We start from the raw sequence: 114,910 nt of genomic DNA on the forward strand, positions 1-114,910 counted from the left end.
AAAGCCAGCGTGGCTTGTGCTTTGTCCGGCAGAATCTGGGGCAGCAAATCGTCATGACCAGCTACGGCCGTTCCAGCGGCTTTGCGGTCGACCCGATCGAAAAGAAACCGCTGAACCATTTTTTGCCCGGTACGCCTATCCTGTCGTTCGGCACCGCCGGTTGCAATCTGGCCTGCAAATTTTGCCAGAACTGGGATATCAGCAAATCGCGGGAAATGGATACTTTGATGAGTCGCGCCAGTCCGGAAGCGATCGCCAAGGCGGCATTGGAGCAGGGCTGCAGCAGCGTGGCTTATACCTACAACGATCCCGTGGTGTTTCATGAATACGCTATCGATACCGCCCAGGCCTGCCGAGAACTCGGGTTGAAGTCGGTGGCGGTGACCGCCGGTTACGTTTGTGCCGACCCGCGCGCCGAGTTTTACCGATACATGGATGCGGCGAATGTCGATCTGAAAGCGTTTTCCGAGGATTTTTACCACAAAATCACCGGCGGCCATTTGCAGCCGGTGTTGGAAACGTTGGTGTATCTGAAGCGGGAAACTCAGGTTTGGTTTGAGCTGACCACCTTGCTGATTCCGGACGAAAACGATTCCGAAGCCGAATTGCAGGCGATGACGCAGTGGGTGGTCGAGAATCTGGGGCCGGAGGTGCCGATGCATTTCACCGCCTTTCATCCGGACTGGAAAATGACGGATAAACCGCATACGCCGGTCGCGTCGTTGCTGATGGCCCGCAAAATCGCGCTGGAAAACGGCGTGCGTTACGCCTACGTCGGCAACGCGCACGACAAGACAGCGGAGAGTACTTACTGCCACCACTGTGGCGAACTATTGATCGGCAGAGACTGGTACGTGTTATCGGACTGGAACCTGGATGCCGCAGGCAATTGCCGCTTTTGCGGTACGCGTTGCGCCGGCCTGTTTCAAGCCCAACCCGGCGTTTGGGGAGCAAAGCGGCGGGCGATAAGTTTTTGAAAATTCGGACTATGCTTGATTTTGCGAAGAGGTTCTCAATATTTTGCGGATTGTAAAAAATTAAATATGATGTGGCTTTAACGGAAGCGACCTACTTTAGCCGTGGTTCGCCGATATTTGCGACGGTTTGCCCCGTCGTCTGCACCAATAAATACCGAGTTGTTTTAACAGTCCGGGAGCACGAATGAAAAAAAAGCGCAATCTCGACCGCGACGGGTTGGACGGTATACTGCCTGATTTAAGGAAGGGCGTGGCCGCACCAGCGTCTGCCTCGTCGCGAGAGGCGACAGCGGCCAAACCGCGCCGGGCGAAGGTGATACCGCTGTTTACCGCACTGGGCGCGTTGGTGGCGGCGGCGTTGTGGTTGGATCGCTATGTGCCGAGCCCGCCTGTGGCAGGAACCGATTCTTTGGCTTCGGCGGCAGGCGGCGGAGCCGGAACCGACTCGAAACAATCAGCGATTTTGGCCCCATCGCCAGCGATAGCCGATGGCGGCAAAGCGGAGCCAGTTGCTGCCGCCAGTCCGAATCAAGCCGGGCAGACGATTGACGCCCACCCCCCTGCGGAGGACATTTTGGCGCAATTGCCGACCGAACCCACTGCAGCTGGTATTCCCAAAACAACCGCGGGAAGCGGGACGGATGTCAATGCGCCGGCCGGCCCACGTTTTACCGTTTATTTTAAATTCGACTCCAGCCAGCTGACGTCGCAATCGAGTGCCGCTGTGGGCGAATTGCTGGCGGCGGCGCAAAGCTGTTCCGGGAAAGTCCGCTTGCTTGGACATACTTGCAATTTAGGCACCGACGCCGGCAACCGCTGGCTCGGGCAGATCAGGGCGAATACCGTCAAAAAGATGCTGGCTGCCCGCGGTGTTCCACCGCAAAACATCGTTACCGCCTCGGATGGCATGGCGCAGCCGGCGGCGCCCAACGACACCAAAGCCGGCCAGGCGTTGAACCGCAGGGTGGAACTGCATTGCCTGGACCAATAACCGAACGAGGAGAGTAGAGGTCATGTTACAAAATACCAAATCAGATTATCAGATCGCCCAGCAGCAAATTCTCGACGGCATTATTTCCGGCCAGTTCGAAATCGAAAACCGCAACGATTTGGGGCCGTTGATCCCGATTCGCCTGTTTCAAGCCTTGCGGATGGTGGCGCTGGGGTCGAATGTCGAGGAAATCCTGGGCCAGGGCGCGCCGTCGCTGGTTTACCATTCCGGGCAAAGCCTGGGTTTGGCCATGGGCCAGATCGCCGTGGCCAACATCGATAAAGACCTGGAGACTTACGTCGGCAAGATCAAAATGCTGTGTCGGCAATTGAGCATCGGCCTGGTGGTGCCGGATAAAGTCGATTTGTCGGCCGGGGTGCTGGAGTTGCGCGTCGACGAGTGCGTGTCCTGCGCCGGCATTCACAACGTCTCGGCGCCGATCTGCCATTTCGAGGCCGGGATGGTGGGCGGTATCGTCAAGACTTTTTTCAAGCGCAACGTCAAGGCAACCGAGACCAAGTGCAACGCGTTGGGCGACAAGACCTGTCTGATCCGCGTCGATTTGCTGTAGGCAGGCCTATATAAAACGATAATCAGGAGTACGGCATGAGTAGTAACGTCCAATTTCTCGATCCGCGGAAATCTCAAAACAACGAGATCGATTCGATTTTGCGCAACCTGATGAGTATCCAGGGAGTATCGGCGGCGGCGATTGTCGATAGCGACGGTTTTGTCACCCATATTCATCGCGATTTCGAAATCAACACCGACGCCATCGGCGCTTCGGTGCAGGTGGTGTTCGGTGCGGCCGCCAAAGCGGCGCAGCATGTCGGCCACCATTCCACCAACATGGTGATTTGCGAAAATTCCGAGGGCTATATCTTATCGACGCCGATCGAGGCCGGTTTCATGCTGGCTTTGGTGACGCAACGCGAGGCGCTGCTGGGCCGGGTGCGCTTTGAGTTGAAAGAAACCATTCCGGTGTTGAAACGGCTGTTCAGCAGTTATCTGGCTAATTAAGACGCATTGAAGTGACAGATATGCATTGGTTTGAATCCCAGTTGGCCGAATTGGATCGGCTCGCTGCAGATTATCTCGCCGCGCAACGCCAATCGGGCGGCGATATCGTCAACGTCAGCGAATCGGCCAGGACCAAGCGCGCGGCTTTTATCGACGCTGTACAGGCGCTGGTGGATAAGGTGGTCAAAATCAAAGGGATAGCCGCTTGCGCGGCTTACCACGACGGCCTGATTCTGGCGCAATCGGCCGAGGTGCCGCATATCGACGCTTTCGGCGCGGTGATTCAGGAAACCATTCGTGCCGCTCAGCACGGTCAGGTCTCGTTGAGTCTTGGAGCTATCGAACAGATCGTTATCGTCGGCGTCGACCATAAACTGGCCATGCTCAGCGTCGGCCCTATCATTTTGTGCATTTACAGCCCGAAACAGGTCAATCTGGCTTCGGTGTTGAGCCGGCAGGCTTAAGTTATTGCTTTCGCCGCCGCCGGTGCGGCGTCACAGCTCGGCGAGGTTGTCGGCAGGCGCGTTATTGTGCGCCAAGTCGCTAATCGGCGAGTTTTGGAGCGCTTCCAACTCGCTTAATTTCTTCCAGCGGTTAATAATCAGGCAAAACAATTGCGCGGTCTGCTCGGCATCGTACAACGCCGAATGGGCACGGGAGTTATCCCAGTCCAGTCCGGCCGCTTGCGCAATTTTGGCCAGTACGGTCTGGCCGTAGACCAGGCCGCCCAGGGTAGCGGTATCGAAGCTGCTGAAGGGGTGAAACGGGCTGCGCTTATGGTTGGTGCGGTCGATCGCGGCATTCAGGAAATTGATATCGAATGCCGGGTTGTGGCCGACCAGGATCGCCCGTTTGCAATGGTTGCGTTTAACGGCGGCCTTGATCGGCGTAAACAACTTGTTCAACGCCTCTTTTTCTTCGATTGCCATGCGAAACGGGTGGTAGGGATCGATACCGTTGAACTTCAAGGCGGCTTCGTCGAGTTCGGAATTTTTGAACGGGATGATATTGCAATGGTGTTTTTCGGTAACCCGCAGCAGGCCGTCCGCATCGGGTTCGACGATTACCGCGGCGATTTCCAGCAACGGGTTTTTTTTGGCATTGAAACCGGCGGTTTCGATATCGACAATGACTGGCAAATAGCCTCTGAAACGATCGCCTAACGGGTTGAAAGTGCTTTGCATCGAGCTGCGGGTTGGTAAAAAAAATGGGTTGTATGCTATGTTACGTGAGTTTTGGATAGGTATAAACAATATTCAATTTGATGAGGTTTGTTATGCAAAATAGAAATACCACTTGGCTGGTCGCAGGGTTGTTGGTTTTGGCCAATGGTTGCGCGACGGTACACACCGTCGATCCTAAGGATCCCTGGCAGAGTTGGAACCGAAGCGTACAGTCGTTCAACGACGGCGTCGACGACTACGTGATGAAGCCGGTGGCCAAAGGCTACCGCTGGGTGACGCCGGACGTCGTCGACCAGGGCGTGACCAATTTTTTCAGTAACATCGACGATATCGGCGTTTGTGCCAACGACGCGCTGCAAGGCAAATTCGCCCAGTCCGGAGCCGACGGCGCCCGGTTTCTGGTCAATACCACGGCTGGTGTAGCCGGTTTGATCGATGTCGGTAGCATGATCGGCTTGGCCAAACACAATGAAGATTTCGACCAAACCCTGGGTTACTGGGGGGTTCCGACCGGTCCGTATTTGGTGTTGCCGTTCTTCGGACCCAGCTCGCCGCGCGGCGTATTCGGGTTGGTCGGCGACGCGGCGATGAATCCGTTTACTTATGCCGGCATCTACTTGAACCCGGGTTGGGTAGGCGCCGCCGCCTCGATCGGGCCGGGTGCGTTGAAAGTGATCGATGCCCGTGCCGATTTGTTGGGTCTGGAAAAAGTCGCGACCGAAGCGGCGTTGGATCGGTACGAATTTTTCAAGAACGCCTATCTGTCCAGACGCAACTACCTGATCCACGACGGCAACGTGCCGGAAGACGACGTGCTGAAATTCGACGAAATGAAAGACCAGGGTTACGGGCCGTGGGATCCTAACCCGTATTAAGTTTTTTCCGATACTAAACCAAGGCCGCTGGGCGTAAGCCTCGCGGCCTTTTTTATTCGGCGAGGCTGGTGTTGACGAAGTCTGCCGTCACCGACTCCAGCCGGGCCGGCACAATCAGGTTTTCCAGGGATCGCCCGGCCGGGACGTCGCAGGCCACCCGCAAATAATTCGGGGTATAGCCGAAATAGCGCAGATCGCCGTTTGCTAAGGTTTCGGTCTGGCCTTCCCACAGCACCGGCACCACGCATCCGAGGTTGCTTTCGGTAAATGCCTGTTTCATTGTTTCGGCCAGCGCGTGCAATTCCCGGCTGCGTTGCCGTTTCAGGTCCGGCGAGATTTGATCGGGCAGCCCGGCGGCTTTGGTGCCCTCGCGCGGCGAATAGCTGAAGATGTGGATATGGCCGAAGCCGACGCGCTGGATGTATTCGACGCTTTCCCGCCATTCTTGCTCGGTTTCGCCGGGGAAGCCGACGATGATGTCGGTGGTGACGTTGAAATGCGGAATCGTGCTGCGGGCTTGGTTCACCAATTCGGCGAACTCGGCGGTTTTGCAGCGCCGCGCCATGCGCCGCAACACGCTGTCGCTGCCGCTCTGTAACGGTAGATGCAGATGCGGCATCAGCCGCGGGTTTTTGAATAGCTCGAAGAAACCGTCCGGCAACTCCCAAGGTTCCAAAGAGCCCATGCGCAGACGCGGAATCTCGGTCCGTGCCAAAATGGCCTGTACCAGTTCGGCCAGATTGCTGCCGATATCGCTGCCGTACCCGCCCAAGTGCACACCGGTAATGATGGCTTCGTTGATGCCTTGCCCATGCAGTGCATTGATTTCGGCGACGACCTCGTCGACGCTGCGGCTGCGTTCCTCGCCACGGGCGACGGTGACGATGCAAAACGTGCAGCGGTAACGGCAACCGTCTTGAACTTTGACGAAGGCGCGCTGGCGGCCGCGGCTAAACAACGACACCTCGCCGGGTTCGGTCGACATCGCCGGCATGCTGTCCATGTTTAGTTCGCTCAAAGTGCGTTCGACCAACTGGTTTTTGTCGTTATTGCCGACAATCAGATCGACGCCCATCAATTGTGCGGCTTCGCTTTCGTTCAAGGTGGCATAACACCCGCTGACTACCAGTTTGGCTTGCGGATTGTCGCGGTGCACGCGCCGAATCAATTGTTTGGATTTTTTCACCGCATCCTGTGTCACCGCGCAGGAGTTGATCACGACCAATTGCGCGTCGTTGACGTTGCGGGTGATGGCATGGCCTTTGGCTTGAAAGGCCTGGGCCCAGGTTTCCAGTTCCGCCTCGTTCAGACGGCAACCCAGGGTTTTTAAATGTATCTGCATTTGTGCTTCGTTTCCAAGTTTTACGGCGAATCGAGCCGCCGGTTCGGCTATTAGCCAAAAAACCAATAAGTCACCAAAATCGCGGCAACGATGCCGCCAATGTCGGCAATGATGCCGCAGGCCGCGGCATGGCGGATGCGTTTGATGTTAACCGCGCCGAAATACACCGCCAGCACGTAGAACGTGGTTTCGGTGCTGCCTTGTACCACCGAAGCCAGCCGGCCGGCAAACGAATCGGCGCCGTGTGCCTGCATTGTATCTATCATCATCGCCCGGGCGCCGCTGCCGCTGAACGGCTTCATCAATGCAGTCGGCAGACCGTCGATAAAGCGGTTGTCGATACCGTAATTGTCCACAAGCCAGCGGACGCCGTCGGTGATAAAACTCAACGCGCCGCTGGCCCGGAATACACCGAACGCCACCAGCATCGCCACCAAATACGGAATGATGCCGATCGCGGTTTGAAAGCCTTGCTTGGCGCCGTCGATGAACAATTCGTAGGCGTTGAGGCCTTTGCTTACGGCGGCGGCGATGAATGCGACCACCAAACCGAGCAAAATAACGTGGCTGGCCAGCGACGATTGTGCCAGCATCTCCGCTTGGTTCAAGCCGGAGAAATAGCTCAATAGTCCGGCCAGCAATGCGCTGATGCCGCCCAAATAGGCCAGTACCACTTTGTCTAACAGGTTGATTTTTTGCACCCAGGCCACCGCCAGCAAGCCGGTTAAGGTCGACACATAGGTCGCGATCAAAATCGGCAGGAACACGTCGGTCGGATTGGCGGCGCCGAGCTGGGCCCGGTAGGCGAAAATCGTCACCGGAAACAGCGTCACCGACGAAGTGTTGAGCACCAAAAACAGAATTTGCGCGTCGCTGGCTTGCTCCGGCCGCGGGTTTAGCGTTTGCATTTCCTGCATGGCTTTAATGCCCATCGGTGTAGCGGCGTTGTCCAGGCCCAACATATTGGCGGCGATGTTCATCGTGATCGCTCCCAGCGCCGGGTGGCCCTGCGGAATTTCCGGCATCAACCGGCTAAACAGCGGGTTCAGCGCGCGGGTCAGTAATTCGATGAAACCGCTGTGTTCGCCGATTTTCATGATGCCCATCCACAACGCCAATATGCCGCCCAGACCCAACGAAATTTCGAATGCGGTTTTCGCCAGACTGAACATCGCCGCGACCATTTCCGAAAATACTCGAGTGTCGCCCAGCAGCAAGAGCTTGAAACTGGCGACGGCGAACGCCGACAGGAAAAAAAAGACCCAGATCAGGTTGAGCACAAGGAAAGGCGATTTGGATTGGCAACGGCAAAATTAGCGCTATTTTAGCAATTTAGCTTCGTCGGCGGCGCGGAAAATAGTAATTCGTGCAAGCGCTCTGACACTGCGGTTCAGCCCACGTAACGAAACGGCAAATAGTGCGGATGCCATTGGTTGGCGGCAATAAAGTCGGCCAAATTTGCCGGATCCAGGTCGGTTCGGCTAGCCGAGCCGTCGGCGATGGCTTTGGCTAACACCCGCTCCGCGACGTAGCTGCTGATTTTCTGCAAATCGGCAATAGGCGGGTAGATCGCGCCGGCGTCGGGTTCGAATTCGGCGATGTAGTCAGCCAGGGCATAAGCCGATTCCAGCACCATCGCGTCGCTGATACGGCGACACTCGCCGAGCATCGCCGCCAAGCCCAGGCCGGGAAAGATGAAGGCGTTGTTACCTTGGCCGATTTTATGGCGGGTGCCGCGGTATTCGATATCGGCGAACGGACTGCCGGTGGCGACGATGGCGCGGCCCTCGCTCCAGGCGATGATGTCCGCCGGCGTCGCCTCGCAATTGGCGGTCGGATTGGACAGCGGCATCACGATCGGGTTGAGGCAGTTGCCGGCCATGGTACGGATCAGCTCTTCGCCGAACAAGCCGGTGGCGCCGGTTAGTCCGATCAAGAGGCTAGGTTTGGCGTGGCTGACTACTTCGAATAACGAGGGCTGGCTATGCTCAGGAATACCCCAGGCTTGGCCGATTGTTGCCGGTTGGGCGATGCCGTGTTTGTAGTGCTCCAGCTCCCGGTCTGCGACGACCAGGCCGGATATGTCGACCACGTACAGGTGTTGCCGGGCTTGGGCCTCGCTCAATCCGGCATCCATCAGGCCGGCCTTGATCACGCTGGCGACGCCAATACCGGCGGCGCCGGCACCGGCAATGACAATGGTCTGTTCGGTCAGCGTTTGGCCAAGCCGGCGGCAGGCGGCCAATATTCCAGCCAGCGCCATTGCGCCGGTACCCTGGATGTCGTCGTTGAAGCAGGGCACTTTGTCCCGGTAGCGGGCCAGCACGTCGAAGGCTACGTCCTTGGTAAAGTCCTCCCACTGAATGATGGCTTTGGGCCAGATCCGATGGGCGGCGGCGACGAATTTATCCACCATCGCAAAATAGGCCTCCCGCCCCAAACGTTTGGCGCGCACGCCCAAATAGTGCGGGTCGTCCAGCAATTCGTCGCGATTGGTGCCGACGTCCAGATTGATCGGCAAGGTTTGGAACGGGCAGACGCCGCCGCCGACCGTATAGAGCGCCAGTTTGCCGATGCAGATCGACAGGCCGCCCATGCCCTGGTCGCCGATGCCCAGAATCGCCGAAGCGTCGGTGACCACGATCATGCGGATGTCGTGCCAGGGGTAGTTTTTTAAAATCGCATCGGCGCGGTCGATGTTGTTCGGCGACAGGGTCAAGCCGCGGGCGGTGCGGTAGAGCGAGCTGAACTTCTGCACCGCGAGGCCAATGGTCGGCGTATAGACGATGGGGACTATCTCTTCCAGATGCCGCTCCAGTATCGCGTAAAACAAGATTTCGGAGCGGTCCTGGATCGCTCGCAGAAATTGGTATTTGGAAATATCGTCGGCCTGCTGCCGGTAACTGAAATACAAGCGCTCGATTTGTTGCTCCAGCGTCGTCACTTGCGGTGGCAATAAGCCGTCCAAACCCAGATCGATGCGCTCCTGCTCGGTGAAAGCGGTGCCTTTATTGCTGGCCGGCAACTTCAGCAGGGTCATGCCGCGGATAGACACCGCCAGGTAAGGCTTGCCGTCCTGGTCTTGGCGGTATTCGAAGTAGTCGCTGAGTCTGGTCATCGGGTGTATGTAGTTATTCCCAAACAGCCGTGCAGTCTATCCGAGCTGGCAGGCGTTTGCTGGTTTGATTATTGGTATCAGCTACAAGCAAATGCGGTGCCAGGGCCAGCGCGATGGCACGACTTGGCCGGCGGATCGGCTTAACTCGGCTGCGATTTCGGTTGGACTTTGGATTTGAGGCGCGATTATGCGGGTATCGGGCCTGTTTTGGAGTTGCCGCTGGCAGAATAATACGGAATGGGTTGCGGTAAAGGTTGTTTGGCCCGATTCGCGAGTGATGCAATCTCGATATCGCGACCCGCGACGAGGAATGGTCGCACCAATAACGGACTCTACCGATCCCGGCGCACTGAAATAGTTCGGTGGTGCCGGTCCTCCCTGGCGAAGCGGCCGGTCGCTTCGCCAGGGAGCAGGGCTATCAGATTTTCTTTGCCAACGCGGTGGCGTAGCCGGTGTAGCTGTGCGGGGTCAAGGCCAACAGTTCGGCTTTGGCGTCGGTCGGAATCTCCAGTTTTTCGACGAAGGCGCGCATGCCGTCGCCGGTGACGCGTTGGCCGCGGGTCAGTTCCTTCAATTTCTCGTAAGGTTTTTCGATGCCGTAACGGCGCATCACGGTCTGGATCGGTTCGGCCAACACTTCCCAGTTCATATCCAAATCTTGATCCAGAGTCGCCGGATTCAGTTCCAGCTTGGAGATGCCTTTCAAGGTCGATTGAATGGCGATGCTGGTGTGGGCGATACCGACGCCGATGTTGCGCAACACGGTCGAATCGGTCAGGTCGCGCTGCCAGCGTGACACCGGTAGTTTGTCGGCCAGAAAGCCGAAAATCGCGTTCGCCAAACCCAGGTTGCCTTCCGAATTCTCGAAGTCGATCGGATTGACTTTGTGCGGCATGGTCGACGAGCCGACTTCGCCGGCCACGGTTTTTTGCTTGAAATACCCCAGCGAGATATAGCCCCAGACGTCGCGGTCGAAATCCAGCAAAATGGTGTTGAAGCGCGACAGGGCGTGGAAAAATTCGGCCATGTAGTCGTGCGGTTCGATCTGGATGGTGTAGGGGTTGAAAGTCAGACCCAGCGACTCGACGAAGTTTTGCGCGAACTGCGGCCAATCCACTTCCGGATAGGCGACGCTGTGAGCGTTGTAATTGCCGACCGCGCCGTTGATCTTGCCCAGCAGTTCGACCCTGGCCAGTTGCTCGCGTTGGCGTTGCATGCGGGCTACGACGTTCGCCATTTCCTTGCCGACCGTGGTCGGTGTGGCCGACTGGCCGTGGGTGCGCGACAGCATCGGTTGCTCGGCACTGGCCAGGGCCAATTGCTTGATCGCTGCTATCGTGGCGTCGATCTCGGCCAGGACCAGACCGCGGCCTTCTTTCAACATCAAGGCATACGACAGGTTGTTGATGTCTTCCGAGGTGCAGGCGAAATGGAAGAACTCGTTGATTGCGTGCAGTTCGGCGTTGCCTTTGACTTTTTCCTTCAAGAAGTACTCGACGGCTTTGACGTCGTGGTTGGTCGTCTTCTCGATGTCTTTGACGGCCTGGGCGTCGGCTTCGGAAAAATCGCTGACAATATTATCGAGCACGCGGTTCGCTTCTGCGGACAAGGCCGGTACTTCGGATATCTTGGCTTCGGCAGCCAGCGCTTGCAACCAGCGCACTTCCACTTCAACCCGGTAACGGATCAAGCCGTATTCGCTGAAAATGGGGCGCAAGGCGTCGACTTTACTGGCGTAGCGGCCGTCGATGGGGGAGATGGCGGTGAGGGTCATGTTATGTGTTTCCTAAAATTTCTAAAACGTAAACGGTTTACTTGCGGCGATTAAATTTGTCCGCCGGGACGTTGGATTGGTTGGGTACTTTCGTCGAAGCAAGTCTTGGCGGTGCCGGGGAAGGCTTCGATCAAGCGGCGGCGCATGTCGGCGTCGTCTTGGAATACCGTCATCCAGACGGACCAGAAGCCTCGTTGTATTGCCATTTCCACAATTCCGGCTCTGCGTTCTTCGTTATCGAAGGCGGCGAGCTGCGATTTTCGCTTTGAGGCATTTTGCCAAGCTTGTTGTCGATGCAGCCAACGTTTGTCTTTACTTGACGGAGTTTGTTGGCCGGCGATCTGGAGATCGGGATGTTTGTTCAGTCCTAATGCCAACCAGGTGGCTTCAATTTTTCGGTTGAGGGGTTCGGCATGAGTCTTATTCGGTAATACTCTGCCTTGTCCATCGTAGTTAAAGGCTAACAAGGTATTGTCGCTGTCGGGCCAAACATAATCGTCAAGGTTTAATTGGCCATGGCCTTTGCCGGAATTGCAATTGCCGCAGGCAAGCAAAAAATTGCTCCATTGAAATTCAGTTTCCGGGTATTCGCTTTTCGGTTTTTTGTGTTCGACATGAATGCCACTGGCGACCCAGCGCTCGCAATACGAACAATATTCTCCTAAGCGTTCGATCAACGGCTGTTGCGCGTCCCCATAAGGTTTTATTTCGCCTAGGTCGTAACCTTTATCAATCGGACGCATACTTATTTATTTTTAGCAGCCAGTACTGAGTCGCGTTCGAATTTTAACTGTGCGGCAAATGCCGGGTCGTCGCTAAAGGGAATACTCAATTCATCCAACCGGCTACGTAACTGCAGCAATTCTTGATCGGATTCGTCATTAACTTGATGGAGTCGTCGATAATAGGCTTCCGCCGCAGCCATCATATCCAAGTAACGTTTACTTTTTTGCGGCATATCGACGTGCTGTTGATCTTCGGCAATATCTTCAATGCTTTCGCTTTCAATATTGATTGGACAGGCTTTTTCCAAATCCCACAATAAACAATCATCACGTCCATACAACGACTGAATTATGAACGGTGAGTGGCTACTGGCAACGAATTGAACTTTAGGAAAAGTACTTAACAAACGTCCGACTACTTCCCGCTGCCATTTCGGGTGCAAATGCAGATCGATTTCGTCGATCAAGACGATGCCTTCGGTTTGCTTGATGACGTCGGCTTCCAGTTGCGGATTTAGCGTCGCCATACGATAGGCAATGTCCGCAACCATGCCGATCATGTTGCGGTAGCCGTCGCTGAGGAGGTGGAAGGGCATAGGTTGGGTTTTGCCCTGAACTTCCGTTTCGATCAGAATTTCATCCCAATCGACATCCCACCATGCGCGCTTAGCTCCTGGAATCATTTCGACGATGGCATTTCGAACGGCTTCTAAAACGTGGCGGGTTTCTTTTTTTTGTAGGGCTGCTAATTCTTGGGTTTTAAACCAGTTAAAGAGGCGTTTCTGATCGGAAGCTGGATTTAAGCAATCTTGATAGCCATCAAATCTTGAAGAAGGTGCTAAAATTTTTTTTTCAGTCGCTTTTAATTGTTTCCATAAACGCCCCGTGCCATAGTAAGCAATTACAGGCAATAAAATACTTGGATTTGTTGATTCCTTCGCGAGCTTTTTTACAGTTTCGATAATTTGCTTCGCATCTTGGCGATTCGTTCTTACGTCTTTATATCTTGCCCATTTAATTGTCTTTCCACTTATTATCCCTTTTGCTCTGACCATGGCTTGATATTCTGAATTTTCACGGGTAACCGTTTGACCCATAATAGAATATCTATATCTAATATCTTCATTAGATAGATGACGTTTCTCATTTGGCCTAATATTGGGTATGCCAAGTAAGAATGCTCCAACAGCTATTGCCAAGCCATCTAATACTGCAGTTTTTCCACTGCCATTATCACCAATTAGAAGATTAAAATGGTCGGCAAACTCTAATTCGTGGTTATTGAAGCAACGGAACTCATACAGATTTAGATTGATGATTTTCATGTTGATTCACTATATTATTGGTTTATCTTGCTTTCAATAATACCACCACCCAAACAAACCTCCCCCTGATAAAACACCACCGACTGCCCCGGCGTGATCGCTCGTTGCGGCTGGTCGAAGCGGACTTTGACGCGGCTGCCGCCATCAATCGGCTCGACGATGCAATCTTGGTCCGGCTGGCGATAGCGGGTTTTGGCGGCGCAGCGGATGGTTTCTGTCAGGGGTTGGCTGGCGCACCAATCCAGTTGGCCGGCTTCCAGCGTATTGTGCAGCATCATTGGGTGGTCGTGGCCCTGGCCGACGATCAGCACGTTGTTATCCAGGTCTTTGTCCAGCACGAACCACGGTTCGTCCGGTGCGTCTTTGACGCCGCCGATACCCAGGCCCTGGCGTTGGCCCAGGGTGTAATACATCAAGCCGTGGTGTTTGCCGATATACTTGCCTTCCGGGGTGCGCATTTCGCCGGGTTGGTGGGGCAGGTAGCGTTCCAGGAATTCCCTGAACTTACGTTCGCCGATGAAACAGATGCCGGTGCTGTCTTTCTTGCGGCTGTTGGCGAAGCCGGCTTTATCGGCTAGCGCCCGAATTTCGGTTTTGTGCAAATGGCCGATCGGGAACAGCGTTTTCGACAGCGCTTTCTGGCCCATCGCATACAAAAAATAGCTTTGTTCCTTGGCCGGGTCCAGACCTTTCAAAAGTTCGAATTCGCCGTCCCGTTCCCGGACGCGGGCGTAGTGGCCGGTGGCGATGAATTCGGCGCCGAGGTCTTCGATGGCGTAGTTCAGAAACGCGTTGAATTTGACGTGTTTGTTACACAAAATGTCGGGATTGGGGGTGCGGCCGGCCTTGAATTCCGACAAAAATACCTCGAACACCTCGTCCCAGTATTCGGCGGCGAAGTTGACGGTCTTCAATTCGATACCCAATTTGCCGGCGACTTGCTGGGCGTCGGCCAAATCCTGCATCGCGGTGCAGTATTCGGTGCCGTCGTCTTCTTCCCAGTTTTTCATGAACAAACCGGTAACTTTGTGGCCTTGTTCTTGCAGCGCTAATGCGGTGACGGAAGAATCGACGCCGCCGGACATGCCGACGATGATGTGTTTGCTCATGCGTGGTCTAAAAAAGTTTGTAACAGGCTGAGCGGGTAACGCTGGCCTTTCAGGTATTCGTCGATGGTGGTCAGCACCAACGGGCTGCGCAATTGGTCGCGGCGGGCGCAAATCTCGTTGCGGCTGAGCCAATGAGTGCCGATAATGCCGTCGTCGAGCGCTTGCGCCGGATTGTGATTGTCGACGGTGCCGGCGAAGCAGAAGCGCAAAAAACTGGGCATTTCCGGGTTTCTCCGCCATAGTTGGGTTGCGATCAGGGCTTCGGGCTGAAACTCCCAGGCGGTTTCTTCCCGCACTTCCCGGATGACGGCGGCGATTAAGTCTTCGCCTTCTTCCAAATGTCCGGCCGGTTGATTGAACGCAATGCCATGTGCCGTTGTCTCTTCGACCACTAGAAAACGCCCGTTTTTTTCGATTACAGCGGCGACGGTAACGTGGGGTTTCCAGACCATATTGTCGACATAAAACGTTAAAAGGCGCGCATTTTACTAGAAATGTTTTTTATATGGGTAAAGATTGAAATTTAATGTCTAAGGCGCTATTTTTAAGAACACAGCGATTTTGCACCACAGAAGTTTATGTCCGATTTTGAACCCTTTAAAGACGTTGACGGCACCACTGCGCTGCAAGAAGCCAAGCCGCAGTTGAAACGGCCACCGTTGTATAAAGTCATTTTGCTCAACGACGATTTCACACCAATGGATTTTGTCGTAGAGATCTTGACCGACTTTTTCAACATGAGCCAAGAGCGGGCTACGCAGGTGATGTTGCAAGTGCATACCCAGGGTGTTGGGGTATGCGGCACCTACACCAAAGACGTTGCCGAAACCAAAGTACACATCGTTAACGAATACTCCCGTGAACATCATCACCCGCTGATGTGCACGATGGAAGAGGCGTGAGAGGTAAGCCATGCTAAGTAAAGAACTGGAAGTGACATTGAACGCCGCTTTTACCGGGGCTCATGCCAAGCGCCACGAGTTCATCACCGTCGAGCATTTGCTGTTGGCTTTGCTGGATAACGTGACGACGATCCCGATCCTGATCGCCTGCGGCTGCAACGTCAATGCGTTGCGCGCCGAACTCACCCGCTTCATCGACGAGACCATTTCGCTGATCCCGGAAGGCATCCAGCGCGAAACCCAACCGACTTTGGGCTTTCAGCGCGTGTTGCAGCGGGCGGTATTTCACGTCCAGGCGTCCGACAAAAAAGAAGTGACTGGTGCCAACCTGTTTGTCGCGCTGTTCAGTGAGCAGGATTCGCATGCGGTGTATCTGTTGAACAAACAAGACATCACGCGGTTGGATGTGGTGAATTATCTGGCGCACGGAGTTTCCAAAATCGAACAGTTCAGAAAAGAGAGCAGCGAGGAACCGGAAGGCGAGCGCGGCAACAACGAGAATTTGACCAGCCCGCTGGAAAAATATGCCACCAACCTGAACGAAGAGGCGTTGAAGGGCAATATCGATCCGTTAATCGGCCGCGAATTGGAGGTGGAACGTACCATCCAGGTGTTGTGCCGGCGGCGTAAAAACAACCCGCTGCTGGTTGGCGAAGCCGGGGTCGGCAAAACGGCAATCGCCGAGGGTCTGGCGAAGCGGATTGTCGAAGAACAGGTACCCGATATTTTGATGAACAGCACAATTTATTCGTTAGATATGGGGGCCTTGGTTGCGGGTACCAAATACCGCGGCGATTTCGAAAAACGTTTAAAAGCCTTGATCAACCAATTGAAAAAAGAGCCGGATTCGATTTTGTTCATCGACGAAATTCATACCATCATCGGCGCCGGTTCGGCGTCCGGCGGGGTAATGGACGCGTCCAATTTGATCAAACCGGTGTTGGCCTCCGGCCAATTGCGCTGCATCGGTTCGACGACTTATCAGGAGTACCGCGGCATCTTCGAAAAAGACCACGCTTTGGCGCGGCGATTTCAAAAAATCGACGTGGTCGAACCGTCCATCGAAGATACGGTATTGATTCTGAAAGGTTTGAAATCGCGGTTTGAGGAGCATCATGGCCTGAAATACACCCAGGAAGCTTTGCGGATGGCGGTGGAATTATCGGCGCGCTATATCACCGATCGGCATTTGCCGGACAAGGCCATCGACGTGATCGACGAAGCCGGCGCCAGACAGCGCTTGTTCACGGCCGGGGAGCGTAAAGAGACTATCGACACCGCCGAAATCGAGGAGATCGTTGCCAAGATCGCCCGGGTGCCGGCGCAATCGGTGTCGTCCAACGATATCGACAAGCTTTCCAACCTGGAAAAGAACCTGAAAATGCTGGTGTTCGGTCAGGATGAAGCGATTTCTGAACTGGCTGCCGCGATCAAATTATCGCGGGCCGGGCTGCGTGACACTACCAAAACCATCGGTTCCTTCTTGTTCGCCGGCCCGACCGGCGTCGGCAAAACCGAAGTGACCCGCCAGTTGGCCAAGGTGCTGGGCATCGAATTGATCCGCTTCGACATGTCGGAATATATGGAACGGCATACCGTCTCGCGTCTGATCGGCGCTCCTCCGGGTTACGTCGGTTTCGATCAGGGAGGTCTATTGACCGAAGCAGTGACCAAACATCCGCATGCAGTGTTATTGCTCGACGAGTTGGAGAAAGCCCATCCGGATGTGTTCAATTTGTTGCTGCAGGTCATGGACCACGGCACCTTGACCGACAACAACGGCCGCAAAGCCGATTTCAGAAACATCATTCTGATCATGACCACCAATGCCGGTGCCGAGGAAAGCAGCCGGGCCTCGATCGGTTTTACCTTGCAAAATCATGCGTCGGACAGCATGAAAGTGATCGAACGCGGTTTCTCGCCCGAATTCAGAAACCGTCTGGATGCGATTGTTCAGTTCAAGCCGCTGGATTTGGCGGTGGTTGGCAGCGTCGTCGACAAGTTTATCTTCGAGTTGGAAGCGGTATTGGCCGACAAGAATGTGACGTTGACCTTGGAGCCTGATGCAAGGGCATGGCTGGCCGAGCACGGCTGCGATCCGAAAATGGGGGCAAGGCCGATGGCGCGTTTGATCCAGGAAAAAATCAAGAAGCCGTTAGCCGAAGACTTGTTGTTCGGGCGCTTGGCGAATGGCGGTCATGTAAGGATACATGTCGAGAACGATGAATTGGCATTTGCCATTGAAGGCAAACAGCTAGTCGTTTCCGAATTGAATCAAGTGATGTAGAGCGGAGAGGGAAGCGCTAGCCCGGAGCGGGTTAGCGGTTCCGGAACGTGATGCGGCCTTTAGTCAGGTCGTAAGGTGTCATTTCTACGCGAACTTTGTCTCCGGTCAGGATGCGGATGTAATGTTTGCGCATTTTGCCGGAGATATGCGCGGTCACGATGTGGCCGTTTTCCAATTCGACGCGAAACATCGTGTTCGGTAGGGTGTCGATGACCTTGCCGTCCATTTCAATTTGATCTTCTTTTGCCATAGTAAAAGCCCATAAAGTTAAAACGGCTATGTTAGCATGAATCCTCCGCCGGGCTTCTAAAAATGTCGGCAACAGCCATGCGCCGATGCCGTTAAACTTTTCGCTTCACTTCGATGATATTGGGCAAGTGACTGATCCGGGTCAACACCGCGCTCAGTTGTGCCGTATTCTCGATCTGTATCGTCATGTGCAAAATCGCCGACAAATCCTCGTGCGTTTTTAGCGACGCATTGCTGATATGGATTTTCGCGGTCGCCAAAACTTGCGATACATCGTTCAACAGGTTTTGGGCATTGAACGCATGGATCACGATCGGTACGCTATGGTGTACTGACTTTTGGCCGCTCCATTCTGCTTTGACTAACTGCAATTGCTTTTCCGCCGACAAATGGCGAATGTTCTCGCAATCCTTGCGGTGTATCGTGATACCCCGTTTATGCGAGATAAAGCCGATGATATCGTCGCCCTTCACCGGCGAGCAGCAGTGCGCCAGCGTGGTGACGACATTGTCGATATCGTCGATGGTCACCACCGATTGCGCCGTGGATTGGCTTGGCACCAACTTGACCGGGGTCGGTTCCAATTCCGGAATTTTCAGCGCATTCGCCAATTGCCGATTATTGATGCCGCCGTGCCCCAAAGCTTCGTATAGATGCTCGGCGTCCGCTATTTTGAAGTATTTCAACAACTCGGCGATATCGATGGTTTTCAAACCCAGGCGTTTGCTTTCCTTGTCCAGGATTTGCTTGCCTGCGGCAATGTTTTCGGCTTGCTGCTGCTGTTTGAACCAGCTTTTGACCTTGCTGATCGCCCGCGGTGTTTTCAAATAACCCAGGTTCGGATTCAGCCAATTGTGATTCGGGTGGCCGTTTTTGACGGTAATAATTTCGACTTGTTCGCCGGAGCTGAGTTTGTAAGTCAGCGGCTTGATCTGACCGTTGACCTTGGCGCCGCGGCAACTGTGGCCGATTTCGGTATGAATCGCATAGGCAAAGTCCAACGGTGTGGCGCCTTTGACCAAATCGATTAGTTTACCGGCAGGCGTCAACACGAATACCCGGTCGGAAAACAATTCGGTATGAAAATTTTCCAACAGATTGTCGGTAGTGTCCTTGTCTTCCAACAATTGCCGGAGCGAGGCGATATTTTTCTCGGTCGCAGCATTGAATTTGCTGCCTTCCTTGTAACGCCAATGCGCGGCGACACCCAGTTCGGCGAATTCGTGCATGGCTTTGGTGCGGATCTGGATTTCGATCCGGTTGCCGAGAGGGTCCAGCACGACGGTGTGCAGCGATTGGTAGCCGTTTTCCTTCGGATTGGCGATGTAATCGTCGAATTCGCGCGGAATATGCTGCCATTGGGCGTGCGCCAAACCCAGCACCATGTAACAGCTGGGAAGCGATTCGACCACCACTCGCACCGCCAGTAGATCGTATAGATCGGAAAGCGCCAATTGTTTTCTGCGCATCTTGTTCCAGATGCTGTAAATATGTTTGGGCCGGCCGTAAACCTTAGCCGTCACGCCGTGTTCTGCCAGCAGCGCTTTCAGCTCTTGCAGGAACCGATCGATACTGGCTTGGCGCTGTTCGCGGTTTTCCGCCAGCGAGGCGCTAATAAAACGGTAATTGTCCGGATCCAGATAACGGAAGGCTAAGTCCTCCAATTCCCATTTGAACTGGCTGATCCCGAGCCGATTGGCTAATGGCGCATAGATATCCAGCGTTTCGCGGGCGATGAAATGACGGATTTGCTCCTGTTCCAGATGCAAGCCGCGCAAACGCTGTATCCTCAGCGCCAGTTTGATCAACACCGCCCGCACGTCGTGGGTCATTGCCAATAGCATGCGGCGCAGGATCTCGGCCTGATTGGGTTGGTTGGCCATTTCCGGCGTGTAAATACTGACCTTGTTCAGCCAGTCCACGTCTTTAAACAAATCGGCCACCGTCGTGCCGAATCGCTCGCGCACCTGGTTTTCGTCGATCCGATCGGCGATGCGGGAATCGCTCAGCAAAGTCGCCAGAATGGTTTCCAGATCGATATGCACACCCATCAGGATGGCCGCAACATCGATCCCCTTCGGCCGCTGCGACTCGATCCGGTTGGCGCCCAATTCGTCGATCCAGGCCAGGGCTGCGTCGATTGTGGCGCGGTCGGTTGCCGAGAAACTGGGAAATAGCGCGCTGGCGCGGGACTCGTGATTTGTCATGCGGATATTCTAAACGCGGTTCTGTGCGGCAAAATAAAAAACACGTCGAAAAAGTTGGCAAGCAGCCCAGTGCAGAAAAAAATGTAAATTGATCTGGGTGAACTGTGGATGGGGGGCTGGTCAGGGCCCGGTTAGAAGACGGTCGGAGCCGTTTTTGCCAGCTGAAAATCGCACTACCGTAATAGTTTCGGATTTGACCGGCAGGCATCGACTAACCATCGGCCAAGCTGGTGGTATTCAGATGGTAATGCTGTCTCGATAGCTGGCGCCAAGTCGGATTGGGCTACACCAATTGCCGGCTAGATCGCTGAGCCACAGCGGCTGTCCGGCAATTGGAGAGTAGTGTTAACCTGGATTGATCAAGGCTTGGCTGCAAGCGTCTTCATCCGAAACCGAATCTGGCGAGAATCCGACTAATGGCGTTCTTTGGATGTGATCGCGCCTTTGTCGTTGACTGCTACCCGCCATTTGCCGCTAGGGGCGCTAACGATCAATTCATACTCTTCACCGACACCGTTCGGGTTTACCACCAACTCGGCTTTTTCGATGCGGGCGTCCGGGAAATTGGCTTTAACGGCATCGGTCACCATCGGCGGCACTTGCTGCGGATTTTCCAATACCAGCTCGCCGGTAAACAATGCGCCGTTGGCACGGAACAATTCGTGCAGAACTTGGCCTTCAGCGTCCTTGAAACTGACTTCCAGTAACTGTTGGCCGAAGTGGGTTTCCATAGTGCCAACCATATCGGTTGCCTGCGGATGACGTTTCAAAACGCTGGTTCTGACTTTGTCCGAAACGGCGGCTTCTTCGGCGAAAGCCTGACCCAAGGCGGCGCTTAAGGCAACTGTCAGCATTACAATTGGAAATTTACGCATGTATCCTCCTGTCGAATTATTATTGTGCGGGCCAAAAACGGCCAATATTTCCGAGCGCGAAAAAGTCGCGCCTAGCGCAACATTAATGCCATGATTGACGGATAAAGTCACTAGGCGGATTCGTGAGTTTGGCTGCAAACCTCGCTGGGGCGGCCCATGCACAATCTGACGAAGACGCGGGCGGCGGCGATGCCGTTGACGACAAAGGCCAGCGTAATGGGCAGGGCAAACCAGGGATGCAGCCCGGTGGCGTCGGCCAATAGCAGGTCTTCGCCCAGAAATGCCGGCGTGATCGGGAATCCTACCAAGCCTAGAAAGCTCAGAAACAACAGCAGCGAAGCTCGCGGCCGGGTTTCGGCCATGGCCCGGTAGCGGAATGGCTCGTCGGCGAAGTTTTCCTGCGTCAGCATTCGGCGTAGCACGCCTATACCCAATAGCCAGGAGGGCAGCACGCTGCTCAAAAACAGCAGCACGTCCGCATAAGCCGCGGGATTCATCATCCACACCGCAATCCCGGCCAAGCCGCAACTGGTTGCGATCGCGTTCCAGACTTTGAACGGACTGTGTTTTTGGCTGAACGCGCTTAGCGAGGCTACCACCATTGCCATGGAGATCGGGATCGAAAAATAACCGCGATCGAACCAGGTTTCGTTTTCGCCGAGGATGATCAGACCGATCAGACCGACGCTGCTGAAATACCGGATCGCAGGCCTGACCTGGTTCATGCGGGCGCCGATTTGCTTCAGCGGGTCCCACAAGGTCGAACGTACCAAGCGTTCCAAATTACCTTCCTGCAACGCGAACACGTATAGCGTGTTTTGCAGTACTGCCGGCAAGGTATCGCGGATGGAATTGGGCAGAAATTCGCGCATCGCGCTGGGTTTGATGACGAAGTCGGTATCGACCGAGCCTTCCACCCGCAGCAAATGGGCGACGATAGACGGCGAGACCAGCAACTGGTAGCAACGCAGGAAGGCGTTGCCGAGAAAATGTACCAAGACCAGCGTCTCCAGACCCAGCGACAATTCCATAAACATGAAGCCAACCTGGGTGATCGAGGCATAAGCGATCTGGCCTTTGATATTGGACTGGGTCTTTTCCGACAGATTGGCGATTACAACAGTCAGCAAGCCGATCACCAACACCATGGTGCGCGGCAAGTAATGGTAGGTCCAGATCGGCATGGTGCGTAACAACAGAAACACACCCAGATGAATCGATAACGCACCGTAAAAAATGGCGCTGGACGGCGTCGGCCCCTCCATTGCTCGCGGTAACCAAAAGCAGAACGGGAACTGCGCCGATTTGCCGGAGGCGGCGATGACGATCAGCCAGGACAATATCAGCAGCGACGCATAACCGGCCGGCGGCATTGCCGCGTGCTGGAACAAATTGGCCAGTTGGCTGAAATGCTGGCTGTCGTGAAACAGCAAATGGCTCATCCAGGCCCCGAGCAGTAGGCCGACGTCGCAGAAGCGGTAGATGCTGTAGGCGCGCAAGGCGTTGCGGATGGGTTGCGGCCGGTGCCGGTAAAAGGCGATCAACAAAAACGACGAGACGCCCACTATTTCCCAGCCGGCGAATAGCATATCGATTGAACCGGACAGAATCACCAGATTCAAACCAAAGGCAAAGCCGAAGATCGTCAGGAAGAAACGCTGGTAGCCGGTTTCGCGGTGCAGATAGACCCGGCAATAACGTACGATAATCGAGAAAATCACCCAGGCGCAGAATAAATAGACCGCGCTGATCCGGTCCAAATAAAACAGAATCGGAAAGCGGTATTCGCCTTGTGTGTAAAGATCGAACCACGCGAATTCGTGAGCCGGAAAACCGGCAAAGGTCCAGACCGCTAACAAACCTAGTACGCTGGCACCTTTCAATCGGCTGATCCATAGACTAATGCGCGATATGCGCCGCTCGCTGCTGCCGAACAGCAGTATCGATAACATGCCGAGCAGCGGAAATGCCAAACAGGCCAATATCAAACCGTTCATACGTGTCTCCCTTGTAGCTGATGTACCGGTATCGTTGCGGTTTTGCCGAGGATGATTTTTTCCGAGTGGGGTGCGGCCGGGGTCTGCAAGGCATCCGGCAGTTCGATATTTTCCCAGCCGTGTTTGGCGTAAAGCTGCAAGTCGTGGCTGGCGGGGTCGCAACTGACCAATCTGATCCATTCGCCGTCCAGCCATTCCTGCAAACCGCCGATGCCGGCCAAGGCTTTATCCATAATAGCGGTGGTTTGTTCCACCACCATCAGCAGTCGGGCCGGTTCGTGGACTTCGATCATTTGCGACGGCAAACCGGTACGCAGATCGCCTTCGACGCCGTTGGCGACGCCCAGCAAGCCGATCACGTTGTGCGGTAGCTTGGTGCCGGCGCCGTAAACCGAGTTGTCGATCCGGGAGAACAAATATTCCAGGTTGATACCACCGCAGACCGGAATGATCGCCGATAGAATCTTGGCCATGATCTCGCCGTTGGGATCGCTGACCGGATCGTAGGAATGCAGAAACGAGCGCCGGTCCAGAAATAATTGCCGGTTCAATTCGCGGCGGCCGACCAGGCAATACAAGTTGTTGGAATGGTTGTATTCCGGGCGCGGTTCGAAAATCGACGAGGCGCGGGCAACGACGTGTTGATGCGCTGCTTTATTGGAATGCGATTGCGGGCCCAATTCGAACCAGCGACAACGTTCGCGCGCGTTGCGTAACAGGGCGTGGTGCATGTCGTGCTTGAAGGCGTGCAATACTTTATGCTCGCGGTGCAAATAGGAATTCGGATCGAAATAAGTGATTTCGTCGCGGCTGGTGTTATGCAGCGCCGGTACAAAATAAGTGGTGGCGGGAATGTCGATACCGCGTTCACGCAGGATGTCCCGTACCGCGTCCTGATTCGCCATCCAGGCGAAGGCGCGGGCATTCGGCGCGCCGGGTTTGCCGGCGCAGGCGCCGCAGTCGTAGGCGGCAAAATGCGGATTGTTCACGCTGCTGGAGCCGTGGGCGACAATGACTACCAAAGGTGCGAAATCCTTGGTCAAGCCGATGTTGCGCAACAAGCCGCCGACGCGGTCGGCCATTTCCGGAAAGGAAAAGCCCAGTAAATAGCCTTCCGGCGTGGGTTCGTCGGTTTCGCGCAGCAGGTGCAAGTGGCTGTGAGCCTTGACCTCGCTGAGCTGTTCGATATTAAGCAGGCCGGCGCCGGGGCGGAATACGTTCCAGGCCAGGCGCGCCGCGTAACCCAAGCCCAAAGTTTGGGTAAACAGCCAACCGCGCAGCATCGAATGCGCCGTGAAGTGCAGGCTGGACAACTTACCGGTTTTTTGTTTTGTTTCGGCTTGGTCTTCCGCCGCTTCGACGATCAAATGTTTAGGCTCAATCGCGGTCGGGCATTGCGCCACCGGATAGACGTCGTCCAGGCCCTGGTACAGAAAATCGATGCCGAAAAAGCCGGCGGCGCCGAAGGTTTGGATTGCCGGATTGATTTCTTCCAAATGCCGGCGTAACGAGCATTCCCGGTCGTCGATGCAAAACAGTGCCTGCGCTTGCACCGCCGGCTTGGCGGTTGGCGACCGGCCCGGAACCGGCTGGTTTTTCAAAGCCTGCAACAATTCGCTATGCAGGGACCATTCCATGGCTTCGTGCCAGACTTTCAGCCTTAACGGAATCTGGGTCTGCATCGCGCCGCCGTTGAAACGCGGCACCGAGTCCAGCTGTTTCAAGGCGGCAATATTGCTGAAATTGGCACCGCGTTTTTTCTGCAAGAACGCAAGTTCGCAGGCCAATTCGAATGCGATCAATTGCTGCAACGAAATATCGCGGCGGGCCAGCAAGTTTTGCGGATTCAGCTCAATTAGTCTGACCATGCCGGACCAGCCGGGGTGGCCGAGCAGCATTTCCAGAATATACTGTTCGTACCAGGTTTCGACGCCGACCATGCGTTGCAAACAATGCAGAATGACTTGATCCGGGCCGAGGTTGAGGAGGTCGCGCACGCTTTTTTCTTGAAACGGGTATAACGGTATTAGGCTGTTTTGGGTTAAGCGCAACACGCAATCCCAAAAACTCTCGTTTGCCTTCGGCAAGCTCCAGCGGCTGATGCCCTGATCCAGAAAGTTGGCCAACAAACGGAATAACACCGGATGCGCCAGCGCATTCAAATCCACTTCCAATTCGTTTAGCCAACGGGTGCGTATGCCGTGATTGGCTAGGGAAGTCGGCGGGTAATGGCTTTGCTTGTCTGCACTAAAAAGGCTGTCGCGCAGCGCTTGGCGCTGGTTGCCGTTCAAGTCGGCACGTTGTAAAGCCCAGTCGATGGCGTGGTCGCTGATCCGGCCCTCGCGGTAGCGGTTTTGGTAATCGGATAGCGGCAAATAGCGGCGCGCGCCGAATATTTTTGCCGCCAGCGCGACGCCTTCGTGAAACGGCAAGTGCTGTACCGCATGTAAGGTATTGTGGTGGATGAAGTCTTTTAGCGGGCCTTGCGTCGGCAGCCAGTGCGAGATGTTGTCGATGGCGCGATTCAGGTCGAAACCGCGATCTCGGCGGTTGGAGTGGCTGCCATTCGGCTCTGCCGAATGACAAATATGGCTAACCGATTCCATGTAATAAACCTCGTTGGTCAAAAGAGCTTTCGCCGGTTGCCGGATGGTTCAGCGCATGCTGGCGGCAGCCGATGAAGTGAAAGCCGGCCGGTATGGCACTCAGCTTTATGGCACTGAGGCGATTACAGGCCGAAGTCGGGCCGCAATCGGGCCAATCCGGGGGGATGTCAATCAAGGCTAAGCATGGCGCGTGCCAATTTTATCTATTTGAATTGCAATGGTTTTATTTGGTGAGGGTGCGTGGCTGGTGCAAAAAAACGTTGACAGGCGGTTGATTTAAACCAATCGGTACGGTCTTGCCGGGGTTTCCGGCTCCGGTCGCCGCGTCGGGCTTGCGTAGCGTTTCGATAGCGGCCGACGCCGACGGTTTTGCTACGCGGGCCGGCGGGGCCGTGCGGCTCCGTAGCAACAGCTTTCCTTAACTTGTGTGGCTGCGCTGGACCACTGGGTGTCGGCCGGAGGAGGCGCAGATTGGTGCGCTTCGCTCGCTGCCGCGCTCGGATCGATGCACAGCGCCTGCGAATCCTACCGGCGAGCGGTCGGGCAAAGGTTGATTTCAACCAGTAAGCCGGGTTTTTATAAACCATTCCGCTGCAGGAAAAGCACTATTCGCTGCGGCGGATGCCTTTCGGCGCCGGGGGCGGCCGGGCAAACCGGCGCTTGGCCGCTGTTGGCTGGAACTGGCATATTTCTTGTTTGAAACTGGTTTTCCAATATCGAACGAGCGCTATTTATGTCCCACGTATCTCAGCTTGTGTTGCCGAAAACCGGTATTGCCGGCCTGGTCGAAAACTGGCGCAGCGATTTGCTCTCCGGTTTTTTGGTGTTTTTGATTGCATTGCCGCTATGTCTCGGTATCGCGATGGCATCCGGCTTTCCGCCGATGTCGGGCATCATCACCGCCATCATCGGCGGCGTGGTGGTCTCCCGCATCAGCGGCTCGTATGTGACGATCAACGGCCCGGCGGCTGGTCTGATCGTGGTCATCGTCGATGCGGTGCAGTCGCTGGGGCAGGGCGATGCGATGGCCGGTTATCGCTATACCTTGGCAGCTATCGTCGTGGCCAGTGTGTTGCAGATATTGCTCGGCGTGTTCAAAGCCGGCAAGCTGAGTGCCTTTTTTCCCAGTTCGGTGGTGCACGGTATGTTGGCGGCGATCGGCATCATCATCATGGCCAAGCAGGTTCATACCTTGTTAGGGGTGAAACCCGAAGCCAAAACTCTGCTCGGCACGATTGCCGAGATTCCGCATTCGATCATCGAAATGAATCCGGAAGTGTCGTTGATCGGTTTATGCGGACTGGCCTTGCTGGTGGTTTGGTCCTTGATCAAACAACCGACCCTGAAGATGATTCCGGCGCCGTTGCTGGTGGTCATGCTCGGCTTGGCTTTGGGCCAATACTTCGACCTGGACCATATCCACCAGTACCTATTCTTGCCCGAAGCCGAAATCCTGCCGCACCACCAATACACCATAGGCCCGACCTTCCTGGTGGCGGTGCCGGAGAATTTCATGTCCGGCTTTTACTTTCCGGATTTTTCCAAAATCGCCACCGTCGAATTTTGGGAGGCAGTCGTGACGATTTGGCTGGTCGGCAGTCTGGAAAGTCTGTTGAGCGCATCGGCCGTGGACAAACTTGATCCGTACAAGCGCAACTCCAATTTAAATCGGGATCTGGCCGCGGTCGGCGTCGGCAATTTGATCGCCGGCATGGTCGGCGGCCTGCCGATGATTGCCGAAATCGTGCGTAGCTCGGCCAATATCAACAACGGCGCCAAAACCGGTTGGGCCAATTTCTTCCACGGTATGCTGCTACTGATTTTCGTAGCGCTGTTTCCGCGCTTGATTCACGAAATTCCGCTGTCTTCGTTGGCGGCATTGCTGGTCTTCACCGGCTTCAGGCTGGCTTCGCCGAAAGAGTTCGCCAAAACCTTGTCGGTCGGTTTGGATCATTTCGTGGTGTTCGTGATCACCATTATCGGCGTCATCGCCACCGATTTGCTGGTCGGCGTCGCGATCGGCATCGTCGCCGAGTTGCTGATCCACATGACCCGCGGCTTAAAACCGGGCAATGTGTTTTCGCTGGCCTACCACGTCAACCAGACCGATCCGCGCACCTACCATATTGCCGTCAGCGGTGCGGCGGTGTTCTCCAACTTCATCAGCTTGAAAAGCTTGTTGGCGGATTTTCCGCAAGGCGAGAACGTGTTCTTCGATCTGACCGACGCCGAGTTAATCGACCATACCGTGATGGAGTTTATCCACCACTATGCGGAAGAGTATCGCCACGCCGGGGGCAAATGCGAAATCGTCGGCCTCGACGAACATCACAGCTACTCCGACCACCATCTGGCTGCACGCCGCAAGCTCAGCGTTTGACGCGCTAACAGGCCGGCACCGTCCGTGTTTCGGGCGGTGCCGGAGCATCATCGGCCCACCGGGCCAAACCGCAATCACCGCAGACAATACTCCAATGTTGACCCCGGAGCGGTCGGCTACGCCCGAGTTTTGCCTGCAATCACTGGAATTCGATCTGGAGCAAAGCGATGGCCGAACACTCATATCCTCTCAATCGGTTGAAAATCATCTTGTTTATGTTCACAGCGGCCGGTGCGGCTTTGGCGCATGCCGGCGAATTGGCGGAAGATACCGGCGCTTGGCTGCAAATCGTCGGCGAGGGCAGTCTGCAATCGGTCGATCCGTCGTTGGCGAAAGGCCGCATCTGGCTGGAAGGGCAGTCGCGTTTCGACGGCAACTGGGGCCATTGGTACCAGGGCATGGTGCGTTCCGCGGTCGGTTACTCGTTGAGCGACCGGGCGACGATCTGGGCCGGTTATACCTGGCTGCCGACGCAGAACATCGGCAAGCCTTATATCGCGCAACAGGATATTTGGCCGGCGTTTCGCTACATCCTGCCCACCGACATCGGCACCTTCACCTTCCGCACCATGTGGGAAACCAATTTCCTGCGCGGCGACCAAGTCCGCGAGCGGCCGCGGCAGATGATCAAATTCATGCATCCGTTCGATTTCGAACCGCGCCTGAGCTTCATCGCCTGGGACGAAGCGTTTTACCGGGTTAACACCACCGCCTGGGGCGGCAAATCCGGCTTCGACCAAAACCGGGCCTTCAGCGGCCTCGGCTGGAATTTCAACAAAAACGTTCGGGCCGAACTGGGTTACTTGAACCAGTACCTCGACGACGCCAACCACCGCGATGCCAAGATGCACCATTTGGGCATGGCGTCGTTGTTCGTCAACTTCTAGTAACAAATCCGACTGACTGGGGAACGATGAATGTCGATCCGATCCGGAACCAATTGATCGGTTAGTTGGTGGACTTTTTGTTCGGTTTGGCTGATGCACAACACCGAGAAAAACGCAGACGATGGAGCTGTTAAACTGCGACAGACCCGGTGGCTCTTGTCGGGCCGCTGCCAAAACACCGGCTTTTTTGCGGAGCCGGATTTCAATTTCAATGGACCGAATTTAAATGCCAAAATCTTATGCCCGTTTCAAAGACATTTCCGTCAGCGAAAGAATTTTGAATACCGTGTTTCTGTTGACTATAGGTCTAGGCTACATCGTGGCGCTGATCAATATGTACTACACCCACCAGGGCCGCGACGGCAAGCCGGGTTTGTCGATCGAAGACATTGTCATTATGTACCACGGCTCCAATAACCAGACCCGGCTCGGCTCGGCCATCAACGGCATCATGGCGCCGAATCTGAAGTACCAAAGCGACAAGGAAGTCATCATGAAATGGATACATGACGGCGCCGAACAAAACGGTTACGAAAAGGACGTCGCGCCGATTCTGAACCGCGATTGCGTGCATTGCCACAATCCGGCGGTGAATCCGTCCTTACCCAATTTGACTAACTTTGCCGGTGTCTCGGAAGTGGCGCATTCCGGCGGCGCTTCGGTGCCGGTATTGGTCAGGGTCTCGCACATCCATTTGTTCGGTATTGCCTTCATCCTGTTTTTTATCGGCAAGATCTTTTTGCTGTGCGACATCAACATTTACGTCAAACGGGTAGCGGTGGTGATTCCGTTTGCGGCGATGTTGCTGGACGTGCTGTCGTGGTTCATCACCAAATCGATCTCCAGTTTCGCCTACGTGGTCGTGTTGAGCGGCGCGCTGATGGGGCTGTCGATGGGGGTGCAAATTTTACTGAGCATCTACCAGATGTGGTTTTTCCGTAAAGACGTGGCTGCTTGAGACCGAGCGCCGGACTAAGATTGCGCCGCTTTGCTGTGCGGCGGGCTTCGATACCAACTTGAAAAAAATTTTATAAATATTCAAAGCTATTGAACTTTATCGATCGAGCCCCATCTTAAACAGCGATCGGGTTATCGCGTTGGCTTGCGTCGATTCGATCTGTTTCTTCCTTAGAACCTCGTGGCTCCTGCCTGGATCGGTACCCAATGGGCTACCGGTCCTTTTTTTTGTCTGACGTACTATTGCTGCTACCGGGCACCGTGGTGATAAAGCGCTTGTCCGCTGGCGCCGTGGGTCCGGGCCGGATCAGGATTGCGGTACTTGCGCCGAGCCGCTGTGAACCGAATTGAGTTGTGGGAAGAGCGGCCGGGGGAAAGCGCCGCTTAGCGCTTTCTCCGGCCGAGGAATGGATTACTTATCGCATTTATGGCCACTGCCGCAGCAGTCTGCCATGTTACCGCCGTGTTTTTGGCAATGTTCGGCACCGCATTCATGGGCGGCTGCGCCTTTGTGGTGGGCGCAATGGCCGGCGTCGCAATGTTTGGCCGCGTCGGCTTCGTGGTGCGCACAGTGCTCGCTGCCGCATTCGTGAGGTTTGGCGTTGGCATCGCCCGCGCAATGTTTGGCGCAGACCGCGTCTTTGGCGTGCGGATGGTCGGCGCAATGTTTTGCGCAATCGTGGTCGGCCAAGGCTTTGTCGGCGCAGTGTTTCAGACAGGCTTTATCTTTTTTGCCTTTACTTTTTTTGCAATGCGCTTCGCAGTCGTGCGACGCATCGGCTTTGTGTTTGGCGCAATGGTCGGGATTTACTGCCGGCACCGGCGCGGCGGCAGGAACCGGAGCAGGCGTCGGCGCTACTGCGGCAGGGGCCACTTCGGCGGGCTGGGCATTGGTCTCGTCGACCGGTTTCGCCGATTCGCAGCCGCTGAGGGCAAACAACGCAGGCAGTATCATGGCCAGCAATAAATGACGATTCTTCATGAGTATCTCTCTATGGTGGGTTAAGGTGACAGGATTTTAGTAGTAAGCAGGCTGTGCGGCAAATTAAATTGCGTTATTTAACATAGTTTATTTTTTGCAGCATAAATCGCCCCGCGTTTGCAGTCATTCGAATAGCGGCGAAGTTTATTGACCCACGTAAACTTGGGTCGCTGGAAATTCCGCCTGGATTCCCGGGGTTTAGCGGGCTTTATCCTGGCAACGCAGGGTAAAAGTCACCGGGCCGTCGTTGACCAACGAGACTTTCATGTCGGCGCCGAAGCGGCCGAATTGGCAACCGGGGTAGATCGCCGCGGCGCGTTGCCGGGCGTATTCGAACAATTCCCGGCCCATCTCCGGCGGCGCGGCCGTCGCAAAGCTGGGGCGGTTGCCGCTGTCGGTGTCGGCGGCCAGCGTGAATTGCGGCACCAACAGCAGGCCGCCGTTGATATCGCGCAAGCTCAGATTCATCTTGTCGTCGGCATCGGCGAATATCCGGTAATTCAGGATTCGCTCCAGCAGGCGATCGGCCAGCTTAGGGGTGTCGGCTTTTTCCACAGCTAACAACGCCATGATGCCGGGGCCGATAACCCCGATATCGATGCCGTCGACCGTGACTTTGGCTTGGGTGACGCGTTGGATGACGCTGATCATGCCGGTTCCTGAGGTTGGAGAAAATAATCGCCGCCGGTGATGGCGCGCAAGCCGGCAGTCGGGCGATTGTATAGGTAAACCCAGGCCGACAAAACCCGCCGTCCGGCCAAACGCACCGGACGCCGGACCCGGCGGTATTCGTGCGGCGGCGGAAAATGCCGAGTGCATTCTTCGTAGCGGTCCAGTGCTGCCAGCGTGCGCCGGCCGTTGCGCAGACGGTAGACTTCGCCTTGGACCCGGCCGCGGCCGGCGTCGACTACGCCCGGATAGCCGTCCAAACGATAAAGCCGGCCAGCCAGCGTCGCCCGGCCGACCCATTCGCAGCCGGCCAGCAGCGGGTGGTTGCTGCAAGCTCCCGGTTTTCGGCGCAGGCTGCCGTAGACGAACAGGTAATCGCGGATCGGGTTCAAGGGGGCGTTGGTTAGAAAATCAGGTTGATCGGGCCGGCTTCGGCCGCCGAAAAAGCGGTCCGCCGAGCCGGTAGGCGACCCGGATGCCAAGCAGTATCGCCAAAACCGAGGCGAAGGCAAGCGGATTGCTCAAGTCTTTTTTCACCAGCCACCAATAATGAACGACACCGCCGATTGCGCAAGGGTAGACCAGACGATGCAAGCGCAGCCAATTTTTGCCGCCTAGCCGGCGCAGCATTTGATCGGTGGACGTCACCGCCAACGGAACCATTAACAGAAAGGCCGGAAAACCCACCGTGATATAAGGCCGCTTGGCGATGTCCTGGACGATGGCGTCCCAATCGAAGAACTGGTCCAGTACCAAATAAGCCAGCAGATGCAGGCTACCGTAGCTGAACGCGAACAAGCCGAGCATGCGCCGCAGCCGGATCGGCCAGTTCCAGCCCGACAGCCGGCGTAGCGGCGTCGCCGCCAAGGTCACCATCAGTAAGGTCAGGGTCCAGAAACCGGTGACATGGGTGATTTTTTCGATCGGATTGGCGCCCAAATTGTCCAGATAGGCGTTGACGCCCAATTTTCCCAGCGGCAGCAAAGCCAGGCAAAACGCCAAGATTTTTATGCCGGTGAGGGCTTTGCCGTTCAGCGATACCTTGGCCATAGGTCAGAAGTAGCGGGCCAAGTCCATGCCGGCGTAGAGCGGTGCGACCTGTTCGGCGTAGCCGTTGAACATCAAGGTTTTGCGTTTCAGGAATTCGCCGATGCGGCGTTCCTTGGCCTGGCTCCAGCGCGGATGGTCCACCTCCGGATTGACGTTGGCGTAAAATCCGTATTCCCTGGGGCCGGCCTGCATCCAACTGGTGGTGGGCTGTTGTTCCAGGAAGCGGATCGCGACTATCGATTTGGCGCTTTTGAAACCGTACTTCCACGGCACTACGATCCGCACCGGTGCGCCGTTTTGCGGCGGCAGCACCTCGCCATACAAACCGACGGTCAGTAGCGTCAGCGGATGCATGGCTTCGTCCAGGCGCAGGCCTTCGCGGTAAGGCCATTCCAATACCGCCGATTTCTGGCCGGGCATCTGCTGCGGATCGTGCAGGCTGACGAATTCCACGTACTTGGCCTTGCCGGTCGGCTCCGCACGTTTGATCAATTCGGCCAGCGGAAATCCCAGCCAGGGAATCACCATCGACCAGGCTTCGACGCAACGCAGGCGGTAAATCCGTTCCTCCAGCGGTGCCATTTTCAAGATTTGGTCGATATCGAAGGTGATGGGTTTCTTGACTTCGCCTTCGATGCTGACAGTCCAGGGCCGGGTCTTTAAGCTGCCGGCGCGGGCGGCCGGATCGTCCTTGCCGGTGCCGAATTCGTAAAAATTGTTATAGCTGGTGACCGACTGCAACGGCGTCAAGGACTCATCGCTGCTGAATTCCGACTTTTTGATCTCGCCGAAGCCGCCCGCCGCCCATAGCGGTTGCGGTAACAGCGCCGCCAACGCCGCGCCGCCCGACGTTTGCAGGAATTTGCGGCGGGCTTGAAATAAGTGTTTTGGCGTGATTTCGGCGGTCGGGATTTTGGGGTAGTGGTAATTTTTCATGGATGCCTTCTGGTCCGGAAATTAAATTGCAAACGGCTTGCGTTGTTCAGTGATAAGGATTTTGCCGCCAAGTTCCGATTAGGTTTGGCTGGCGCCGCCCGCCGCGGCCAAAAACGCCGCAACGGCGTCATAACTCAGGGCTAGTACCGGCGGATTGGTTGAGCCCAAAGCCACCGATAGCGCTACGACGTGCGAACCGGCGCCGACCACAAGATTCGGTTGGCCCCAATAGGCCAGCAGCACATCGCACAGGCTGAGTAGCTCGCCCGGAAGCGCAATATCGGCCCGAAACGCCATAGCCTGGCCGCCGTGGTTGCGGATGCGTTCCGCCAGCCGCTCCGCAGCATCGCGCCGATCCGGGTAATTCAGCATGACTCTGGCGCCGGCCAGAGCCAGCGCTTCGGCCGCCGCCGCGCCTGCGGCGCAAGTCGCGTCGATCACCAGCACAGTTTTGCCGTGCAGAGGCAAATGGGCGTTTGAAGTCGACATGCATCAATCCGGCCGGCGCCGCAACTGCGCCAGCCAGGCATCCACCGACCAACGGCCGGGGCCGTGCGCCATCAGCGCCAGCAACAGCAAACCCCAAGTCCGGTGTTGTTCCAGGCCGGCCGCGCCCAGTTCCGGATAAGACACCACCGCGACGATATTGAAACCGAACAGTAACGCCGCCGCCGAGCGCGCGTAAAGGCCCAGAAACAAACATAGTGGCGCCAACAGTTCGACGGCCGTGGCCAGCGCGGCCGCCGCCGGGCTCGGTAACAGCGGTACCGCATATTCGAATTGGAACAGATACAAGGTGCTATCCCAACTGTTCAATTTGAGCCAACCGGCAATCCAGAACGCGTAGCCGACCCACGCGCGCAGCACCAAGTCGGCGAGCGGCGTCAGTACGCGGCGCAATCTTTGGAAAAATGTGTTTGCGGCTTTGCCTGGCCCCGCCTGAGCAGGATTTGAAATCAGCTTATTCATGGCTTTAACCTCGGTTACAGTAAAACGATATCGGCGAGCAGACCGCTGCGCAGTCCAGCCAACAGCCAGGACTCGACGGCGAAATCCGGATCGCATGCCAAAGCGGCGCCGACGGCGGCGGTTAAACCCGCTCCGCCGGCCAACGCCGTTAAACACCCGTATTCCGCCAATGCCAACGGCCGAATCTCCACTTCCCACTGCGGCCGATACACCAATAGCCGGCAACCGCCCGCATCGAGATTGACGTGCGGGTCGCCGAGATAGTCGGCTTGGTTGCTGAGCCAGATCGGCAGCAGCGGATAGTCGGATTCGAGCAAACCGACGCTGGGATGCAATTTTGCCGTCAACTCGCCGCAATCGATTTGGCTGAAATCATGCAGCGCGGTTAACGCCGAAGCGGGGGATTCGGCGGCGTGGTAGGCCCGGTGGTAAAGCCACTCCAGCCGCGCCACATCGGCCAGGTAGGGCAGGCTGGCGGCATCGGCAAAGCCGGCAATCAGCTCGGAGAAGTTGGCGCCGAATTCAATCAGACAAGCCGCGGCTGGCGGATATTCGGCGATATACGCTCGCGCCAGCCGGTCGAAGAAGCCGGCGCCGACCAGACGGTATACTACCGGGTAAGTGTCGCCCAAGGCCTGGCTCAAACCGGTTTGGGTGTTGTTGCGGTAAACGGCCATCCGCCGTTCCGGGGCGATGCCGTTAGTGACAATACCGGCCGGAATCCGGCTGGAGTCGCCGAACACGAAACCGGCAAAATCGCGTTGCAGCTCATGCAGCCTGGACATAATTTTGCTCCATATAGCGATCGGCGCGTGCGGCCTGGCCGATCAGGGTGTGCCAATCCGGTAAATCCGCATCCCACTCAATCAAGGTTGGCCGGTTGCCGAACAGCTGTAAAACCATGCGGAACAACTGCCATACCGGTTCGGCGACCGGGCCGTCGTGGCTGTCAATCAGGATTACGTCAGCGCCGATTTGGTTGCGGCGGTGGCCGGCCAAATGGAATTCGGCCACGCGGTCGGCATCGAGTGCGAGCAGGTAATCCAGCGCATCCCAACCGTGGTTACGGCAAGAGACGTAAAGATTGTTGACGTCCAGCAGCAGGCCGCAGCCGCTGCGGCGGGCCAATTGGCTCAGGAATTCGGCTTCGCTGTAGTCGGCATAGTCGAACTGCAGATAACTGGACGGGTTTTCCAGCAAGATTGGCCGGCCGAGGAAGTCCTGCACCTGCGCCACCCGTTGTACCCAAGCGGCGAGGGCCAATTCGGTATAGGCAATCGGCGCCAGATCGTTCAAATAGCGGCCGCCGAACGCGCTCCAAGACAAATGTTCGGACACCAGAGCCGGCTCGATGCGTTCGATCAACTGCTGCAACTGGTGTAAATGGCGCCCATCCGGAGCGTCTACCGAACCCAACGACATGCCGACGCCGTGCAGGCTGAGCGGATAGTCCCGCCGCAGGCTTTCCAGCATCCGTAGCGCCGGGCCGCCGGCGGCGAAATAGTTTTCGCTGTGCACTTCGAGCCAGGCCGGTTTGGCCGGGCTATGCAAGGCATCGCGGTAGTGCGGCGAACGCAGCCCGATTCCGGCCGCAGCCGGAATCGAAGCGTTAACGGCGCCAAAGGTCAGGGTTTTGTTTAGCTGCGCCATGGCCGATCCGGATTACATGCCGGCCGGAGCTTGCAGGCTGCCGCCGCTGATGCGTTCGCAGGTGCCGGCCGGCAACGCGATGAAGGCATCTTTCTGGTTATCGCTGATTGCGTGGCCGGCGCACGCGTTGGACAAGGTTTTGCAATCGTTCTTGCCGGCTTTGGCGACGCCGTAGCATTTCTCCATATCGTTTTTGTCGGCGGCCGCGGCTGTGGCTGGCAATCCCATCGCGCTCATGGCCAGGATGGAAGCCAAAGCGGTGCTGACGACGGTAGTTGGGTTTTTCATGGATAGTCTCCGTTAAGTTAGATTAGTGAAGTGTCGGCAGCCTGTGCCGTCCGACACAGCTAATATCGCAAGCGCCGTGCCAGGTCCTGTCTTGTAGAATTAGTTAAATTTAATCAATGGCTTGTAAAAATTTGGCGCTATCGCTGGTCAAGTTTGCACTGAAGAGTGCCGCGATATTTCGCGGCGGCCGCCAAATATGGTGGCCTTGGCTTGGCGGCCGCGGCTAGAATGTGGTGGCGTTTTGCGGTATCAATTTTTTTCGTCCACTCTTTTGTAAATATGGACCCAAGCGATTCCTGCGATTTTTCGATTTTGAGGGCGGTGGTCGAAGGCACCGCTCAAGCCACCGGCGGCGACTTCATGCGTTCGTTGGTGCGCAACTTATGCCTGGCGACCGGCGTGGCGAACGGTTTCGTCGCCGAGTTCGCCGAGGCCAAGACCCGGGTGCGCTGCTTGGCGTTCTGGACCGACGGCGAATTTCTCGACGATCAGGAATGGGATTTGCCCGGTACGCCGTGCGAAGACGTGTTGCGCGGCAATTTTTGCCATTACCCAGCCGGCGTGTCGCAGATGTTTCCGCACGAGCAGGGAGTGGAAAGTTATTTGGGTGTGCCGCTGCGCGACGGCGAAGGCGAGATACTCGGCCACTTGGCGTTGTTCGATACGCGAGCGATGCCGGAGCGGGACAATCTGTTCTATGTCTTCAAAATCTTTGCCGCCCGCGCCGCGGCGGAATTGAACCGGCTGCGCATCGAGCAGCAACTGCGGCTCAGCGAACAGCGCTTTCGCGAATTGTTCGACGAAGCGCCGATCGCCTATGTGCACGAGGATGTCGAAACCCGGTTTCTGCAAGCCAACCAGGCGGCATTGCGGATTTTGGGTTTAACTCCGGAGCAGGTAAGCACCACGCGCGGCATTTCCCTGGTGCCGGAGACGCCGGAAGCCCAGGCCAGACTGCAGCAGGCTTTCGCATCGGTCGAAAAAGGCACGGATAGCGCCGGCGTGGTGCTGGAATTGCGGCGCAAGGACGACGGCCGGCCGGTCTGGATTCGCTGGTGGTCGAAAACCGATCCCAGCGGCCGCTTCATGCGCACGATGTTCATCGACATTACCGCCCAAGTTTTGATGGAACAGGAGCAAGCCAAGTTGGAGGCGCAAAACCGCTACCTGCAGGAAGAAATCAAGGCCGAGCACAATTTTGAGGAAATCGTCGGCTGCAGCCCGGCGCTGCGCTCGTTGCTGCACCAGGTGCAACGCGTGGCGCAGACCGACGCCTCGGTACTGATTCAAGGTGAATCCGGCACCGGCAAGGAACTCGTGGCGCGCGCCATCCACTCCGCCAGCAAGCGCAAACAGCGGCCGCTGATTAAAGTCAATTGCGCGGCGTTGCCGTCCAGCCTGATCGAAAGCGAATTGTTCGGCCACGAAAAAGGCGCTTTTACCGGTGCGATCAGCAAACGTATCGGCCGTTTCGAACTGGCCGAAGGCGGCACGCTGTTCCTGGACGAAGTCGGTGAAATTCCGCTGGACGTGCAGGTCAAATTATTGCGGGTGATCCAGGAACGCGAATTCGAACGCGTCGGCGGCCAGACCCCGATCAAAATGGACGTGCGGGTCATCACTGCCACCAACCGCGACTTGTTGCAGGAGGTGGCGAACAAAAATTTCCGCGAGGACTTGTTCTACCGGCTGAACGTATTTCCGCTGACCACGCCACCGCTGCGGGAGCGGCTGGAAGACATTCCGCTGCTGGCTGATTTTCTGATCGGCAAATTCGCGCCGAAAATCGGCAAAAAAATCAATGGCGTCGGCGCCGAATCGATGCGGCGTTTGCAGAATTACCGCTGGCCCGGCAACATCCGCGAACTGGAAAACATCATCGAGCGTGCCATCATCCTGGCCGACGGGCCGTGGCTGGAGATCGGCGCCGAGCAATTGCCGGGCAGTGCGACGGATATTTCAACCGCGCCGCCGCAGATCGGCGACGCCAGCCTGGATGCGGTCGCCCGCGAACATATCCTGCAGGTGTTGGAGCAAAGCCGATGGGTGATAGAGGGCCCGCAAGGCGCGGCGCAGCGCTTGCGGGTCAAGCCCAGCACGTTGCGCTATCGGATGCGGAAACTGGATATTCTTAAGCCGCAATGAAAGCCCTCATCGAATTCATTGATTGCATTGCGAAACCGGCGGCGCCGGATTACGTCAGGCCGGCGGTCGACAACAGTCCAAGCGGCGAATGGTTCGGCCAACCGGCGCTGAGATGAGCAATCATCCCGAAACCGTAAGCTGCGATCCGCGTGCGCTCTGCGCCGCGCTGGGTATTGCCGTCGAAGCAGTCGAAGCCCGCGGCTTGCGCCTGTATCCCGCCGCAGAACGCTTGGCCGTCGCCGACCTCGATCATAAAGGCCGTGAGTTTCTGATGACCCCGGCCGCCGGCCGCGCCTGGCAGGCGATGAAGGCCGCCGCAGCGGCCGACGGCATCGAGATTTACCTGATCTCGGCCTACCGCAGCGTGGAGCGCCAGGCCGAGATCATCCGCGCCAAGCTCGACTCCGGCGCGGCAATTGCCGAGATCCTGACCGTGCTGGCGCCGCCCGGCTACAGCGAACACCACACCGGCCGCGCCGTGGATTTGACCTGTCCGGATGCGCCGGCGGTGCAACAAGGCTTCGAACTGACCGCGGCCTTCGCCTGGTTGCAGGTCAACGCCAATCGCTTCGGCTTCGTCATGTCCTATCCGCCGGACAATGCCTCAGGTTATCGCTACGAGCCTTGGCATTGGTGTTATCAAGATATTTCTTAAGATTTGCGGCCGGCGCTATCGCTAAGGTCGCATTTTTTAAATCCGGCCGTTGCCGGCTGAGGGCCTTTCCGGGCGAGTCGGGTCGGCGGGTTTGGTTAAAGCCGGCGGCTGGTATAAAATCTTGCGGTGTTCAATCACGTCCTTGCCGGTCAAGCCGGCCCTGCATCCGCGTTTAATGCTTCTAGCCAAACCCACTAAACATCCGCTGCCGTATTTTCCGGACAGCGCGCAATTATTCGCCCCTATTGCCCATCTGCCGTGGGCGGTGTTCCTGGATAGCGCGCAACCTCACAGTCGTCAGGACCGTTACGATATTCTGGCTTATGCGCCCGTAACCACTCTGCAAACCTACGGCAACCTGACCAGGATCGAACGCGACGGGCAGGTCGTGGAAAGCGCTGCGGACCCGTTCGAATTGTTGAAGCAGCAACTGGGAGAGGTATTGCCGGCAATCGACGGCTTGCCGTTCTGCGGCGGGGCGATCGGTTACTTTGCCTACGACTTGGCCCGGCGTATCGAAAAATTACCAGCCATCGCCGCGGACGCCGAGGGCATTGCCGACATGGCGGTCGGCATTTACCGTTGGGCGGTGGTCGTCGATCATCAGCAACAGCAAAGCTGGCTGGTCGGTTACGGTTTGACCGATGAACTGCTACAACGCTTAATCGCCGAGTTCAGCCAACGATCGCCACAGGGTCCGACTGCAGCGTTCCGGGTGTTGCAGGCGCCTGCCGCCAACATGGACAAGCGCCAATATGCGGCGGCCTTCAACAAAATCAAAGATTATTTGAAAGAAGGCGATTGCTACCAGATCAATCTGACCCAGCGTTTCAGCAGCGCCTGCGTCGGCGAGCCGTGGCAGGCCTTCGAGGTGCTGCGACGGATCAATGCCGCGCCGTTCAGCGCCTATTTGAATCTGCCGGACGTCCAGGTACTGAGTTCGTCGCCCGAGCGATTTTTGAAAGTGACCGGCGGCGCGGTCGAAACCAAGCCGATCAAAGGTACCCGCCCGCGCCGTGCGGACCCGGAACAGGATCAAGCCCAGATCGAAGACTTGGTGGCTAGCGCCAAGGACCGGGCGGAAAACGTGATGATCGTCGATTTGCTGCGAAACGACTTGGGCAAGTGTTGCCGGAAAGGTTCGGTCTGGGTGCCGAATTTGTTCGCAGTGGAAAGCTACGCCACCGTGCATCATCTGGTCAGTACCGTCACCGGCCAGTTGGCGCCCGGCCAGCATGCGCTGGATTTGTTGCGCAGTTGTTTTCCGGGCGGCTCGATCACCGGCGCGCCGAAAATCCGGGCCATGGAAATCATCGAGGAATTGGAACCGCATCGGCGCGGAGTTTATTGCGGCGCGATCGGCTACGTCGGCTTCGACGGCAATATGGACACCAATATCGCGATCCGGACCCTGGTGCACAACCGCGGCACGATTCGCTTCTGGGCCGGCGGCGGCATCGTCAACGATTCGGTACTGGACGCAGAATATCAGGAATGCTTCGATAAAGCGGCGGCCCTGTTGCAGCTGTTGGCGCAATTTAGCGAATGATTTGCGTCGTCAAACTAGGCGGCAGCTTGTTGGAAACGGCGGCATTGCCCACTTGTTTGGCGGCGGTGGCGCGGCGGCCGGGACTTAAAGTCATCGTTCCGGGCGGCGGCCGGTTTGCCGACGAGGTTCGCATGGCGCAACGCCAGTATGCGTTTGACGATGTTGCCGCGCACCGGATGGCCTTGCTGGCGATGCAGCAGATGGCCGAATTGATGCGCGGGCTGCTGCCCGAGCTGGAAATCGTATCCGCTACCGACTCGCTTGCAGCCGGGGCGGCGGCCAAAACTTGGGTCTGGGCGCCGCAAGTCGCTGAATTGGATGCGGCCGGAGTTCCGGCTAGTTGGGACATCACCTCCGATAGTCTGGCAGCGTGGCTGGCTGGTCGTATCGGCGCCGAGGAATTGATCCTGGTCAAGTCGGCGCCGGTCGCCGCTGGGGCCGACTGGCCGGAACTGCAGCGGCAAGGCATCCTCGATCCGGCTTTTGCCCGTTTCGCTGACGCCGCTTCCTGTAAAATCAGCGTGGTCAATAAAGACGACTTCGTGTCCCATCATGATTAATTTCCTGAAAGCCCTTCTGAACCGGCGCTTGCGCAAAGCGTATTACCAGAGCCGGGAGTCCCTGCTCGGCCACCATAAACGCGACATCGTCGTGATGCAGGTCGACCAGGCCTGTCATAGCCTGAAAGATAGCCGCGACCAATTCGTCGAGGCGCTGGATAAATTCAAAACCCTGGTGCATTTGCCGGAGAGCTCGTTGGAACAACGCTACCAGCAATTGAAGCGGCGCTACGATGTCTGCCGCAGCAAGGCCGACACCGTCAGCCAAAAGATACAGGCGGTGGAGGAGGTCAGCGAGGCCTTGTTTGCCGAATGGGAAGCGGAGCTGGATTTGTACAGCAATCGGGCTTTGCGTGCCCGCAGCCAGCAGCAATTGAAAAAATCCCGCCAGCAATATGCGCGTTTACTCAAGGCGCTGCAAACTGCGGAAAATCGGATGGTGCCGGTATTGGCGGCGTTTCAGGACCAGGTGCTGTTTTTGAAGCACAACCTCAATGCCCATGCCATTGCAGCGTTGCGGCACGAGTTCGTCGAGATTGGCGTGGATATTTCGAAGTTGATAGAGGTGATGGAGAAAACCATTACCGAGGCCAGCCTGTTCGTTGCCGTCCTTGCGGATCAGAAGCAACTGCCGGCCCCGGTGGCCGTGCGCAAGTAATTACATCGCGTGCATTTTGTAATCGACCCGTGCCGGCGGGTTTTTATCGCGGGCGTCAGGCGTTTTCTTGCGGTTTTGGTCGATGCGCTCTTGCGAATACTGGGTAATCATTTGGTCCCAGGAATCGTATTGAGCGTACTCTTTGTTGCCGGACGACTTGCGTTTGGCGAACAATTCCTTGCCGGTTTCTATCAACTGCTCGGGGGTTTTGCCGTCAATTGCGTCCAGGAACTCCTGGTTGCTGCGGATCTCGTCGCGCAGAGTCCAGAACGACACTTCGAATTCGATGCGTTGGTCCAGCGGCAATTTTTCCTTGATATGGCTGATCGACCTGTTGACGGTTTTCATGCTGCTGCCGTTGATCTGGTTGCTTTTATTGCAACCGACCATCACCGAACAGAGCAGTAAAACCAATACCGTTGACGCTTTTTTCATAGTGCAGCCCCCCAGTGGCTAAATAAACAAACCCGATTTTTGTATTTATAATGGTTGTAATGCGGGTCACCCAACAAACCAAATTACTCGGTAATTAAAAACACAAGCTTACCACATGCTGGATTTTATCCAACTTCTCAAACAGCGTTACGAAATTGTGCTACAGCAGTTGGATCGAAAACATTCCCGCTTCGGGGAATACCAGCAACGCATAGAACAGTTACTCCACGCCGAAGCCTTCATCCGCAAAGGCCAGCTGCTGGAAAACCAGCCGGGCTTGCCTTTGCAGATTGCCGTGATCGGCCCGACCCAGGCCGGGAAAAGTTCGGTCGTCAATTTGTTGTTGAATAACGATAGCGCCGGGGTCAGCCCTTTGGCCGGCTATACGGTCCATGCCCAGGGCTTCTGTCATCGAGTGGCGGCGGAGGCTTGCGACGGCCTGCAGCATTATTTCGGCCGTTTCCAACAGCTGGGGCGCGACGCGTTACGGCCGGGGCGCTACGATTGTTATTCGCTGAGTCCCAGCAGCAACGTTTCCGCCTTGGTACCCGATTGTGTACTGTGGGATACCCCGGATTTCGACTCGATCGACTCCACTGATTACCGGGAGGGCGTGGTCCGCACCATCGCCTTGGCCGACGCGGTGATTTTGGTGGTCAGCAAGGAGAAATACGCCGACCAATCGGTTTGGGAGTTGATGAAATTCATCGAGGCTTACCAACAGCCGACCCTGATTTGCGTCAATAAGCTGATGGAAGGCAGCGAGGCGGTCATTTTGGAATCGTTGCGCGACAAATGGCGGCAAACCCGGTCCGATCCGCCGCCGCCGATGCTGGGGATCTTGTTCCAGAAAGCCCCGGCCCAGCCGCAATGGCCGGCCCGCGCGGGTAGCGCGGTCGCCGAGCTGACGCAGAAAGTCATCCGGAACAAGCATTCGGTCAAGCAGCAACAGCTTGTCAGCCGCTATTGGCTGCCTTGGCTGGAGCCGGTATTCAGCGAGCACCACGCCCAACGCCATTGGCAGACCCTGGTGGACCAATGTCTGGCCGACGCGTTGCAAGACTACCGGCGCGATTATTTAAATCACCCCCATCACTATCAGACCTTCCAGAATGCATTGTTGAATCTGCTGACGCTGTTGGAGATTCCCGGCTTGGCGCGGGTATTGGGCAAGACCCGACGGGCCATGACTTGGCCGTTTCGCAAATTGCTGGATTGGGGCAATGCCAAATCGGCGGCCAATCCCAGCCACGAACTGGCGGTGTTGCAGCAATTGGGCGAGCATTTGCTGATCCGGCTGGCCGACCGGGTGCTGGAGAAGACCGAAACCGAGCCGGCCGACAGTTATTGGTGGCGGGAAAACGCGATGGCCTTGCGCCAACGCCGCGGCGAAATTCTGCTGGCCTACCAACGCGCGGTCGATAGTTACCACCAAGATTTCCAGCAGGACGTCGAAGCCGCCGCGCAACGCCTGTACCGCAAATTGCAGGATCAGCCGCTGATTCTGAACAGTCTGCGCGCGACCCGAGCCACCACCGACGCCGGCGCGATGCTGCTGGCGATTCAGGCCGGCGGCATTGGCGTGCAAGATTTGGTGATTACGCCGCTGATCTTGACCATCACCTCGCTGCTGGCCGAAAGCGCCATCGGCAGTTACATGCATCGGGTCGAAGCCGAATTGAAACAGCACCAATTCACTACCGTGAAAAATACCTTATTCGACGACTGTCTGAGGCAGCGTTTGTACCAACTGCCGCTTGCCGTGCATAGCCAGACCCGGTTCAACATCTCCGAACAACAATGCCATGCCGCAGAGCTGGCGCTGAAAGAGAAGAAACATGGCTTGCGCATACTCTGAATTGGTGGCCGATGCCCAACGCTGGGCGACAAACGCCGCTGCCCACGGCCGGATAAGCGCGGAACAGGCCGGACTGTTCGACAACCTGGATCAAGCCGGCGCGGGACCGTTGTTTAAGACCGACAGCGGTCAAACCGACATGCCGCTGATCGTCGCCTTCATGGGCGGGACCGGCGTCGGCAAGAGCAGCTTGTTAAACCGTCTGGCCGGCCAGGCCATCGCCAGGGCTGGCATCGAACGGCCGACCTCGCGGGAAGTGACGCTCTACCATCACCAGAGCCTGAGCATCGATAAACTGCCGGAGGGTTCGCCGCTGGACAGCATCAAAATCAGCCGTCACCACGATGAGAGCAATAGCCATATCGTCTGGATCGACATGCCGGATTTCGATAGCGTCGAACTCGGCAACAAACGCTTGGTGCTGGAATGGCTGCCGCATATCGATGTATTGCTGTACGTGGTCAGTCCGGAACGTTATCGCGACAACAAGGCTTGGCAATTGCTGCTGGCGGAGGGCGCGAAACACGCCTGGTTGTTCGTCATGAACCAATGGGACCGCGGCCTGGCCGTGCAATACGACGACTTCAAACAGCAGCTGGCCAAGGCCGGCTTCGCCGACCCCTTGCTGTTCCGTACCAGTTGCAGCGAACCGGAGGGCGACGAATTCGGTCTGTTGCTGGAGCAATTGCGACAGTTGTCCGGCCGGCATAACGTTGCCCGCTTGGAACGCCGCAATCAGCAACTGCGGCTTAGACGCCTGCAGCAAACCTTGCAACAGCTGGCCGCCGAGATCGACGGCCGCGATTTTGGCGCCTTACAGACTAATCTCGACGCGCTATGGCCGCAAACCGAAGCGAATTTGCATCAGGGGTTGGCCTGGGCCATGCAGCAGCTTGCCAAGTGTTGGGCGGAAAAGCTTGGCCAGAACGCCGAGATTTCGTTATGGGACGAATGGGCGCAAAACCGGCTGAACGATATGCTCGACGAACTGATTCTGCAGGCGGCGCAAGCCAATTTGCCGACCAAACCGCTGAAGTCCGCGCTGCAGACTATCCGCGAGAACGCCGGTAAGACCCTGGCCGCCCAAACCGAACTGGCCGGGCGCCAAGCGATGTTGAATCCCGGCAACGGCGCCCAGCGTCTGCTGATGAAGGCCGCGGCTGTCGGCGAAACCTTACTGCCGCTGGCGGCAATGGGAGTGGTCGGCTATCAGGTTTTTTCCGGCTACTACCACAGTGCCGCCGAAAACAGCGCCTACCTCGGTACCGACTTTGCCGTGCACAGCGTGCTGCTGATCGGTTTGAGTTGGCTGATTCCGTTTTTCTTGCACAAGAAAGTTCAGCCTTCGTTGTATAACGCGGCATTAAAGGGCTTGCACAAGGGGTTGCAATCGGCCTTGGCAGCGGTGTCGGCCGATATCCGCCAAATACTGGCTTCGGAACAACAGGATAACCAAGCGCTGCGTGCCGAGTTGCAGGGGCTGATCGGGCGTTGCGCGGTGGCGCCGGAGGCGGCGATCGAAACCCAGAGTCTATTGGGCCGGGTATTGTTGGCCGATGGCGGTTAACCGATTTCGCAACGGGTGCCGTTGATATTCGCTGCCTGCCACAATCACTGGAACCGGCCGAATGCCGCCTTGCCGCCAAACCGGCTGGCTTGGCCGGTTTACTCCACCAGCGGCAGAATCAAATAGTCGGTCCATTTCCGCTCGCCGTCGGCCTGGTCTGCGGTCGGCAGCAGGGTTTCGTTCCAGCCGCCGCCGAGGGCTTTGACCAGTTGTACCGCCGCCGACAGGCGCTGCCCCAATAACTGCACGGCGGTTTGTTGATTGGCCAGCGCGGCGGTTTGCGCGGTCATCACGTTCAGATAACTGACGGTGCCGGCTTGGTATTGGTTGTTGGTCAAGGCCAGCGCTTGTTTGGCGTTGGCAACCGCTTTGTCCTGGACTTGGGTTTCCTGTTCCAGTATCCGTAACGCGGCCAAATTATCCTCCACTTCCTGAAAGCCGGTCAGCACGGTCTGCCGGTAAGCGGCGACGCTGGCGTCATAGGCGGCGATGGCCTGTTTGTATTGGGCGTTCGTCACGCCGCCGTCGAATAGGGTCAGGGCCAGCCCGGCCGGACCCAATGACCAGTAGCGCCGGGCCATCGTAAACAGATTGCCGGGGTCGCCGGATTGGAAGCCGTTGGTGCCGGCCAGATTCAACGTCGGGTAATAGGCGGCCTTGGCGACGCCGATTTGGGCGTTGGCGGCGGCGATCTGGCGTTCCGCAGCGGCGATGTCCGGCCGGCGCTCCAGCAAATCCGACGGCAGGCTGACCGGAATACCGGGCGGTTGCGCGTTCAGCGGCGCCGGGTCCAAAGCCAATTCGGCCGGTGTTTTACCGATCAATACTGCGATTGCATGCTCCAGTTTAGCGCGTTGCACCCCCAGGTCGATGGCTTGGGCGCGCACCGTTTCCAACTGGGTTTCGGCCTGGACCACGTCGGCTTTGGCGGCAACGCCGACCGCATAGCGGTTTTTGGTGATTTCCAGAGTCTTGGTAAACGCAGCGATGGTTTCATCGAGCAGCGCCTTCTGCGCGTCCAATGTCTTCAATTGAAAGTAATTGTCGGCTAACGTGGCTTGGCTGGACAGAATCAAGCCGTGCAAGGTGGCGGCGCTGGCTTGGGCGCTGTCGGTATTGGCCTCCAATTGGCGGCGGACCCGGCCCCATAAATCCGGCTCCCAGGCGATCCCCACCGCTTGGCCGAATAGATTGCGTACGCCGGCAACGGCGACGTTTTGGCCGGTCGCGGCTTTGAAACGATTGAAGCTGCCGGTCAATGTAGCCACCGGCAACAGCGACGATTGCGCCGATTGCACCAGATGCTGGGCTTGGCGGTATTGGGCCTCAGCTTGAATCACCGACTGGTTGGCGCCGGCGACCTGTTCTTCCAGGCTGTTTAACAGCGGGTCGCCGAAAATTTCCCACCATTTGCCCGGCAATCCGCTGTCGCGCGGCTGAGCCGGTTTCCAGCCTTTGGCTTCCTTGAATTCGTCGCTGATCGTGGCTTGCGGGCGCATGTAATCGGGACCGACCGTGCAGGCGGCCAATGGTAGAACCAGTAAGCAACAGACTGCGGCAGTTTTTTGTCGTGGACGCATGAAATTACAGTGGCTGGGAATTCGCCGCCGGACGGGCGGTCGGGTTGCTGAAACGGCCGTTGAGCCAGAGTCGGAAACGGTCCAGGTAAAGATACACCACCGGCGTGGTATACAAGGTCAGCAGTTGGCTGAAAACCAGACCGCCGATAATCGCTATGCCCAACGGCTGCCGCAATTCCGCGCCGTAACCGGAACCCAAGGCCAACGGCAGCGCGCCGAATAACGCGGCCAAGGTCGTCATCAGAATCGGCCGGAACCGTAGCAAGCAGGCTTCGAAAATGGCGTCGTGCGAGTTCAGGCCGTGTTCGCGTTCGGCCTGCAGGGCAAAATCGATCATCATGATGGCGTTTTTCTTGACGATGCCGATCAGCAAAATCACGCCGATCAAGGCAATGATGCTGAATTCTTTGCCGCAAGCCATCAGAGCCAGCAGGGCACCGACGCCGGCTGATGGCAAGGTCGAAAGAATGGTGAACGGATGCGTCAGGCTCTCGTAGAGGATGCCGAGCACGATGTAAATGCTCAGCAGCGCCGCCAGAATCAGCCAGGGTTGATTGCGGAGCGCCTCCTGAAAGGCCTTGCCCGAGCCTTGGAAGCCGGCAGTGATGTTGGCCGGCAGGCCGATGTCGCGCAATGTCTGCTCGATCGCGGCGCTGGCGGTCGACATGGATACGCCGGGTTTCAGGTTGAACGATAATTCGCCGACGGCAAACTGGCCCTGATGGCGAACCGTTAACGGCGTATTGCTCGGCGCAAAACTGGCCAGCGCGGACAACGGAATTTGCTTGGCTTGGTTGGGTCCGCCGCTGCCGGCTTGGCCGGGCGCACTGATATAGAGTTGTTTCAAGGTCTCGGTCGACTGCCAGTATTGCGGCGCCACTTCCATGATCACCCGATACTGGTTTAACGGGTTATAGATCACCGACACCTGACGCTGGCCGAAGGCGCTGTTCAGGCTGCTATCGATCAAGGCCTGGCTGACGCCGTAGCGCGCGGCCAGATCGCGGTTGACGGTCAGCCCGATCTGTTCGCCTTTATCCTGCTGGCTGGTGCTGACGTCGCTCAATTCCGCCAATTTGGCAAAGGCGGCTTGTACCTTGGGCGTCCATTCCCGGAGCAGTTGCAGATCGTCGGCTTGCAGCGCGTAATCGATCAGGCCGAACGACGGCCGGCCGCCGATGCGCAATTCTTGCGACGGCGATATGTGCAGATTGGCGCCGGGTATCCGCCCGGCCGCTTTGCGTAGTCGCTCCATGACGATGTCGATCCCGTCGCGCTGTTGGTGCGGCTTCAAGGTGATGAAAATCCGGGCGCTGTTCGCGCTTTGCGAGCTGCCGGCGAAGCCGGCGACGTTGGCCACCGCCGGGTCTTTCAGCAGGATGTCCGAGATCTGCCCGAACTGCTTTTGCAAGGTTTGGAACGAGGTGTTCTGATCGGTTTGAATTTCGCCCAGCAAGCGGCCGCCGTCCTGGGTCGGAAAAAAGCCTTTGTCGATATGGATATAAAGATAAACGTTCAGGCCTATCGTCGCCAGCAGCAACACCAGTATGAATCGGCCGTGGCGCAAGGTCCAAGCCAGGCTGGTGCGGTACAGATGTTGCAGCCGGTCGAAGCCGGCGCCGATTGCATAATAGAGGCGGCCGTGTTGCCCGCCGTCGCGACTCAGCCAGCGCGCGCACAGCATCGGCGTGGTCGTCAATGAAACCAGCAGCGATACCAATACCGCCGCCGACAGGGTTACGCCGAATTCGCGGAACAAACGGCCCGGCACGCCGCCCATCAGCAGGATGGGCAGGAATACCGCCACCAACGATACGCTCATCGACAATACGGTGAAACCGACTTCGTTGGCCGCCAGCAGCGCGGCCCGGAACGGCGGCACCCCTTGTTCGATATGGCGGTTGCTGTTCTCGACCACGACGATGGCATCGTCGACCACGAAGCCGGTGGCAACAGTCAGCGCCATCAGGGTCAGATTGTTCAGGCTGAAACCGCACAAATACATCACGCCGCAGGCGCCCAGCAGGGAGGCGGGTACGGCGACGATCGGCACCAGCGCCGAGCGCGGGTTACGCAGAAACACGAGCACCACCAGGATCACCAACGCTACCGCAACGAACAGGCCGTGTTCGACTTCCCGGATCGAGGCCCGGATCGACAGCGAGCGGTCGACCACCACCGACAATTCGATGTTGCCCGGCAATGCTGCTTTCAGTTGCGGCATCACCGCCAACACCTGGTCCACAGTTTGGATCACATTGGCCAACGCCTGCTTGCGGATGATCAGCAATACCGAGGGCTTGCCGTTATGCAGGCCGGTGTTGCGCAGGTCTTCGACCGAATCGACCGCCTGACCCAGATCGGCGATCCGCACCGGCGCACCGTTGCGGTAAGCCACAATCAAGGGCAGATACTCTGCGGCCTTGCGCGCTTGGTCGTTGGCCTGAATCTGCCAGCGGGTGTCGGCGTTTTCCAACACGCCTTTCGGCCGGGTGACGTTGGTCTGGGCGATGGTGGTGCGGACGTCGTCCAAGCCTATGCCGTAATGGCTGAGGGCGTTGGGATTCAATTCCACCCGCACCGCCGGCAAGGCCGCGCCGCCGATCTGCACTTGGCCGATACCGGGAATTTGCGAAATTTTTTGCAACAACAGCGTCGAGGCGGCATCGTACATCTGGCCGCGAGGAATGCTTTCCGAGGTCAACGCCAGAATCAGGATCGGCGAGTCGGACGGATTGTCGCGCCGGTAGCTGGGCCGATTCGGCATGTTGCTGGGCAGCATGCCGGCGGCGGCGTTGATCGCGGCTTGCACGTCGCGGCAGGCGCCGTCGATATCGCGATTCAAATCGAATTGCAGGGTGATCGAGGTGGAGCCTTGCGAGCTGTTGGAAGTCATCTCGGTGACGCCGGCGATGCGGCCCAACGCCCGCTCCAGCGGTGTGGCGACGGTAGTGGCCATGGTTTCGGCGTCGGCGCCCGGCAATTGCGCCTGCACCGACACGGTGGGGAAATCCACCTGCGGCAACGACGACACCGGCAAACTCAAAAACGCTAGTATCCCGCACAGCGAAATCGCCACGGTCAGCAGCGTGGTGGCAACCGGGCGGCGGATGAACAATGCCGACAGATTCATCGCGACTCGCCGTTGGCTTCGGCCGAATCGTCGCCGCCCAATCCGAATGCCGTTTTAACCCGCCGCGCCAGATGATCCATCGCCAGATAGATCACCGGCGTGGTGTACAAGGTCAGCAGTTGGCTGAGCAACAGGCCGCCGACCATCGTGATACCCAGCGGATGACGCAGTTCCGCACCGACGCCGTTGCCCAGCATTAAGGGCAGGGCGCCGAGCAGCGCGGCCAGCGTGGTCATCACAATCGGCCGGAACCGCAGCAGACAGGCCTGAAAAATCGCCTGTTCCGGTGGCAGACCTTGCTGGCGTTCGGCGTCCAGCGCAAAGTCGATCATCATGATCGCGTTCTTCTTGACGATGCCGATCAACAAAATAATGCCGATGATGCCGATGATGCCCAGATCGTTATTCGATAGTTGTAAGGCCAGCAGCGCGCCGACGCCGGCCGAAGGCAGGGTGGACAGGATCGTCAGCGGGTGGATATAGCTTTCGTAGAGTACGCCGAGGACGATATAGACCGTGACGATCGCCGCCAGAATCAGCCATAGGGTATGGGTTAACGAGGCGGTGAAGGCTTGGGCCGCGCCCTGGTACTGGCTGCGGATCGACAACGGCAATTCGATATGCTGCTTGGTAGCTTCGATCGCGGAAATTGCGTCGCCCAGCGCGTAGCCGGGAGCCAGATTGAAGGACACGGTGCTGACCGGATACTGGTCGAGGTGGTTTATCGCCAAGGTGGTTGGCCGCTCGGACAGGTGGGCAATCGCCGATAGCGGCACCTGGCTGCCGTTGGTGGAGGGCACCCGCAATTCGTTCAGCGCGGTCGGACTGGTTTGCTCGGCCGGATCGACCTCCAACACCACCCGGTACTGATTGGCCTGGGTAAAGATGGTCGAGACCAGACGCTGGCCGTAGGCGTTGTACAAGGCATTGTCGACCGCCGCCGTACTGACGCCGAGCCGGCTGGCCGTGGCCCGGTCTATTTCGACGAACACTTGCCGGCCTTGATCCAGCACGTCGCTGACCGCGTCGCTAAATTCGGGCTTAGCGCGCAGTTCATCCACTAATCTGCCGGTCCAGCGGTTCAGTTCGTCCCGATCGGCGCCTTCCAGGGTAAATTGATACTGGGTGCGGGTGACGCGGTTTTCCATCGTCAAATCCTGCACCGGTTGCAGATACAACTCGATTCCCGCCAATCCCGCCACTTGTTGCTGCAACGACGCGATGACTGCGGATGCCGGCGGCCGCTGCCCGTGCGGTTTTAAGTTGATCAAGAAGCGGCCGCTGTTCGGCGTCGGGTTGATACCATCGACGCCTATGAAGGAAGACAGGCTTGCCACCGCCGGGTCCGCCAGGATGACATCGGCCAACTTTTGTTGCTGTGCGGCCAGCGCCTGAAACGATACGGTCTGCGGCGCTTCGGAAAAGCCTTGAATAATGCCGGTATCCTGGCTGGGGAAAAAGCCTTTCGGAATCCACAGGTACATCGCCACCGTCAATGCCACGGTCGCAAAGAATACCAACAGCGTGGCGGTTTGCCGGCGCATCACCCATTCCAGCGTGCGGCCGTAAGCCGCGATTAATCGGCCGAACCAGCCTGTTTCAGGCTCGGCCCCGGCCTGGCTGCTGCGCAATAATTTGGCGCACATCATTGGCGTCAAGGTCAGCGAGACCACTGCGGAAATCAAAATCGCCACCGCCAAGGTAATCGCGAATTCCCGGAACAAGCGGCCGACCACGTCGGACATGAACAGCAGCGGAATCAACACCGCGACCAGCGAAAACGTCAGTGAAATAATGGTAAAGCCGATTTGCTCGGAGCCTTTCAATGCGGCTTGCAGCGGCGATTCGCCGCGCTCGATGTAGCGGGAGATGTTTTCGATGACCACAATCGCATCGTCCACCACAAAGCCGGTGGCGATGGTCAGCGCCATCAAGGTCAGGTTGTTGATGCTGAATTCGGCCAGATACATCGCCGCGAAAGTGCCGATCAAGGACAGCGGCACCGCGACACCGGGGATAATGGTCGCGGGGATGTTGCGTAAAAACAGAAAAATCACCATCACCACCAGCGCCACCGCCAGCAGCAGTTCGAATTGGACGTCGTGGACCGAGGCGCGGATGGTGACGGTGCGGTCGGTCAAGGCCGCGACTTCGATACCGCCGGGCAGCGAGGCCTGCAATTTGGGGAGTAATTCTTTGATGCGGTCGACGACTTCGATCACGTTGGCGCCGGGTTGGCGCTGAATATTGACGATGACCGCCGCGGTGTCGTTGGCCCAAGCGGCCAAGCGGACGTTTTCGGCAGCGTCGACCACGTTGGCGACGTTGGCTAACTTGACCGGCGCGCCGTTTTTGTAAGTCACGACCAACTCGCGGTATTCGGCGGCCGAGCGTAATTGGTCGTTGCTGTCTATCGCCGCCGCCCGAGCCTGGCCGTTGATCGAGCCCTTGGGCTGAGCCACGTTGGCGGCGGCGATCGCGGCGCGGACGTCTTCCAGGCTGATGCCGTAAGCCGCCAAGGCTTTGTGGTTGGCCTGTATCCGTACCGCCGGGCGCTGGCCGCCGCTGATGCTGACCATGCCGACGCCGGGCAACTGGGCGATTTTCTGGGCGATGCGGGTATCGACCAAGTCTTCGACTTTGAACAGCGGCAGCGTCTTCGAGCTGACCGCCAAGGTCATGATCGGCGTGTCGGCCGGGTTAACCTTGCTGTAAATCGGCGCCTGCGGCAAATCGTTGGGCAGGAAATTGGCGGCGGCATTGATCGCAGCCTGCACGGTTTGTTCGGCAACGTCCAAATCCAGGTTTAGGTTGAACTGCAAAGTGATAACCGACGCCCCGCCGGAGCTGGTCGAAGTCATTTGGGTCAGGCCCGGCATTTGCCCGAACTGGCGTTCCAACGGCGCGGTGACGATGGCGGTCATCACTTCCGGACTGGCGCCGGGATATAAGGTCGTAACCTGGATGGTCGGATAATCGACTTGCGGCAGTGCCGAAACCGGCAACAAGCGGTAGGCCAGCACGCCGACCAGCAATAGCGCGAACATCAGCAGCGAGGTTGCTACCGGCCGCAGGATGAATAGCTTGGACGGATTGAAACCGGCCTTGCCCGGTTCGCTGAAACTCATGCATTATCCCCGTCGCCGGCGTTTGCCTGCTTCGCCTTCCGGCGGGTTTGGGTTGGTCGGGGCGGCAACGGCCTGGCCGTCCCTTTCGGCAACATCGACTTTGCTGCCGTCCTTGACCCGATCGCTGCCGTTGACGATCAGAGCCTCTCCGGCCGCCAGCGCTGCCGGCACCGCGATCTTCTCGTCGTTGCTTGGGCCCGGTTCGATCCGGCGCAGATGAGCGACGTTTTCGCCGTCGACGATAAAGACGAAGGGGCCTTGGGCGTCGTGTTGCAGTGCCGCCGCCGGAATTTGGGTAACCCCGCGCAACGTGTCCAGGTGCATTTTGACGTTAACGAACTGGTTGGCGAACAGGGTTTGTTCGCGGTTGTCGAATTCGGCTTTGAGTTTGATGGTGCCGGTAGTCGGGTCGATCTGGTTGTCCAGCGCCATCAGTTTGCCGTCGGCGAGCTTGGTTTTGCCGCTGCGGTCATAGGCTTCGACGCCAATGTCTTTGCCTGACCGGTAGTGTTTCGCCACCTCCGGCAATTGGTCTTCCGCCAAGGTGAACACGATGTTGATCGGCTGGGTTTGGGTGATCACGACCAAGCCGGCGGCGTCGCTGGCGCGGACGATATTGCCCTGGTCGATTTGCCGTAAGCCGACTCGGCCGGCAATCGGCGCGGTCACTTTGGCGTAACTTAGTTGTAATTTGGCGTTGTCGACCTGGGCCTTATCCATTTCCACGCTGCCGCGGTATTGTTTAACCAAGGATTCTTGAGTCACGGTTTGCTGGGCGGCGATCGAGTCCTGTTCCAGCAGGGTTTGGTAGCGGGCTTGGTCCAGCTCGGCGTTTTTCAACAGCGCTTCGTCGCGTTGCAATTGGCCTTGAGCCTGTTGTAACTGTACTTGAAACGGCCGCGGGTCGATTTCGGCCAGCAGGTCGCCGGCCTTGACCGGCTGGCCTTCGCTGAAATAAACCTTGACCAGTTCGCCGTCCACCCGCGGTTTGACTGTGACGGTGCGGAGCGCGGTGACGGTGCCGAGTGCGTTCAGGTATACCGGGAAATCGCCGCTGCGCGCGGTCGCGACCGATACCACCGCCGGTGCGTCGTCGTCCTGGCCAAAGCGTTTGCTTTTAGCGCCGCGCTCGGCTTTTTTGTCCGGAGCGGTTGTCCCTTGAAGGAAATAAATGCCGGTGCCGGCTGCACTGAGCGTCAGCAGGATTGCCAGCCAGAGCCGGATTCGGCTTTGGCCGCGTGTCGGCGGAGTCGTTGCTTGATTTGTCATACGGTTGTGCAATTTAACTGTACTCAGTGAGCGGGAGGCGGCTGGCGGCGGTTGGTTGCCGGACCGGCTTGCGGGCGGATTCGGTATTGGGCGTTGTCATGCGCGCTGCTGTTGGGCCGTTAACAAACTGGGCATTTGAAATGGCCGATTGGTTTTGAAATAAACATTTAGCATTTTGCAGTGTGATTGGCTGCTGCCAGCGGATTCAAATCGTATGGCTTTGCTGAATCATATCGGAGTGTTTGCATTGCCGCGCTATTTTTAGGTCGGTTGCCGTGTGCCGAGCGAGCGGATATTGTGACGTAATTGCGGCCGACGCGTTCCGGCGGGAATTGTAAAATCCGGTAAAATCCGGCGCCGTAGCGGTTGGCAGGGCGAAACCGGCGGGACGTTTAGAACGCCAAGTACAGGTATGCGGTGATTGCGGTGGCGCTAATGCCGACGATTTTCAGTTTGTCCAGACCGCTTTGCTGCTCCCAGAAATAGCCGTAACTGGATTTTTTCCGCAACGCGAATAGTAGCAGCTTGTTCAGCCAACGTTTGCCGGCTGCCGGAATCCTGCGGCCGACGAAATATGCTACCACGGAAGCGAGCGTGACAATCGTATAGAACACGATGACCTGGGTTTCGTGAGTACCGGTATGCAGTAAATGTTCGACTACGTGGTCCAGGCCCATTTCCAGGTATTCGAACAGCAGATGGGCGACATGCAGCGCGATTTCCCATAGATGGTGCAGTAATCCGAGCAGCAGCGCCCAGGCCAGATCCGGCATCGCCAGCGCCGTCAGCAACAACGCGGCGGTTAGGGCTTTGATCGTCATTTCTTGTTTGTTGCGGCGGTCGACATGGCGCCGCAGCAATGCGCTGTCGGCTTCGCTCAAGTTGACGAAGCGGATCCCTACCGTATGCGGATAGCGGTTGTCTTCGTAGGGGTTGCTGGGTTTGCAATACACCACCTGGCCGCAAGTACTGATCGTGGTCATGCTCGACAACAACAGAATTCTGAGGAGTAAATAGTCGCCGGTTAGCATGCGCTCTTTCGCGGTGAACGACATACCGTTGGCGCTGATATTGGCTTGCAAGGTATCGTTTTCGACACTGCTCGACGGCGGCAGGACTCGTCCGGCCCGGCCTGTGGTGTGGGCGGACAATTCGCCGTCGGGTATCGCTTGGTAGAAAAGGTTGACCTGTTCGTAGATGCGTAGCGCCAACCTGCGGTTGTGGTGTTGGGTCTGGGTTGCGGTCAAGCTCATCGAAGCCCTCGTTACTCAAGCGGATTACTGTCTGATAATAGCCAATACCGCCGATTTCTCAATCTGACGGTCCACTAGTCCGTTTGCGGCAAGCGCAGGCCGAAACGCGGTACACTACGCGGCGCGCGGCCCACGCCGCATTTTGACCCTTTCGCCGCGACTCGACATGCATCTGCCCGCTTATTTCAATACCGCCTTCATCAAATTACTCAGTTTCCGCTTATTGATCGTGTTGGCCTACCAGATGATGGCTATCGTCGTCGGTTGGCATATTTACGAATTAACCCACGACGCGTTGGCATTGGGGCTAATCGGTCTGGCCGAGGTGATTCCGTATTTCTGTTGCGCGTTGTTCGCCGGTTACGCGGTGGACCACTATTCCCGGCGCTGGTTCGGTGTCGGCGCCAGCCTGCTGGTGGCCTTGAACGGCCTGATGTTGGTCGCGGTATCCGAAGCCTGGATCGCCAACCGGCCGCTGGTATGGATTTACGCGGCGATTGCCTTGACCGGTATTGCCAGAGCTTTCATCGGCCCCAGCTACAGCGCGCTGTTCGCCTTGGTCCTGCCGCGCGAACAATACGCTCGTGCCGCGGGCATCGGCAGTTCGGCATTCCAATTCGGACTGGTGGCCGGACCGGCCATCGGTGGTTTGATTGTCGCTTGGGCCGGTAAGACCGCGGCTTACGAAACCGCGACCGGGTTGTGCGTGCTCGCCACGCTGGCATTGTTGTCGTTACGGGTGGCGGAGCCGCAGCCGGCGGAAAGCGCGCCGATTTTTACCAGTATCGGCGAAGGCCTGCGTTTCGTGTTCGGCAATCAAATCGTGCTGGGCGCGCAGTCGCTGGACATGTTTGCGGTATTGTTCGGCGGGGCCGTGGCGATGTTGCCGGCTTTTATCCACGAAATTTACCATTACGGGCCGGAAGGTTTGGGCATTCTGCGCGCGGCGCCGGCGGTCGGGGCGGTGATGATGGGTTTATTTCTGGCCCGGTTTCCGATCGATCGCCACGCCGGGCGCTGGCTGTTGGCGGCCGTCGCCGGCTTTGGCCTCTGTATGATCGGCTTTGCGCTGGCGCGAAATTTCTGGTTGGGCGGCGCGTTTTTGTTGTTGTCCGGTTTGTTCGACGGCGTCTCGGTGGTGATGCGCACCACGATTTTGCAATTGGCGACGCCGGATCCGATGCGCGGCCGGGTGTCGGCCATCAACGGCATCTTTATCGGCTCGTCCAACGAATTGGGCGCATTCGAGTCCGGGGTCGCGGCGCGATTGATGGGTTTGGTGCCGTCGGTCGTGTTCGGCGGCGTGATGACCTTACTGGTCGTGGCCGGCACCGCAAAACTGGCGCCGCAATTGCGCCGGTTGCAATTGCGGCAATTGCATTGATCGGCATTCTCAGGCTTCCCGAAACGAGGCGGGCAAAACCATGGCGACACCGTTGATTACCCGGCAGGGTTACGAAAAATTGCAACAGGAATTGGATCATCTTTGGCGGGTGGAACGGCCGGAGGTGACGAAACTGGTGACCTGGGCCGCCAGCTTGGGCGACCGCAGCGAAAACGCCGACTACCAATACAACAAGAAGCGCTTGCGCGAGATCGACCGCCGGGTGCGATATCTGCAAAAGCGGCTGGATAGCTTGAAGGTGGTCGATTATCACCCGGAGCAGGAGGGCAGGGTGTTTTTCGGCGCCTGGGTCGAGATCGAGAACGACGAGGGCGAAAAAAAACGGTTTCGGATTGCCGGCTACGACGAGATTTTCGATCGGAAAGATTACATTTCGGTCGATTCGCCGATGGCGCGGGCCTTGTTGAAAAAGCAGGTGGATGACGATGCCGTGGTCAAAACCGATGCCGGCGTGTTTACCTGGTATATCAACTCGATCGAGTACCAGAAATAGGCGCGCCGGGCGGCAAAAGGGCTTATCATGTCGGCTTTTTTCACCGGTAAAGACGCCTTATGCAAATTTCAGACAAAACCGCCGTTTCCATCCATTACACCTTGACCAACGGCAGCGGCGAGCAGTTGGATAGTTCCAGAGGCGAAGCTCCGCTGGTTTACCTGCACGGTGCCGGCAATATCATCGCCGGCTTGGAAGCGGCTTTGACCGGCAAGCAGGCCGGAGACAAGTTCAACGTGACGATTCCGGCCGACCAAGCCTATGGCGAAGTGTCGGAAGAGATGATTCAGGTTGTTTCCAGAAATATGTTCGATGGGATGGATATCGAAGTCGGCATGCAATTTCACGCCGAAGTCAGCTACGGCCCCGGCATTATTACCATCACCCAAATCGATGGCGACGACATTACGATAGACGGCAATCACCCGTTGGCCGGGGAAGATTTGACCTTCGACGTCGAAGTGGTCGAAGTCCGCCCAGCCAGCGCCGACGAGATTGCCCACGGCCACATCCACGGTGCCGGCTGCCATCATTGATCTCGCTGTGACACCGGCCAGGGAGGGCCGGCTTCGGCAAGGGCTTTTGCCAAACCTCTATCTTCCAAGCCATCGATTTGAAATCCCGCCCGCCGCAGCTAATCTTTGTGGTTAAACGGTGACGGGAAGTCTTTTGAATTTGCCGTTTCCAGGAAAGGCGTAAAGCCGCGGCGCCCACTTTTTTCCGGCTGCAATGCTTGTGAGACCGGAGTTCCCGATCGGCGCAAGCCTTGTAATTCTATCCTTAACAAACCCCCGGATGGCTTTGCCTTACGGATTGAATGCTTGGATATCAATGAATGGCTACTGCTAACCGCTCCGTGTCGGCGTTATCGCCGCATATTCTGGCGTTGGTCGAGTTCGCCGCCGCCCTGTATCGCCCGGAAGAGTTCTCCGTGAACCGGGGGGCAGGTGTTTTGTTGCGCAACCCGGCCTGGTCAAGATCGCGCATCAGACGCCGCCGCAACAATTGCTGTCTGCCGCCGGGCTGCGTCGCGGGGCAGCCGTGAAACGGACATTCGCCTTGCGCCTGAGTACAAGCTTGCCGGCGTTGGTGATCGCGTATTGCGGTTTGCTGTGGTACCAGCATGATGGGCTATCGAGCGTTAGCGAAACCGGCGAGCTGCAGCAGATCCGTCATGTGGCGGCTGATGCCGCCCAGGATATCGAAGCCTTGTTCCGGCGCGGCCAGCCGGAATTGATTGCCGGACGCATACCCGCTTTGGTCGCGGACGTTAATCGCGATAGCGCCGCGCTGTTCGACGACAACGGCATGGTGTTGCAGGCAACGCGTTCGGAATGGTTGGGCAAAAGTGCCGCCGAATTGTTACCTGAGCTGGGGGCCGCGGAGTTTGCCCGACTGCGTGCGGAGCGGCAAGCGTCAATCCGTTTCCTCCCCGACCGGCAGCAGGCGACGGTCTATCAAGCGGTGACGATGGTTTCCGGTGCCGACCGGCTGGGTCCCGATCCGGTCGGATTGTTGGTGTTGCAATACGATCTGTCGGACGCCAGAGCGACCAGCGGCACGGCGTTCGGCCATGCAATTGCCCCGGCCTGGGTTCTCGCTGTTTCGTTACCGGTCATGATCGTTTTAGCGGTTTCGCTGGGACTGGTGCGGCCGCTACGGCATCTGCTCGATGTGCTGCGGCGTTTTGCCGGCGGCGACTACCGGGCGCGGGCGCAATTGACCGGCGGCGGAGAGATGGCGTTGTTGGGCGAGGCTTTTAACCGAATGGCGGCCGAATTGGGCACTACCGTCGCCGAACTGGCGGAGAGCAAAGATCATTTGACGGCGATGCTGTCGGCGATCGGCGATGCCGTTATCGCTACCGATGCCCAAGGCCGGATCCGTTTCATGAACTGCAGTGCGCACCAATTGACCGGTTGGCAAGCGGCTGACGTTGCCGGCCAGCCGCTGGAGCGGGTGTTCCGTAGTCTCGATCCCGATAGCCCTCCGGTCCTTGAAGCGCTGGCGTCCGGTAGCCGTACTGCACTGGCCGACTGGCTGGTTCTGCTGGCTAAAGACGGCACGGAATACCCTGTCGCCGGCTGCGCAGCGCCGATCTTCAGCCCGGACGGAGCCAGGATCGGCTGGCTATTGAGGTTTCGCGATGCCGGCGCGCTGCACGCTGCGCAAGATTCGCTTGAGCAGGAACAGTCTCTATTGCGCAGTCTGATTGACGCAGTGCCGGACCAGATGTTTTTGAAAGACCGCGATGGGGTTTATCGCGGATGCAATAAGGCATTCGAGAGCTATGCCGGCATCGGCGCAGCGGAATTGGTCGGCAAGTCGGATTTCGATATTTTCGACGACGAAACCGCTGACTGTTTTCGCGAACACGACATGCGGGTTTTGCAGACTGGCCGATCCGTCCGTTTCGAGCGCCGGACTGCGCTCCCCGCTGGCGGGCAGGTTTGCTTGGAAACGGTCGAAACCCCGGTGTTCGGTCCGAACGGCGAGCCAACGGCTTTGGTCGGAATCAGCCGCGACGTGACCGAGCGCATCGAAGCCGAAGACCGTTTGGAATTGTCGGCGCGGGTATTTCAGGACGCGCACGAAGCCATCATGATTACCGATGTCGGCGGCACCATCGTCGACGTCAACCCGAGTTTCTGTAAAATCACGGGCTACTCGCGGGACCAGGCGATAGGCCAAAATCCGCGGATGCTCAATTCCGGCCGGCATCCGCCGGAGTTTTTCGCCGATATGTGGCAAGCCGTTCGCGAGCAGGGTTATTGGCGGGGCGAGATCTGGAACCGGAAACGCAACGGCGAAATGCACGCCGGGTTGCTGAGTATCTCGACCTTGTCGGCGAGCGGCGGCCAAGTCAGACACTATATCGGTTTGTTTTCGGATATCACCGAGAAAAAGTTGTCGGAAGAGCAGATTTGGCGCCAGGCCAATTTCGATAGCTTGACCGCGTTACCCAATCGGCGCATGTTTCTCGATCGTTTGGCGCGGGAGATCAAAAAAGCTCACCGCCACGGCAGCGTCGTGGCGCTGTTGTTTCTGGATCTGGACCGGTTCAAGGAAATCAACGACATTTTGGGTCATATCCAGGGCGACAGCCTGTTGCAGATTGCCGCCGAACGGCTGGTCGGTTGCGTCCGCGATACCGATACCGTCTCGCGCCTGGGGGGCGACGAATTCACCATTATTCTGCCCGACTTGGAAAACGGCGAAAGCGCCGAACGGGTGGCCCAGAATATTCTGCGTACCATGGCGGAGCCGTTCCCGCTCAACGGCAAACTGAATTACCTCACTGTCAGCATCGGTATCACGCTATATCCGCACGATTCCTTGGATCAGGAACAGTTGATCAAAAACGCCGACCAGGCGATGTTCGCCGCCAAGGAAAGAGGGCGCAATGGTTACAGTTTTTTCACGGCGTCGATGCAGCAAACCGCTCAGTTCCGCTTGGGTATGGTCACCGATTTGCGCAGCGCGTTGGCCAACCGCGAATTCGAGGTGTATTACCAGCCGATTGTCGAGTTGCCGGGCGAAGCGGTGACCAAGGCCGAAGCCTTACTGCGTTGGCGGCATCCGCACCGCGGTATGGTCAGTCCGGCCCAATTCATACCCTTGGCGGAAGAAAGCGGTTTGATCCACGAGATCGGTGATTGGGTGTTTCGACAAGCCGCGTTGCAAGCCAAGTGTCTGCGCGAACGCTATCGAACCGATTTCCAGATCAGCGTGAATAAATCGCCGGTGCAATTCCGCCAGCGTTCGGGCGCCGAATTTGCCTGGCTCGATTACCTGAAGAGTTTGGAGCTGGACGGCACGGCAGTCGTGGTGGAGATTACCGAGGGCTTGTTGTTGGATGCCCAGACCGTGACTAAAGCCAGGTTGCTGGATTTTCGCGACGCCGGAGTGCAAGTCGCCATCGACGATTTCGGAACCGGCTACTCGTCGTTGTCCTACATCAAAAAATTCGACATCGATTACATCAAAATCGACCGCACGTTTATCAACAACTTGAGTCCGGGGTCGCAGGACGAAGCTTTGTGCGAAGCGATTATCGTCATGGCGCACAAATTGGGTTTAAAAGTGGTCGCCGAAGGCGTGGCGACCTTACCGCAACGCGATTGGCTGATCGCAGCCGGTTGCGACTATGCGCAGGGCTACCTGTTCTCCGAACCGCTAGCCGGGCCGAAACTGCTGGAGCTGTTGGTTGGCGGGGTTCAGAACTGAGCGCCGCCAGCCTAATGTTTGCCGAATCAGGGTTGGCGCAGGAGTTGTTCGCACTGCGGCGGCAGGGGCGGCGGCGGTTGCGGGGCACTTTTGCCGGGCGCTTTGGCTTCGTCGGAAAACCACCAGGCCAGACTGGCGTCGCAGCCGTCGCCGGCGGGTAGCGGCTCTTGCGCTTGGCACAACGCGTTATGCGGCGGGCATTTCAGGCGGACATGGAAATGATCGTCGTGCTTCCACCAAGGCCTGATTTTACGCAGCCATTCGGTCGAGCCCGGCGATTTGCGGCTGCACAGCTCTTGTTTAATGCTGGGATTGACGAAGATACGATCCACTTCCGGCTGCCGGGCGGCGGCTTCCAGGACGCGGGCGTGTGCCGCGTTCCATGATCGACGATCGACGGCATCGGCACGGCTATCGACTACGGAAATTGCGTTCTTGGTTTCGCGTTCCGCCTCGCTCAAGATGCGCGGCTCGGCCGGATTCAATAGCAAAAACCAGATGTCGACGTCGAGCCCGGTTTGGTGGCTGCGGTGTCCACTCGGCGTCGGGCCGCCGCGCGCTTGGCCGAGGTCGCCGATCAACAGCGTCCCGAGATTGTCCCGCGCCGATATCAGACCCAGTTGTTGGATGAAGTTGATCAATGACGGGTGGCCGAAATAGCGTTTGCGCGACAGGCGCATCACCTGGTAACCGGGGCCGTCCAGCGGTAGCGCCCCCGCGCCGGCAATGCAGCCTCCGTTATAGGTACCTATGCTTTGTCCGGCATCGCTGCTGGGGCTGGTAACCGCCGCCCAGTCGGCAGCGGTGGTGTCGGCGTCGGCGGATTGAACGTAGGCGAGGAGGCTGAGGCAAAACCAGATCAAGCCAAAGCGGGATTGGGGCGCAATTAGGGATTTCATGAGTTAGGCGGCAATACGGAAGATATGGGTGGCGGCGTCAAACTGCGGTGCGGGCGCAGGGCTTCGGCAAGCCGTCTGCCCAGCACCATGCTGGGTATTTCCAAGACATGATAAAACACCAGGGACAATCCTTGCACGGTAATGATGGTTCCCAACCAGCCGCCGAACCACAGCAGCAATCTATTGTGGCTGACATGTTCCAGAGCGATCAGTAGATGCGGTGTCAGGTTTATCAGCACTGCCATGTGCGTCAGATATGCACTGTACGACACTCTACCGATTTGGCGCAAAGCGGCGACCGACAACAGGTTTTGCCAGCGCGGCGATGCGGCGAACACCGCCAAAATCAGGCCTGCGCCCAGGCCGGTGCCGAGCCAAAGCGTGTTTTCGCCGACCGACTTTGCGGTAAACAGCGTATCCGAGGTGTATAACAGCAGGCCGCATAGCAGTAACAGATAGCGCAAAGGGCGCCTGCCGCGCAAACGGGTTTCCAGCGCCAGGTGGTATCTCGCCAAGGTCAGGCCAAGCACGAAATGCCACAGGAAGAGCGACACACCCAGCAGGCCGGTGGCGAGGGTGCTGAAAAACAACAGCCAGGCCGTACCTCGCTGGCTCAACAGCAAGCCCAGCGGTAGCAATAAGGACAACACCAACTCAATGCTGAGCGTCCAGGCTTGCGGTAACAATACAATCAGTTCCGGCAGTTTTGGCAAAAAAGCTTCGCGCAGCATTGCCGGGAAGTCCAAGGGATAACGGTGCCACATGTCAACGATCCATGCGCTTGGCGCCAAGCGGGTAGACAATGACGGGCGGTCGAAATGTAGTGCGAACAAGCCGGCGCTTATGGCTAGCACCAGTAAGTAAGGCAGCCAGATTCGACATACGCGGCCGATCAGAAAACGATCGAGTTCGAAACGGCCGATATCGGGCGATTGACCGGCCGGAAAGTATTTGAGCGACAACACGAAGCCGCTCAGTACGAAAAACATCGAGACTGCGGCGGTGCCGTCCCACCAGATATGTGCCGGCGAAAAGTCCAGGATGCGCTCGCAGAGCGCCGACTGGCAGGGTAGGCCGTAAGCAATGACGAAGTGTTCGCTGATCACGGCGAGTGCAGCCAGGCCGCGGATGGTGTCCAAATAACTGATGTGGGTTGTCGTTGCCAAGCTGAGTGCTTCCAAACAGGATTGAGGTTTTTTACCCAGCTAGATATAGCAGGGCTTGCTGATTTAGCCATTCGTGGTTAGGTTTAATTCCGCGGGTCGGCTATATTTTTCGAGCGACCGGATGGGCAAGGCTAAGGCCGGTGTCGGGTAAATTTCCCGGCGAGGGAAGCGACCGCAGCTCCGGGAACTACTTCTCCAGGGGGTGTCTCGCCGACGCCGAGCCGATGTGCAACCGATTCCGGCTAAGGCACTGATAAATAAAAGCGAGTAAAAAAAGGCCGTTCGGGTAAAATGCTGCCTCCAATTTAGGCCCGCGCCTGTTGTGCGCCGGCCCTATCCAACCTCCATTTCCGTTGAAACGTTTCTAATGAGCATGCACCTAATTGCCGGGATATTTTTTGTAATCGCCTGCTGGATGGCCGGGCCATTGCAGGCCGCCGATTCCGCCAATTCCAGTTTCATTGTGTTGAATTACCACGATATTCTGGAGGAAGAAGAAAGAGTCCCGCCGTTCGACCGGATGGCGGTGAATAAGGATCACTTGAACGACCACTTCGCCTGGTTGAAAAATAACGGCTATCGGGTGATCAGCATCCAGGATTTGCTGGATAGCATGCAAGGCAAAAAACCGTTGCCGAACAAGGCCGTGTTATTGACCTTCGACGACGGCTACCAAAGCTTCTACAGCCGGGCGATGCCGCTGCTGAAAAAATACAAATACCCGGCCACGCTGGCCGTGGTCGGCAGTTGGTTGGAGCAGCACAGTCATGCCGGCACCAATAAACCGCTGATGACGCCGGCCCAAATTCGCGAAGTGGCGGCTAGTGGTTTGGTCGAAATCGCCTCCCACAGTTTCAACGCCCATCATGGTATCGTCGCCAATCCGCAGGGCAACGAACAAAGTACGATCACGACCCGGCTCTACAGCAGCGAATACGAGGAATACGAAAAAGACGAGGATTACCGGAAGCGGGTTTTTCAGGAACTGGAGAAGAGTTCTGAACAATTGCTGCAGACTTTGGGCCAGCGGCCACGGGTGATGGTCTGGCCTTACGGCGAATATAACGCGATCGCGTTGGAAGCGGCGAAAAGCGCCGGCATGCCGCTGACCATGGGCCTGAACGACGGTGCCAATACGCTGGCGGACGCGGCGGTGATGAAGCGGATGATCATGACCGACGACCCTAATGCCGAACGCTTCGCCACCATCGTCACCAAATTGCGCACCGGTCGCGAGTTGCGGGTGGCGCACGTCGATATGGATTACATTTACGACGAGGACGAAGCGCAGACCGAGAAAAATCTGTCAGCGGTGGTCGAGCGGATCAAGGCCAGCGGCGCCAATACGGTTTACCTGCAAGCCTTTTCCGACCCGGATGGCGACGGCAATGCCGACAAACTATACTTTCCTAACCGGCACCTGCCGATGCGGCGGGATTTATTCAACTACGTGTCGCTAAGGCTGAGAAAGGGCGCTGACGTCAAAGTCTACGCCTGGATGCCGATGATGGCCTATAAAGCCGACGTGCCGTTGAAATGGTATGTCAAGGAATGGCGCGACGGCGAGCCGCAGTTGTCCCGTCACATTTATACCCGCCTGTCGCCGTTCAATCCGGAGGCTCGTCAATTCGTCGGCGAGATTTATGAAGATCTGGCCAAATACTGCGACTTCAACGGCATCCTGTTCCACGACGACGGTATCTTGTCGGATTATGAGGACGTATCGCCGCTGGCGATGGAATTCACCAGTAAGGTCTGGGGCTTGCCGGCCGAGTTCGATACCATCCACTCTTCCAGCCAGTTGCGCCTGCGCTGGGCTCAGCACAAGAACGAGCTGATGGGCCAATTCACCGACTATCTGACCAATAAAGTCCGTTTTTATCGGCCGTATATCAAAACCGCGCGTAATTTTTATTCGTTGCCGTTGTTGAAGCCGTATAGCGAAGAGTGGTACGCCCAATCGCTGAGCAGCTTTATGAAGCATTACGATTACGTGGCGATCGAGGCGATGCCGTTTATGGAGGAAGCAGAAAATCCGAAGCAGTGGCTGGCGGAATTGGTCGAGAAGACCAATCAGTATCCAGGGGCATTGGACAAAATGGTGTTCGAGTTGCAGGCCGTGAACTGGAAAACGCAACAGGACGTCCCGATGCCGGTATTCACCGAGCAGTTCCTACTCTTGAAAAAACTGGGCGCCAAGCATATCGGTTATTACCCGGATAACGTTTTTCACGACCAGCCCAAATTGGCGGAGTTGAAAAAGTATTTTCCTGTAGAGATCAAGGATTGAGTCGACCGTGGACCAACTTTTAGCGCAACCCTGGGTGCAACATCTGATCGATCTGTGGCTGATCGGGCGCGAACGGCTGGAAGAGGTGCCCTGGTGGCAATTCAACGAATGGCTGTCGCGTTTCGTGTTTTATTACCCGTTGTTGATGGCTTACGTCTGGATGTTGGGCGGCATCGTCTATTACATTCGCTGGGAGCGTAACCGCGGTAATGTGTTGGCGGACTTGCCGGTGTTGGCTGACTATCCGGCGGTGTCGATTCTGGTCCCGTGTTATAACGAGGGCGAGAACGTTCGCGAAACTATTGAATATTTGTTGCACCAACAGTATCCCAATTACGAAATCATCGCCGTCAACGACGGCAGCAAGGACAACACGCTGGAAATCCTGCACGAACTGGCCGACCGGCATCCGCAAATCCGCGTCGTCAATCTGGCCAGCAACCAGGGCAAGGCCGTCGGTTTGCGCACGGCGGCGCTGCTGGCCAACAGCGAGATATTGATCGGCATCGACGGCGACGCCTTGTTGGCGCCGAACGCAACGGCTTGGATCGTCAAACATTTTCTGGAAGATCCGCACGTCGGCGCCGTGACCGGCAATCCGCGCATCCGCAACCGGTCGACCTTGTTGGGCAAGATTCAGGTCGGCGAATTTTCGGCCATCGTCGGCATGATCAAACGCGCCCAGCGCTCCTACGGGCATGTGTTCACGATATCCGGCGTGATTGCCGGTTTTCGCAAGACCGCCTTGCACGATGTCGGTTACTGGAGTCCGGACATGGTGACAGAAGATATCGATATTAGCTGGAAAATGCAGTTGGCCGGCTGGGCGATTCGCTTCGAGCCGAATGCGCTGTGCTGGGTGTTGATGCCGGAAACGCTGAAAGGTTTGTGGAAACAACGCAGCCGCTGGGCGCAAGGCGGGGTCGAGGTGTTGCTGCGCTATTTCCGGCCGTTGCTGCGTTGGCGTTCGCGCGGCATGTGGCCTTTGTATTTGGAATGTTGCGTCAGTTTGAGTTGGGCATTTTTGGTGGTGGCGATGCTGGCCTTGGTGCCGTTGGATTGGTTCAGCAGCGAACCGCAGGAAGCCTTGGAAGACTTATCGCCGCACTGGACCAGCATGCTGCTGTGCGTGACCTGTCTGATCCAGTTTGCAGTCAGTTTGACGATAGACTCGGTCTACGAAAAGAAAAGCGGCGGCTCGGCTCAGCATTATTATTGGATGATCTGGTACCCGATCGTGTACTGGTTGATCAACGTCGGCACCACAATCAACGGCTGCATCAAGGCGTTACGGAAAAAGCGCGGCCAGCGCGCGGTTTGGGTGACTTTGGATCGAGGGTTGCGGCAAAAATGAAAGAGATCATCATCAACCAGCCGCATTTGCAAAGTTTTCAGCAAAAATGCGCGTCGGTCTTCATGGCTTTCATGAGTTGGGCGTTGTGGCTGTATTTTTTGTGGCCACTGTTCACTTTGGCGGCTTGGCTGATGGGCTTGAAAAGCTTGTCGGACGAGATCCGCTGGTTCGGCGGATACAAAACCTTGCTGGAACTGCTCGAGCTCTACGGCGAGATCGTGCTGGCGATAGCGCTGTTCTGGCTGTGTTGGACTGTGTTGCTGTCCTGGCGGCATTCGGTGGTGGCGCCGAAACGCACCGCACCCGTTACCGATCAGCAATTGGCGGTTGCGTTTAAAGTCGATTTGGCCGGACTGGGTAAAGCTCGGACGGGTAACAAATTGACGGTACATTTCGACGAACATGCCGGAATAACCGCGATTCACCACGACTGACGCGGTTACCATTTCGTCACTGCGTTTTTCTAGCGGTTGGTGTTAAACTGCATGGAGCGTATTTATGGACTTGGGATTATGCAACTGGCAATTACCGTATTGGGAGAAAAGTCGAACGGTTTTCTTGGGGAAATATTGTCGGCGCTGAGTGCTTGCCAATGCAGCGTGCTGGAGCTGCGCACCTCCAATCTGACCGAGCTTACCGCCGCCTATCTGTTGATCGACGGCAATTGGAACCATATCGCCAAGCTGGAAGGCATGCTGGATGCGATCAAAACCCGTCTGGAAATCCAGATGAACTTCCTGCGGCCGAGCCAGGAGCCGCAAGCGATCGAAGGCGTACCGTACACGCTGGAAACCATCTCCGTCGACAAAAGCGACATCCTGTTTGCCGTGACCTCCTTCCTGTTGGATCGCGGTATCTGTATCGAGGAAATCTCGGCTAGCCGGCACAACGCGGCTTTTTTCAATACCGCGGTATTTTCGACCAAATTCATCCTGTTGGTACCGCCGTCGGTGCGGATTCTATCCTTGCGCGAAGAATTTCTGGATTTTTGCGACAGCTTGAACATCGATGCCATTCTCGAACCCGTTAAAAGGTGATTTCATGACCGCCATAGCTATCGGCACTGCCGTCCCCGATTTCGAAGTAGCCGCCACCGGCGACAAATCCGTCAAACTCAGCGATTATCGCGGTAAAAAAATCGTGCTGTATTTTTACCCGAAAGACAACACGCCGGGCTGCACCCAGGAGGGCCAGGCCTTTCGGGACAATATCGGCCAATTCGAAGCGCTGAATACGGTGGTGTTGGGCGTATCGCGCGATAGCGTCAAGGTCCACGAAGGCTTTAAATGCAAACAAGCGTTTCCGTTCGATTTGTTGTCCGACCAGGACGAAAGCCTGTGCGGTTTGTTCGACGTGATTAAAATGAAGAATATGTACGGCAAGCAAGTGCAAGGTATCGAGCGCAGCACGTTTCTGATCGACGAGAACGGCGTGCTGGTCAAAGAATGGCGTAAGGTGCAGGTCAAAGTCCACGTAGCCGAGGTGCTGGATTTTCTCCAATCGCTTTGACCTCTATGGCGGCTCTTTGCAAGCCGTGCGTTGCCATTTTTTCTGCTACCGGTGTCAGTCTAGGTCATCTTTTTTGTCTAACGCACGCGCTATCGGTTTTTTGTTTTTCGAAGTCATGGCCTTAAACCCTTCAATCCGCTCAGGATTGTGAACTCCGGCTTATTTGGGCGATAATGCCCAAGCTAATTAATCATTTGGACCACGTTTATGAACGAAATGCTGTCTTCGGGTATTGAGTTGATGCTAATCGGCATGGGGATGGTTTATGCCTTTTTGGCGATGCTGGTGGTTGCGATCAATACCATGAGTAATCTGGTCCGGCGCTATTTTCCGGAGGTTCCGTCCAAATTTCCCGAACAGCCGGTTGTCGCCGGTAACGATAAAGCGGTGGTTGCCGCGATCACCGCCGCAGTTCTGCAGTACCGCAAAAAGCATAAAAACGGATAGTTACCCACAAGGTAAGATCGGTTACGACCCAAAAAAGTCATTAGGAGAGTAAAGAGTGGAAAAGGTAAACAAGCCCCTGGGAATTACTGAGGTGGTATTACGCGACGCCCATCAGTCAATTCTGGCGACCAGGCTGCGTATCGAAGACATGCTACCGATTTGCGAGCAGCTCGATCAGATCGGTTATTGGTCGATCGAATCCTGGGGTGGCGCGACCTTCGACGCTTGCATTCGCTATTTGGGCGAGGATCCTTGGGAACGGTTGCGTTTACTGAAGCAAGCCATGCCCAATACGCCGCAGCAAATGCTGTTTCGCGGCCAAAATATCCTGGGTTACCGCCATTACGCCGACGATGTGGTCGATAAATTCGTCGAGCGTTGCGTGGTCAACGGTATTGACGTATTCCGGATTTTCGATGCGATGAACGATATGCGCAACATCGAGAGAGCCATCAAGGCGGTGCTGAATACCGATGCCCATGCCCAAGGTACGATTTCCTACACCACCAGCCCGGTGCATACCATCAAAAAGTGGGTAGAGCAGGGCAAGCTGATCGAGGATATGGGGGCGCATTCGATCTGCATTAAAGACATGGCCGGTTTGCTGACCCCATACGACGCCTACGACCTGATCGGCAAATTGAAGAAGGCTGTGGCGATCCCGGTACATCTGCATTGCCACGCCACCACCGGATTGAGCGTTGCGACCTGTATCAAGGCTGTGGAAGCCGGCGTCGATAATGTCGACACCGCAATCTCTTCGCTGAGTATGACTTACGGCCATACGCCGACCGAAACCATCGTCGCGGCATTGGCCGGACAGAAACGCGACACCGGTCTGGATTTGGCCAGGCTGGAAAAAGTCGCGGCTTATTTCCGCGAAGTGCGGAAAAAATATGCGCAGTTCGAAGGCAGCCTGAAAGGGGTCGATAGCCGTATTTTGGTATCGCAAGTACCGGGCGGCATGCTGACCAATATGGAAAGCCAGTTGAAGGAGCAGGGCGCGGCCGACCGTTTCGATGCGGTACTGCAGGAAATCCCGTTGGTACGCAAAGATTTGGGTTACATCCCGCTGGTGACGCCGACTTCGCAAATCGTCGGCACCCAGGCCGTATTGAATGTTCTGGCCGGCGAGCGTTACAAAACCATCAGCAAAGAGACGGCCGGCGTGTTACGCGGCGAGTATGGTGCGACTCCGGCACCAGTGGATAAAGAGTTGCAGGCACGAGTGTTGAACGGTGCCGACCCGATCGATTGCCGGCCGGCGGATTTGTTGGAGCCGGAAATGGCTAAGCTGGTAGCTGAAGTCAAGGCGAAAGCACAGGCCGAAGGCGTCAAGTTGGCCGGCAATGTCGAAGAAGATGCGCTGATCGATGGCCTGTTCGCGCAAGTGGGCTGGAAATTCATTCAGAATCGGGGCAATCCGACCGCATTCGAGCCGGCACCGGGAGCGGAGCCGGCCTCTGTTACCGCGCCGGCTGCCGCAAAATCGGCGGGCGAAGCCGAAACTTATACTGTGAATGTGGATGGCAAAAATTACCATGTCGCAATCGCACCGGGCAGCGGCGAAATTGTGGTGAAGCCGTCCTCGGCACTGGAAAACGGTCCGATGTTGGCCTCGACCGCGCCGATCGTCAGCGGCAGCGGCGTCGTCGAGTCGCCCTTGGCTGGTGTGGTATTGAAAGTGAATGTCAACGTCGGCTCCCATCTGTCCGAAGGCGACGTCGTGTTAATCATGGAAGCCATGAAAATGGAAACCGAAATTCGCGCCAAAGTCGCCGGTATCGTTAGCGCCGTCAACGTGCGCCAAGGTGACTCGGTAGCGGTGGGCGACGTCCTGGTCACGTTATAAACGCCTAAGATTTAACTTGCTCCGGCCGTCCGCAGTGCGGGCGGCTAAAGCCCAATTTAAACTCGACGGCATGTCGCAATGGTGTCGTCAGCCAACCAAATCGAATAAATCAAGCCATGGAAAATCTCCGACTCTTGTGGGAAAGCACCGGTATTTACAACATTACCCAACCGCAGATCATCATGATGGCGGTGGGATTCCTGTTGTTATACCTGGCGATTAAAAAAGGCTTCGAACCGCTATTGTTGTTACCGATCGGTTTCGGCGCGGTACTGAGCAATATTCCGGTGGCGGGCATGGTCGACGAGGGCGGTATTCTTTATTACATGTATGGAGGTATCAAGGCCGGTGTATTTCCGCTGTTGATATTCATGGGCGTCGGGGCGATGACCGATTTCGGGCCGATGCTGGCGAATCCGAAAACGCTGTTTCTGGGTGCGGCGGCCCAGTTCGGTATTTTTGCCACGTTGTTCGGCGCGCTGGCTTTGAATGCGGTGCCGGGCATGGCGTTTAGTTTGAAGGAAGCGGCGGCGATTGCGATCATCGGCGGTGCCGACGGTCCGACTGCAATCTATGTTGCCTCCAAACTGGCGCCCGAATTATTGGGTGCGATCGCCGTCGCCGCATACTCCTATATGGCGTTGGTACCGCTGATCCAGCCGCCTATCATGCGAGCATTAACCAGCGAGGACGAGCGCCGCATCGAAATGCAACAACTCCGCACTGTCGGAAAGGTCGAAAAAGTGGTGTTTCCGCTGATGTTGCTGATTTTGACCGCGTTGTTGTTGCCGTCTGCCGCGCCCTTGGTCGGCATGTTTTGCCTGGGCAACTTGATGAATGCGACCGGCGTGGTGGATCGGCTGAGCAAAACCGCGCAGAATGAATTGATCAACATTGTTACGATTTTCCTGGGCTTGTCGGTCGGTTCCAAGCTTAGCGCCGAGGCGTTTTTGAAAGTACAAACCTTGGGCATCCTGGGCTTGGGCGCCGTCGCCTTTGCGATCGGTACCGCCAGCGGCGTCATCATGGCTAAAATCATGAATCGTTTCAGCAGCACGCCGATCAATCCCTTAATCGGCGCGGCAGGCGTTTCCGCGGTGCCGATGGCAGCCCGCGTCGCCAACAAAATCGGTCTGGAAAGCAATCCGCACAACTTCCTGCTGATGCATGCTATGGGGCCCAACGTAGCCGGCGTGATCGGTTCCGCAGTGGCGGCCGGGGTTTTGTTGAGTTTGGTGCGTTAGCTCTGTCAGGCGGGATCGAATTCAGGGAACTTCCAAAATTCATTCGTTTTTTTAACGAGAGCTGGGCGGGGAAATAGGCTGCCGATTTAATTCACAATCATTCCTTTGCCTGTATGTGCTTCCGGTATTTTGTGCCGGGGTTTGGGGGATGAAGCTTTTAATGGTTTTAGAGATTCCCTAGAATGAGCGACCAGCTTAAGGACGCTAAGCGTACCAAAGTACTCTGGCTCACTTCGAGCTACCCCCGCAACGAAGACGATAGCGCTTCGATATTCCTGCGCTACTTGGCGGAAGCGCTGGCAAACCGAGAACTGGATTTATTGGTTCTCGCTCCCGATCATCCCGAAGTACGCCCGTTTCCCCAACCATCCGGGTTGGTTTGTCGCCATTTCCGTTATTTTTTTCCGCGCCGTCTACAATTGTTAGCGTATGGCTCCGGAATCCTGCCAAACCTGCGCTCAGCACCCTGGCTGTATTTGCAGGTGCCTTTTTTTATATTGTCGATGTTCATTGCCGCAGCATGGACGCTACTTAAGCAGCGTCCAGCATTGATTCACGCGCATTGGATATTTCCGCAAGGTACTGTGGCAGTGTTGTTGGGGAAGTTGTTTCGGATACCGGTGATAGTGACTGCTCATGGTGGTGATGCGTTTGCCCTTAAGGGAAGACTATTGGGATCAGTCAAACGCTGGACGATCAAGAATTGTAGTTCTTGGACAAGCAATACTAAAGCGACATCTTTAGTGTTCGGTGCCGGTTTGCCTGAACCGCATGTAATTCCAATGGGAATCGATTATCAGCGATTTGCTTCTGGCAGGAGAGAAGCATTGATTGGTTTGCTGAAGCCTGAAAAACTAGTCCTATTATTTGTAGGGCGTCTAGTCGAAAAAAAGGGAGTGGCGGATTTATTGGAAGCCTACTCTACGATTACGAATGTCCTACGCGTGAAAACCGAATTATGGATAATCGGAGATGGGGTTGAACGTAAAAAACTTGAAGAATTAGTTGAAAATCTTAGCCTAGCAGAATTGGTTCGATTTTTTGGGCGTATGCCGAATAAATTCTTACCGGATTACTACGCTGCAGCCGATATTTTTATTGCCCCCTCCATTATTGATAAGCAAGGGGATACCGAAGGCCAAGGCGTAATACTGCTTGAGGCGATGGCTGCGGGAGTCCCGTTAATTGCTACAAATGTTGGCGGTGTGTCTGACATAGTGAAAAACGGAAAATCGGGTGTACTGATAAATCCAAATAACCCGACCGAACTGAAAAATGCTATAGAGTGGTTAATAATGGATCCTAAGGCTCGATCGTATTTCCGCCGTCAAGGGCAAGCTTTGTCTATAAATTACGACTGGGATTTGATTTCTGAAAAGTTTACGAAGGTTTATTTTAAGCTAATTACCTAAAAGTAATTTTTCTAAGATCTTCGCTGAAGTCTCCCAATTGTAAATCGGATTATATTTTTTTGTGTTCCACTGCAATGCTTGGTGGACGGAATTGGCAAAGCTAATCGGTTCGTTATTATCTACTAGACATTCAGGGTGATTTCGCAGAATCCAATTGGTACTGGCTACTTTTGATGAAATCACCGGCTTTTCACATTGCATGGCTTCGTATAGTTTTATCGGATAACTGAAACGTCCAAATTCCGAATCACGATTAAATACTAGCATTACATCTAAAGCATTAATTAGCAGTGGTATTTTTTCATCGGGTAAATAACCGAGTTCGATAACGGCGTCGCGAATAGTTTCGGGTATTCGCAGACTGTTTTCTCTGCGGCCGGAGATAACCAATTTAACTGTGGGAGCAAGTTTTTGTAAGTGTATAAAAAATTCTTCCAATATTTCTATTCCGCGATTTTTATACAGAGAGCCACAATATCCAACTAACGGCTCATTTTCTGGTAGCCCAAATAAGGCGCGTAGATTCGAAGCGTGAATTGGTTTAAATATCGGGTCTGCAGCCATTGGTATTACCGCAGAGAAGCCAGTTTCGGTATGCTGGTTAAGGAGTTTGACCAACTCGGGACCCGCGCCTGTGACTGCTGAAGCGTTAGCCAGAGCGCGGTGCCATGCTTTGTGTAAGGGTTTGCACCAAGGTATGTAGCTTTCGTAATTGTCGTAGGCGTCAACTAAGCTTTTTATACCATATCGTTTGCCCAAGTAGACTGCGAGGATTCCATACCAAGTATCGGAAAAGCCAATGATCCAATCAGGTTGTTGTTGTTGGATGGATTCTTCGACGTGTTTTATATATGAAAATATCCCATTATTTTTACTGGTCATAGGTCTCGCGCTAAAAGAATACCAATTTATCCCGTCAGAACGGCAGCTTATAGCGTGGCTGTTGCTATAATCGAGTAAAAACACTGTTGCATCGTGGCCAAATTTAGACAAGTATAAAGGCAAATAAAAGAAACGACCGTAAGGGCGAGTCAGAATATCTCTATGTTGCGGGTGGCGTTTAGATAAAAATAATAATCGCATTTTTAAGTTGCGCGATTTATGCCAACGTGTGGTATTTATTATATTTGCACATAGTTTTATTGCGCCCCGAGTTATGAAGGCGAGGTAGATGATTCATTTGTTTAGAATGTTTTGATAGGTAATAAGGGTGTCATTCGCACATTTCTGCCATGAGAATAGTTTAATGCGTTGAAGACCTTTGGCTTTAAGTTCGCTAGAATAATCAGAAGAGGTCACTATTTTTTCAATCGACAGTTTGATATCAAAAGGGTCGGTCGGTTGGAATAGATTGGCGGAATCTCCAACTACTTCCGGTAATGAACCGGTATTTGAGCATGCCACAGGACAATTGCAAGACATCGCCTCTAAAGGGGGTATTCCAAAACCTTCATATAATGACGGGTACACAAAAGCAGCTGCCGAATGGTAGTAAATAGCAAGTTGTTCGTCGCTTCCAGAAGTATAAATGATATTAGCATGATCAATGCCTAATGATTTCATTAAACTTAACTCAGGCTCTGTAAAGTTACCACCACCAAAGCAAATTATGTTAAAGCGGGATTTTAATATTTTTGATTCGGCGTATGCTTTTAAAAGACCGGAAAAGTTTTTGTAAGCACTGCGCTTACCGACGTAAAGCAAATAGGGGCGGTTAACCACGATATTCATAGCTAAAGGTTTTTTCGGTGGGAAAGAATGTCCCAAATGAATAACCGACGTCTTATCCGGATTTATGTCCATCAGGTCAAGTAAATCATTTCTTGTGTTTTCGGAAACGCAAATTATGTGATCTGCTTTTTTAATGGCATTCTTCTTAAATTCTCGTGTTCTGTCCATGCATGAGAAAGCACGAGGGTGTTTTTCGTGAATCATGTCATGTATCGTAATAATCCGTTTTGCTCCTTTAGGGCGGTAATTATATAGAGAATAATATGTTTCATGAAAAATATCGACTTTGTAGTTGTTTTTTAGAAAAAAAAATAAGGATATACAAGATATGTTTGCAAGCCTTCTGGCTAGAATATGTGGTATCTTGTCGGGGATAGATATGCCTGTATGTATATTGGGTGATAGATGTTTTATGTATTCATTTTTATATATTGGTGCGAATATTTTAACGTCGGCATTATCGTAAAAAGCTAAATTTTTAGCCAACTCGGTAAAGTAACGAGAGATTCCGCCATATTTTTGAGCGCAGAAAATTTGATGGTCGAACAATATGTTCATTGTGTGATAGCGGCTTGATAAGCGTTTATTGTTTTCTCTGCACACGCCTCCCAACTGAATTTATTGGCTTGCTTTAAAGAGCTTTTAGACATTTGCTCGCGTAGATCGCTTGATTTATAGATGCTCAGCATGGCTTGGCATAGCGAATCAGCGTCGTCTGGAGGAATCATGATGCCTGCATTGCCAACTACTTCGGGTAAGGACGAGGTATTTGATGTTATCACTGGAATGCCGCATTGCATCGCTTCTAATGGAGGTAGGCCGAATCCTTCATAAAAAGAAGGATAAACGAACATTATTGCACCGTTATAAAGAGGCGCTAAATCTTCGTCGGGGATATAACCTGTGAATATTATTTTATCGCGAACGCTTGGGTTAGCATTTATTTCATCAAATATCTCCGTGAAATCCCACCCTTTTGTTCCGGCTAAGACTAAGACTAAGTCATTAATTCTTTCCTCTGCAAGTATGCGAGCAAAACAGCGAATAGTTTGTTTGATGTTTTTACGCGGTTCTAATGTTGACAAGCTAAGTATGTATTGACTATCAGGTATGCCGAATTTAATTTTAACGTTGTTTATTATAACTTCGTCCTTACATTGGTAAAACAGCTTGGAAGCACCTAAATGTGTAACATGAACTTTGTTAGGATCTAAAGCCGGAAGATAGTTGCATAAATCATATTTAGTTGACTGGGATGTGCATGTAATCCATGTGTCATTGCTGATGCTTTTAACGACGTTGTGGATTAAGCTGTTTTCCTTAAATTGAAAGAACTCAGGGTAGAGTATTGGAATGAGGTCATGTATCGTAATAACTTTTTTAATTCTCGAATGTCGATTTATGAAGCTAGGAACAGGGTAAAAAGGCGAATGAAATATCTCCGCATTTCGTAGGTCGTTATCGTTTATGGCGTAACTTTGAAATAAATTATTTGCTGATATTATTAGAAGTCGCTTAGCTAAGCCTAGGATTTGCGTGTTTATTTTATGGTTATATTTATAGGTATGTGCGTCTTGCAATATGGTTAAGATCTGTTGAGAAATCTTTGGCTTTGCTAAAGAGATTTCTGATAAAAGTTCGTTGCTAGCTAAATAGTCTATACTTTCAAAGTAGCTGCCAATGTTTTGTGTCGCACAAAATAATGATATGTAATTTCTTTGAGTTAATTCAATTGCTAAATTTTCGATAACTCTAAATATTCCAGTTCTTGCTCTAGGATTATAAGTGCCTTTTCCGAGCACAGATATGTCATAAATTATGCGCATTCGTCTATTTTTTTTTAAAAAAAGTTTGTGAGAGCTTTAATGCTCTCTTAGCTGCCAAAATTATGGGAGGTATAGCTTGTATAAAATAGTATGATTTATGGTTTTTTCTTCTAATATTTATTAATATCTTTGCTATAAGATCCAGCGGGATAAATCTTGAGGCTTGCGGAATTATTCCGATGTTCTCGAATAGAATTATTTTTCTCAAAATAAGGTTGTTTTCTGTGGCGGATATAAGCAGATCGGTTGTCAATATTTTTATAGTGTCGGTATGCAGATCGCTATTATCAATAGTCTTTAGCAACTCAGCGCAAAGGTTAGTATATGGTTGTTTTGATAGGGTGGATGCATTGTTGGGGCACACGTCTTGCATTTGCTCTAATGCTGTTTTGTGGCTGAGCCGGTAAAGAAATAGTTTTTCTTCGACGATTAATGTTTGTCCTAGTAGTAGAAGTTCCAATAATAAAATAACGTCGCTGCCGTAGCGTTCGGTTGTGAGATTTGTTTTTTTTAGAGCATCCACTCTGATGACGCTGTATATGGAGTACCAATTAATAATTCTGACAAGCTCTCTTACACGGTCTCTAATGAGCATATACCTAGTATCGAGCTTATTGTACTCAAATAGGGGATAAACAATTTCACCATCCGCATTTATAAAGCATGGCTCGCATCCGCATGCAACTGCGTCAGGATTGTTTTCAAGTTCATCTACGCACCGTTCGATATAATTCGCTTTCCATAAGTCGTCGTGTGCCGCCCACATAAAATATTTGGCTTCTTTTGTAGATTCGCAGAATACATAATTAAAATTCCAGGATGCACCACGATTAATTTCATGTCTAATATAACGGATATTAGGGGTTGTTTCGGCATATCTTCTGCAAATAATACCGGTAGAGTCATTTGAAGCGTTGTCAGAAATAATAATGCTAAAGTTTTTGTAATTTTGAGCTAATAAAGAGTTAATACAGGCATCCAAATATCGTTCGCCATTGTATACCGGCAAGCCGATAGTTACTTTCGGTGTCAGGCGATTTATTTTATTTGGGGATTGATTGTTCATTGTTTGAAATTATCTATAGTGTAATAGGCAATATTTCATGTTGGCTTTATATAGAATATATTCGCCAATTAAGTCTTGGTCTCATGGTTCCAGGAATAGGGCCAGTGTAGCAGTATCTAGATGGATTTTCGTCGATCGGGTCAATAATGTTGAATATTAAAGCGTTTTTATCAAAAAATTCAACGATGTAAGAGCCATTGTCATAATGAGTGGTAAGTGCGAGTCCTACAAAATATACACCATCGTTAAGCAAATTGGCGGGTATTTCGCATTCCGCATGATATTTTCCGGGTGACATTGCCATGATACCTTCAGGAGTAGATACGAAAAGATAGCTTCCATCGGAAGTAAAAAAGTGAAAATTTGGCACACACTTCCCATTTACTTGTTTAATTAGCTCATATGTCATGCGAATAATTACGGTGCTAGTAATTAAAATATCTGTTGTGCCGCTCGATCCCATTATTTTTCCGTCTAATAGTCTTGCGTTGGGGCTAGAGAATTCTTTTATCTCATTTTCATGTCTTATATTGAGTTTTTTATAATATTGTATAATGGCTTCAGATATCTGGCCTTGATATGTTAAATTTCCGGAGTCAAGTAATATTCCTTTTGTGCATAAGCTTGACATCATTCCCATATTATGGCTTACGAATATCAGTGTTCTGCCCTGATGCCCAAATTCGTCCATTTTTCCTAGGCATTTTCGTTGAAATTGAATATCGCCAACAGCTAGTACCTCGTCTACAATCAGTATTTCAGGCTCTAAATTGGCTGCTATTGCAAATGCCAATCGGACATACATTCCACTTGAATAATGTTTGACTGGTGTGTCTAAAAAATTTTCAACTTCTGCAAAATCTACAATTGCATCAAATTTCATCTGAATTTCTTTTTTTTTCATGCCTAAAACTGCACCGTTGAGAAATATGTTTTCTCGGCCAGTTAACTCTGGATGAAATCCTGTCCCTATTTCCAATAGACTTGCCATTCGGCCGTATATTGTCACACTGCCCGTTGTTGGTGCAGTGATGCCGCTAAGAATTTTCAATAGCGTTGATTTTCCTGCACCGTTACGACCAATAATGCCAAAACGTTCTCCATGTTTAATATCAAAGTTGACGTTTTTTAGGGCCCAGAGTTCTTGCGATATGGTTATTTCAGATTTTTTATGAAATGGGTTAAGTAAGTTTTGTGTTAAGGATTTAATTCCGTGGCTTAGTTCACCTCCTAAAGTGTTATAGCGGGTTTTTTTTTCGTGTAACAACTGATATTTTTTTCCGATGTCGTTAACTTTTATCGCGATATTCATATATTTATTTAACTACTATAAGCTGTCTGCAAATTTCCGCTCTGCATGTAAAAAATAGTTCATTCCAACTATGAAGGTTGAAATCGAAACAAATGTGCCAACATAAAGCGTAGGCATGTATAGATTTGATCCTTCGCCGAATATAGCCCAGCGAAAACCATCTATTACGCTAGCCATTGGGTTAATCGAATAAATCATGCGCCATTCTTCAGGGATAAGTTGGCTGCTAAAGCCTACAGGTGATAAATATAACCCTATTTGAGATATAAAAGGGACTATATAACGGAAATCCCTGTATTTTACATTAAGAGCCGATACGAAATAACTTAAGCCAAGAGAGTACAGTATGGCTATAAGGAGAAAATATGGTATATAAATTATATTGGTGCTTGGAATTAATTTGTGCCATGCCATTATCGAAAATAGAATAAATAATGATATTATGAAGTCGATAAAGTTAACGAATACGGATGTGGATGGTATTATGATTCGTGGAAAATAAACTTTGCTGACGATTGTTGAGTTTTCAACGATTGAATTGGCGCTTTCATTGAAGGAGTTGATAAATAAATACCAAGGCAACATGGCTGTAAACACCATTAACGAGTAAGGGGTGTTTCCTTCGGTTGGCAGTCTTGCAATTTTGTTGAATACTATTGTGAAGATGAGCATGCTCAGTAAAGGGCGTAATACAGCCCATGACGCACCTATGACGGTTTGCTTATAGCGAACTTTGAAATCTCGCCAAGCTAAAATTAATAATAAGTCACGGTGATCCCATAATTCTATATATAGGTTAATTAATTTCTTTTGCGGTGTGATTACGATTTTTCGCTTCATGGGTTTTATGAGATTTTAATTTAAAAACTATACATATTTAATCGTCTTTTTGGATAATAATGGTATCAGCGGGAGCAGTAATATTAATGTCTACTGAGTGTAAATCTAAGTATATTTTAAGTATAGCTGATCTAAGCGATTCGAGAGGCTTATATCGTAATTGGGGGATCAGGTTGTCAGGTTGTCGGGTATGTATGTCATTAACTGAGGTCCAATTGCTGGGTGCCAATAGCTGATGGGTACATAGACCATTTCAATGAAAATCCCTCGACTTGGTTGCTAATTCTCCTATCAAGGCACTCCAATCTTCCAGCTTGCCGGCCACCAAATGCAACACACCGTCTTCCTGCTGGATCGTGCCGGTCACCGACAGCAGGCGAGCTTTGAGTAAGGGTTTGCGCTGCGTCATTGCCGTGGCCGGCCAGACCACCAGATTGACCTGGCCGGTCTCGTCTTCCAGGGTTACGAACGTCACGCCGGACGCGGTCATCGGCCGTTGTCGGCAGATCACCAGGCCTGCGACCTGGGCGATGCTGCCGTTGCGGCGTTGCCATAGCGATGCCGCCGTCGTCACGCCCCGGCGGCGCAAGCGGTTCCGCAATAAGGCCAGCGGATGGCTGCGTAAAGTCAACCGGGTGCTGGCGTAGTCGGCTAACACGTCTTGGCCGGGGCTGGGCGGTTTCAACAGCGGTGTGGCTTCGGCGATGGCCGGCACGCCAAATACCGGGGTTGGCGGTTCGACGCCGCCGGCTGCCCAAAAAGCTAGGTGGCGGTTGCCGGCCAGAGCTTGAAGGGCGTCGGCAGCGGCCAGATATTCCAAATCCTGCCGCTTGAGGCCGGCGCGCGCCGCCAGATCGACCACATCGGCAAAACGGCCTTGTTGTCGGGCCTGGACGATGGCATTGGCTGCGACCGGCGCCAAGTCTTTGATTTGATTAAATCCTAGCCGCAAGGCCGGCGGCCCATCGGGTATCAATTCCAAGCTACATTCAAACAAACTAGTCTGCACGTCCACCGGCCGTACTTCGACGCCGTGCCGGCGGGCGTCCTGCACCAATTGCGACGGGCCGTAAAAGCCCATCGGCTGGCTGTTCAGCAGTGCGCAACAAAATGCGGCCGGATGGTGGTATTTCAACCAGGCCGAGATGTAAGCCAGCAAGGCAAAGCTGGCGGAATGCGATTCCGGGAAACCGTAGTCGCCGAAGCCCTTGATTTGCTGAAATATGCGCTGGGCAAATTCGACGCTGTAACCGCGCGCTCGCATGCCGTCCAGCAATTTGCGTTCGAACGGCTCCAAGCCGCCCTTACGTTTCCAGGCCGCCATCGCCCGCCGCAATTGATCCGCTTCGTCAGCCGTGAAGCCGGCCGCGACCATCGCCAATTGCATGACCTGTTCCTGAAAGATCGGGACACCCAGAGTGCGTTCCAGCACCGCCTTGACTTCCGGGCTGGGATAATCGACCGGTTCCAGCCCCTGGCGGCGGGCTAGATAGGGATGCACCATTTCCCCCTGGATCGGACCGGGACGAACAATTGCGATTTCGATGACCAGATCGTAATAATTCGCCGGCTTCAAGCGCGGTAGCATCGTCATCTGTGCACGCGACTCGACTTGGAATACGCCGATGCTGTCGGCTTGTTGCAGCATGCGGTAAACCGCCGGGTCTTCGGCCGGAATGTCGGCCAGAGTCCAGGTTGCTCCGGCTTGCGAACCGGGTGGTCGCACATAATGGCCCAAATAATTCAGGGTGCGGCGAATCGCGCTGAGCATGCCTAGGGCCAGTATGTCGACCTTCAATAGGCCCATCGCTTCCAGATCGTCCTTTTCCCACTGAATCACGGTGCGGTCGGCCATGCTGGCGTTTTCCACCGGCACCAGCCGCGACAGGTCGTCGCGAGCGATGACGAAGCCGCCGACGTGCTGCGACAAATGCCGCGGAAAGCCTTTGATTTGTTCGACCAGGGCGGCCAGGCGTTGCACTGTCGGGCTGGCCGGGTCGAAGCCGCATTCTTGCAACGATTCCGGCATCAATTTATAGCCGTCCCAGCGGTCCACCGTGCCGGCCAGGCGTTCGATTTGGGCCTGGTTCAAACCCAGGGCCTTGCCGACGTCGCGCACCGCGCTGCGAGAGCGGTAAGTAATCACCGTCGCTGCCAGCGCCGCGCGGTGGCGGCCGTATTTTTGGTAGATGTATTGAATGACTTGCTCGCGGCGCTCGTGTTCGAAATCGACGTCGATATCCGGCGGCTCGTTGCGCTCCCGCGACAGAAAGCGCTCGAATAACAGATTCATCCGGCTGGGGTCGACCTCGGTAATCCCCAGGCAAAAGCACACCGCCGAATTGGCGGCCGAACCGCGGCCCTGGCAGAGGATGCCTTGCTCGCGGGCGAAGCGGACGATGTCGTGCACGGTCAAAAAATAAGGCTCGTAAGCCAGATCGGCGATCAACGCCAATTCGTGTTCGATTTGCTGGCGGACTTTGTTGGGTTCGCCAGTCGGCCAACGTTTGCGAATCCCTGTCTCGGTCAAATGTCGCAGCCAGGTTGTCGGCGTATAACCGTTCGGTACCAGTTCGCGCGGATATTCGTAACGCAACTCGGCCAGCGAGAAGTTGCAACGCGCCGCAATCGCCAACGATTGGTGCAGCCACTCGTCCGGGTAAAGCTGGGCCAGCCGGGACAGGGGGCGTAGATGCCGCTCGCCGTTTGCGAATAGGGCGTAACCCAATTCCGGTAACGGTTTGCCTAGGCGGATTGCGGTCAAGGTGTCCTGCAACGCTTGCCGCGAGCGGCGATGCATATGTACGTCGTTGCAGGCCACGACAGGAATGCCGACATTGTCGGCCAATTGCCGGCATTCAGCCAGCCAGACCTCATCGTTGCCGGTCAGGAAACGGCCGGCGCCCAGCCATAGGTCGCTGCCGAAAAGCTGTTTCAACCAATCGCCGTCCGCTGCCGAGGAACCGGTACCGGGTAGCCAGATCGCCAGGCAGCCCTGCGGAAGATGATCAGCGAGATCGATGTGGCTCAAGCGATAGCAGCCTTTATCGGCCTGGCGTCGGGCTAGGGTAATCAAGGTCGACAGGTTGCCGTAGCTATCGCGGTCGGTGGCCAACAGCAGCAGTTTCAGGCCGTCGTCCAAACGGAATTCGCTGCCGATGATCAACTGGATGTTATGTTTACGAGCAGTCAGATGGGCGCGCACCACGCCGGCCAGAGAGCATTCGTCTGTCAGTGCCAATGCTTGGTAGCCCAGCGCGGCGGCCGTTTCGACCAACTCTTCCGGATGCGAGGCGCCGCGTAAGAAACTGAAATTGGACAGGCAATGCAGTTCGGCAAAGCCGAAGGTTCCCGCATTGCCGTCAACCGAACAAGCCATGCAGATACCAGCCCCGGTTGCCGGAGAGTTCGCGGAACAGCCATAATTTGCGGCCCAGACGGTCCTGACCGATAAAGTAGTCGCGGCGTAGCGCTTGATTGTCCCACCAGCCGGATTCGATGCGTTCGGCCGCCGACAGCAGCGTGAAATTGTCGGCGGGTAACGGTTCGGGCGTGGGCAGCAGCCAAAGCGGGCGGGGCGATGCTGCCGTCTGTATTTCCGCTAGAGCTGTATCCTGATGTTGTGCACGTTCCGGCCGATGGTCGGCGGTCACCGCGAAACGTCGCAGGGCATGATGGCCCAGCCGGTTTTGCAATTGGTCCAGCGTAGCTTGCCAGTCGCTGTCGGTTTCCGCCGTCGGCGCTTCAGCGAACAGCGAATAGACTGCCGGTTGATACGGCGCGATTTCGCTAGTGAGCAACTCGACGCCTAGGACTGGAGCCGGTAGCGGGCTGCGTTCCAGTTTTTCTCGCAATAAGGCCAGACAATGGTCGGCGTCGCGGTTGCCGTGGCGAAAACTTAATTCCAGCCGGGTCGGCGGCCGGCGGTGGTGGTAGAGGTTTAGCGCTACCGACAGCGCCACCGCGTCGCGCTGCTTCAGGAAGTCCGCCCAGGCCTCGACCAATTGTGCGATGGCCGGGAAAAAGTGATCGAGCCGTGTCAGTTCGATCGGCAATTCGCGGCTGGCGGCAAAAGCCGGCGGCTGATGAAAGGCGGTTAACGCCAGCGGCCGCAGGCCGAGCAAACCGTCCAGACGCTGTAATAAATCGCTGCCGTAACGTTTGGCCAGCCCGTCGCGCGGTAAGCGCCACAGGTCGATCAAGTGGCGAATGCCGGCATTGCCAAGTCGGCTCAAGGTTCTGCCGTCCAATGCCAACACCGCGATCGGCAACTGGCCTAGAGCTGAACGCAGGTCGGCGGATGCGGCGATTTGCGTTTCCAATCCCACTCCGGCCAGCAGTTCCGTTGCGGCGGCTGTCGGTGCGATCGCTATTGTCGGTCTGTGGCCGGCAGCCACACAAGCGTCGCGTAGTTGTTGCTTGAGGCGGTCGGCGTTGCCGAACAAGTTCAGGCAACTGCTGATTTCGAGCAGCAGACAACCGGGCCGGTCCAGGCTGACCCACGGACTGAAATTCAAGCCGATTTCGGCCAGTCGCCTAAGTGCCGTCTTTTCGGCCGTCGGGTTGCGCGGCAGCAAATTTAGTGTCGGACATAAGGCTTTGGCCGCGCTTTGGTTCATGCCCGTTTCGACGCCGGCTTGGCGCGCCGCTACCGAAACGGCGAAAATGCCTGGCCGGCCGTTATGAGTGTCTATGACGGCGACCGCTTGCGAGGTATCGATTTTTAGCGCTTCCAAGGCCAATGCCGGGAAATGGGCGCACAGCCAGAGTTTGGCTGGCGCAGTCGGGGCTTTGGCAACGGTTGTCGGCCGCGGTAGCGATTGCGGCGAGCGGGCGAGGGCGGTGGCGGCCATTGGCGGTTCAAAACCTTATGGTCAGCCTGCTGCGGCGCAAGCTGCCGCGGGCCTTGATGATGTTTAAGGCCAGACCGGTTGCGCTTGGGCATACACCGATGCGCAAGGCAGCGCCGGGGTAGCTTTGGCCGGGTAGCACGAACAGGACGGCCAAGGCCGAGCCGGTTTCGGCGGCCAATTGCAGCCGGCGGATTTGCCGGTTGTCGAGTCGGCGCGGCCACAGTAAGGCCATGCCGCAGCCGCCGCTGCGTAGCAGTTTTTCCCCACTCCATGGTATATCGTCCGCGGTATCGACGTTGACGGCCAGCAGTTGCGGCAAGGCCAAGCCAGCCTGGAGTAGCCCCGGTGCATAAGGTTGATAGGGCGGCGCAATCCAGACGATGTGGCGCCCGGCCCGGCTCAAGCTGGCCATCGCCGGCAATAGCAGGCGCAATTCGCCGCAGCCCACGGCAGGGATGGCGATTTCCGCTAGCGTACCCAGCGGCCAACCGCCGCCGGGCAATACCGCATCCAGTTCCGGAAAACCGCTGCCGACCACGGGCCAGGCGGCGTGGTCGCTGTGCAGGCCGCGCCAGATCCCGGCCCGGCTGCGCAGCAACTCTTCCAAGGCCTGATTCATAAAGGTTCCCGGCGAATCACGCCAACCACGATGCCTTCGATGGTTAATGCCTCCTGGCGTAAATCGATGCGGATGGTTTTGAAATCCGGATTGGCCGGTTCCAGATAAGCGATATCGCCCTCCAGCCGCAGCCGTTTCACGGTGGCCTCGTCGCCGATCCGCGCCACCACCAGTTGTCCGCTGCGCGCGTCGGGCCGGCGTTGCACCGCCAGCAAATCGCCGTCCAGGATGCCGGCATCGCGCATGCTCAGGCCGTGTACCCGCAGTAAATAATCGGCCCGCTGCTGGAATAATTCGGGGCCGAGCTGGCAATAGCCTTCGATGTGCTGTTCGGCCAGGATCGGCTGGCCGGCCGCGACCCGGCCGATCAACGGTAAGCCTGGATCGGTGCCGGGTTTTAGCAGGCGAATGCCGCGCGAGGCGCCCGGCGTCAGTTGAATCGCGCCTTTCTTGGCCAGTGCCTGCAAGTGCCCGCGAATAGCGTTGCCGGACCCCATGCCGAAAGCCGCGGTGATTTCGGCGATGGTCGGCGGAAAGCCTTCCCGAACCAGGGTTTGCTCGATGAAGTCCAGAATTTGCTGCTGGCGGTGGGTGAGGGATTTCATGCTGCTTTTATAAATACTGTTTTTATGAGCAGTATATTTCGATTGGGAAAGGGATTCAAGCGAAATCCAAGCTAGCATGACGTAGCCCCCCCCAAGTAGGTTTATTAGGCCATATAATATTTTAAATCAATCGCTTAGAAAGATGGTGCCGGTTGGGTGCTTGTATAGTTTGGCATTTAGTGTAGTTTTTAGGCGTCGATCATTTTATAAACCCGCGCTAACCCAGGACAAAAGCCCGAATTTATGCTTTTCAACTCCTACACCTTCATCCTGGCTTTTTTGCCGATAACATTAGGCCTGTTTTTTTTCTTGGGCCGTTATGCCGGTCGGAGAGTGGCGATTAGCTGGCTGGTTGCCGCCTCGCTGTTTTTTTATGGCTGGTGGAATCCGGCTTACCTGGGCCTGATTATCGCGTCGATCTTTTTCAATTATGCCATCGGCACGCTGCTGGGCGACGAACGTCGCGCGCTGTCTACCCGGCAGCGAATCTTTGCCCTGGCCGTCTCGGCCAATCTGGCGGTACTGGGTTATTACAAATACGCCAATTTTTTTCTGGAAAACCTCAATGCGGCCCTGGGTACCGGCTACGCGCACGCCGAAATCATTTTGCCGCTGGGTATTTCATTTTTTACCTTCACGCAGATTGCCTTTTTGGTCGACGCCTACCGCGGTGAGGTGAGGGAATACAATTTTCTGCACTATGCGCTGTTCGTGACCTACTTCCCGCACCTGATTGCCGGCCCGGTCTTGCATCACCGGGAAATGATGCCCCAGTTTGGCAGACCCAGCATATTTCGCTTCGACTCGCTGAATTTTGCCGCCGGCTTGAGTTATTTTGTCCTGGGCTTATTCAAAAAGGTGGTGATCGCCGACAGTCTCGCCGGTCTGGGCGCGCCGATATTTGCCGCTGCCGCCAAAGGCCAGCAATTGATGCATTTAGATGCCTGGGGCGGGGCTTTGTCTTATACCTTTCAACTCTATTTCGATTTTTCCGGCTATTCGGATATGGCCATCGGCTTGGCGTTGATGATGGGGGTGCGGCTGCCGTTGAATTTCAATTCACCGTATAAAGCCGTCAATATCATCGAATTCTGGCGGTGTTGGCATATGACGCTGTCGCGCTTTTTACGCGACTATCTGTACATTGCGCTCGGCGGAAACAAAAAGGGTCCGCTTCGCCGCTACGCCAACCTGTTGATTACCATGTTACTTGGCGGACTGTGGCATGGCGCCGGCTGGACTTTTATCATCTGGGGGGCTCTGCACGGCTGCTACCTGATCGTCAATCACGGTTGGCACGCCGTGCGCCGTTCTCTGGGGCACGATCTGGCATCGTCAAGCCGATTGGGTCGGGTATCGGGCAATTTGCTGACATTCCTGGCTGTGGTCGTCGGCTGGGTGTATTTCCGCGCCAACGATGTCGATACCGCGCATCGGATTTTAGCCGGCATGCTAGCGTTGCCGCAGCTTCAGTTGTCGCCGTTTTACTCGGCCGTGGTGCAACAGTCGGCGTTGGGAGCCTGGGTGGCCGTTACCGGTGTTAGCGTCAGTGCGGAAGCCATTTTGCTGGCGGTATTATCGGTTGCGGTGAGCATTACTTTTCTCGCACCGAATACCCAGCAAATCATGGGGCGCTTTTATTTGGCGCCGCGCGGAGCGGATGAGTCGGCTGTTTTAATCGATAACGGGATCTGGTCGCCAAACCTGCGCTGGGCCGGTCTGATCGGTTTGGCCGCGGTTTGGGCCTTACTGGGCCTGACCCAAATCAGCGAATTTTTGTATTTCCAGTTTTAACCGATGACTATCACGAAACAAGCGAACAAGTATCTGTTGTGCTGGGCGAGTTGCGTCTTGGGAGCCCTGGCGCTGATTGCCTGGTTGAATTGGTTTATTAATCCCTTCAGCATTTTCGACGCGCCCGCCGTCGCCGGCATTAACGCCAATAAACCCAACTATGTGGCCCACCTGCGGTTGACGCACCCCTACCGGATCGAGAACCTGCAGCCGGAATGTACTATTTTCGGTACTTCGCGGGCCGGACGCGGCTTGGCGCCCGATCAGCCGGCGTTGGCCGGTTTGGGCTGTTACAACGTGGCCGTGCCGTCGGTAAGCATGTACGAGATCAGACGTTACTTTCAACATGTACAAGCGATCAAGCCGCAGAAATTGGTGATTTTGTCTCTCGATTTAAGGGTGTTCCATCCTGAACCGGATACCAGTGGCGCTTTTTCCGAATCACGTTTAGCGGTAACCGCTGATGGTCAAAACCAATTCAATTTATTTTCGGCCAAACTACCGGACCTAGCCTCATCGCTGCTTTCGGTATCCGGGTTACAAGCCAGTTTGAGTACGGTTCGCAAGCAGTCCTGGGGCAAAGACACCTTGGCTGCCAACGGTTTCTGGCAACCCTTGACCGACGATTTTGACCATATCAAAACTTTTCGGTTTTACACGCGTAGCTATGTGCAGCAGTTTAAGGAAATGCAGCAAAACATCGACGGTTTTCGCAAAAGCCTGGACGATTTTCGCCAACTACTCAGGCAAGCGTATGTCGAAGGCGTTGAGGTCAAGTTGATTATCCACCCGGCTCACGCTTGGTATTGGCAAACGTTATGGTTGTCGGATTTGTGGCCGCGTTTCGAGGCGATGCAACAGGAAATTGTGAACATCAATGCCGAAGAGGCGCTACGTGCCGGTCACCAGCCGAATCAGATCTGGGATTTCAGCGGCAGTTACGGTCCGGCCTTGGAAGCAGTGCCTGCCCAGCCAAGTCAACTGATGCATTGGTTTTGGGAGCCGGCGCATTACAAGAAAACCTTGGGGTACTTGGTAATGGACAGAGTGATGGGCGTCCGGTCTGGTAATGCCGAATTCGCCGATTTCGGCGCCCGTCTGGACAGCGGTGGTCTGCCAGAGTATCAGGCTAAATTACGCGGCTTGCAGGAGTCTTACGCGACAAACTATCCCGCAGACGCCGCGGCGATTGGAACAATCGTGAAGCAAGCGGCTACGGAAATGGACAGTACTGCGGCTAAAGTCGATCCTTGAGTGCCATGAAGCTGCGATTGATTCTAACCCTGGCTTTGGTTGCCGCTTGCTCGTATGTGGCGGGGGCAAAGACCTATGCCACGGTCTACCAGTGGCTGCATGGAACTGGCGCCGACAAACCCTTTAAATGGCCGGAAGGCTTCGGCATTCGGGATATTCCAAGCAGCGTCGACGGCAAGTTGCAAAAAGCTTATTTTTACTCCGCCCCGACTAGCTCGAAGCGGCCTTTGCTGATCAGTTTGCACTATTGGGCGGGCAACTACGCCACGCCCGATGCCTTGGCGGCCTTAGCCAAACTGAACGATTGGAACTACATCCATCCCGACTTTCGCGGACCGGCGGTCGCTACCGAGAACTGTCTAAGCGATCAGGTTATTGCCGATTTGGAAGATGCGGTGAGCTTTGCCTTAACTAACGCAAATGTCGACTTGCAAAATATTTATGTGGTCGGTTTTTCCGGCGGGGCCTATACCGCATTGGGCTGGTACGCCAGAACCCGACATCCGGTCAAGGCTTGGCTGGCCTGGGCGCCGATTAGCGATTTGGCCGAATGGCAGTTACAAACCAAACATAGCGGCAGAGCCGATTTAAGCGATTATGTGCTGGCTTGCACCGGCAGCGGCACGGCAATCGATGCCGGCGCGGCGCGGGCACGCTCTCCCTTGTATTGGCCCTTACCAACGCGTCCCCGGGGGCGGGTCGAACTGTATGCCGGGATTAAGGATGGTCACAAGGGAACCGTGCCGATTGCGCATTCGCTTGCTTACTTCAATCGTCTGGTCGATCTATATGCCAAACCCGAGGCTGCCGTCGAGCCCGGTCTGGCGATGCGCTTGTTAACGCAAGGGGAAGCTGCGGGCTCAACGCGTATCGGCGACAGAGTCGTTTTTTTGCAGCGGGACGTCGGGTTTGCGTCTCTGACGGTCTACGATGGCGGCCACGAGTTGCTGGCCGATTACTGTTTCGACCGGCTGTTGCAGCTGGCGAGATGATTCGAGTATTGCGGCCTTAAGCTTGGTTTAGTTTGAAAACGACGATATCGGGCGCTTAATCTTCCGGTTCCAATACCCGGTACAACATTTCCTTGACCGTCTGTGGATTGAACGGTTTGTCGCAGATGCCGGAGACTCCGGCCTTATGCACGTTGGCCAGCCGGGTTTCGTTGTCTTCGCTGGTGACCATCAGAATGGGGATGATCGAGTTGCCCAGATCCTGGCGGATCGCGCGGATTAATTGCTGACCATCCATGATCGGCATGTTGTAGTCGGTCACGATCAAGTCGAAGGCGTTTTGATTTAAGCTGAACAGATCCAACCCCGCCTTGCCGTCATGCGCTTCGGTGATTTTCTCGATCCCCATATTGTTCAGTACCCGGCTGATATGTTTCCGGGCCAGTTTACTGTCGTCCACCACCAAAACTCTCACGTTCTCGATATCGTAATGTTCCAGACTGATCTCTTGCGGGTCAATGAATTCGATGGTGGAACGGAGCGCGTGTTTCAAATCTTCGTGGGCGAAGGGCTTGGGCAATATCGCCACGACGCCGGCCTGACGGATGTTATCCAGTACGTCGAAGCTGGATTCGCTGGAAATCAGCATGAACGGGATATGGTTCAGCACTTCGTCTTCCCTGAGTTGCTCGATCAACTCCGTTGCCATCATGTCCGGCAAATACAGGCTGCTGATAATCAAATCCGGTTGATGGCTATGTAAACTTTCCATCGCCGCCGCGCCGCTGGAGACGCCTTCTACCTTGGCGATACCTTCGCCGCGTAAGTGCTGCAGAATGACTTTAAGTTGCGTCGGCGACGGTTCTATCAACAAAATCGACAGGTCGGCAATATGGATAGCATGCATAGGACGTTACTCTGTTTTCTATCGGAAACGGTGGTTGCGGGCAAAAAAAACACCTGATCGCTGCCGGCAAGATTAAAATTATCGATTGTTCCGCCGCTTGTCCGGCGAAATTTACGACTCAGGATAGACCTAAACCCACATGATTCAAGAAACCTTGGTAACCACCGTCAATCCGCAAGGCGAGGTTCATATTGCCCCAATGGGTGTGCATGTCGATGGCGATTGGCGGATTATTCTGCCGTTTCGGCCATCCGCAACGCTGGAAAACCTCTTGCTGAGCAAAACGGCAGTCATCAATTTTTGCGACGACGTCCGAATTTTTGCCGGTTGTCTGAGCGGGCGCCGGGATTGGCCTTTATTGCCGGCCGAGCGCGTGGCCGGTTTTTATCTGGCCGATAGCTTGGCGCACGCCGAGCTGCAGCTGGTGCGGGTCGAAGACGATGAACTGCGACCTAAATTGTTTTGTAAGGTAACTCATACCGTTAACCACCGGCCGTTTCAAGGTTTTAACCGGGCGCAATACGCGGTACTGGAAGCCGCCATTCTGGTCAGCCGGCTCCATATGTTGCCGCCGGCAAAAATCCAGGCCGAGTTGGATTATTTACGGATCGGATTGGAAAAAACGGCTGGCGAAAAAGAACGCGAAGCCTGGGCCTGGTTAATGGACGTTATCGCACAACATCAATCCGGAGCGCAGGCATGACCGGCATGTTAGCCAGCGTGAATAGCCTGGAGGAAGCCCGGTTGGTGCAGCAGGCGGCTGTCGATATTATTGATTTAAAACAACCGGAACAGGGCGCTTTGGGCGCGTTGCCGGTGGCAGCGGTGACAGAAATCGTCAATGCGCTTCCGCAGGCCCGGATCAGTGCGACGATAGGCGACTTGCCGATGCGACCCGAACAGATCCTGCCGGCGGTTCGGAACATGGCGGCTACGGGTGTCGATTACGTCAAAATCGGGTTTTTCCCGGACGGCGATTGGCTCGCCTGTGTCGATGCCTTGCAAGCGGTCGCCGCGCAGGATATTGCGTTGATTGCGGTGCTGTTTGCCGACACTCGCCCGGATTTCGGCATCATTGCCGAATTGCGCCGCGCCGGTTTTCGCGGCGTCATGCTGGATACGATGGACAAGCGCTGCGGCTCGCTGACCCAATTGCTGAGCGGCGCCGAATTGGACGCGTTCGTCGCTGCGGCGCGCGCGCAAGGAATGTTGACCGGGCTGGCCGGTTCTTTGCGTCTCGAAGACGTACCCGATCTGCTGGAGTTGGCGCCGGATTATCTGGGTTTTAGAGGCGCCTTATGCCAGGAACATCGCCGAACCGCGCAGCTGGATTTGGCGCGCATTCGCCGCATCCGCGCATCGTGGCCGGCCGAGGCTAACCCAGCGGTTCATGCCTGAGTTTTATTCCGGCGCATAAATCGCTGGTGGATGAATTGGGGGAGCTGCCGCGCTGCGGCGCTCGCAAGGCGTGTGGTCGGTTCCGGCGGCACGGTTGCAATCGTCCAAGCGGTAGCGGTAACAAATTGCGCACCGGTTCAGCCGGCGCTGGTAGCGGGCGTAGGCCAGGAGCAGCAGGCGGTCGAAGCGCTCGTGACCTTGGTTCTGGGTATGGCGTTTGATTAGCAGCAGGGCGTAGAGCCGACGCGCCTGATCGATGAGAGTATCGTTGTCCATGCCAGCCGCCTGCAGGGTCTGCGGGAAAAAAATATCCATGACCGGTTAAGCGTAGCTCGGAACAGTGCGCTGCGATGCTCAGCCGGCTTGGCCTCATTGTCCTAGGTCTCACGCTTGAACGCAATCGCCGGTCGCGAATTTACGGACGGCATTCTCGAAACTGTAGTTGAGTTGAAGGCCGCTTAAATCTCTCTGCTATCCTAGCCGTATGTCCTAAATTCGTTGGCAATACCATGGCAAATTCATTCGGTCCTACGCTCAAATCAATCGATTCCGGCTTTGTTTACGGTTTAACGGTGGGCCTGGGATTGGCTGGCGGTTTATTGGCGGCCGTACTGGCGGACTTCAGTATGATTGGCGTGCTGGGCGGAGTGGCGTTACTGTTGGCCGGCGCCTTGGCGGGCTCGGCGTTGGTCAACAGGCAGCAAGCGGTTTTGCATGAACTGAACCGGACTTGGCGCGGCGATGAAGAAGCAAAGCTAAAAGATTTGGAAACCTACGTAGTCGAATTGGAGCGTATGTTCCTGCAGGTAGTCCCGATCCTAGTGCGGCAAGTACAAACCTCGCGTACCCACACTGAGCAGGAAATCACCGTGTTGACAGATCGCTTTGCGGCGATGGTCAACCAATTGGAGCGATTGATCGCCGGCGGTCGCCAAAGTCGCCAAGATCGCGGTGTCGACGTATTGTTCGCCGAGACCCGCGAAGCCCTGACCACGGTGTTAAAAGTGTTGAGCCAAATTCAGGACGTCGAGCACGCGGTGGTCGACGAGGTCAGAAAGCTATCGACTCACACCAAGCAACTGGATTCGATGGCTCAGGAGGTGCGCAAGGTGGCGGAACAGATCAATTTGTTGGCTTTGAATGCCGCGATAGAAGCGGCCCGCGCTGGAGAAAACGGCCGCGGCTTTGCTGTGGTGGCCGACGAAGTGCGGAAATTGGCCGGTTTCTCGTCGGCTACGGGCGAAAAGATCAGTCGGGCGATCGAAGGTATCAATTTAGCAATGTCCTCCACCTTGAAAATGTCCGAGGCATCCGGGACTTCCGACGACAAAGCCATTCGCGACGCCGAGCTGGCGATTGGCAGAGCGCTCGACGATCTGCACAAAGCCTTGGAAATGTTCAAAGGCGACGCCGACAATTTGCGCAGTAACAGTGCGCAAATTCGCGACGAGATCTATAGCGTACTGACGGCATTTCAATTTCAGGACCGCGTCAGCCAGATGCTGACTCATGTCGAGCACAATCTGGCCAGTTTGCAGAGCGCTGTCGGCGGGATACGGAATGTCGGGGTTCGCCATGCCGATAGCCTGAATGTCGGCGAGACCCTATCCCGGATGGAGCTGAGCTACACCATGCCTGAGGAATTGCTTAACCACACCGCTGCCTCGGCCGTCGGCCACCAGAGTTCTTCGAGTAGTAGCGATGAAATAACCTTTTTCTAGAGTCTTGCGGCGCGGTCTGGCTAAATGCGGCATCGCGATATGCATGGCGGTTGCTATTCCTTTAGCGATGCGGCCTACAGTGTGTGAAATTGCGGCCTGAAGCTGCTTTGACAAATGACCGCTTGATGTCCATCACAACGGATTCGGATTCGGATTCATTACCTGGCGCAGATGCGCCACCGCGGCGGCCGGTGCGCAATCGCCGGCATCGATTTCTGCGTCGTCGACTGCGCTCGGCAATAACTCGGTAAAATCCCGGTAAACCAAACCCCAGTCGGCGGCAAGTTGTTTTATCAGGAAACGGCCGACGCCGGCGCCCAGCAATACGCAACCTTGCGGCTGCTTAGCCGAATTCAGTAATCTGCGGCAGGCTTCGCCAAGTTTTTGTTGCTGGCTTTGTTTCAGATAGGCGGCAAATGCCAGCCAAAGCGGCCAGTCGGCGGCGTCGAATTCGTAACCGGTCAAACGCGACAGGCGCCGGGCGCTGGCTAATGCGGTTTTTTCGGCACCGTCGGCGGTCTCAGACTGATCGTGGACAGCATTCAAGTCGCCGGTCAGCCGGTAGACATCGGCCATTGTGGCGAATAGTTCGGCCATCAGCCCCATTTGCCGGCCATTGAACTCGGCCTGCTGGGCAACCGCCATCACCGGTGTTCTGACCACGCCGGTATAGACTAACTCTCCCGATACCAAGCGCTGGTAATCGGTAAAGCCTTGTATCCGGGGCTGCGATCGTTCGATCAGCACAATATCGGTGGTCGTGCTGCCGATATCGACAAACAGCGCATCCGGTATCTGTTTGGCGGCCAGCATAACGCTTGCCAGCCAATTGGCGGATGCGATGTCCATGCAATCTGCCGAGCTTACCCGGCCAGCCGGCACAAAACCGCGCAGACCGGCAAAGACGTCGATATTTTCCGCGCCGTAATGGCGACACATCGCGGCGACAATTGCTGCGACGCCCTGTTCCCGGCCGCTAAAACAGTCCACCAGTTCGCCGGTCATCGTCAGCGCGTGGCGGCAGCCGCGCAAATCCAGGTCGGCAGTCAATTCGGCGACGGCGTCATGCAGGTAATCAAGACCTTTCCACAGCGGGCAAGCGGCTTGGCCGACTCCGACGATTTCACCGACAGCGTTCAGCAAAGCCAATTTCAGGTGGGCGCCGCCGACATCCCAACCGGCTATCCGAGAGGCTGGCGCTGATCTCATATCGCAACCTCTACGCATTGTTGTCGGGTTGGGACCAAGGATGGTGCATCGTCCCGTAGCCTTAACACTTGTGCCGCCACGTTAATGCCTGTGGCCCGACCTATGCCGACATAAGAGCTGGTCAGGCGCGGATTGATTTCGAGTACCTGGGCCCCGGATTCGGCGGTTTCGATCAAATCGACACCCGCATACCCCCATAAGCCGGGTAAGGCCGCCGCGATCCGGTCGACCAAGTTGCGATAATGCTCGTTGTATTCGTTGTCGATATTGACCAAGCAGCCGCGTAAATGGAATCGCTGTTGTTCCAAGACGATTTGTTGTTGGTTGCAGGTCAAAAAATAGCCCTTGCCGTTGTTGAATAAGGCCGACAGGCTGATGGCTCGGCCTTCGACGAGGGGTTGTACGACATAGCGTTGCGGTGCGTTTAAAGCTGCAAGTGCCGTTAGCAACGCTGTGGCGTCGGCAACCAATGTGTCCTGGCAACCGGCGCCGTCAGCGACTTTTATCACGACGCGTCCGGCGAAGTCCGGATATTGGTGGGCAGGGTAGGTCGCGACTGCCGGTATCGAGTGCGCTGAAAGATGACGGTATGTCGCTAATTTGTCGGCGCACAGCGTCAATGTCGCGGCGTCGGACAATAGGGTTTCGATACCGTTATTGCGGGCCAAATCGGCCAGGCTCTGCAGGATGCCGCCGGTTTCCGGGGCGATCGGCCAAAACAGGTCGGCTTGCTCCAGTAACACGGGGAGCTGGGTCATGATGTCCTGGCCGGCACCGATTCGGACCCATTCGGTTGTCTCCGAATCCATCTCCAACTCGCAGCGTTCGTCTAATGGAACCTTTATCCGTATTTGCGGAATACGCTTCAGTTCGTGCAACAAAGCCTGTAACATCATGCGGCCTTCCGCAAGCAAAGATGTCGGCAGAGCCTCGCCGGCCAGGCCGCCGCCGCTAATGTATTCGAATACCAGAATCGTCAGTTGTTTCACTCAGTCACTCCATGCAAATTATTCCAGTCATTGATTTAAAAGACGGCTTGGTGGTACACGCCAGTGGCGGGGACCGCAGCCATTACCGGCCGGTGCATCTGAATTCGCAGCTCGTTACCGGCAGTTCGATAGCTGAAGTGGTTTCCGGCTTCTTGAGTTTGTATGCGTTTCCAGTGTTTTACATCGCCGATCTGAATGCCATTGCCGATAACGGCAATCATCGCCAAATTCTCGAGCCGTTAATCCGGCGTTATCCGAATATCGAGTTTTGGGTCGATAGCGGCCTACCGCAACCCGGCTTGGGCTCCGCACAACCGCATAACCTTAAACCTGTGATCGGCACCGAAACTCGGTTGTCGCCATACGATTTAAGCAACTCTGCGGCGGTTTTGTCGCTGGACTTCAAACACGACTTAGCTCTGGGCGATGCGCGTTGGTTGGAATTGCCGCAGTATTGGCCGCAGACGGTAATCGCAATGACGCTGGATAAAGTCGGCGCCGATTCGGGGCCGGATTTTGCCAGACTCGATAGTCTGAGGCACAGGCACCCCGATACCCGTTGGATAGCTGCCGGTGGAGTGCGCGGTGCCGATGATCTGCGCCGGCTGGAAGCGGTCGGAATGTCCGGGGTACTGATTGCCAGTGCGTTGCACAACCGCCGTATCGGCGTGGCTGAAATTAGCAAATTTTAGACAAAAAAATACCCCGGCGAGCCGGGGTATTTTGTACAACCTTCGATACTAAAAAATTAAACGTTGTTAGCAGCGAACGGGTGTTTGGCGTCTTTTCTGGCAGCCAATACTTCTTTAGCAGTCGGAGTGCCGGCTACAGCACGAGCGATCGCTTCTTTGGTTGCTTTGTAGTTGAATTCTTCGATTTTCGCGTCGTCGTCAGCCAACCAGTGGATGAATACGCCAACGGAAACGAACAAATCGTCAGCTTCGTCAGCAGGAATGGTACCGTCTTCAACAGAGTCAGCAACCGCTTGAGCAACGGCGCGTTGTGCAGGTCCGAACATTTGAACGGCTTGTTTTGAACCTTTGATGGTTACTTTGTTGAACAGGATGGTAGCTGGTTTAACCAACAGGTTAGGCGCAACTACAGCCAACAGGGTAGAGAAACCGTCTTTGTTGTTGGTCAAAGCATTTGCAAACGCGGTTTCTGCCGCTGAGCCACGTGGGCCCAAGATCAGGTCGATATGGGCAATTTCGTTGCCGTCACCAACCAAAGACTCGCCAACGCGCATGTTTGTAATTTTTGCCATTTTAAATTTATCCCCTAAAGATAAGATTGAACCAAAAAATAGACACAATAATGTCCCAAAATATAGTTTCTGCGAAGTTCCCTCTATAACTTACCAACCATTGCCTGGCCGATAAGCTGTTCCAGAAGCACCACCAGTACTGTCGCTACAGTCATGTCAGCTGTCGTACCCGGATTGATTCTTTGTGCCTTAAAAGCTTTGTCCAGTCCGTAAAGCACCGGAAAAAGCTCTTCAGGCTCAATGGCGAGCTGCATCGCCTGATCGAGCGATTCCATCTCTACCTTGATCCACTCTGAATACCGCTTTCCATACTTCCGCTCGATATGGCTATCGGGAAAGTGCGCCAACATTGCGGCGAAAACCGCTAGCGCAGCCCAACCAGAATCGCCAGACAAAACGAAAGCACGATTATATCGTAAAACTGAGAAATCAAAAATGTCTTTAAAATTGGTGGCGTATTGTAAGGCGATTCGATCTTTGTCTGCGGCAAAGCGCATCGCTTCCATTAAAGTGACAGCGGCTTTTTCCTGAACGTCGTGTTGCTCGGATTCACCTAGTCCGGCCGGTGCGGCTAACACAATGGCCTCGAATACCCAGTCGGCATCTGCTTGGGTAGTGGCTTGCAATACACACTCGAGCGCCTGTCGCCAGGATTGCCCCGGCTTCAAGCTCGCTGCCGCCTGAATTAACGGTGCGCAGAGTAAAACGATACCCAGATTGGTGTTGCAGGCCACGGCTTCTCGAGTGGCTTTGATGGCGTAATAAATTTTTTCGCCCAGGCTAAGTTTTGGGTCGGTAAGCGGCCCGCTACTGACTTGCGCACTGAGCCGAAAATCGTCGACCGTCATATCGTGTGCCGGACTGTAAATACTGACGTTGCCCGGCTTGAACGCCTGCAATTCGATTTCACACGCTTGGCGATAGGCGTCGATCAGTTGTTGCCGGTTCAGCATGGCTCGCTCAAGTAACGGCTCAATAAGTCGGCGACCAAAATTTGGGCGATATTCGTCTCGCAAACGCCTTGCAAACCCCGCCAGGCCGGAACGCTGTTAACCTCAATGATTCGGTAAGTGCCGTCCCGGTCTTTGATCAGATCGACGCCGGCGTAATCCATTCGTAAGGTTTCGACTGCTGCTACAGCCAAATCGGCTAACTCGGGCTCCATGCCGATGGCCTCGCAACTGGCGCCGCGGGCAACGTTATTCAGCCAGGAAATACCGCGCCGCCGCATGGCGGCTACTGCTTTGCCGTTCACTACGAATACCCGAACGTCGGAGTAACCGTCGCCGTCACATTCGACGAAACGCTGTAGATAGTAAATACCGCGGCTGCCGGTCAGCCATAACAAATCGGTGGATTTTTCGATGCGGCGAATTCCTTCGCCTTGTGAGCCGAACAACGGTTTGCTGATCAAAAAATTGCCGAGTTGTAACTCGCGTTCGGCGATTATCAGGGCTTGTTCACGGTCGCGCACGACCCAGGTGGCTGCCGTTGGTAGCCCGGCCCGGTGCAATAGAAAGCTGGTCATGCCTTTATCGACGCTACGTTCTATGGCTCCGGCGTCGTTATAAACCGGAACGCCGAGCAGTTTCAAAGCGTGAAGTATATCCAGATAAAAAACCACCTCTTCCAACGATCCGCCCGGTACTCCACGGACGAAAATCGCTGCGGGCAGGCGGTCCGCGAAGCCGGGGATGAATATCGGCAGATCGTTATCGTGAATCTGTATCGTGCAGTCGGTCAGGGAAGCGTATGCGGCGTCAAAGCCGCGATGGGCAAAAGCCTGGCACAATTGTTTGCCGTGCCAGCCCGGATCGTCGGTAAAAATTGCAATTCGGCGCAATGTAAAAGATGCGGTAAAAGTTAGCGGCAGGGCGGCGGGTCTGACTGGGCAAATTCCGCCGCCGGGAGGGAAGGTCGGCGAGAATTATGCGCCGAACGACTGGTTTAACAGTGCATTGTCCAATTTGCCGGCGCGGAAGCTTTTGCCGGAGTCGACTGCGGTGACAATCACCACGGCCGGGCTGAACAACATTGCGTCTATTTTGAAGAAGTCGTATTCGTAGGCTTTAAAAATCTCGGCAAACGGTTTTCCGTAATCTTTGGAAGTCGAGCTCGGCAATTCTTTGGCCAATTTCTCGGCGGCCGCGTCGTCACCTTTGACGAACAAATGCACCTGTCCGGCGAACAAAATCGCGTCGTTAGTCCGGCCCATGGCTTTGACGAAATTAGGGTGTGGCGGGCAGATCGGCGCGCTACCGGAGCCGTCGATGATGTTTTCCAACGGAAAGTGCAGGGCATGGGCCTTGTGCATCGCTACCTCCAGTACCCGTCCGACGACTTGTACGCCGCCGGCCAGACTGCTGGTCGGGGTTACTATGATCGTCAGTTTTTCCGGAGCTACGCCGCAGGCGGCCGCGACTTTTTCGACAATTTCTAGCGGCGGCACGGCATCGTTTTCGATCACCAGCACGGTCTGTTCGGCGCTGTCGCGGTATTCCAGTTCTTTATAAAGTTCCTCAACCGGCTCTACCGATCCATCCTTGACCTTGGTAGCCATCGCTCGGGCCGGGCCGGAACCCAGCGCATAATATTTGCCGTGCGACAAGCTCCAGCCGGCATATTGGCTACCGAGGCAGGACAATACCGGATTGGTGGCATGCACATTGATGGTCAGCGGCCAGCTCTCGGTGTAAGCGCTTTGCGAAATGGTCGCCGTGCCCATGCCACCCATGCAGATTTCGGTAATGATACGGCCTGCTTCCAATCCGCCGGGCACCTTAATACCTGCGTCGATGATGGTGCAACCGTTTTCGAGTTTCTCAATGCCCAATCTTAATTTGTCAGCGTTATCCAGCAGCTCCTGCACTAAGGGCTGTGAAAGTTGATTGACGCTCGCCTGATATTGCATGAATTAATAACCTGATTCTAAGAGAGTTTGAAGGATGGCCTGCCGTTGCCCCAATCGCTCGGCAACCTGCCGCGAATTTTTTCCGCCGGCAATAATACTGCATATCGGCTGGCCCACGCCAACAATCGAGCCTGCGACCGGCCGATCTACGGCCCAATCCGGCCAAATCACATGCGATTCGATCTTTTGTGCTTTAGTGGCGTAAATGGTTTGGTAAGCACGCGGTTCGGCGCTGATCTTGCCGGCGCAGATATCCGCAGACTCAAATACGGTCGCCAAGTGCCTCAGCAGTAACTCCTTGCCATAAAGCTGGGCGCTGGCGGAGATGCGCGGATTGATCTCCAATAGATGAATGCCTTTGGCGTCGAGCATGAAATCCAAAGTGTTGAGTCCACGTAATCGGTATGCGGCTGCGAGTTTATTTGCTGCTTCAGTCACTTGATGACGGGTAGTGCCGGGCAGTTCTGCTTGACTGCTGATGCCGCCAAAAACGAAACCATGTCCGGGGCTTGGCTCGACACACCATTGGCGATTGAATCCGATCACTTCAATGTGTTGGGCATGGGCTGCAAATAGCACCGACATTGCCTGGCCGTCGATAAAACGTTGCCAATAGCCGTCCACGCCGGCTGAATCCTGGTTGCGGCTTATTCCAATCCCGCCGTGGCTGTGCCAGGGTTTAAAAATCCAGCCGTCGCCGGGGGATTTTGCTGCAAAGTCGACTGCCGGGTATGAGATGCCCAGTTTGTCCAACATTTCAAAGAAATAAGGTTTGTTTTGCGTGTTTTGGAACACCTCTGCGGAATTGCCAAATACGCGCTTACGTCCTTGCAGATGCGTTAACGTTTCCGGATGGGCTTCAAAGCCGCTACCGTAAATCACCCCGTCTATGGCATGTTCTCTGAGTGCAGCGTGTACCGCTTCGCTAACGTGATTCCAAGCCAGGGAGGTGGTCTGGTATACCTGTCTTGCCATATCCAGTGTGTCTGCGTCGGCGAAACAATCTATGGCTACGATGTCGCAGCCGATGTCGGTGCACATCCTGGTCAGCATTCGCGCGGATTTTGCAATTGCCAACAAACACTTAGGGAAAATAGAGCGGGGCATGGTATCGGCTTGTTCGAGTCTGTCGTAAAAAATACTAGATTCCGCCGAAACTTTCTGAAATAATGCACGGCTATTGGAGAGCTGGCTGAGCGGTCGAAAGCGGCGGTCTTGAAAACCGTTGACGGCTTATACCCGTCCTGGGGTTCGAATCCCTAGCTCTCCGCCATTATTGAAAGGCCTTTGAATTTCAAAGGCCTTTTTCGTTTATAGCGCTATTGAATGGCGTTTTCTAAGTCCGTCTTGATTTGGCTGCGTTCGATATTTAGCGCGGTTCGGCTTGTTTAAACCATATCAAATTGGTGATTCAGTCGGCTCAAGATGCGTTTCATGTAATACCTGCCGATTTTCTGCCAAGAGACGTCGTTATCCACAAAGTTTAATTTGCGGGCCAGCAGGCTCGGGCTGTCGCCGGAATAAACGGTGATGCGTTTGATTAGAAGCGGGTTGCTATCGGGTTCTCGCCATCCGGGTTGTGTAGTGCAGGCCAGCTTGTATCCCGCAAGCTCGGCTGCTGCTAACGAATCAGCGTTGAAGCGGCCGAAAGGGTAGGCCAGGCTGGTCACAGGCGCGGTCAAAAGTTGCTCCAGCAAGGTTTTGGCTTGGTCGAATTCTGCAAGTTGCTGGTCATGGTTAAGTAACGAAAGATCCGGGTGTGAGTGGGTGTGCGACGCGATTTCCATTCCCGCAGAATGCATTTCCAGCAATTGGCCCGGGTCGAGCATCCGGGTTTGCTGGGACTGCCCGCCCAGCCAATGCGCGTGGCCGCCGATACAGTCGGTAGTAATGAACCAAGATGCCTTCATGTCTCGTTCCACTAGGGGGAAAAAAGCCCCCTCGTAGTTGTCTTTATAACCGTCATCGAAGGTCAGAACTACGCTTTTCTCCGGCAGTAAATGCGGCTTATCCAGGTCTCTGAACAGAACGGTGTTCCAACCGTTTTGCTTCAAGTATTTCAGGTGCTTGGCGAACAGGCTCGCCTCAATCGAATATACCGACTCCGGTTTTTCGCTCGGGGTGCCGTGGTACATCAACACGATGGGGCTGCGAATATGGGGCATGGTTGAGGCTGTAAGAGGTCCAAGTTTTGGGGGATGGATAAACGTGTCTTGCAAGCCTGCAAGTATAACAGGGAAGGCCGGCTTGGAAGTTTGCCGGCACCGTCACCGCGGGCGGCTTTCGATCCTTGTAGGGGCAAATTGCGTGCAAATAACCAAGTGCTTTACTTGGTTATTAAATAAGACTAAAATGGTCCCCATTGTGGAGGGTGTGGATGTTGCGACTAAGCAAACTGACTGATTATGCAACGGTAATCCTGAGTCATATGGCTCGGGAATCGGGTCGTTTGCACGGAACGTTCGAATTGGCCGAGGTTACCGGCATCGCTCAGCCGACCGTCAGTAAGATATTGAAAACACTAATGAAGGCTCAAGTCGTGGTTTCGGTGCGCGGAGCTAAAGGCGGATACGCCTTGGCGCGAGAGCCGGACAGAATTACCGTTGCTGCCATTATCGGCGCACTGGAGGGGCCGATAGCGTTGACCGAGTGCAGTGCTTCACACAAGGGCTGCGACCAAGCCAGCGGTTGCCGGATACAAGGCAACTGGCATTTGATAAATCAAAAAATCGCCAATGCGTTGGAATCGATTACGCTGGCAGACATGGTGTTGCCGTTTAAACCGCCGGAAGAAGTGTATATTCCGGTCAATCAACTGTTTCGATAAAAGTACTAAAGCCTATGTCCACCTCCGCTCAAGAAATCGAAAACCTGATCAGCCAGGAATACAAACAAGGCTTCGTCACCGAGTTGGAAGCCGATACCTTTCCGCCGGGATTGGACGAAGACGTTATCCGTCGTCTGTCCAAAGTTAAAAACGAACCGGAATTCATGCTCGAATACCGGCTAAAGGCGTTTCGCCATTGGCAAACCATGAGCGAACCGGACTGGGCACAACTGAAAATCGATCCGATCGACTACCAAGCCATCAGCTATTACTCGGCGCCTAAGTCTAAAAAAGATAAGCCCAAAAGTCTGGACGAAGTCGATCCGGAATTGCTGGAAACTTACAAAAAACTTGGGATTCCGCTGGATGAACAAGAGCGGCTGGCCGGAATCGCCGTCGACGCAGTGTTCGACAGCGTATCGGTCGCCACCACCTTTAAAGGCAAGCTCAAAGAGGCCGGAGTGATTTTTTGCCCGATTTCCGAAGCGCTACAGGAGCACCCTGAACTGGTCAAACAATACCTCGGTAGCGTCGTACCGGTTGGCGATAACTTTTTCGCCGCATTGAACTCGGCAGTGTTTACCGACGGTTCCTTCGTTTACATCCCCAAAGGCGTGCGTTGCCCGATGGAGTTGTCGACCTATTTTCGGATCAACGCTGCCAACACAGGCCAGTTTGAAAGGACTTTAATCATTGCCGACGAAGGCTCGCACGTGTCCTATCTGGAAGGCTGCACCGCGCCGATGCGCGATGAAAACCAGTTGCATGCGGCAGTCGTTGAATTGGTCGCTTTGGAAAACGCTCAGATCAAATACTCGACGGTACAGAACTGGTATCCCGGCGACAAAGACGGTGTCGGCGGGATCTATAACTTCGTCACCAAGCGCGCCGAATGCCGTGGCCGTAATTCCAAGGTTTCGTGGACGCAAGTCGAAACCGGTTCGGCGATCACCTGGAAATACCCCAGTTGCGTGTTGTTGGGCGACGACTCGGTCGGCGAGTTTTACTCGGTGGCCTTAACCAACAATTTGCAACAAGCCGACACCGGCACCAAGATGATCCACATCGGCAAAAATACCCGCAGCACCATCGTGTCCAAGGGTATTTCCGCCGGCAAAGCGCAGAACACCTATCGCGGGTTGGTCAAGGTCGCCAAATCCGCCGAAAACGCCCGCAATCATACTCAGTGCGATTCGCTGCTGGTCGGCGATAAATGCGGCGCGCATACCTTTCCGTATGTCGAGGTCAAACAACCGTCGGCGCAAGTCGAGCATGAAGCCACGACATCGAAGATCAGCGAAGACCAATTGTTCTTTTGTCAGCAGCGCGGGTTGTCGGCTGAAGATGCGGTGTCGATGATTGTGAACGGGTTTTGTAAGGAAGTGTTTAAGGAATTGCCGATGGAGTTTGCGGTGGAGGCGCAGGCGTTGTTGGGGATTAGTTTGGAAGGGGCGGTTGGTTAAATTGGATTTTGTGGGCTGTTGGTGGTGACGAGTTGATTCCGTTCGTGGTGAGCTTGTCGAACCATGAATGGAATCAGCTGGGGTAATGTGTCGCTATCGCGACGGGTTGTTTTGAAGTCGGGTCTCGGCCCGACAGCCGAGTGACTTTTCTTTGTTTGGCCAAAGAAAAGTCACCAAAAGAAAGGCCACCCGGAATTCCGCCTTAATCCTGCGCTTCTCGCTTTTGGCGAGGGTTTTCGGAAGGGCCATCCTTGGCCCTCCGAAAACGAGCGGCATCCCTGCCGCTCCCCTGCGGGCTATTCTCGCCAAAAGCTGCGATGCTCGGGGCGGAATAACGGGAATAACCCCGCCGCGGGATGGAAATTGTTTGGATTATTTATTTTGGTTACTTCTATATGACTGAAAATTTGATTTCAGTAAAAGAATTCTCAGAGCTTAATGGATTGCGGCGTCAATCAGTATTTAAGGTTATCAAGCGCCTGGGCATAGAGCCAGAGAAATCTCGTGGTGGCAGTGAAAATCGAGGACAGACAATTTCCTATATCACAGATCGTGAAGCTCGTTTAGTACTGGAAGTTATTGGTTCTAACAGAAGTGCTTTAATGGAAGATGAGGATAGAGAATCTTCTTTACCGGAAGCAACTCTTTACGATATTGGTGTTTTCTACTTGTTGGGGTTGGAACCTGAGCATGATCCCAATCGTTTTAAAGTTGGTTTTGCAAACAATATTAACGAACGGCTGAGGCAGCATCGTTGTTCTGCACCATTTGCCAAAGTAATGAAAACCTGGTCTTGCAGAAGATTATGGGAAAAAACTGCAATTGAATGTGTTACTGCGGGATGCGATCAGTTACATACTGAAGTTTTTAGGGCAACATCTTTGAATTCGGTTATTGATAAATGTGATCGTTTCTTCGAATTAATGCCCCGACTTGATTAATTGAATTTGAGCAGGGTAGGGTGGGCACGATTTAGTGCTCGCCCGGGATGAAAGCCAATGGTGGGCAAAATTGCCCACCCTACATTTTCAGGATTTTTTTTGAAGTTGCGATGGTTTTTCTTCCCGTATGCCGCGCCGAGCACCCTAGCTTTTGAACGTAATAGCCCGAAGGGGCGATGCATGGATGCGTCGCGCTGCATGCAGGGGCTGGGAGCCCCTTCAGGCAACCCCGTTCAAAAGCGAGGAGCCCAGGATAAAAGCGGCATCCGGGTCGCCTTTTCTTTGGATACTTTCTTTTGGCGATGCAAAAGAAAGTATCTCGGCTGTCGGGCCGAGACCCGACGTTAAATAGCCGTCGCGATAGCGACACTAATTGTTGAAGAACTGAAAAAATCAATGCCAGAAATATCCCGCTTCTACGGAATCATTATTCGGATGTTCTTGATCGACAGCGAACATCCGCCTCGCCATATACATATCAAATATGGCGAATATCAGGCGGTTATGGAGTTGGAGAATTTGAATATCATTGAAGGTGGCATTCCCAGAAAATGCCGCGCATTAGTTCGAGGATGGGCCGAATTGCATCAAGACGAGCTGATAGCTATGTGGGCCAAAATTTTCACAGTATTGCCCCTTTGGAGTAACAGAAATGAAACTCAAACAATTTCAATATCTTGACGGTTACAGTTTTGAGCTCGCTTTTGAAAATGGCCAGACCTTTAAAGTAAATTTGCAGGATTTAATTGGCCAATACGTTTCTCCGGATCAAGTAAAAACGGCCAAGATTGATCCTGAATGGGGATGTCTGGAGTTTAATGACGGCAAAGCGGATGTTGAGCCAAAAACGCTTTATCAGTTTGCTCTAAAAACGACAATACAACACGCAGCCTGATCAAAGGCAGTCAGAATTTTAATTTTAGGTACAAAACGTATGCTCAGCATAAAAAATCTCCACGTCACCATCAACGACAAACCCATCTTAAAAGGCCTAACCCTGGAAATAAACCCAGGCGAAGTTCACGCCATCATGGGCCCTAACGGCGCCGGCAAGAGCACCTTGTCGCACGTGCTGTCCGGCAAACCCGGTTACAGCGTCACTGAAGGCAGCGTGACTTACGACGGCAAGGATTTGCTGGAGATGGACCCGGAAATTCGCGCCCGCGAGGGCGTGTTTCTGGCGTTTCAATATCCGGTCGAGATTCCGGGTGTCAGCAACATCTATTTGCTGAAAGCGGCCCTGAATGCGATGCGCAAGCACAAGGGCCTGCCGGAAGTCGATGCGATGGATTTTCTGACCATCGTCAAAAGCAAGGTCAAGTTGCTGCAGATGGACGAGAAGTTTCTATACCGCGCGGTCAACGAAGGTTTTTCCGGCGGCGAGAAGAAGCGTAACGAGATTTTGCAGGCAGCAGTGCTGGAGCCGAGATTGTGCATCCTCGACGAGACCGATTCCGGCCTGGACATTGACGCGTTGCGGATTGTGTCCGACGGCGTCAATTCGCTGCGTGCCGCCGAGCGTTCGTTCTTGATGATCACCCATTACCAACGCCTGCTGGATTACATCAAACCCGACGTAGTGCACGTGTTGGCGGACGGCAAGATCGTCAAGTCCGGCGGGCCGGAGCTGGCGTTGGAGCTGGAAGAAAAAGGTTACAGCTGGCTGGAAGGGCAAGCCGCATGATCGCCGCCGAACAATCAGCTTATTCTTATTTGGCGGCCTATCAAGACTTGGCACCGTCGTTGCCGGGTGTCGATCTGCCATGGTTGCAGCAACTGCGTGCCGAAGGTTTGGCTGCCTTTGCCGAGCGCGGTTTTCCCAATATTCGCGAGGAAGAATGGCGCTACACCAATCTGTCGGCGTTGAACAAAACCGTGTTCGCGCCGGTTGCGGAACAGGGCATTGACGCGGCGTGGTTACAGCCATACCGCCTGGAAGACGCTTATAGCGTGGTGCTGGTTAACGGTCGCTATGTTGCCGGTTTGTCGGCTTTGTCCGGTTTGAACGACGGCGTCAGCGTGCGTAGCTTGGTCGAGGTGCTGGCGCAAAATCCTGAGTCTGTCGCCGATAAATTGGGCCAAGCGGTCGCCAGTAGCGAACACAATCTGGTCGCGTTCAACGCCGCCTGGTTCGCCGATGGTGTCGTGATCGAGGTTGCCGCCAAGCAGCAATTGGATAAACCGTTGCAGGTTCTGCACGTGGTGACCGAGGCCAACGCGCTGGCCGTCAGCCGCAATCTGTTCCTCGTCAACGACCAGGCCGAAGCGGAAATCATCGAGACTTACGTCGGCAGTGCCGACAGCTATTTCACGGTGTCGGTCAACGAATGTCTGTTGGGCCGCAACGCCGGTTTGACTTTCTACAAAGCGCAATTGGAAGCCGCCAAGGCGCAGCACTTTGGCGGTACCTACGTCAAGCAAGCGCCGGATAGCCGTTTTGCTCACCACAATTTTGCGCTCGGCAGTTTGCTGGCGCGTAGCGACATTCATAGCGATCTGGACAAAGCGTCGGAATGCACCTTGAACGGCTTGTTCGTCGCTAACGGCCGCCAGCATCTGGACAACCACACGCGCATCAACCACTTACAACCGCACGGTATCAGCCGCGAGTTTTATAAAGGTGTCCTGGATAATAAGGCGCGTGGCGTGTTTCAGGGCCGGGTGGTGGTCGCCGAGGGCGCGCAACATACCGATTCGGAAATGAACAACCGCAATTTGTTGTTATCGGCCGATGCCGAGGTCGATACCAAGCCGCAACTGGAAATTTACAACGACGACGTCAAATGCTCGCACGGCGTCACCGTCGGCCAGTTGGAAGAAAAGTCGGTGTTTTATCTGCAATCGCGCGGCGTCGATGCGGAAACCGCACGAAACATTTTGACCTTCGCTTTTGCCAATGAAATGGCAGACAAGGTTGAGAACGCCGAGTTTAAGGGCTTGTTATTGCAGGAGTTATTGGCGCGGTTTCCGGCGATGAGTTTATAGGAGCCAACGTCTATAAGATGTCGGCGACCCGGACCTGAATCGCCGGTAGCGCAACCAGATTGACAGTGTCTGCCTTGGCTAAGGTCGTTTGCTCTCTGTAATCGCCATTTTCCGGTTGCCTGTATATTTCCAGGCAATTGTCGATCAGATTGACGATCCAATACTCGGGGATTTGGTGGGTGGCGTACAAACGGCGTTTTTGCTCGCGGTCGAAACGTAGCGTGCTGTCGGAAACTTCGATCAGTAACAATACATCGACCGCATTTGGGTGGCGGGTGGTGTAGAAATCGGCATTCGGCTTCAGCAGCAGAAAATCGGGTTCCGGCTCCGACAAATCGCCGAGTTGAATCGGATTTTGAACGCTAACCACGGCCTGATCGCCCAATAAACGGTTGAGGATATGATTCAGACGATTGATATGTCCGGCATGGTTGAATCCTATCGGTGCCATCGTGAGAATTTCTCCTTCAATGAGTTCTAATCGGCTTTCAGGCGGAAAAATCCCGGCCTCGCCCATGCGATGCCACTCGGCGATGTCGGTGAGGTGTTTTTGCGGGAAAACGGCGACCATAGTTTTATCCAATGAACGAATCGACTGAATCGATTCTAGTGTTTAGAAAAGACGAAATCAATTAAACCAAACAGTTAGCGATGAGCACATTTCCAATCGAACACATCCGCGCCGACTTCCCCATCCTCGGTGAAAAGATCCGCAATAAACCCCTGGTTTATCTGGACAATGCCGCCAGTTGCCAAAAGCCGCAAGCGGTGATCGATGCCATCGTGCATACCTATAGCCACGAGTACGCCAACATCCATCGCGGTGTGCATACGCTCAGCGTCAAGGCCACGGATCGGTTCGAGGCGGCACGGGAAAAGGTCAGGGCGTTTATTAATGCCAACAGCGAAAAAGAAATCATCTTCGTGCGCGGTGCGACCGAAGCGATCAATCTGGTTGCGCAGAGTTACGGCAAGTCGCATCTGAAAGCCGGCGATGAAATCGTGATTAGTGCGATGGAACATCACGCCAACATCGTGCCGTGGCAGATGCTGTGCCAGCAGATCGGCAGCGTTTTAAGAGTCGCGCCGATCAATCAGCAAGGCGAATTGCTGTTCGATGAGTTAGAAAAGCTATTGAACGCCAACACCAAATTGGTCGCCATCACCCACATGTCCAACGCGCTGGGTAGTATCAATCCGGTCGAGAAAATCATCGCAGCCGCCCACGCCAAAGATATTCCGGTGCTGCTGGACGGCGCTCAGGCGATTCCGCACATGCCGGTCGATGTCCAGGCGCTGGATTGCGATTTTTACGTGTTTTCCGGCCACAAACTCTACGGCCCGTCCGGCACCGGCGTGTTGTACGGCAAGCAAGCCTTGCTGGAAGCGATGCCGCCATATCAAGGCGGTGGCGACATGATTCGGCAAGTGACCTTCGAAAAGACTACCTACGCCGGTCTGCCGCACAAGTTCGAAGCCGGTACCCCGGCGATTGCCGAAATCATCGGGCTGGGTGCCGCGATTGACTACGTCAGCGCGATTGGCATGGACAACATTGCCGCTTACGAAGCTGAATTGCTGGATTACGCCACCGAGCAAGCTCGGCAAATCAAAGGCCTGAACATCATCGGCCAGGCCGAACACAAAGGCGGCATCCTGTCGTTCACGCTGGACCACATCCACCCGCACGACATCGGCACCATGCTGGACAGCTTGGGTATCGCCGTGCGCGCCGGTCATCATTGCGCGATGCCGGTGATGGATTTTTACGGCGTGCCGGCCACGGCGCGCGCGTCATTTGCCATGTACAATACCCGGCAAGAAATCGATATTTTGATGCAAGGCATCAAGTCCCTAATTGAGGTGTTTGGCTAATGTTTGACGAATTACGCGACCTATACCAAGAGGTCATCTTCGACCACAACCGCAACCCACGCAATTTCCGCATCATGGATGATGCTAATCGGCGGGTGGACGGTTTTAATCCGCTGTGCGGCGACAAGCTCACCTTGTTTTTGAAAATCGGCGGCGATCATGTGATTCAGGATGCCAGTTTCCAGGGTTCAGGTTGCGCAATTTCCACCGCATCGGTGTCGCTGATGACCGAAATTATCAAGGGCATGAGCGAAGCCGAAGCCGAAGCCTTGTTCAAGCAGTTCCACGAAATGACCACCGGCAAGACCGAGGACATCAACCTGGAAGCGATCGGCAAGCTGGCGGTATTGGCCGGTGTCCGCGAATATCCGGCGCGGGTCAAATGTGCGACCTTGGCTTGGCATACGCTGGATGCGGCGTTGAAGAATCAACAGGAAGCCGTTTCCACCGAATAGTGGCTGGGCACAAACTCGCCGTATTGCGCGGCGACGCGCTCCGCGACGCCAGGCTGGCGCAGCATTTGGCTGTCGACCTGGTGGACTTGGAACAAGCGTTGGCCGGTGATGACGATATTTTTTTGGCTTACCGAGACGGTTGTCTAAAACTGCTGGACCGACAAAACCTGAAAAAAGGCGGACTGGCAGTTGAAATCGATCCCCGCCCCGGCGAGCAGCATTCCTATCCCGCCCCGAAAAAAGATTTGTTGGCGCAGGCCGTCGGTAAGAAAAGCCATACCGTAGTCGATGCCACCTGCGGTTGGGCGCAAGACAGTCTGGCCTTGTTTCGGATGGGTTATCAAGTGACTTGCCTCGAGCGTTCGCCGGTGATTGCGGCGTTGATTGAAGACGGTTTCGAACGTTTGGCTCAAAAAGACTGGGTGCTGCGGCGCGAACTCAAACCGCCAACATTATTGGTCGGTAATGCCATCGAGTTATTGATGAATCTGCCGGAAGCGCCGGACTGCATTTATCTGGATCCGATGTTCCCGGCGAAGCGCAAGCAATCGGCGGCGACCCGCAAGTCGATGGCGATCCTGCGCGATATTCTCGGCGATGATCTGGATCGGCAACAATTGTTCGATGCGGCTTGGGCCGCGACCGGCAAACGGGTGGTCGTCAAAAGCCCGGATTATGCCGAACCGCTGGGCGGCAAGCCGAGTGAGAGTTTGCAAGGCAAACTGCTCCGTTACGATGTGTATTTGAAATAGACGAAAGTCGTTTTACCCAACAAGCGAGAACAGCATGGCAGAGTGGATTGACGTAGTGGCTGCCTCGGCCTTGGCCGACGGCGAACATGTAGTGGTGGATGTCGACGGCGACGACGTTGCCGTGTTCAACATCGGCGGTGAGTTTTACGCGATTGCCGATGTCTGCACCCACGACGGCGCCGAGATCGCCAGCGGCGAACTGGACGGCGACGAAATCGTCTGTCCGCGTCACGGCGCCCGGTTTTGCGTCAAGACCGGCCAGGTTAAATGCGCGCCGGCTTACGAGGATGTCGCCACGTTTCCGGTGCGGGTCGAGGCCGGTCGGCTCCAGGTCGCCGCGCCGGAATGAGGCGAGCCGAAATGGCTGGTTGTCAAACCAACATATAGCCGACGCTACCGGCCAAAAAGGCGAATTCCACCGCCAACAAATGCGTTTTCTGCAACACCGGCAACATCTCCCAATAGCTTTGCCAGCGTTCCCGCAAGCGCACGCAGCATCCTATGCAGTAGCGTTTGGCCCGCTGCAACCAGATCGGCAAGTGTCGGACGATCCGGTATAAAACGCCGGCAGCGATGGCGCAACTGCTATAAAACACGATCATTTGCGCCTGGAACTTGCTGAAACCGAAAACGTGCGTCAACAACTCTTCAATGGCAAAGGCCACGCTTTCGTAAACGGTATGAACTGCCACGCCGAAAAAGTGCAAAGTTTCGACAGGGAATTTGACGCAGACGATTAACCCGCCGACCAACACCAAAGTCTTAACTACCGTTGTTCTAGAAAAATCGGCTCTATCAAACTTTCTAATCATACTCATCACCTCATTGTGCGTAATCCAAAGGTGCGGCGACCGCGGCCTGAAAGTCGGCATGGGCCTTGAACAGGCTGGCTGCCGCATCGGCGGCTTGCAGCGTCGCGTCGCCACTGGCTATTTCACGTAGATTGACAAATAACAAAGTCGTTTCACCCCATTCGAAGCGAGTGCGTTCCCCTTCCTCCAACTGACGGGCCGCTTGCCGCTGCTGTTCGCTCAGCGTTAGCCGTTGGCGGGCGGCGTTCAAGGCTGACAGCACATCCTTCACTTCAGCATTGATCCTGTCCTCGGTGCCGGTACGCTCCCAGCGCAGACGCTTTAAATTCGCCGCTGCCGTTTGCGCCCGACCGCCGGCGACGCGTTGTTGTAGCGGTATATCGACATTCAAACCCAGATAGAGTTCGTCGCGGTTCAATTTTTCTTTGGCGTAACCGATATCGCTGGCGCCCATCACCGAGAAATCCACGGCCGGATTGCGCTGGTTGTTTTGCAAAGCCAGTTCGGTCTCGGTCTGCTGACTCTGCAATTCCAAACGTTTCAATTCCGGCCGTTGGCTGCGGGCCAAATGAGCGGCGTTTTCGAAATCCGCTTCAATTTTCGGCTCGCGTTCCGGAAAGCCGCTCGGCAACAACTCGTCGGTGGGCAATTGCGGTTGGCCGTCGGCGTCGCGCCAATACAAAGACAATTGAATCGCGCTTTGCTCCAGCATACGTTTGGCGGCAACCAGTCGCTCGCGGCGCTCGATGATGGCCCGCTGGTTGTCCAGCGCTTCGAAATCCGGAATATCGCCGGCGGCGACTCGCTGCAGAATGCCGTCGTTACGCTGTTCGGCAATTTGCAGCAGTTGCGCCGCGGTGCGGGCGCGCAGACCGGCCAAGACCCAGTCCCAATAGCGGTGGCTGGCCTGGCGGCGCACTTCCAATAAGACTTGATCGAACTCGTGGTTGGCGATCAATTTGCCGAGTTCGGCCTGTTGGAGGCTGGCGCGGCGGCGGTCGATCTCGCGGTTACGCCACAACGGGATGTTGACGCCGATTCGCGCCTCACCGTCGTCGGCGGTCTGGCTTTTGCCTTCGTAGACCGGATATTGGCCGGTGCCGCGCCGCCAGCCGCCGAAAAAAGTCGCGCC

At 55.2% G+C, this 114,910-nt stretch carries 105 protein-coding genes and 1 tRNA gene (2 of these 106 cut by a window edge); 51 read left to right on the forward strand and 55 right to left on the reverse strand.

All coding sequences use genetic code 11. The annotated features are described in order from the left end of the window. The 5 genes from amrS to ACH518_RS12575 all read left to right on the forward strand — a co-directional run. Positions 1–977 carry the 3' portion of an AmmeMemoRadiSam system radical SAM enzyme gene (gene amrS / locus ACH518_RS12555; RefSeq protein WP_445370326.1) on the forward strand. The gene continues 106 nt to the left of window position 1, outside the view, so the window shows 977 of its 1,083 coding nt (coding positions 107–1,083); its start codon lies off the left edge, out of view; the stop codon is at positions 975–977. 184 nt (positions 978–1,161) lie between these two features. Next, a complete protein-coding gene (locus tag ACH518_RS12560; RefSeq protein WP_445370327.1) occupies positions 1,162–1,968 on the forward strand; it encodes an OmpA family protein in 807 nt (268 codons plus the stop codon). A 22-nt stretch (positions 1,969–1,990) separates the two neighbouring features. After that, complete coding sequence (locus tag ACH518_RS12565) at positions 1,991–2,539, forward strand: V4R domain-containing protein (protein ID WP_445370328.1); 549 nt, start codon at positions 1,991–1,993, stop codon at positions 2,537–2,539. A gap of 35 nt (positions 2,540–2,574) precedes the next feature. Beyond that, positions 2,575–2,988 (forward strand): roadblock/LC7 domain-containing protein, encoded by a 414-nt coding sequence (locus tag ACH518_RS12570; protein ID WP_140913311.1) that lies wholly within the window; start codon positions 2,575–2,577, stop codon positions 2,986–2,988. Between the two features lie 20 nt (positions 2,989–3,008). Further along, the gene (locus ACH518_RS12575; RefSeq protein ID WP_140913312.1) at positions 3,009–3,452 is read left to right on the forward strand and encodes a roadblock/LC7 domain-containing protein; all 444 of its coding nucleotides are present in this window, start codon (positions 3,009–3,011) and stop codon (positions 3,450–3,452) included. A gap of 30 nt (positions 3,453–3,482) precedes the next feature. Here ACH518_RS12575 and rnt read toward each other — a convergent pair whose 3' ends face one another. Next, positions 3,483–4,172 (reverse strand): ribonuclease T, encoded by a 690-nt coding sequence (gene rnt / locus ACH518_RS12580; RefSeq protein WP_140913313.1) that lies wholly within the window; start codon positions 4,170–4,172, stop codon positions 3,483–3,485. A gap of 92 nt (positions 4,173–4,264) precedes the next feature. On the opposite strand from rnt, the gene ACH518_RS12585 reads away from it, so the two are divergent. After that, positions 4,265–5,047 carry an MlaA family lipoprotein gene (locus ACH518_RS12585; protein ID WP_278212303.1) on the forward strand — a complete coding sequence of 261 codons (783 nt, stop codon included), beginning with the start codon at positions 4,265–4,267 and terminating at the stop codon, positions 5,045–5,047. A 52-nt stretch (positions 5,048–5,099) separates the two neighbouring features. Here ACH518_RS12585 and mtaB read toward each other — a convergent pair whose 3' ends face one another. The 8 genes from mtaB to ACH518_RS12625 all read right to left on the reverse strand — a co-directional run bounded on the left by mtaB (position 5,100) and on the right by ACH518_RS12625 (position 14,892). Next, complete coding sequence (gene mtaB, locus ACH518_RS12590; RefSeq protein WP_445370329.1) at positions 5,100–6,389, reverse strand: tRNA (N(6)-L-threonylcarbamoyladenosine(37)-C(2))-methylthiotransferase MtaB; 1,290 nt, start codon at positions 6,387–6,389, stop codon at positions 5,100–5,102. A 50-nt stretch (positions 6,390–6,439) separates the two neighbouring features. Then, entirely contained in the window at positions 6,440–7,669 is a 1,230-nt protein-coding gene (locus ACH518_RS12595; RefSeq protein WP_445370330.1) for a nucleoside recognition domain-containing protein, read from the reverse strand. 110 nt (positions 7,670–7,779) lie between these two features. Further along, entirely contained in the window at positions 7,780–9,507 is a 1,728-nt protein-coding gene (locus ACH518_RS12600; RefSeq protein WP_445370331.1) for an NAD-dependent malic enzyme, read from the reverse strand. 418 nt (positions 9,508–9,925) lie between these two features. Beyond that, a complete protein-coding gene (purB, locus tag ACH518_RS12605; protein ID WP_445370332.1) occupies positions 9,926–11,281 on the reverse strand; it encodes an adenylosuccinate lyase in 1,356 nt (451 codons plus the stop codon). A 50-nt stretch (positions 11,282–11,331) separates the two neighbouring features. Further along, positions 11,332–12,024, reverse strand: a complete 693-nt coding sequence (locus ACH518_RS12610) for an HNH endonuclease (protein ID WP_140913319.1) — start codon at positions 12,022–12,024, stop codon at positions 11,332–11,334. A gap of 2 nt (positions 12,025–12,026) precedes the next feature. Next, positions 12,027–13,331: an AAA family ATPase gene (locus tag ACH518_RS12615; RefSeq protein WP_445370333.1), complete on the reverse strand. Its 1,305-nt coding sequence runs from the start codon at positions 13,329–13,331 to the stop codon at positions 12,027–12,029. A gap of 14 nt (positions 13,332–13,345) precedes the next feature. Next, positions 13,346–14,440 (reverse strand): tRNA 2-thiouridine(34) synthase MnmA, encoded by a 1,095-nt coding sequence (gene mnmA / locus ACH518_RS12620; protein ID WP_445370334.1) that lies wholly within the window; start codon positions 14,438–14,440, stop codon positions 13,346–13,348. Beyond that, complete coding sequence (locus tag ACH518_RS12625; protein ID WP_140913322.1) at positions 14,437–14,892, reverse strand: NUDIX hydrolase; 456 nt, start codon at positions 14,890–14,892, stop codon at positions 14,437–14,439. Before ACH518_RS12625 ends, mnmA begins: the two co-directional genes overlap by 4 nt. Positions 14,893–15,018: 126 nt before the next feature. Here ACH518_RS12625 and clpS point away from each other — a divergent pair, with 126 nt between their 5' ends. Beyond that, on the forward strand, positions 15,019–15,342 hold the full coding sequence (gene clpS / locus ACH518_RS12630) for an ATP-dependent Clp protease adapter ClpS (protein WP_054761148.1): 324 nt from the start codon (positions 15,019–15,021) through the stop codon (positions 15,340–15,342). Between the two features lie 10 nt (positions 15,343–15,352). Then, complete coding sequence (gene clpA / locus ACH518_RS12635) at positions 15,353–17,629, forward strand: ATP-dependent Clp protease ATP-binding subunit ClpA (RefSeq protein ID WP_140913323.1); 2,277 nt, start codon at positions 15,353–15,355, stop codon at positions 17,627–17,629. A 31-nt stretch (positions 17,630–17,660) separates the two neighbouring features. Here the strand turns inward: clpA and infA are convergent, their stop codons facing one another. The 5 genes from infA to ACH518_RS12660 form a co-directional block, all read right to left on the reverse strand. Beyond that, positions 17,661–17,879: a translation initiation factor IF-1 gene (gene infA, locus ACH518_RS12640; protein ID WP_013819653.1), complete on the reverse strand. Its 219-nt coding sequence runs from the start codon at positions 17,877–17,879 to the stop codon at positions 17,661–17,663. 91 nt (positions 17,880–17,970) lie between these two features. After that, positions 17,971–20,085, reverse strand: a complete 2,115-nt coding sequence (locus ACH518_RS12645; RefSeq protein ID WP_445370335.1) for a RelA/SpoT family protein — start codon at positions 20,083–20,085, stop codon at positions 17,971–17,973. 413 nt (positions 20,086–20,498) lie between these two features. Continuing rightward, entirely contained in the window at positions 20,499–20,960 is a 462-nt protein-coding gene (locus ACH518_RS12650; protein ID WP_278212287.1) for a hypothetical protein, read from the reverse strand. A gap of 110 nt (positions 20,961–21,070) precedes the next feature. Next, a complete protein-coding gene (locus ACH518_RS12655) occupies positions 21,071–22,957 on the reverse strand; it encodes a proton-conducting transporter transmembrane domain-containing protein (RefSeq protein WP_445370336.1) in 1,887 nt (628 codons plus the stop codon). Then, complete coding sequence (locus tag ACH518_RS12660) at positions 22,954–25,563, reverse strand: YbcC family protein (RefSeq protein ID WP_445370337.1); 2,610 nt, start codon at positions 25,561–25,563, stop codon at positions 22,954–22,956. The genes ACH518_RS12655 and ACH518_RS12660 overlap by 4 nt, the downstream gene beginning before the upstream one ends. A gap of 733 nt (positions 25,564–26,296) precedes the next feature. On the opposite strand from ACH518_RS12660, the gene ACH518_RS12665 reads away from it, so the two are divergent. The 3 genes from ACH518_RS12665 (at position 26,297) to ACH518_RS12675 (ending at position 29,788) form a co-directional block, all read left to right on the forward strand. Continuing rightward, positions 26,297–27,943 carry a SulP family inorganic anion transporter gene (locus ACH518_RS12665; protein ID WP_445370338.1) on the forward strand — a complete coding sequence of 549 codons (1,647 nt, stop codon included), beginning with the start codon at positions 26,297–26,299 and terminating at the stop codon, positions 27,941–27,943. 167 nt (positions 27,944–28,110) lie between these two features. Beyond that, entirely contained in the window at positions 28,111–28,830 is a 720-nt protein-coding gene (locus ACH518_RS12670) for a DUF2490 domain-containing protein (RefSeq protein ID WP_445370339.1), read from the forward strand. Between the two features lie 226 nt (positions 28,831–29,056). Beyond that, positions 29,057–29,788 carry a hypothetical protein gene (locus tag ACH518_RS12675; protein ID WP_445370340.1) on the forward strand — a complete coding sequence of 244 codons (732 nt, stop codon included), beginning with the start codon at positions 29,057–29,059 and terminating at the stop codon, positions 29,786–29,788. A 411-nt stretch (positions 29,789–30,199) separates the two neighbouring features. Here the strand turns inward: ACH518_RS12675 and ACH518_RS12680 are convergent, their stop codons facing one another. The 10 genes from ACH518_RS12680 to ACH518_RS12725 form a co-directional block, all read right to left on the reverse strand. Next, positions 30,200–30,769 carry a hypothetical protein gene (locus tag ACH518_RS12680; RefSeq protein WP_278212278.1) on the reverse strand — a complete coding sequence of 190 codons (570 nt, stop codon included), beginning with the start codon at positions 30,767–30,769 and terminating at the stop codon, positions 30,200–30,202. Positions 30,770–30,967: 198 nt separating this feature from the next. Beyond that, entirely contained in the window at positions 30,968–31,420 is a 453-nt protein-coding gene (gene dtd, locus ACH518_RS12685) for a D-aminoacyl-tRNA deacylase (protein WP_445370341.1), read from the reverse strand. Further along, positions 31,417–31,830 (reverse strand): gamma-glutamylcyclotransferase family protein, encoded by a 414-nt coding sequence (locus ACH518_RS12690; protein ID WP_445370342.1) that lies wholly within the window; start codon positions 31,828–31,830, stop codon positions 31,417–31,419. The genes dtd and ACH518_RS12690 overlap by 4 nt, the downstream gene beginning before the upstream one ends. A 19-nt stretch (positions 31,831–31,849) precedes the next feature. Continuing rightward, the gene (locus ACH518_RS12695; RefSeq protein ID WP_445370343.1) at positions 31,850–32,488 is read right to left on the reverse strand and encodes a sulfite oxidase heme-binding subunit YedZ; all 639 of its coding nucleotides are present in this window, start codon (positions 32,486–32,488) and stop codon (positions 31,850–31,852) included. 3 nt (positions 32,489–32,491) lie between these two features. Further along, positions 32,492–33,424 (reverse strand): protein-methionine-sulfoxide reductase catalytic subunit MsrP, encoded by a 933-nt coding sequence (gene msrP, locus ACH518_RS12700; protein WP_445370344.1) that lies wholly within the window; start codon positions 33,422–33,424, stop codon positions 32,492–32,494. Between the two features lie 78 nt (positions 33,425–33,502). Further along, entirely contained in the window at positions 33,503–33,913 is a 411-nt protein-coding gene (locus tag ACH518_RS12705; protein ID WP_445370345.1) for an SDR family NAD(P)-dependent oxidoreductase, read from the reverse strand. 3 nt (positions 33,914–33,916) lie between these two features. Continuing rightward, positions 33,917–34,393 (reverse strand): DoxX family protein, encoded by a 477-nt coding sequence (locus ACH518_RS12710; protein WP_445370346.1) that lies wholly within the window; start codon positions 34,391–34,393, stop codon positions 33,917–33,919. A 14-nt stretch (positions 34,394–34,407) separates the two neighbouring features. Further along, positions 34,408–35,178, reverse strand: a complete 771-nt coding sequence (locus tag ACH518_RS12715) for an HvfC/BufC N-terminal domain-containing protein (RefSeq protein WP_445370347.1) — start codon at positions 35,176–35,178, stop codon at positions 34,408–34,410. Next, entirely contained in the window at positions 35,162–36,043 is an 882-nt protein-coding gene (gene bufB, locus ACH518_RS12720) for an MNIO family bufferin maturase (RefSeq protein ID WP_445370348.1), read from the reverse strand. Before bufB ends, ACH518_RS12715 begins: the two co-directional genes overlap by 17 nt. Before the next feature lie 12 nt (positions 36,044–36,055). Next, on the reverse strand, positions 36,056–36,331 hold the full coding sequence (locus ACH518_RS12725; RefSeq protein ID WP_140913339.1) for a BufA1 family periplasmic bufferin-type metallophore: 276 nt from the start codon (positions 36,329–36,331) through the stop codon (positions 36,056–36,058). 279 nt (positions 36,332–36,610) lie between these two features. Here ACH518_RS12725 and ACH518_RS12730 point away from each other — a divergent pair, with 279 nt between their 5' ends. The 5 genes from ACH518_RS12730 (at position 36,611) to ACH518_RS12750 (ending at position 41,898) form a co-directional block, all read left to right on the forward strand. Beyond that, complete coding sequence (locus tag ACH518_RS12730) at positions 36,611–38,476, forward strand: sigma-54 interaction domain-containing protein (RefSeq protein ID WP_445370349.1); 1,866 nt, start codon at positions 36,611–36,613, stop codon at positions 38,474–38,476. 112 nt (positions 38,477–38,588) lie between these two features. Then, positions 38,589–39,131, forward strand: a complete 543-nt coding sequence (locus tag ACH518_RS12735; protein WP_445370350.1) for a M15 family metallopeptidase — start codon at positions 38,589–38,591, stop codon at positions 39,129–39,131. Between the two features lie 175 nt (positions 39,132–39,306). Beyond that, on the forward strand, positions 39,307–40,680 hold the full coding sequence (gene pabB, locus ACH518_RS12740; RefSeq protein WP_445370351.1) for an aminodeoxychorismate synthase component I: 1,374 nt from the start codon (positions 39,307–39,309) through the stop codon (positions 40,678–40,680). Then, positions 40,677–41,240 (forward strand): amino acid kinase family protein, encoded by a 564-nt coding sequence (locus ACH518_RS12745; RefSeq protein WP_445370352.1) that lies wholly within the window; start codon positions 40,677–40,679, stop codon positions 41,238–41,240. Before pabB ends, ACH518_RS12745 begins: the two co-directional genes overlap by 4 nt. Then, positions 41,233–41,898, forward strand: coding sequence for a DUF2959 domain-containing protein (locus tag ACH518_RS12750; protein WP_140913344.1), 666 nt, complete (start codon positions 41,233–41,235; stop codon positions 41,896–41,898). The genes ACH518_RS12745 and ACH518_RS12750 overlap by 8 nt, the downstream gene beginning before the upstream one ends. On the opposite strand, the gene ACH518_RS12755 is transcribed toward ACH518_RS12750, so the two are convergent. Further along, positions 41,899–42,333 (reverse strand): DUF6694 family lipoprotein, encoded by a 435-nt coding sequence (locus ACH518_RS12755; protein ID WP_278212256.1) that lies wholly within the window; start codon positions 42,331–42,333, stop codon positions 41,899–41,901. Positions 42,334–42,448: 115 nt separating this feature from the next. Here ACH518_RS12755 and ACH518_RS12760 point away from each other — a divergent pair, with 115 nt between their 5' ends. Both ACH518_RS12760 and ACH518_RS12765 read left to right on the forward strand, forming a co-directional pair. Further along, complete coding sequence (locus ACH518_RS12760) at positions 42,449–44,191, forward strand: GTPase (RefSeq protein ID WP_445370353.1); 1,743 nt, start codon at positions 42,449–42,451, stop codon at positions 44,189–44,191. Beyond that, the gene (locus ACH518_RS12765; RefSeq protein ID WP_445370354.1) at positions 44,172–45,758 is read left to right on the forward strand and encodes a GTPase; all 1,587 of its coding nucleotides are present in this window, start codon (positions 44,172–44,174) and stop codon (positions 45,756–45,758) included. Before ACH518_RS12760 ends, ACH518_RS12765 begins: the two co-directional genes overlap by 20 nt. 98 nt (positions 45,759–45,856) lie before the next feature. Here the strand turns inward: ACH518_RS12765 and ACH518_RS12770 are convergent, their stop codons facing one another. From ACH518_RS12770 to ACH518_RS12790, 5 genes are all read right to left on the reverse strand, one after another. Next, the gene (locus tag ACH518_RS12770; protein ID WP_445370355.1) at positions 45,857–47,338 is read right to left on the reverse strand and encodes an efflux transporter outer membrane subunit; all 1,482 of its coding nucleotides are present in this window, start codon (positions 47,336–47,338) and stop codon (positions 45,857–45,859) included. 4 nt (positions 47,339–47,342) lie between these two features. After that, the gene (locus tag ACH518_RS12775; RefSeq protein WP_445370356.1) at positions 47,343–50,471 is read right to left on the reverse strand and encodes an efflux RND transporter permease subunit; all 3,129 of its coding nucleotides are present in this window, start codon (positions 50,469–50,471) and stop codon (positions 47,343–47,345) included. Then, a complete protein-coding gene (locus ACH518_RS12780) occupies positions 50,468–53,599 on the reverse strand; it encodes an MdtB/MuxB family multidrug efflux RND transporter permease subunit (RefSeq protein ID WP_445370357.1) in 3,132 nt (1,043 codons plus the stop codon). The genes ACH518_RS12775 and ACH518_RS12780 overlap by 4 nt, the downstream gene beginning before the upstream one ends. A 3-nt stretch (positions 53,600–53,602) precedes the next feature. After that, entirely contained in the window at positions 53,603–54,868 is a 1,266-nt protein-coding gene (locus ACH518_RS12785) for an MdtA/MuxA family multidrug efflux RND transporter periplasmic adaptor subunit (RefSeq protein WP_445370358.1), read from the reverse strand. Positions 54,869–55,260: 392 nt separating this feature from the next. Then, positions 55,261–56,121, reverse strand: coding sequence for a PilZ domain-containing protein (locus ACH518_RS12790; protein ID WP_445370359.1), 861 nt, complete (start codon positions 56,119–56,121; stop codon positions 55,261–55,263). 166 nt (positions 56,122–56,287) lie between these two features. Between ACH518_RS12790 and ACH518_RS12795 the strand changes: the two genes are divergently transcribed. The 5 genes from ACH518_RS12795 (at position 56,288) to ACH518_RS12815 (ending at position 62,246) form a co-directional block, all read left to right on the forward strand. After that, positions 56,288–57,505 (forward strand): MFS transporter, encoded by a 1,218-nt coding sequence (locus ACH518_RS12795; RefSeq protein ID WP_445370360.1) that lies wholly within the window; start codon positions 56,288–56,290, stop codon positions 57,503–57,505. Positions 57,506–57,545: 40 nt separating this feature from the next. Beyond that, positions 57,546–58,019: a transcription elongation factor GreB gene (greB, locus tag ACH518_RS12800; RefSeq protein WP_140913354.1), complete on the forward strand. Its 474-nt coding sequence runs from the start codon at positions 57,546–57,548 to the stop codon at positions 58,017–58,019. A gap of 59 nt (positions 58,020–58,078) precedes the next feature. Beyond that, positions 58,079–58,555, forward strand: a complete 477-nt coding sequence (locus ACH518_RS12805) for an FKBP-type peptidyl-prolyl cis-trans isomerase (protein ID WP_140913355.1) — start codon at positions 58,079–58,081, stop codon at positions 58,553–58,555. Between the two features lie 299 nt (positions 58,556–58,854). Next, entirely contained in the window at positions 58,855–59,064 is a 210-nt protein-coding gene (locus ACH518_RS12810; protein WP_445370361.1) for a hypothetical protein, read from the forward strand. After that, entirely contained in the window at positions 59,061–62,246 is a 3,186-nt protein-coding gene (locus ACH518_RS12815; protein ID WP_445370362.1) for an EAL domain-containing protein, read from the forward strand. The genes ACH518_RS12810 and ACH518_RS12815 overlap by 4 nt, the downstream gene beginning before the upstream one ends. Before the next feature lie 26 nt (positions 62,247–62,272). On the opposite strand, the gene mepA is transcribed toward ACH518_RS12815, so the two are convergent. Together mepA and ACH518_RS12825 are read right to left on the reverse strand one after the other, a co-directional pair. After that, positions 62,273–63,145 (reverse strand): penicillin-insensitive murein endopeptidase, encoded by an 873-nt coding sequence (gene mepA, locus ACH518_RS12820; RefSeq protein ID WP_445370363.1) that lies wholly within the window; start codon positions 63,143–63,145, stop codon positions 62,273–62,275. Next, a complete protein-coding gene (locus ACH518_RS12825) occupies positions 63,142–64,311 on the reverse strand; it encodes an acyltransferase family protein (RefSeq protein ID WP_445370364.1) in 1,170 nt (389 codons plus the stop codon). The genes mepA and ACH518_RS12825 overlap by 4 nt, the downstream gene beginning before the upstream one ends. Before the next feature lie 367 nt (positions 64,312–64,678). On the opposite strand from ACH518_RS12825, the gene pgaB reads away from it, so the two are divergent. From pgaB to ACH518_RS12870, 9 genes are all read left to right on the forward strand, one after another. Then, positions 64,679–66,601 (forward strand): poly-beta-1,6-N-acetyl-D-glucosamine N-deacetylase PgaB, encoded by a 1,923-nt coding sequence (gene pgaB / locus ACH518_RS12830; protein ID WP_445370365.1) that lies wholly within the window; start codon positions 64,679–64,681, stop codon positions 66,599–66,601. A 7-nt stretch (positions 66,602–66,608) separates the two neighbouring features. Further along, entirely contained in the window at positions 66,609–67,955 is a 1,347-nt protein-coding gene (gene pgaC / locus ACH518_RS12835; RefSeq protein WP_445370366.1) for a poly-beta-1,6-N-acetyl-D-glucosamine synthase, read from the forward strand. Further along, a complete protein-coding gene (pgaD, locus tag ACH518_RS12840; protein WP_140913362.1) occupies positions 67,952–68,389 on the forward strand; it encodes a poly-beta-1,6-N-acetyl-D-glucosamine biosynthesis protein PgaD in 438 nt (145 codons plus the stop codon). Before pgaC ends, pgaD begins: the two co-directional genes overlap by 4 nt. Before the next feature lie 78 nt (positions 68,390–68,467). Continuing rightward, positions 68,468–68,992: a glycine cleavage system protein R gene (locus ACH518_RS12845; protein WP_140913363.1), complete on the forward strand. Its 525-nt coding sequence runs from the start codon at positions 68,468–68,470 to the stop codon at positions 68,990–68,992. A gap of 4 nt (positions 68,993–68,996) precedes the next feature. Further along, a complete protein-coding gene (locus tag ACH518_RS12850; RefSeq protein WP_278212234.1) occupies positions 68,997–69,464 on the forward strand; it encodes a peroxiredoxin in 468 nt (155 codons plus the stop codon). A gap of 207 nt (positions 69,465–69,671) precedes the next feature. Further along, a complete protein-coding gene (locus ACH518_RS12855; RefSeq protein ID WP_054759093.1) occupies positions 69,672–69,911 on the forward strand; it encodes an OadG family protein in 240 nt (79 codons plus the stop codon). A 55-nt stretch (positions 69,912–69,966) separates the two neighbouring features. Continuing rightward, positions 69,967–71,763, forward strand: coding sequence for a sodium-extruding oxaloacetate decarboxylase subunit alpha (oadA, locus tag ACH518_RS12860; protein WP_445370367.1), 1,797 nt, complete (start codon positions 69,967–69,969; stop codon positions 71,761–71,763). A 116-nt stretch (positions 71,764–71,879) separates the two neighbouring features. Further along, complete coding sequence (locus ACH518_RS12865; RefSeq protein ID WP_445370368.1) at positions 71,880–73,007, forward strand: sodium ion-translocating decarboxylase subunit beta; 1,128 nt, start codon at positions 71,880–71,882, stop codon at positions 73,005–73,007. Positions 73,008–73,189: 182 nt separating this feature from the next. Further along, the gene (locus ACH518_RS12870) at positions 73,190–74,419 is read left to right on the forward strand and encodes a glycosyltransferase (RefSeq protein ID WP_445370369.1); all 1,230 of its coding nucleotides are present in this window, start codon (positions 73,190–73,192) and stop codon (positions 74,417–74,419) included. On the opposite strand, the gene ACH518_RS12875 is transcribed toward ACH518_RS12870, so the two are convergent. The 10 genes from ACH518_RS12875 to lexA all read right to left on the reverse strand — a co-directional run bounded on the left by ACH518_RS12875 (position 74,408) and on the right by lexA (position 87,271). Then, positions 74,408–75,502 (reverse strand): glycosyltransferase, encoded by a 1,095-nt coding sequence (locus ACH518_RS12875; RefSeq protein WP_445370370.1) that lies wholly within the window; start codon positions 75,500–75,502, stop codon positions 74,408–74,410. The genes ACH518_RS12870 and ACH518_RS12875 overlap by 12 nt on opposite strands. A 93-nt stretch (positions 75,503–75,595) precedes the next feature. Beyond that, on the reverse strand, positions 75,596–76,708 hold the full coding sequence (locus tag ACH518_RS12880) for a glycosyltransferase family 4 protein (RefSeq protein ID WP_445370371.1): 1,113 nt from the start codon (positions 76,706–76,708) through the stop codon (positions 75,596–75,598). Further along, positions 76,705–77,952: a glycosyltransferase family 4 protein gene (locus ACH518_RS12885; protein ID WP_445370372.1), complete on the reverse strand. Its 1,248-nt coding sequence runs from the start codon at positions 77,950–77,952 to the stop codon at positions 76,705–76,707. Before ACH518_RS12885 ends, ACH518_RS12880 begins: the two co-directional genes overlap by 4 nt. Positions 77,953–77,980: 28 nt before the next feature. Then, entirely contained in the window at positions 77,981–79,042 is a 1,062-nt protein-coding gene (locus ACH518_RS12890; protein ID WP_445370373.1) for a glycosyltransferase family 2 protein, read from the reverse strand. Between the two features lie 46 nt (positions 79,043–79,088). Next, on the reverse strand, positions 79,089–80,354 hold the full coding sequence (locus tag ACH518_RS12895; RefSeq protein ID WP_445370374.1) for an ABC transporter ATP-binding protein: 1,266 nt from the start codon (positions 80,352–80,354) through the stop codon (positions 79,089–79,091). Between the two features lie 15 nt (positions 80,355–80,369). Next, complete coding sequence (locus ACH518_RS12900) at positions 80,370–81,194, reverse strand: ABC transporter permease (RefSeq protein ID WP_445370375.1); 825 nt, start codon at positions 81,192–81,194, stop codon at positions 80,370–80,372. Positions 81,195–81,447: 253 nt separating this feature from the next. Beyond that, on the reverse strand, positions 81,448–84,573 hold the full coding sequence (locus tag ACH518_RS12905; protein ID WP_445370376.1) for an error-prone DNA polymerase: 3,126 nt from the start codon (positions 84,571–84,573) through the stop codon (positions 81,448–81,450). After that, positions 84,557–86,047, reverse strand: a complete 1,491-nt coding sequence (locus ACH518_RS12910; RefSeq protein ID WP_445370377.1) for a Y-family DNA polymerase — start codon at positions 86,045–86,047, stop codon at positions 84,557–84,559. The genes ACH518_RS12905 and ACH518_RS12910 overlap by 17 nt, the downstream gene beginning before the upstream one ends. Positions 86,048–86,054: 7 nt before the next feature. Beyond that, complete coding sequence (imuA, locus tag ACH518_RS12915) at positions 86,055–86,666, reverse strand: translesion DNA synthesis-associated protein ImuA (RefSeq protein WP_445370378.1); 612 nt, start codon at positions 86,664–86,666, stop codon at positions 86,055–86,057. Beyond that, positions 86,663–87,271 carry a transcriptional repressor LexA gene (lexA, locus tag ACH518_RS12920; protein ID WP_445370379.1) on the reverse strand — a complete coding sequence of 203 codons (609 nt, stop codon included), beginning with the start codon at positions 87,269–87,271 and terminating at the stop codon, positions 86,663–86,665. The genes imuA and lexA overlap by 4 nt, the downstream gene beginning before the upstream one ends. A gap of 243 nt (positions 87,272–87,514) precedes the next feature. Between lexA and ACH518_RS12925 the strand changes: the two genes are divergently transcribed. From ACH518_RS12925 to ACH518_RS12935, 3 genes are read left to right on the forward strand one after another with little or no spacing between them, the layout of a single operon-like run. After that, complete coding sequence (locus ACH518_RS12925) at positions 87,515–89,065, forward strand: MBOAT family O-acyltransferase (RefSeq protein ID WP_445370380.1); 1,551 nt, start codon at positions 87,515–87,517, stop codon at positions 89,063–89,065. A gap of 3 nt (positions 89,066–89,068) precedes the next feature. After that, positions 89,069–90,319 (forward strand): hypothetical protein, encoded by a 1,251-nt coding sequence (locus ACH518_RS12930; protein WP_445370381.1) that lies wholly within the window; start codon positions 89,069–89,071, stop codon positions 90,317–90,319. 5 nt (positions 90,320–90,324) lie between these two features. Further along, positions 90,325–91,311 carry an alpha/beta hydrolase family protein gene (locus tag ACH518_RS12935; protein WP_445370382.1) on the forward strand — a complete coding sequence of 329 codons (987 nt, stop codon included), beginning with the start codon at positions 90,325–90,327 and terminating at the stop codon, positions 91,309–91,311. A gap of 55 nt (positions 91,312–91,366) precedes the next feature. Here ACH518_RS12935 and ACH518_RS12940 read toward each other — a convergent pair whose 3' ends face one another. Next, positions 91,367–92,176, reverse strand: a complete 810-nt coding sequence (locus tag ACH518_RS12940) for a response regulator (RefSeq protein WP_140913386.1) — start codon at positions 92,174–92,176, stop codon at positions 91,367–91,369. 139 nt (positions 92,177–92,315) lie between these two features. Here ACH518_RS12940 and ACH518_RS12945 point away from each other — a divergent pair, with 139 nt between their 5' ends. Both ACH518_RS12945 and ACH518_RS12950 read left to right on the forward strand, forming a co-directional pair. After that, complete coding sequence (locus tag ACH518_RS12945; protein ID WP_140913387.1) at positions 92,316–92,879, forward strand: DUF447 domain-containing protein; 564 nt, start codon at positions 92,316–92,318, stop codon at positions 92,877–92,879. Beyond that, positions 92,876–93,574, forward strand: a complete 699-nt coding sequence (locus tag ACH518_RS12950) for a (5-formylfuran-3-yl)methyl phosphate synthase (RefSeq protein WP_445370383.1) — start codon at positions 92,876–92,878, stop codon at positions 93,572–93,574. Before ACH518_RS12945 ends, ACH518_RS12950 begins: the two co-directional genes overlap by 4 nt. Before the next feature lie 3 nt (positions 93,575–93,577). Here ACH518_RS12950 and ACH518_RS12955 read toward each other — a convergent pair whose 3' ends face one another. Next, entirely contained in the window at positions 93,578–93,889 is a 312-nt protein-coding gene (locus ACH518_RS12955) for a hypothetical protein (protein ID WP_445370384.1), read from the reverse strand. Between the two features lie 578 nt (positions 93,890–94,467). On the opposite strand from ACH518_RS12955, the gene ACH518_RS12960 reads away from it, so the two are divergent. Next, entirely contained in the window at positions 94,468–95,295 is an 828-nt protein-coding gene (locus ACH518_RS12960; RefSeq protein WP_409563860.1) for a methyl-accepting chemotaxis protein, read from the forward strand. Positions 95,296–95,427: 132 nt separating this feature from the next. Here the strand turns inward: ACH518_RS12960 and ACH518_RS12965 are convergent, their stop codons facing one another. Both ACH518_RS12965 and ACH518_RS12970 read right to left on the reverse strand, forming a co-directional pair. After that, a complete protein-coding gene (locus tag ACH518_RS12965; protein ID WP_445370385.1) occupies positions 95,428–96,504 on the reverse strand; it encodes a hydantoinase/oxoprolinase family protein in 1,077 nt (358 codons plus the stop codon). Continuing rightward, on the reverse strand, positions 96,501–97,493 hold the full coding sequence (locus ACH518_RS12970; RefSeq protein WP_445370386.1) for an ATP-grasp domain-containing protein: 993 nt from the start codon (positions 97,491–97,493) through the stop codon (positions 96,501–96,503). The genes ACH518_RS12965 and ACH518_RS12970 overlap by 4 nt, the downstream gene beginning before the upstream one ends. An 11-nt stretch (positions 97,494–97,504) precedes the next feature. On the opposite strand from ACH518_RS12970, the gene ACH518_RS12975 reads away from it, so the two are divergent. After that, positions 97,505–98,185, forward strand: coding sequence for a HisA/HisF-related TIM barrel protein (locus tag ACH518_RS12975; RefSeq protein ID WP_445370387.1), 681 nt, complete (start codon positions 97,505–97,507; stop codon positions 98,183–98,185). Positions 98,186–98,241: 56 nt separating this feature from the next. On the opposite strand, the gene fae is transcribed toward ACH518_RS12975, so the two are convergent. The 5 genes from fae to ACH518_RS13000 form a co-directional block, all read right to left on the reverse strand. Then, complete coding sequence (gene fae / locus ACH518_RS12980; RefSeq protein ID WP_140913394.1) at positions 98,242–98,757, reverse strand: formaldehyde-activating enzyme; 516 nt, start codon at positions 98,755–98,757, stop codon at positions 98,242–98,244. 83 nt (positions 98,758–98,840) lie between these two features. Continuing rightward, positions 98,841–99,710 (reverse strand): triphosphoribosyl-dephospho-CoA synthase, encoded by an 870-nt coding sequence (locus tag ACH518_RS12985; protein ID WP_445370388.1) that lies wholly within the window; start codon positions 99,708–99,710, stop codon positions 98,841–98,843. Next, complete coding sequence (locus tag ACH518_RS12990; RefSeq protein ID WP_445370389.1) at positions 99,704–100,600, reverse strand: ATP-grasp domain-containing protein; 897 nt, start codon at positions 100,598–100,600, stop codon at positions 99,704–99,706. Before ACH518_RS12990 ends, ACH518_RS12985 begins: the two co-directional genes overlap by 7 nt. Before the next feature lie 84 nt (positions 100,601–100,684). Further along, entirely contained in the window at positions 100,685–101,668 is a 984-nt protein-coding gene (mch, locus tag ACH518_RS12995) for a methenyltetrahydromethanopterin cyclohydrolase (RefSeq protein ID WP_445370390.1), read from the reverse strand. Positions 101,669–101,671: 3 nt separating this feature from the next. Next, the gene (locus tag ACH518_RS13000) at positions 101,672–102,775 is read right to left on the reverse strand and encodes an ATP-grasp domain-containing protein (RefSeq protein ID WP_445370391.1); all 1,104 of its coding nucleotides are present in this window, start codon (positions 102,773–102,775) and stop codon (positions 101,672–101,674) included. Between the two features lie 75 nt (positions 102,776–102,850). Here ACH518_RS13000 and ACH518_RS13005 point away from each other — a divergent pair. Further along, positions 102,851–102,941 (forward strand) — tRNA-Ser (locus ACH518_RS13005). A 115-nt stretch (positions 102,942–103,056) separates the two neighbouring features. On the opposite strand, the gene ACH518_RS13010 is transcribed toward ACH518_RS13005, so the two are convergent. After that, on the reverse strand, positions 103,057–103,887 hold the full coding sequence (locus ACH518_RS13010; RefSeq protein ID WP_445370392.1) for a polysaccharide deacetylase family protein: 831 nt from the start codon (positions 103,885–103,887) through the stop codon (positions 103,057–103,059). A 158-nt stretch (positions 103,888–104,045) separates the two neighbouring features. Here ACH518_RS13010 and ACH518_RS13015 point away from each other — a divergent pair, with 158 nt between their 5' ends. From ACH518_RS13015 to sufD, 7 genes are all read left to right on the forward strand, one after another. Then, a complete protein-coding gene (locus ACH518_RS13015; protein WP_140913401.1) occupies positions 104,046–104,495 on the forward strand; it encodes an SUF system Fe-S cluster assembly regulator in 450 nt (149 codons plus the stop codon). 14 nt (positions 104,496–104,509) lie between these two features. Further along, the gene (gene sufB / locus ACH518_RS13020; RefSeq protein WP_445370393.1) at positions 104,510–105,958 is read left to right on the forward strand and encodes a Fe-S cluster assembly protein SufB; all 1,449 of its coding nucleotides are present in this window, start codon (positions 104,510–104,512) and stop codon (positions 105,956–105,958) included. A gap of 356 nt (positions 105,959–106,314) precedes the next feature. Next, entirely contained in the window at positions 106,315–106,899 is a 585-nt protein-coding gene (locus tag ACH518_RS13025) for a GIY-YIG nuclease family protein (RefSeq protein ID WP_445370394.1), read from the forward strand. Positions 106,900–107,334: 435 nt separating this feature from the next. After that, positions 107,335–107,580 carry a DUF4160 domain-containing protein gene (locus tag ACH518_RS13030; protein WP_260839390.1) on the forward strand — a complete coding sequence of 82 codons (246 nt, stop codon included), beginning with the start codon at positions 107,335–107,337 and terminating at the stop codon, positions 107,578–107,580. Continuing rightward, a complete protein-coding gene (locus ACH518_RS13035; protein WP_140913771.1) occupies positions 107,552–107,794 on the forward strand; it encodes a DUF2442 domain-containing protein in 243 nt (80 codons plus the stop codon). The genes ACH518_RS13030 and ACH518_RS13035 overlap by 29 nt, the downstream gene beginning before the upstream one ends. 39 nt (positions 107,795–107,833) lie before the next feature. Beyond that, complete coding sequence (gene sufC / locus ACH518_RS13040) at positions 107,834–108,583, forward strand: Fe-S cluster assembly ATPase SufC (protein ID WP_445370395.1); 750 nt, start codon at positions 107,834–107,836, stop codon at positions 108,581–108,583. Beyond that, entirely contained in the window at positions 108,580–109,884 is a 1,305-nt protein-coding gene (gene sufD, locus ACH518_RS13045; RefSeq protein WP_445370396.1) for a Fe-S cluster assembly protein SufD, read from the forward strand. Before sufC ends, sufD begins: the two co-directional genes overlap by 4 nt. Before the next feature lie 10 nt (positions 109,885–109,894). Here the strand turns inward: sufD and ACH518_RS13050 are convergent, their stop codons facing one another. Continuing rightward, positions 109,895–110,455 (reverse strand): Uma2 family endonuclease, encoded by a 561-nt coding sequence (locus ACH518_RS13050; protein WP_445370397.1) that lies wholly within the window; start codon positions 110,453–110,455, stop codon positions 109,895–109,897. An 80-nt stretch (positions 110,456–110,535) separates the two neighbouring features. Between ACH518_RS13050 and ACH518_RS13055 the strand changes: the two genes are divergently transcribed. The 4 genes from ACH518_RS13055 to ACH518_RS13070 are packed head-to-tail and all read left to right on the forward strand — an operon-like array spanning position 110,536 to position 113,315. Then, entirely contained in the window at positions 110,536–111,759 is a 1,224-nt protein-coding gene (locus ACH518_RS13055) for a SufS family cysteine desulfurase (protein WP_445370398.1), read from the forward strand. After that, the gene (gene sufU, locus ACH518_RS13060) at positions 111,759–112,214 is read left to right on the forward strand and encodes a Fe-S cluster assembly sulfur transfer protein SufU (protein WP_278212192.1); all 456 of its coding nucleotides are present in this window, start codon (positions 111,759–111,761) and stop codon (positions 112,212–112,214) included. Before ACH518_RS13055 ends, sufU begins: the two co-directional genes overlap by 1 nt. Continuing rightward, the gene (locus tag ACH518_RS13065; protein ID WP_445370399.1) at positions 112,214–112,966 is read left to right on the forward strand and encodes a class I SAM-dependent methyltransferase; all 753 of its coding nucleotides are present in this window, start codon (positions 112,214–112,216) and stop codon (positions 112,964–112,966) included. Before sufU ends, ACH518_RS13065 begins: the two co-directional genes overlap by 1 nt. Positions 112,967–113,000: 34 nt before the next feature. Beyond that, complete coding sequence (locus ACH518_RS13070; RefSeq protein ID WP_278212190.1) at positions 113,001–113,315, forward strand: non-heme iron oxygenase ferredoxin subunit; 315 nt, start codon at positions 113,001–113,003, stop codon at positions 113,313–113,315. Between the two features lie 22 nt (positions 113,316–113,337). Here ACH518_RS13070 and ACH518_RS13075 read toward each other — a convergent pair whose 3' ends face one another. Then, entirely contained in the window at positions 113,338–113,778 is a 441-nt protein-coding gene (locus ACH518_RS13075) for a hypothetical protein (RefSeq protein ID WP_445370400.1), read from the reverse strand. 10 nt (positions 113,779–113,788) lie between these two features. Continuing rightward, positions 113,789–114,910 carry the 3' portion of a TolC family protein gene (locus ACH518_RS13080; RefSeq protein WP_278212188.1) on the reverse strand. 291 nt of this gene lie beyond the right edge of the window, so 1,122 of the gene's 1,413 nt are visible here — the last part of the coding sequence; its start codon lies beyond the right edge, outside the window; its stop codon occupies positions 113,789–113,791.

It is taken from the genome of Methylomonas sp. HW2-6, assembly GCF_052474525.1.

What these genes read in the sequence shown, in the direction of transcription:
- ACH518_RS12560 (WP_445370327.1), top strand. Translation starts at nt 1,162, where the DNA reads ATGAAAAAAAAGCGCAATCTCGACCGCGACGGGTTGGACGGTATACTG.
- ACH518_RS12565 (WP_445370328.1), top strand. Translation starts at nt 1,991, where the DNA reads ATGTTACAAAATACCAAATCAGATTATCAGATCGCCCAGCAGCAAATT.
- ACH518_RS12570 (WP_140913311.1), top strand. Translation starts at nt 2,575, where the DNA reads ATGAGTAGTAACGTCCAATTTCTCGATCCGCGGAAATCTCAAAACAAC.
- ACH518_RS12575 (WP_140913312.1), top strand. Translation starts at nt 3,009, where the DNA reads ATGCATTGGTTTGAATCCCAGTTGGCCGAATTGGATCGGCTCGCTGCA.
- rnt (WP_140913313.1), bottom strand. Translation starts at nt 4,172, where the DNA reads ATGCAAAGCACTTTCAACCCGTTAGGCGATCGTTTCAGAGGCTATTTG.
- ACH518_RS12585 (WP_278212303.1), top strand. Translation starts at nt 4,265, where the DNA reads ATGCAAAATAGAAATACCACTTGGCTGGTCGCAGGGTTGTTGGTTTTG.
- mtaB (WP_445370329.1), bottom strand. Translation starts at nt 6,389, where the DNA reads ATGCAGATACATTTAAAAACCCTGGGTTGCCGTCTGAACGAGGCGGAA.
- ACH518_RS12600 (WP_445370331.1), bottom strand. Translation starts at nt 9,507, where the DNA reads ATGACCAGACTCAGCGACTACTTCGAATACCGCCAAGACCAGGACGGC.
- purB (WP_445370332.1), bottom strand. Translation starts at nt 11,281, where the DNA reads ATGACCCTCACCGCCATCTCCCCCATCGACGGCCGCTACGCCAGTAAA.
- ACH518_RS12610 (WP_140913319.1), bottom strand. Translation starts at nt 12,024, where the DNA reads ATGCGTCCGATTGATAAAGGTTACGACCTAGGCGAAATAAAACCTTAT.
- ACH518_RS12615 (WP_445370333.1), bottom strand. Translation starts at nt 13,331, where the DNA reads ATGAAAATCATCAATCTAAATCTGTATGAGTTCCGTTGCTTCAATAAC.
- mnmA (WP_445370334.1), bottom strand. Translation starts at nt 14,440, where the DNA reads ATGAGCAAACACATCATCGTCGGCATGTCCGGCGGCGTCGATTCTTCC.
- ACH518_RS12625 (WP_140913322.1), bottom strand. Translation starts at nt 14,892, where the DNA reads ATGGTCTGGAAACCCCACGTTACCGTCGCCGCTGTAATCGAAAAAAAC.
- clpS (WP_054761148.1), top strand. Translation starts at nt 15,019, where the DNA reads ATGTCCGATTTTGAACCCTTTAAAGACGTTGACGGCACCACTGCGCTG.
- clpA (WP_140913323.1), top strand. Translation starts at nt 15,353, where the DNA reads ATGCTAAGTAAAGAACTGGAAGTGACATTGAACGCCGCTTTTACCGGG.
- infA (WP_013819653.1), bottom strand. Translation starts at nt 17,879, where the DNA reads ATGGCAAAAGAAGATCAAATTGAAATGGACGGCAAGGTCATCGACACC.
- ACH518_RS12645 (WP_445370335.1), bottom strand. Translation starts at nt 20,085, where the DNA reads ATGACAAATCACGAGTCCCGCGCCAGCGCGCTATTTCCCAGTTTCTCG.
- ACH518_RS12650 (WP_278212287.1), bottom strand. Translation starts at nt 20,960, where the DNA reads ATGCGTAAATTTCCAATTGTAATGCTGACAGTTGCCTTAAGCGCCGCC.
- ACH518_RS12655 (WP_445370336.1), bottom strand. Translation starts at nt 22,957, where the DNA reads ATGAACGGTTTGATATTGGCCTGTTTGGCATTTCCGCTGCTCGGCATG.
- ACH518_RS12660 (WP_445370337.1), bottom strand. Translation starts at nt 25,563, where the DNA reads ATGGAATCGGTTAGCCATATTTGTCATTCGGCAGAGCCGAATGGCAGC.
- ACH518_RS12665 (WP_445370338.1), top strand. Translation starts at nt 26,297, where the DNA reads ATGTCCCACGTATCTCAGCTTGTGTTGCCGAAAACCGGTATTGCCGGC.
- ACH518_RS12670 (WP_445370339.1), top strand. Translation starts at nt 28,111, where the DNA reads ATGGCCGAACACTCATATCCTCTCAATCGGTTGAAAATCATCTTGTTT.
- ACH518_RS12675 (WP_445370340.1), top strand. Translation starts at nt 29,057, where the DNA reads ATGCCAAAATCTTATGCCCGTTTCAAAGACATTTCCGTCAGCGAAAGA.
- ACH518_RS12680 (WP_278212278.1), bottom strand. Translation starts at nt 30,769, where the DNA reads ATGAAGAATCGTCATTTATTGCTGGCCATGATACTGCCTGCGTTGTTT.
- dtd (WP_445370341.1), bottom strand. Translation starts at nt 31,420, where the DNA reads ATGATCAGCGTCATCCAACGCGTCACCCAAGCCAAAGTCACGGTCGAC.
- ACH518_RS12695 (WP_445370343.1), bottom strand. Translation starts at nt 32,488, where the DNA reads ATGGCCAAGGTATCGCTGAACGGCAAAGCCCTCACCGGCATAAAAATC.
- msrP (WP_445370344.1), bottom strand. Translation starts at nt 33,424, where the DNA reads ATGAAAAATTACCACTACCCCAAAATCCCGACCGCCGAAATCACGCCA.
- ACH518_RS12705 (WP_445370345.1), bottom strand. Translation starts at nt 33,913, where the DNA reads ATGTCGACTTCAAACGCCCATTTGCCTCTGCACGGCAAAACTGTGCTG.
- ACH518_RS12710 (WP_445370346.1), bottom strand. Translation starts at nt 34,393, where the DNA reads ATGAATAAGCTGATTTCAAATCCTGCTCAGGCGGGGCCAGGCAAAGCC.
- ACH518_RS12715 (WP_445370347.1), bottom strand. Translation starts at nt 35,178, where the DNA reads ATGTCCAGGCTGCATGAGCTGCAACGCGATTTTGCCGGTTTCGTGTTC.
- bufB (WP_445370348.1), bottom strand. Translation starts at nt 36,043, where the DNA reads ATGGCGCAGCTAAACAAAACCCTGACCTTTGGCGCCGTTAACGCTTCG.
- ACH518_RS12725 (WP_140913339.1), bottom strand. Translation starts at nt 36,331, where the DNA reads ATGAAAAACCCAACTACCGTCGTCAGCACCGCTTTGGCTTCCATCCTG.
- ACH518_RS12730 (WP_445370349.1), top strand. Translation starts at nt 36,611, where the DNA reads ATGGACCCAAGCGATTCCTGCGATTTTTCGATTTTGAGGGCGGTGGTC.
- ACH518_RS12735 (WP_445370350.1), top strand. Translation starts at nt 38,589, where the DNA reads ATGAGCAATCATCCCGAAACCGTAAGCTGCGATCCGCGTGCGCTCTGC.
- pabB (WP_445370351.1), top strand. Translation starts at nt 39,307, where the DNA reads ATGCTTCTAGCCAAACCCACTAAACATCCGCTGCCGTATTTTCCGGAC.
- ACH518_RS12745 (WP_445370352.1), top strand. Translation starts at nt 40,677, where the DNA reads ATGATTTGCGTCGTCAAACTAGGCGGCAGCTTGTTGGAAACGGCGGCA.
- ACH518_RS12750 (WP_140913344.1), top strand. Translation starts at nt 41,233, where the DNA reads ATGATTAATTTCCTGAAAGCCCTTCTGAACCGGCGCTTGCGCAAAGCG.
- ACH518_RS12755 (WP_278212256.1), bottom strand. Translation starts at nt 42,333, where the DNA reads ATGAAAAAAGCGTCAACGGTATTGGTTTTACTGCTCTGTTCGGTGATG.
- ACH518_RS12760 (WP_445370353.1), top strand. Translation starts at nt 42,449, where the DNA reads ATGCTGGATTTTATCCAACTTCTCAAACAGCGTTACGAAATTGTGCTA.
- ACH518_RS12765 (WP_445370354.1), top strand. Translation starts at nt 44,172, where the DNA reads ATGGCTTGCGCATACTCTGAATTGGTGGCCGATGCCCAACGCTGGGCG.
- ACH518_RS12770 (WP_445370355.1), bottom strand. Translation starts at nt 47,338, where the DNA reads ATGCGTCCACGACAAAAAACTGCCGCAGTCTGTTGCTTACTGGTTCTA.
- ACH518_RS12775 (WP_445370356.1), bottom strand. Translation starts at nt 50,471, where the DNA reads ATGAATCTGTCGGCATTGTTCATCCGCCGCCCGGTTGCCACCACGCTG.
- ACH518_RS12780 (WP_445370357.1), bottom strand. Translation starts at nt 53,599, where the DNA reads ATGAGTTTCAGCGAACCGGGCAAGGCCGGTTTCAATCCGTCCAAGCTA.
- ACH518_RS12785 (WP_445370358.1), bottom strand. Translation starts at nt 54,868, where the DNA reads ATGACAAATCAAGCAACGACTCCGCCGACACGCGGCCAAAGCCGAATC.
- ACH518_RS12790 (WP_445370359.1), bottom strand. Translation starts at nt 56,121, where the DNA reads ATGAGCTTGACCGCAACCCAGACCCAACACCACAACCGCAGGTTGGCG.
- ACH518_RS12795 (WP_445370360.1), top strand. Translation starts at nt 56,288, where the DNA reads ATGCATCTGCCCGCTTATTTCAATACCGCCTTCATCAAATTACTCAGT.
- greB (WP_140913354.1), top strand. Translation starts at nt 57,546, where the DNA reads ATGGCGACACCGTTGATTACCCGGCAGGGTTACGAAAAATTGCAACAG.
- ACH518_RS12805 (WP_140913355.1), top strand. Translation starts at nt 58,079, where the DNA reads ATGCAAATTTCAGACAAAACCGCCGTTTCCATCCATTACACCTTGACC.
- ACH518_RS12810 (WP_445370361.1), top strand. Translation starts at nt 58,855, where the DNA reads ATGGCTACTGCTAACCGCTCCGTGTCGGCGTTATCGCCGCATATTCTG.
- mepA (WP_445370363.1), bottom strand. Translation starts at nt 63,145, where the DNA reads ATGAAATCCCTAATTGCGCCCCAATCCCGCTTTGGCTTGATCTGGTTT.
- pgaB (WP_445370365.1), top strand. Translation starts at nt 64,679, where the DNA reads ATGAGCATGCACCTAATTGCCGGGATATTTTTTGTAATCGCCTGCTGG.
- pgaD (WP_140913362.1), top strand. Translation starts at nt 67,952, where the DNA reads ATGAAAGAGATCATCATCAACCAGCCGCATTTGCAAAGTTTTCAGCAA.
- ACH518_RS12845 (WP_140913363.1), top strand. Translation starts at nt 68,468, where the DNA reads ATGCAACTGGCAATTACCGTATTGGGAGAAAAGTCGAACGGTTTTCTT.
- ACH518_RS12850 (WP_278212234.1), top strand. Translation starts at nt 68,997, where the DNA reads ATGACCGCCATAGCTATCGGCACTGCCGTCCCCGATTTCGAAGTAGCC.
- ACH518_RS12855 (WP_054759093.1), top strand. Translation starts at nt 69,672, where the DNA reads ATGAACGAAATGCTGTCTTCGGGTATTGAGTTGATGCTAATCGGCATG.
- ACH518_RS12865 (WP_445370368.1), top strand. Translation starts at nt 71,880, where the DNA reads ATGGAAAATCTCCGACTCTTGTGGGAAAGCACCGGTATTTACAACATT.
- ACH518_RS12870 (WP_445370369.1), top strand. Translation starts at nt 73,190, where the DNA reads ATGAGCGACCAGCTTAAGGACGCTAAGCGTACCAAAGTACTCTGGCTC.
- ACH518_RS12875 (WP_445370370.1), bottom strand. Translation starts at nt 75,502, where the DNA reads ATGCGATTATTATTTTTATCTAAACGCCACCCGCAACATAGAGATATT.
- ACH518_RS12880 (WP_445370371.1), bottom strand. Translation starts at nt 76,708, where the DNA reads ATGAACATATTGTTCGACCATCAAATTTTCTGCGCTCAAAAATATGGC.
- ACH518_RS12890 (WP_445370373.1), bottom strand. Translation starts at nt 79,042, where the DNA reads ATGAACAATCAATCCCCAAATAAAATAAATCGCCTGACACCGAAAGTA.
- ACH518_RS12895 (WP_445370374.1), bottom strand. Translation starts at nt 80,354, where the DNA reads ATGAATATCGCGATAAAAGTTAACGACATCGGAAAAAAATATCAGTTG.
- ACH518_RS12900 (WP_445370375.1), bottom strand. Translation starts at nt 81,194, where the DNA reads ATGAAGCGAAAAATCGTAATCACACCGCAAAAGAAATTAATTAACCTA.
- ACH518_RS12905 (WP_445370376.1), bottom strand. Translation starts at nt 84,573, where the DNA reads ATGGCTTGTTCGGTTGACGGCAATGCGGGAACCTTCGGCTTTGCCGAA.
- ACH518_RS12910 (WP_445370377.1), bottom strand. Translation starts at nt 86,047, where the DNA reads ATGGCCGCCACCGCCCTCGCCCGCTCGCCGCAATCGCTACCGCGGCCG.
- imuA (WP_445370378.1), bottom strand. Translation starts at nt 86,666, where the DNA reads ATGAATCAGGCCTTGGAAGAGTTGCTGCGCAGCCGGGCCGGGATCTGG.
- lexA (WP_445370379.1), bottom strand. Translation starts at nt 87,271, where the DNA reads ATGAAATCCCTCACCCACCGCCAGCAGCAAATTCTGGACTTCATCGAG.
- ACH518_RS12925 (WP_445370380.1), top strand. Translation starts at nt 87,515, where the DNA reads ATGCTTTTCAACTCCTACACCTTCATCCTGGCTTTTTTGCCGATAACA.
- ACH518_RS12930 (WP_445370381.1), top strand. Translation starts at nt 89,069, where the DNA reads ATGACTATCACGAAACAAGCGAACAAGTATCTGTTGTGCTGGGCGAGT.
- ACH518_RS12935 (WP_445370382.1), top strand. Translation starts at nt 90,325, where the DNA reads ATGAAGCTGCGATTGATTCTAACCCTGGCTTTGGTTGCCGCTTGCTCG.
- ACH518_RS12940 (WP_140913386.1), bottom strand. Translation starts at nt 92,176, where the DNA reads ATGCATGCTATCCATATTGCCGACCTGTCGATTTTGTTGATAGAACCG.
- ACH518_RS12945 (WP_140913387.1), top strand. Translation starts at nt 92,316, where the DNA reads ATGATTCAAGAAACCTTGGTAACCACCGTCAATCCGCAAGGCGAGGTT.
- ACH518_RS12950 (WP_445370383.1), top strand. Translation starts at nt 92,876, where the DNA reads ATGACCGGCATGTTAGCCAGCGTGAATAGCCTGGAGGAAGCCCGGTTG.
- ACH518_RS12955 (WP_445370384.1), bottom strand. Translation starts at nt 93,889, where the DNA reads ATGGATATTTTTTTCCCGCAGACCCTGCAGGCGGCTGGCATGGACAAC.
- ACH518_RS12960 (WP_409563860.1), top strand. Translation starts at nt 94,468, where the DNA reads ATGGTCAACCAATTGGAGCGATTGATCGCCGGCGGTCGCCAAAGTCGC.
- ACH518_RS12965 (WP_445370385.1), bottom strand. Translation starts at nt 96,504, where the DNA reads ATGAGATCAGCGCCAGCCTCTCGGATAGCCGGTTGGGATGTCGGCGGC.
- ACH518_RS12975 (WP_445370387.1), top strand. Translation starts at nt 97,505, where the DNA reads ATGCAAATTATTCCAGTCATTGATTTAAAAGACGGCTTGGTGGTACAC.
- fae (WP_140913394.1), bottom strand. Translation starts at nt 98,757, where the DNA reads ATGGCAAAAATTACAAACATGCGCGTTGGCGAGTCTTTGGTTGGTGAC.
- ACH518_RS12985 (WP_445370388.1), bottom strand. Translation starts at nt 99,710, where the DNA reads ATGCTGAACCGGCAACAACTGATCGACGCCTATCGCCAAGCGTGTGAA.
- mch (WP_445370390.1), bottom strand. Translation starts at nt 101,668, where the DNA reads ATGCAATATCAGGCGAGCGTCAATCAACTTTCACAGCCCTTAGTGCAG.
- ACH518_RS13000 (WP_445370391.1), bottom strand. Translation starts at nt 102,775, where the DNA reads ATGCCCCGCTCTATTTTCCCTAAGTGTTTGTTGGCAATTGCAAAATCC.
- ACH518_RS13015 (WP_140913401.1), top strand. Translation starts at nt 104,046, where the DNA reads ATGTTGCGACTAAGCAAACTGACTGATTATGCAACGGTAATCCTGAGT.
- sufB (WP_445370393.1), top strand. Translation starts at nt 104,510, where the DNA reads ATGTCCACCTCCGCTCAAGAAATCGAAAACCTGATCAGCCAGGAATAC.
- ACH518_RS13025 (WP_445370394.1), top strand. Translation starts at nt 106,315, where the DNA reads ATGGAAATTGTTTGGATTATTTATTTTGGTTACTTCTATATGACTGAA.
- ACH518_RS13030 (WP_260839390.1), top strand. Translation starts at nt 107,335, where the DNA reads ATGTTCTTGATCGACAGCGAACATCCGCCTCGCCATATACATATCAAA.
- ACH518_RS13035 (WP_140913771.1), top strand. Translation starts at nt 107,552, where the DNA reads ATGAAACTCAAACAATTTCAATATCTTGACGGTTACAGTTTTGAGCTC.
- sufC (WP_445370395.1), top strand. Translation starts at nt 107,834, where the DNA reads ATGCTCAGCATAAAAAATCTCCACGTCACCATCAACGACAAACCCATC.
- sufD (WP_445370396.1), top strand. Translation starts at nt 108,580, where the DNA reads ATGATCGCCGCCGAACAATCAGCTTATTCTTATTTGGCGGCCTATCAA.
- ACH518_RS13050 (WP_445370397.1), bottom strand. Translation starts at nt 110,455, where the DNA reads ATGGTCGCCGTTTTCCCGCAAAAACACCTCACCGACATCGCCGAGTGG.
- ACH518_RS13055 (WP_445370398.1), top strand. Translation starts at nt 110,536, where the DNA reads ATGAGCACATTTCCAATCGAACACATCCGCGCCGACTTCCCCATCCTC.
- sufU (WP_278212192.1), top strand. Translation starts at nt 111,759, where the DNA reads ATGTTTGACGAATTACGCGACCTATACCAAGAGGTCATCTTCGACCAC.
- ACH518_RS13070 (WP_278212190.1), top strand. Translation starts at nt 113,001, where the DNA reads ATGGCAGAGTGGATTGACGTAGTGGCTGCCTCGGCCTTGGCCGACGGC.
- ACH518_RS13075 (WP_445370400.1), bottom strand. Translation starts at nt 113,778, where the DNA reads ATGATTAGAAAGTTTGATAGAGCCGATTTTTCTAGAACAACGGTAGTT.